Origin of the sequence: Brachybacterium aquaticum (assembly GCF_014204755.1) — a bacterium.
GTDB lineage: Bacteria > Actinomycetota > Actinomycetes > Actinomycetales > Dermabacteraceae > Brachybacterium > Brachybacterium aquaticum.
The window spans coordinates 2502012-2615680 of sequence record NZ_JACHLZ010000001.1 but is presented as its reverse complement, the minus strand read 5'-3'; the positions used below and the strand labels follow the sequence as shown (position 1 = coordinate 2615680).

The following is a 113669-nucleotide window of genomic DNA, read 5'->3' as shown; positions in this document are numbered from 1 at the left end:
CGACCAGATGGTCCATCCAGTCCGGGAACACGGTGACCGGGAGGCGGTGGGCCAGCTGGGTCATCAGCTCGAAGCTGGTCGAGGCCGCGCCGAGCACCACTGCGGCCCGCAGGCCCACGAAGCGGCATCGCGCCGCGGAGAGCTCCTCCTCGACCTCGAGGCGGGAGGCCAGGTGCTCGGAGAGCTGCTCGCGGGGGATGTCCGGGATGATGCCCGAGAGGTAGACCAGGGACTTCACCTCGGAGGCGTCGACGGCGGCGCGCACGCGCCGGGCGGCGGCGCGATCCACCTCCCGGAAGTCCTCTCCTCCCATGCCGTGCACCAGGTAGACCACTGCCTCCAGCGACGGGTCCGCGGCGATCGCGGCACGCACGGAGTCGTCCTCGGTCGCATCCAGCTCGACCCTGTCGACGGCGTCGCTCCACCAGAAGGCGTCGAGCTTGTGGAGATTCCGGGCCCCGGCGACCACCTGGTGTCCGTCCTCCAGCAGTGCGGGGATCAGCCGGCTCCCCACATACCCCCCGGCTCCGATGACGAGAACGCGCATGATCTACCTCCGTGTCCGTGCTCCCGTGCCGCGAGCCGTGCCTAAGGTCTATACGAGCCGGCGCCCGCGAGCAAGACCCGCCTCGCCCCGGCGCAGCGAGCGGCCTCGTACCCTAGGCGCATGAGCCCCGATAGTCCCGCCTCCCGTCCCGGCGCGTGGGGGGTGGCCGGCCTCGCCGTCGTGGTGGCTGCGCCGCTCCTGGCCGCGTCGCTGCGCGCCGAGGGCGGGGGGCCGGGGACCGTCGCCGGCTGGGCACTGGGAATCGCCCTGACCTGGACCGTCGGCGGACTGCTGATCATGCGCCTGGCACCTTCGGATCTCGCCGGCCGGGCCCCGGGGGGCGCACCGAAGGTCGCGGTGGCCGCCGCGGGCGTCGGCCTGGCCGCGGCCTCGCTGGCGGGCGGTCTGGTCCTGGCCGGTGTCCCGGCCACTGCCCCGTGGGTGGCCGGTCCCGTCGCCGCGGCGGCCGACGGGCGCTGGGGTGTGCTCGCGGTCGCGCTGGTGGCGGGCGCCGCTGAAGAGGTGTTCTTCCGCGGTGCGCTGCCTCGGCTGCTCACCGGCCCGGCCCGCTGGGTGGTCCCCACCGTGGTGTACGCCCTCGTCACGCTGTGCACCGGCAGCCCTGCTCTCGCGGTGATGGCCCTCCTGCTGGGACCGGTGGCGATGTGGGCCCGCGAGACCTCCGGCTCACTCGCCGGGGCGCTCTTGGTCCACGCCCTCTGGACGCTCACCATGGTGGGACTGTTCCCCTCCGTCGTCGTCCGCGTCGGCATCGCGGGCTGAGGCGTCCAGCCGCTCGAGCCGAGCGAGTCGATCCGCAGCCTGACGGCGTCGCTCGTCCTCGGGGCGCTCCCACCATGCGGGTCCGCGCTCTCCGAGGCCTTCCTTCGCGAGCTGGACGCGGTCTCGAGCTGAGCGGACGCTCGCCGGGTCGTCGTCGCGGCCGGCGCGCCCGACCTGGGAGCGGGCTCTGCCCAGATGGCTCTTCAGCGCCCGGACCACGTCGGCGTCCAGCGCCGGGTCCGTGCGTCGCCATCTTCGTCCCCGGATGACCAGGTAACGGTCGTCGTCCCCCGTATCGTCCACGTCAGGCCTCGCCTCGTCGCTGCGGTTCATCCCACCCACTCCAGGAACTCCTCCGCCGTGATCACCGGCTTCTCCCACCTCGCCGCGTTCTTCGCCTTGCTCGACTGCGAGCCGGCCTCGGCGACGACCAGCACATCCGTCCGGGTCTTGGTGAGGGTCGGGACGGCCCGGAGCCCGCGCGCCTCGGCCATGGCGTGCAGCTGCTCCTTCTCCAGCCACCCGTGCCGGGGCGAGTGGACGGTGCCGGAGAAGCACACCCGCGCGCCGGGCACGAGCACGTCGGCCGCGCTGATCGGGCCTGTCGCCTCCAGGCCCTCGGGCAGCACCCGCACCCCGAAATGCTCCTCGACCCCGCGCAGGCGCTCGAGGACCTCGTGATCGGGGGAGAGGACCCGCTGCCAGGTCCCCTCGAGCAGGTGGGCGAGCACCTCGGCGGCGTCGTCCTGCGCGCCGAGGTTCCCGCCGACGACGAAGCCCGTCGGGGCGCTGGTCCCCGTCGGCCCCGTCGTGCGGGCGAGCAGATAGCCGTGCCCCGCCACGACCTGACGGAACGCCATCCCGCTGCCGGGCAGCTCCTCTCCCGCGGCCCGCACTCGCCGCACCGCGTCGCGCACCGCCCGGGCCCGCTCGAGCGCTGTCGGCGCGTTCAACCGGGCGCGCTCGCGGGCGCCGAGCAGCCTGCCCGGGACCTCGAGCCCGAGCGGCACCGGCTCGACGATCCCGTTGCGCTTGAGCTCGAAGTCCACGTGGGCGAGCTGACGGTCGATGTCCACGCCGACGGGCACCCGCCCGGCCAGCAGCGCCGACAGCGCCGGCCACGCCTCCGCAAGCAGCGGCGCGAGCTGCACGTCCCGCGTGGTGATCCCGAACTCGTCCCGTGCCCCGAACAGGTCCGAGGTGGGGTTCACGACGGTGGAGATCTCGTCCCCGTCGTCGGTGACGACCGCGATCTCCACCGGCCGCGGGCGCCACCGGTCCCCGGTCGTGCCCACGGTCAGCACCGACAGGTACGCCTCGCCGAGCGTCTCGGTCGTGGACGTGCCGCTGGCGAGATAGCGGCGCACCCGCTGGTCGGTCTTCAGGTCCCGCGGCAGCACCTCGCGCTTCAGCACCAGACCCTCGAGGCTCGTGCACCGCGACAGCGCCACGTACAGCTGACCGTTGGCGAAGGTGCCGCCGGTGAGGTCCACGACCACGCGGTCCAGCGTCTGCCCCTGCGACTTGTGGATCGTGATCGCCCAGGCCAGCTTCATCGGCAGCTGGGTGAAGGTGCCGATCACCTGATGCACCAGCGCACCGCCCTCGACGCTCGGGCGCGTGATCTCCCAGGTGTGCTCGCGCACCTGCTCGGTGCGGCCGTCGCGCAGCAGCACGGTGACGACCGGCCCGTCGGAGTCGGCGCTGATCGCGGTGATCCGGCCGAGCGTGCCGTTGACCCAGCGATCGAGAGGGTCGTTGTTCAGCAGCATCACCTGCGCGCCCACCCCGATCCGCAGCGTCTCCTCGGTGGGCTTCTCGAATCCGTCGGTGTCCCCGCTGGTCTGCGCGGTGAAGGCCTGCACCGGGCCGGGCAGGCGCTCGAGCATCTGCCGGTTCCGCGCGCCGACGATCCGGTTGGTGGTGGCGAGGGTCAGCCAGAACTCGTCCAGCCCGGGCTCGAAATCGGGATCCGTCCGACGGTTCAGCTCGGCCCGTGCCTTCTCGAGCAGAGTCCCTTCCCGCACCGCGTTCAGCAGGTCCACCAGGCGGTCATCGCCCTGCTGGCGGAAGACGGTCGACAGCTCCACCACCGGGAAGGTGTCCTCGTCGAAGGAGTGGGCGGAGAAGAAGAAAGGGGTGCCGTAGCGCCGCTCGATCCAGCCTGCATCGTGATCGGTCACCACCGGCGGCAGCTGGTACAGGTCCCCGACCAGCACCAGCTGCACCCCGCCGAACGGGGTGCCGGGCCGGGGGCCGTACAGCTCGAGCGCCGCGGTGAGCGCATCGAACAGGTCCGCCCGCACCATCGACGCCTCGTCGATGATCAGGGTGTCCAGCTCCTTCAGCGCCCTCGCGAAGCGGCCCGGGTAGTAGGAGCCGCCGCGCACCTGCTCCTCGGTGACGCCGAGCGGGAAGGAGAACAGGCGGTGGATCGTGTAGCCGTCCACGTTCAGCGCTGCGATGCCGGTGGGGGCGACCGTGATCGTGGTCCGCTCGGTGCTCTCGAGGTAGTGGCGGATCAGCGTGGATTTGCCGGTGCCGGCCTTGCCGGTGAGGAAGAGGTGGTGGCCGGCGTGGAGGTGGTCGAGCGCGGCGGCGAACTCGTCGGTGATGGTGAGGGGCCGGGTGGGGGCGGCCGACGGGGGAGTGGCGGCGTGCGGGGTGGCCAGGGAGGCCGACAGGGGCGCGGGTGGTGTGGCCGACGGGGTGGGGCCGGTCGGGGCGGCGTCGGCGCGTGCGGTCGGGGCGGCCGACGGGGGAGCGGTGCTCGCCGCGTCGTCGGCCGGCGCCGGTGCGGGCACTGCAGGACGTGCAGCGGCAGGGCCGGCAGAGGCGGCGACGTGCTCCGCCCCGCTCCCGGGCGCGTCCATCGCCTCGCGATACTGCGCCACGAGCTCAGCGCGCAGCCTCCCGCGGTCGCCGACGGGGATGCCCTGCGACCGCGCCCACGCGCGCACGGCGGCGGGGGAGATCTCGTTCGCGGTGACGCTGGGTGCAGTCGGTGCCGACGCAGGTGCCGGTGGCGTCGGCGCGGGCGGAGCCACCGTCGTCGAGCCCGGACGGGACGGGGTGAGAGGGGAACGAGCCGAACCTGTCTCGGGTCCCGCCGTCGGCAGCCCTTCCGTCGGCCCCTCGACCCCCGTCGGTCCCGCGAGCGACGCGGCGAGCCGCTCGCCCGCGATTCGCGCCCGGGTCGCGGTGAGCGCGGCGTCGTAGCCGGTCTGCGCGTCCATCGCGAGGTAGCGCTCGAGCAGACCGGCGGCGGCGAAGGCGTCGCCGAGGGCGGAGTGCGCGTTCCGGAGCGGCACACCGAGCGCGGCGCAGCACTCGGCGAGGGTGCGTCGGCGCAGGTGGGGGAGGTAGAGGGTGCTGCCCTGCAGCGTGCAGTACGGCACCAGGCGCGGCATCGGCAGCCCGGCGCGCGCGAACTCGGCCTGCAGGAAGCCGAGGTCGAACTCGGCGTTGTGGGCGACCACGACCATCCCCTGCAGCGCGTCGCCGACGACGCGGGCGAGCTCGGCGAAGCGCGGTGCCGCGGCGACGTCGGCGTCGGTCAGACCGTGCACATGAGTCGCCCCGACGGGCCGGTCGGGGTTCACGCGCGAGACCCACTGCTCGAGCGGCCGGCCCTGCGCGTCGGCCCGCAGGATCGCGATCTCGAGGATCCGATCGGAGGCGGGGTTCAAGCCCGTGGTCTCCAGGTCCAGGACCGCGAAGCGGGGGAGAGTGCCGAGGGCAGGCGCGCCATGGGAGGAGGTGGGCGCAGCAGCAGGTCCCTGAGACGCGCTGCGGCGGTCGGGGAGACGATCGAGCAGACCCACGGCGGTCCTTTCCGGAACAGGAGGAGGCTCCGATCTTCGCAGAACGGGCTGACAGCGGGCGCGGGCGATCCACGCACGCGCCGGGCTCGCTCACCCCGGCCGACCACGTCCCTTCCGTATCGTTCCGGGCAGGCACGATGAGAGGACGTGCGATGGGCGCGGACAGCGCTGCACCGAAGGGCGGGAAGACGGGGATCAAGGGGCTCGCGCTGCCGAGCTGCTGAGCGCGCCCGGTGCCACCTCCACGCAGCGCAAGACGCTCCGGAAGCAGATCGACGCCCTGCGCGAGGAGATCTTCGCGGCCTACGTCATCGAGCTGGACGAGGACTCGCGGGCGGAGGGCGCGAGCAAGGGCCGAGCTCAGGGGTGGACCCGGGGCGCCGGGTATTGCGCCCCACAGCCCGCTCATGGTGAGGTGCAGGGAAGCGCAGGGGATTGCGCGCTCCGGCGCGACGGGGAGAGGGGACGCACGGTGGGGACCGGCAGGGTGGACGAGGTGACGGACTACTTCGCGCAGGTGCTCCGACGGGGCCAGCTCGAGGAGGTGACCTTCACGGACGCCTCGCCCTTCGTCGTGGCGCCCCGCGAGCAGATCACGGAGGGAGCCCTCGACGAGGAGGACACGGCCGCCCTGTTCGCCCATCACGACCGCATGGCGCCCAAGTCCAAGGGCGGAAAGGCTCGGCGGGACCCGACGATCTCCGTGGTCATCTCCCTCGCGACCCTCCCGGCCGACCGGGGCGGCACCCAGCACGGGCTGCTCCTGCTCTCGGCGACGCTGCACCGCGACGGCCGCCTGGAGCCGGACCTCGAGAGCTCCACCTCGCCCTGGATCCCGTCCGAGCGTCCGTCGTCCCCCGCGGTCACGGACCGGGAGGTGATGGTCGGATCCCTCCACGACTTCTGGGCGCACACCCGCACGGAGGTCGCCGCCGAGATCTCGCGCACCGAGACGATGCGCGGCGCCGTGCGACTGGCCGAGACGCTCTTCCGCGCGGTCTCCGGCACGACGCTCGAGGACTTCGCGGCGGAGAACGCGGACCTCTCCCGGGAGATCACGCTCAGCCGCTGCTGCGTCCAGGAGCTGGACCGGTTCAACGCGGTGGGCGGGCTGCTGCAGCTCTACGACTTCTACGAGCGCACCGGGAACGGCACGGCGCTGCTGACCCGTGCCGTCCAGGGCTGGCAGGGCACCCGTGCCGAGGAGATGAGGATCCACGACGGCGACGGGCTCCTCGAGGCCGCCCGCGCCGCATGCGGATCCATGAGCGACGGCTTCCCGCTCACCGCCTCCCAGCGCCGCGCCGTGCACGCCTTCCTGGGCAGCGAGGACGGCGAGGTCACCGCGGTGAGCGGACCTCCCGGGACCGGGAAGACCACGGTGCTGCAGTCGATCGTCGCGAACCTGCTCACACGGCGCGCACTCGACCGCGGAGCCGCCCCCGTCATCGTCGGCACCTCCACCAACAACCAGGCAGTCACCAACATCATCTCCTCCTTCTCCTCGGTCACGAAGAGGGAGCCGGGCACGCTGGACCTGCGCTGGCTGCCCGAGGCGTCGGACGGCTCCGCGACCGCGCACCCGCTGCGCTCGCTGGCCGTGTACTGCCCGGCGAAGTACAAGCTCGACGAGGCGAAGAAGCAGTTCCTGGTCGAGCAGAAGGAGCGCAGCGGCGCGTACGCCGACTACACGCAGGACACCTACCTCGCCGCCGCCCGCAACCACTTCCTCCGCCAGGTGCATCAGCACTTCGGATCGATCGCGGAGCCCTCGGAGGTGCAGGGCTGGATCCACGAGGCCCTCACCGAGGTCGACGGGTATCGCATCGCACTCCTGGAGACCATGTCCCGGCAGGGCCCGTCGGCCGCCTACGCGCGCCTCTGCGATCGCCTGGCGACCTCCGAGCACCTGCGCGGACAGGACCTGGACGCGGTGCGCGCGGCCGAGACGCTCGAGGCGCTCGACGAGGTCCTCGATCGCACCCTGCGCTATGCCGAGTTCTGGCTCGCCGTGCACTTCTTCGAGGCGCAATGGCTGCTCACCGACGACTTCCTCGAGGAGAAGGAGCGGTTCAAGACCACCCGGGACGCCGTGGACCGCTACTGGCCCCAGGCGGCGGCGCTGACGCCGTGCTTCGTCATGACCGTCTACCAGGTGCCCCGGTACTTCGGGCTCTGGACCAAGGAGGAGGAGCCGCCCCGATTCGATGCGGGGCGGATCGATCTGCTGGTCGTCGACGAGGCCGGTCAGGTCGACACCCCGCTCGGCCTGCCGATCCTCGGGCTCGCCCGCCGCGCGGTCGTGGTCGGCGACGAGAAGCAGCTCTCCCCGGTGTGGTCCCTGGACGAGGAGACCGACCGGGAGATGGCCCGCGGCGCCGGCATCCCGGAGCACACCTGGCGGGAGGACCTCCGCGAGCGCGGCCTGACCTGCTCGGCAGGCTCCAGCCTGATGCGGGTGGCGAGCCACGCCTCGCGATGGACCTACGGCGAGGCGATGCCGGGACTCCTGCTGCGCGAGCACTTCCGCTGCCATCCGGACATCATCGGGTTCTGCAACGAGCTGCTGTACGGCGGCCTGCTCGAGCCGAAGCGCCCACCGGCGAGCTCGAAGCTCCACGGTCTCCGCCCCGCCTTCGAATGGGTCGACGTCCCGCAGTCCCAGGACGCCCGGCAGGGGTCCAGCCGCGTGAACCAGGTCGAGGCCCGCACCATCGCGCGATGGATCGTCGAGAACTACGGAAGCCTCTTCGACCTCTACCACCACCAGGAGCCGGACCTGAACAAGAAGGTGCCCGACGCCGAACTGATCGGCGTGGTCACACCCTTCGCCGCCCAGGCCCGGCTCATCCTCAAGGAGATCCGCCTGGCCGTGCAGGAGGCCGGCCCCGACGCGGACCTCCCGGGAGGGCTCGCGCAGAAGATCACGGTGGGGACCGCTCATCGCCTGCAGGGCGCGGAACGGCCGGTCATCCTGTTCTCCGCGGTCTACGGCACCGCCAGCTCCCAGGCAGGCTTCATCGATGCGACGCCCGAGCTGATGAACGTCGCCGTGTCGCGGGCCAAGGACCACCTGGTCGTCTTCGCCGCCCCGAACCGGTGGGACAGCGGCCCCGTGTTCGGCACGATGGCGCAGTTCGCCCGACGCGCCGCTCCGAGCGAGACGTCGCCCCCCGACCTCGAGGACGAGCCTGCGCCCCCCGCCGTCCTCGAACCGGTGCCGCGGACCGCCGAGGAGCCCACCGAACACGAGGAGCCCACCGAGGACGAGGTGCCGCTGCGCAGCCTCACCGCCGTGATCCAGTCGTGGGACGACGCCGGCCACCTCACCGCAGAGGACGCCGACCTGAAGGCCGCGTCCCTCAACCCGCGCCTGGCCGCGATCGGACTGCTCGCCGGCGAGCCGAAGCACTGGCGACCCACCCCGCTCGCGGCCCTGCTGGGCGTGGTCGAGACCGAGCGGACAGGCGCCGGTGGGAAGCACTACACCTCCATCGAGTGCACGGGTCCGGCGCAGGAGCTGCTGCTCGCGCTCTACCGGGGAGGGAACCTCTGACGCGGTCCCTCGGCTGCCGTCAACTCCTTCGCGCCGGCGATCGTCGAGGTCTGCCAGGGAGCGATGGCGAAGGCTCCCCGCAGTTCCAGCTCCGACCCCGCGCTGACTTCCGCTGAACCCGGTCCCGACCGTGCATGACGTCGCGCGCGGGGTCTGTGGCGCCCATCACGTCACGATCAGGTCTCTGACCTGTACATATCTCGCGCTATGAACAAGCATTAGGTTCCCTTTGGGGCGTCGTGCTGGACTCTGTGCTCCCGGCTCGCCCCGACCCGGGCTCACGCCCTCTGCCCCACGAGGAGACCGCGCCATGTCCCCAGCGCCCCGTCCCACCCGCCGCCTCGCCCTCACCCTCGGGCTCTCCGTGCCCGCCGCCGCAGCGCTGGCCGCCTGCGGTGGCAGCAGCGGTAGCGGTGGCTCCGGCGCGGCGTCCGGCGAGCCGCAGCAGGGCGGCACCCTGACCTACCTCGAGCCGCAGACCTGGTCCACGCTGTACCCGCCGGCCGGCGGCTTCTACCCGAACGGCGGCGTGGTCAACAACGTCACCGATCGTCTGCTCTACCAGAACCCCGAGACGCTGACGCTGGAGCCGTGGATCGCCACCGCTCTGCCCGAGGTCAACGAGGACGCCAACCAGTACACCTTCACCCTGCGCGAGGACGCCACCTACTCGGACGGCACCCCGATCGACGCCGAGAACGTGGTGAAGAACTTCGACCTCTACGGCAAGGGCGACCCGGCACGGGCGCTGACCGTCTCCGAGGCGATCTGTGAGTCTGGATCTGGCTGGTCTGGGACTGGCCGGTCAGGATGGATGTCGGTCGTATCGAACCGGGTGTGACTCTCGAAGCAATTGGCCCGCTTGCGGTGTCTTCCCGTTGAATTGTCCGCCCGGGTCGGTGCGGCCGACACCGTCCGGCCCACCTCGGTGACCTCATCAGGAGACTGCCCGGCCCTCGGGCCGTGGCCCATCACAGATTCGCCCCGAAGTGACCTCTTCCCGGACCCGTGCCGGCCGCTTGGCGACCGTGACCATGTCCGTCTCGAAGAGAGGAGCGTCGATCGCCATGGCTATCGTCGCGCATACCCGCCCGTTCGTCATCGGCGTGGATACCCACGCCCGCAACCACGCTGTCTCGATCCTGGCCTGCCCGACGGGCGAGATTGTCGATGAGGCTCAGTTTCCCGCAACGGCAGCAGGCTTGTCACGCGCGGTGTCTTGGGTCGGGCGCCGCACCGGAGGGGACCTCGACACGCTGTGGGTGATCGAGGGCACCGGCACCTACGGCGCACGCCTTGCCCGCACTGCAGCAGACACCGGACACACCGTCGTCGAGGCCCCGCGGATGAACGCTCGGGCGAACCGCGGCATCGGCAAGTCCGACCCGCTGGATGCGCGCCGCATCGCCGCAGCAGCGCTCCCGCTGCAGCAGACGCAACTGCGTCAACCGCGCGCCGACGAAGGTATTCGCGCTGCCATAAAGGTCCTGCTGGCCTCCCGCGACCACATGAGCACCGAGCGCACCGCGACGATCAACGCGCTCACCGCGCTACTGCGCGTGGTCGACCTCGGTATCGATGCCCGCCGCCCGCTCACCGCGACCCAGATCGCCACGACCGCGGCGTGGCGCACCCGCGACGAAGAGCTCGCCACGGCCACCGCCCGTGGTGAAGCGATCCGGCTCGCCAAACGCGTCGCCGCCCTCGACGGCGAGCTCAAGGAGATCACCACGCGGATCACGGACCTGGTCCGGCAGAGCCCCGCCGGTGGCCTGCTCAACCAGCCCGGCATCGGCCCAGTCACCGCCGCCGTCGCTCTGACCGCGTGGTCACACCTGGGCCGCATTCGATCCGAGTCCGCGTTCGCCAGCCTCGCTGGAACCAGCCCCATCCCCGCGTCATCGGGCAACACCGTCCGGCACCGGATCAACCGGGGTGGCGACCGGCGCCTCAACCGAGCACTCCACATGGCCGTCGTCACCCGCATGCGAATGGACCCGCGAACCCGCGCCTACGTCGAGCGCCGTACCGCCGAAGGGCGCACCCTCCGGGAGATCCGTCGCTGCCTCAAGCGCTACCTCGCCCGCGACATCTACCGCCGCCTCAACACCGCCGCTCAGAATGAGCTCACCGGGGCTTGACAGACATAGGAGATTCAACAACTACGACCGCGGCGAGGTCGTGGACGCGACCACGGTGCGCTTCCACTTCTCCGCCCCCGCCCCGGGCTTCGCACAGGCCGTCTCCACGATCAACTCCGGCCTGCTCTCGAACGCCACGCTCGACCGCACCGGCGAGGAGTTCGGCCCCGGCAACGCGACCGACATCATCGCCTCGGGTCCGTTCACCATCGTCGAGGAGGAGATCGGCACGCGGCTGAAGCTCGCCGTCCGCGAGGACTACGCCTGGGGCCCCGCCTCCCTCGCGCACAGCGGCCGTGCCCTGCTCGACGAGATCGACATCATCGTCGCGGCGGAGTCCTCCGTCCGCGTCGGCACCGTCACCTCCCGGCAGGCCCACATCGCCCGCCAGATCGACGCGCCGGACGAGGCCCAGTTCGCCACCGATGCGCTGGCCCTGCACGCCGCGACGACCAACGGCGTGAACAACAGCCTCAACTTCCGCTTCCGCGACCCTGCTCTCGACGACGTGCGCACCCGGCAGGCGCTCATCGCCGCGATCGACCGACAGGCCATCGTGGACACCCTCTTCTCGGACAGCTATCCGCTGGCCACCGGGATCCTCGCCGCCACCGCGCTGGGCTACGTCGACACCTCCGAGAGCTACGTCCACGACCCGGCGCGGGCAGCCACGCTGCTCGACGAGGCCGGGTGGACGGCGGGAGCCGACGGCACCCGCACCAAGGACGGTCAGGCGCTGACCCTGACCTTCAACGAGGCCCTTCCGCAGCCCCGCTCCCGCGAGGTGGTCACCCTGATCCAGGAGCAGCTGGCCGAGCTGGGCATCGCCGTGGAGCTGCTCCCGGGCGACCAGGCCGCGCAGGACGCCGCCCGGGCCGAGCCCGGCACCGTGCAGGTGTACCACTCGATGGTGGGTCGGGCCGACTACGACGTGATCAAGTCCCACTTCTCCTCCGGGAACCGCAACGCCCTGCTCAACGGCTATCCCGACGGCAGCGTCGGCGACGAGGAGCTCGATGCGCTGCTGGCGCAGATCGCCTCCGTCCCGGACGAGGAAGGCCGCGCCGAGGCCTCCGCCGCCGCCCAGGCGCACCTGTCCGAGAACGCCTACGCGCTGCCGCTGTTCGAGGAGCCGCAGGTGTTCGGGTTCGTCAGCGAGGTGCAGGGCTTCGCCACCGAGTCCGTGGGACGGCCGAGCTTCTACAGCACCTGGCTCGCGGGCTGAGGGAGGGGCAATGCATTACGTGCTGCGCCGACTCGGCGGTGCGCTGCTGGTCCTGGCACTCGCGTTCACCGTGGCCTACATCCTGCTCGCGGCCCTCCCGGGAGACGCGGTGCTGGCCCGCTACGGAAACCCTGACCTCGGCCTGACCGCCGCGCAGCTCGCCGAGATCCGGGCCGCCTACGGGGCGGACCGGCCAGTGCTCCTGCAGTACCTGGACATGGCCGGCTCCTTCCTGCGCGGCGACCTCGGCTACTCCGTCCAGAGCGGAGCGGCAGTCTCTGCCCTCCTGGCCGAGGCCCTGCCCTCGACCATCGTGCTCGCTGCCCTGGGCCTCGCCCTCGCCGTGCTGATCGCGGTGGCGATCGCCTTCACCGCCACCCACGTGAGCCTGCGGTCGAGCCGCCTGACCCACGGACTGCGGGCCGCGCTGCGAGGACTGCCGCCGCTCATGGTCTCCCTGCCGGTGTTCTGGATCGGGATCATGCTGATCCAGATCTTCTCGTTCCGCCTTGGTCTGGTCCCGGTGCTGAACGCCGGTCCCGTGCAGTCACTGATCCTTCCGGTGGCGACCCTCGCGATCCCGATCGCGGCCCCGCTCGCGCAGGTGCTCATCCGCTCGATCGATGAGGTCTCCGCGCAGCCCTTCGTGGGGGTGGCCCGCGCCCGCGGAGCCTCCACCTGGCACCTGCTGTGGCACACCGTCGCTCGCAACGCCCTGCTGCCCGCGATGACCATGGCCGGGCTGCTGTTCGGCGAGCTGATCGGCGGCGCGGTCGTCACCGAGACGGTGTTCGGACGGATGGGGATCGGGCAGCTGACCGCCCAGGCCGTCGCCGCCCGCGACACCCCGGTGCTGATGGCGGTGGTGGTGCTCTCCACCGTCGTGTTCGTGCTGATCAATCTCGTGGTGGACCTGCTCTACCCGGTCCTGGACGCGAGGCTTGGACGCAGCGACCGAGCTGTCGCCCCGACGGTCCCGACCCGCGGAGCGGCGGTGGGTGCGGCATGAGCCTGCAGAGCCTCACCACCCGGCCCGTCGGCGGACCGGACACCGCTCGCACCCGACGGCGCTCACCCGCCCTGCGCCCCACGGTGCTGCTCGCGATGATGGTGCTCGCCCTTGCACTCGCCTGGGCGCTGATCCCGGCAGCGTTCACCGCCCACGACCCGACCTCCTCCGTCGGCCCTGCCCTCCAGGCACCCAGCGCGCAGCACTGGTTCGGCACCGACGCGACCGGCCGGGACGTCTTCTCCCGCGTGGTCCACGGCGCGTCCCACTCGATCACCGCGGCGCTGGTCGCCGTCGCCGTCGGGCTCGTGGTCGGCACCACGATCGGCGTCGTCGCCGGCACCGTCGGCGGCCTCATCGAGGAGGCCCTCATGCGCGTGGTCGACGTGCTGCTGGCCATCCCCGGCCTGCTGCTCTCGCTGTCGGTCGTGATCCTGCTCGGCTTCGGCACCACCAACGCTGCGATCGCGGTGGGGGTCACCTCGATCGCGACCTTCGCCCGGCTCACCCGCTCCCGCGTGCTCGAGGTGCGCCGCAGCGAGTACGTCGAAGCGGCGTTCGGCTCCGGCGGCACCCTGCCCGCGATCCTGTGGCGCCATATCCTGCCCAACTCCGCCGCACCGGTGATCGCCCTGGCCGCGCTCCAGCTCGGCTCCGCGATCCTGCAGATCTCCACCCTCGGCTTCCTCGGCTACGGTGCGCCGCCGCCCACTCCGGAATGGGGGCTGCTCATCGCCGAGGGCCGCGACTATGTCGCCACCGCCTGGTGGCTGACGTTGCTGCCCGGCCTCGTCGTCGCCGCGGTCGTGCTGTCCACCAACCGTCTCAGCGACGCCCTCGGAAAGGCGGAGCGCCCATGACCGGCCCGCACGATCCCCGTCCCGCCCCGGCACCACTGCTCGCCGTGCGCGACCTCTCGGTCACGTATCGGACCCGGCGCGGCCCCGTCGAGGCGGTGCGCGGCATCGACCTCACCCTCACCCGCGGCGGGGTCACCGCCCTGGTCGGGGAGTCCGGCTCCGGAAAGTCGTCCGCGGCCCAGGCCGTCATCGGACTGCTCGCCGACAATGGCACCGTCACCGGCGGCTCCATCACCCTCACGGGGGACGACGGCACGGCCCAGGAGCTGGTGGGGCTGCGCGAGCGGGAGTGGCGCGCCCTGCGCGGCACCCGCATCGGGCTGATCCCTCAGGACCCCACCAGCTCGCTCGATCCCGTGCGAACCGTCGGCGATGCCGTCGCCGAGCCGCTGCGGATCCACGGCTGGCGGGACCGAGACGCGATCCGCGCCCGGGTCGTGGAGCTGCTGGGTCTGGTGGGCCTGGACGATCCCGCTACCCGCGCGGGCCAGTACCCCCACGAGCTCTCCGGCGGCATGCGCCAGCGCGTGCTGATCGCCGCGGCGCTCGCCCTCGAGCCCGAGCTGCTGATCGCCGACGAGCCCACCAGCGCCCTGGACGTCACCGTCCAGGCCACCGTGCTGGACCTCATCGACGAGCTGCGCGAGGCGACCGGCGCCGGGGTCCTGCTCATCACCCATGACCTCGCCGTCGCCGCCGAACGAGCCGACACCCTGGTGGTCATGCGCGACGGCCGGGTGGAGGAGTCGGGCCCGACGGCCGAGGTGCTCGTCGCCCCGACCGCCGCATACACCCGCACCCTGCTCTCCGACGCCCCCTCGCTGCGCCGTGTCGTCGACCGCCGACCTCACCTCCCCGTCGAAGCCCAGGAGCCGCTGGTCTCCGTGCGCTCCCTGCGCCAGGAATTCGGCGGACGCAGCGGCGCGGCACCCTTCGTTGCCATCGAGGACCTCTCCTTCGACATCCCACGCGGCACGACCCACGCCCTGGTGGGGGAGTCCGGCTCCGGGAAGACCACCACCGGTCGCGCGATCGCGGGCTTCCGCACCCCCACCGCCGGCGCCATCCGGGTCGCCGACACCGAGGTCACCGCTCTGCGCGGAGGCCGCGCACTGCGCGAGTTCCGCTCCACCGTCCAGCTGGTCCACCAGAACCCCTTCGGGTCCCTCGACCCGCGCCAGACGGTCTCCGCGATCCTCGAGGAGCCGCTGCGCAACACCGGCCGCGGCGACCGGGCCGAGCGGCGCAGCGCCGCGATGCATCACCTCGATCTGGTGGCCCTGCCCGCCGAGGTCGCCACGCGCCGACCCCGCGAGCTCTCAGGCGGCCAGCGCCAGCGGGTCGCGATAGCCCGGGCCCTGATCCTCCAGCCCGACGTGGTCGTGCTCGACGAGGCGGTCTCCGCACTCGACGTCACCGTGCAGGCGCAGATCCTGCGCCTGCTGGCGCGGCTCCAGGACGAACTCGGCCTGACCTACGTGTTCATCTCCCACGACCTCGCGGTGGTGCGGCAGGTCGCCGACACCGTCTCGGTGCTGCGGCGCGGCGTGCAGGTCGAGCAGGGTGAGGTCGCCCAGGTCCTCGGCGACCGCCATCACGAGTACACCCGGCAGCTGCTCGCCGCCATCCCGGGGGCCGGGGACATCCGGCTCACCGACACCCCGCACCCCGCCGATACCCAGGAGCTCACCTCCCCATGACCAGGCCCCGTCTCGGACTGTTCACCCGCCTGCTCGAGCAGGCATCTGCCGCGGACCGCTACCGCTTCGCGCTCGAGCAGATCGGCCATGCCGAGCAGCTCGGCTTCGCCTCCGCCTGGGTCGCCCAGCACCATTTCGGCGAGCAGGAGGGCGGCCTGCCGTCCCCGTTCGTGCTGCTGGCCGCCGCGGCGGAGCGCACCTCCCGGATCGACCTCGGCACCGCCGTGGTGACCCTGCCGCTCGAGGACCCGCTGCGCGTCGCCGAGGACGCCTCCGTGCTGGACGCGCTGTCCGGCGGGCGCCTCCAGCTCGGCATCGCCGCGGGCGGCACCCCCTCCTCCTTCCCCGCCTTCGGCCTCGACTCCGCCGACCGTCGCGAATTGTTCGCCGCGAACCTGGAGGTGCTGCGCGACGCGCTCGCCGGGCGCGGGGTGCGCGGCACCGAGTCGCGCATCTACCCCGCCGCCGGGGATCTCGGCGCGCGCGTCTGGCAGGCCACCTTCTCGGCCGACGGAGGCCGCCGGGCCGGGGCCGACGGGGACGGGCTGCTGCTCTCGCGCACCCAACCCCGCCCCGCCGAGGAGCTCGACCTGCCCCTGCACGCCCTGCAGCTGCCGATCATCGAGGCGTACGAGACGTCGCTGCCCACCGGGACGGCGCCCCGCATCCTCGCCTCGCGCACCGCCCTCGTCGTCGACCCCGAGGACCGTCCCCGTGCCCTCGAGCTGGCCGAGCCCGGTCTGCGCGCCCTCGCCTCGCTCCAGCCGGGGTTCGACGCCGCCGGTGCGAGCCTCGAGCAGCTGATCATCGCGACCGACACCCACGTCGGCACCGTCGAGGAGGTCGCCGAGTCCCTCGCCGCGGACGCCGCTCTTCCCCGCGCCACCGACGTGTCCTTCCAGGTCCACTCGATCGACGCCGGCCACGAGCGCACCTTGCGCAGCCTCGAGCTGCTGGCCACCGAGGTCGCCCCGCTCGTCGGCCTCGACACCACCACCGCCCTCACCGAAGGAGTCCGCGCATGACCGCGCCCCGGGTCGATGTCATCGACCACCTCGCAGGGGAGGGGAGCGGCGGCGAGATCGCCCGCCTGCGCTCCCTGCGCCCGCAGGCCCGCGACCAGGCACAGCGCAGCTACGAGGTGCTGCTGGAACCGGAAGATCCTGGCACCGTGCCGGTGCGCGAGCGCTATGCGATCGCCGCCCACGTGGCGCGCCTGCACGGCCCCGGCCCCGCTGCGGAGCTGTACCTCGAGAACCTCCGCGACGAGGATCCTGTGCTCGCGAAGCGCATCGGTGCCGGGGAGCGGACGGGCGAGCCGCACCTCGACGCGGGCCTCGCCCACGCCGACATGCTCGTGCAGCGACCTCGCGACGCCGCCCCCGACCATCTGCGGGCGCTCGAGGCGGCAGGCTGGGACGCCGACGGCATCGTCACCCTCTCCCAGCTGATCTCCTTCCTCACCTTCCAGCTGCGCGTCGCCCACGGCCTGCGTGTCCTGGCCGAGAACCCAGCCCCTGCCCTGCGCGAGCCCGGAGAGACCCGATGAGCCGCCCCGAGACCTTCACCCAGGACAGCCTCGGCTGGACGCCGTGGCTGGAGCCGGTCCCCCGCGAGGACCTCACCCCGGAACAGCACGAGGCTCTGCTGGACGACGGCCGCCGGGCCATGCCCTACTTCCGCCTGCTCGCGAGGGACCCGCAGGCACTGCGCGCTCGCACCCTCACCGACCAGGACATCTTCTTCAACACCGAGGGCGGTGCGGGCCGGGCCGAGCGCGAGCTCGCCGCCACTGCCACCTCCCGCACCAACGGCTGCATCTACTGCGCCTCGGTCCACTCGGCCGCGGCGACCCGCGAGTCCGGACGATACGACGACGTCCAGCGCCTGCTCGATGAGGGCGTCGGCGCCGATCTCGGCTCCGAGTCGTGGAACGCGATCGCACATGCCGCCGACGCCCTGACCCATCTGCCGCTCGACTTCGGGCCGGACGAGATCGCGCGTCTGCGTGCGGCGGGCCTCGAGGATGCCGATATCGTCGACGTCATCAACGGCGCCGCCTTCTTCCACTGGGCGAATCGCCTGATGCTCTCCCTCGGAGAGCCCGAGATCCCCACCCGGAGGACGCCGCACCCATGACCACCCCTCACCTCCTGGACCACATCGTCATCGCCGGCCCCGACCTGTCCGAGCTGGTGACCTGGTTCGAGGACCTCACCGGCGTCGCCCCCGCGCCGGGCGGCACCCACCCCGTCGGCACCGCGAATGCCCTGGTCGCCCTCACCGTCGATGGCGAGCCGCGCCCGCACTACCTCGAGCTCGTCGGCCCCGACCCCGAGCGGGAGGGCGAGGAGAAGCCGAAGCTGTTCAACATCCACCGGCTGAAGAAGCCGACCCTCATCACCTACGCTGCCCACCCCGAGGGCATCGACCAGGTCGTCGAGCGCGCCCGTACGCACGGTGTCGAGCTCGGCGAGATCCAGGACCTCTCCCGACGCACCCCGGACGGCACCGAGCTGACCTGGCGCCTCACCCAGGCGCCGCCGCCGGTGAACTACGGCCTGCCCTTCCTCATCGACTGGGGCACCACCGAGCAGCCGGGCCTCGGCGAGCTGCCCTCCCTGGAGCTGGTCTCCTTCCAGCGCATCGAGGTCAAGCCCGAGCCGCTGCGCGAGGCGACCGCCGCGCTCGACCTCGGCGACGGCCTCGCCGAGATCGTCGAGGGCCCCGGCTCTCGCTTCGCGCTCACGCTGCGCACCGAGGACGGCCGCGAGATCGAGATCTGACCGGCTCGTCGCGCCGACGGGGCCGAACCCCTACGGCGCGATGTTGTAGTTCTGCCGGAACATGTTCCCCGGGTCGTAGACCTGCTTGACGTGCTGGAGGCGCCGGTAGGTCTCCTCCCCGTACGCGTCGCGGCTGAGCTCGGCGACGGGGCGGGTGTGCTCGAGCGCCCGCATGTTCACGTACTCGCCCGCGCGCTCGCCTTGCTCGAGGCGCTGGATCGCGGCGCGGGCCCGCTCCACGAGCCCGGTCCGCTCCGCGTCCTCGGCCGGGTCGTCCCACATCGCGTGCAAGGACAGCATGAACCGCGCCGCGCGGTGAGGGAACGCGGTCGCATCCTCCGCCACCCGGGCGAACGCGCCGCCGAGGTGGCGGATCTCCAGCTCGGTGCTCGTGCTGGGCAGGGCATCGGCGACGTCGAAGAGCAGGTCCAGCGCGTCCTCGTCCAGGTGCGAGAAGGAGACGTTGCGCCACACGCCCCGCGACCCCGTCGGCAGCAGGTCGTCGCGCGCGCCCTGCCAGGCCGGCCACGAGACCGGGCCGGAGACGGCGTCGTCCGGCGGGGCGGCGTGGGCGAGCCGCTCGAGGTGCTGCTCCCCGAGCTCGTGGTCCTCGCCGAGCCAGACGCTGTGGATGATCAGCCACGGATCCGCGCCGTCGTCGACGACCTGCGGGGGAGTGGTGATCTGGAGGATCGTGCCGAGATCGTCGGGCAGGTCGCGGCTCCAGCGCTCGAAGGCGACCAGCGCCCGGCGCCAGGACGGGCGACGGTAGAACAGGCTCGAGCCGAACACCGTCTCGGGCATCGCCACGGCCCGCAGCGTGAACGAGGTGACCACGCCGAAGTTCCCGCCCCCGCCGCGCAGACCCCAGAACAGGTCGCGGTGCTCCTCAGCGCTCGCGGTCACGGCGGTGCCGTTGGCCGTCATGACCTCCGCACGCTCGAGCGCATCGAGGGTGAGACCTGCCTTCCGCACCAGCCAGCCCACCCCGCCGCCGAGCGCCATCCCGGCGATCCCGGGCTCGGAGACGGTGCCGAGCGGCACGGCGAGGCCGTGCGGGGCGGTCGCCGCGTCGACGTCCGCGGCGCGGGCCCCAGGCGCGGCCGTGACCAGGCGCGTCTCCGGATCGACGGTGACCTCGCGCAGTCCGCCGAGGTCGAGGACGATCCCGTCGTCGACCGTGGAGTGCCCGGAGACGCTGTGTCCGCCGCCGCGCACCGCGAGCGGCAGGCCGGTCTCGCGCACGGCCCGCAGCACGGGGGCGACGTCGTCGGTCGAGGCTGCGCGGACGATCGCGAGGGGGTAGCGGTCGATCATCCCGTTCCACACCGCACGGGCCTCGTCGTAGTCCGGATCGCCCGGCGCGATGTACTCGCCGCCGACCTCGCTGCGCAGACGGTCCAAAGCCTCCGTCGCCTCCGGCACCCTGTCGTACACCATCGCCTGACCTCCCGACTCTCCCCGCCGGTCGCACCTGCCGTCGACGCTACAACGCGAACTCGGTGGTAATCAACGGACCTTCCGCTCGGTCGCACCGCCCCGTCGCGCAGCCCCGTCGGCGGGCCCCGTCGGCAGACCTCTCACCCCGGCCGACGCTCCGCGAGCGCCACGCTATTCGCGATCACCCGCCGCCGGTTCAGCGGGAACCACACCGCGAGCACCACGGCAGCGAGGCCCAGCAGCACCGCCGGCCCCAGGGTTGTGATCGAGTACAGCGCGTCCAGCACCCCCTCGGACTGCGCGCTGCCGCTGCGTCCGGCGGTCGCCTCGTAGCCGGTCCAGCCGAGCGTCCAGCCGGAGAGCCCGCCGGCGAGGGCCTGGCCCATCTTGCGGGCCCAGGAGTGCACGGCGTACACGGTCGCGACGGGGCGCTCGCCGGTGCGCAGCTCCTGCACGTCGATCACGTCGGAGACGACCGCCCAGATCAGCGAGTCCATCGCCGCGCAGCCCAGCATCATCAGCGCATATCCGATGGTGAACACGACCGGGCTGTCCGTGCGCACCACGAACAGCAGCAGCCCCGCGCAGGTGGAGAGGGCGAGCCCCGCGACCCCGAGCTCCTTCTTCCCGAACCTCCGCGCGAGCGCTGCGCCTGCCGTCGTCGCGATCGACAACGCGGCGGAAGAGGTCCTCGTCCCCACCCTCGCCTCCGACTCCCGTGCCGGCGTGCGGCTCGGCATGGAGCACTTCCTCGCCGCCGGGGTCGAGGTCGACACGGTGCTCGTCGAGTCCGACGGTGGCGCCGCCCCCGTGCTGCGCTCCCTGCGCCGCGCCGGGCGCACCGTGCCCGGCGATGTCGCCGTGGTCGGCTTCGACGACCGCAGGTCGCACTCGCGCTGGACCCGCCGCTCACCGCCGTGCGCCAGCCCTTCGAGCGCCTCGGCGCCGAGGCGATCGAGCTGCTGCTCGGGATCGTCGGCGGCGAGGCGGCGGAGCCCGGCAGGCGCGTGCTCGCGCCGACGCTGACCGTGCGAGAGTCGGCCGGGTGACCGACGTGTGCCCGGCCACGAGGTGATTGGGAAAATCCCAATCGGGGACGAGTCTCGCGGTATGGCGACCATCGGCGATCGAGTCCGTGCAGCGATGAGCAGCGCCGCGATACAGCAGAAGCAGCTCGCGGCGTCCGTCGGCATGACCCCTGACGCTCTGTCCCGTGCGCTGAACGGGCAGCGCGGATTCGCCGCCGTCGAGCTCGCGGACATCGCGAGGGTGCTCGACGCGGACATCCACGAGCTGATCACCGGCGAGCCGGACCCGCTCCGATTCACCCTCTCGGCGCGCCACTCCTTCGACCACGCGACCGGAGCGAGGAGCGTGGACGGAGCGGCCAGGGACGAGCCCGTGCTCGAGAACATCCGACTCGCCTACGCGCAGGCCGGGGAGATCCCGCCCAATCGGGAGCTTCCCGCCACTCCTGCCGCGGCGCGCGAGCTTCTCGGTGACGGTTTCGTCCCCGACTTCGTCCAGTGTCTGGAGGGGCTGGACGTCGACGTCGTCGTGGTCGGTGAGCTGAGCACCGCCTACACCTTCCTCGAGGGAGAGCGATCGGTCATCGCGATCCAGGCGACGGGCAATTGGTTCCACCAGAACTGGAGCCTCGCCCACGAGCTGGGCCATCTCGCCCTCGGCCATCGTGGCGTGATCGTGGAGAACGGCGGTGACGGCCGGGACGAGGCGGCGGCGAACGCCTTCGCGGCGGAGCTGCTGCTGCCGGAGCGCGAGATGGTCGCCATCGATTGGAGGTCGATCTCCCTCCCCGAGCTCGCGGATCTCGTGTGGGAGGCGGGCGTCTCCACACGGGCTCTGCGCAGTCGGATGGACACGCTGCGCCTGGAGCCGTCGGAGCGGGTGGGTGCTGCTCTCGAGCTCAAGACCCAGACCCTCCTCCGGAAGCACTGGCGGGCAACGCGTGCCGGAGACCCGATCACCGAACGCACGACGGCGGCCACGGCTCGCGCGTTCCCGGTCTGGCTCCGGGCGGCTCATCTCGACGAGATCGCCGCCGGACGCATCGGTAAGGGGACTCTCGCCTGGATGCTCGAGGTCGATCCCGAGCTCCTCCAGGTCGACGAACCCGCCCCGCCGGACCAGATCAGCGGAGCCGACCTCGAAGCGCTTCTGGGGTGACCTGACCCGTGACCGCCTCGCCGTGAGTGCGAGAAGAAGGAGCGTGACCTCGCGCTTCCCGGTCTGACGACGGCGTCGGATCAACTCCTCGGAGAACCGCTCTATCCCGAAGGCGCCGAGCATGCTGCCGTGCGCCAGTTGCGACTGCAGATGGCCCGCCCTGGCGACCACCCGGATGAGCATCTCGGCGAGGCGGAGACCATCACCATCATTCGCAGCCGGCGACTCCGCGCGCTGATCGCAACCCATGACAACGGCGCGGCTCGGTGGGCCGACCCCGTGCAATGCGTGGGCACGTGGCGGCTGGTCAAGCTCGCGCTCCGCAAGCAGTCCTGCTCCCTGGACGATGCGCTCGGGGTGTGGCAGGCGTTCGTCGATGCCGGAGGACACCCGCCGCGGGACGACCGCACCGTGCAGGAGTTCCGACAGTGGCTTGAGAGCGACTGGTAGCAGGGGAATGGGGAGCCAGGCACGTCGGCGGACTGCTCACGTCCGCAGGTGGCTTGCCCCGTTCAGGTCGAGGATCGCGCCCGAGGCCCACTGCGCCTCGGGGGAGGTGAGGTAGAGGATCGCGGCGGCGACCTCGTCGGCTGTTCCCACCCGGCCGAACGGGCTCTGCGCCCGCAGGCCGTCACCGGCCTCGCCCGCGAGCTTCTCCTGCTGACGCTCGGTGCCCACGAACCCTGGCGCGACCGACGCGACCGCGATCCCGTGCGGCGCCAGCGACAGCGCGAGCGACTGACCGAGCGCATGCAGCCCCGCCTTCGCCGCGGCGTACGCAGGCGCCGTCGGCTCCCCGCGGAACGCCCCGCGCGAACCGACGTTCACGATCACCCCGCCCTCGCCGCGCACGATCATCGACCGTGCGACCAGGTAGGACAGATTCGCCGGGGCCACCAGGTCCACGTCGAGCATCCGGGTGAAGCGCTCCTGCCAGGTCGCGAAGTCGACCTCGTCCACGGGGTGATCGGTGGTGGGGCCGGGGGCGATGCCCGCATTGTTCACGAGCACGTCGAGCCGGCCGAGCCCCTCCTCGGCCTCGCGCACCACACGCTCCGCGACCTTCGGATCGGCGAGGTCGCCCTGGATGATCAGATGCCCTTCGCCCTCGAGCAGTGACAGGGTCTCCTCGGCGGCGGCGCGGTTGTTCGCGCAGTGCACGGCCACGCGCTCACCGCGGGCGGCCAGTGCGATCGCGGTCGCCCGGCCGATGCCGCGGGATGCTCCGGTGACCAGGGCGGTCCGCATGGGGGCTCCTCGGGGTGGGGTGATGCAGATCGGGGACGTGTGCGCCGGCCAGATCGGCACAGTCTTCCGGATCAGAGCTCGAATGCGAGGCGGCTGAGTGCCCGCCGAACCTCCTTGGCGAACTGTGGGCAGTCCGCTTTTATCAGCTTGTCGTCGAGCTGGCCTGCGCCGCGCGAGCTCCAGTAGGCGAACTGGTTCCTGGTGGCCGGGAGTAGACAGTGCGGGTTCGACTCGATCACGAGCATGAAGAAGTCGTCGGCCGTGATGATCTCGTACGGCTCGTCGTCGGGGGTCTGCGTGATGTCCGCGGGATCGTTGTTGGTGAGGATCATGTCTGCCCGTGAGGCGGTCGCCGCGGCGTGGACGTGATAGTCGCCGTCATCGGTTCCGGTGAAAGGGCCGTTGCCGGGGAAGTCATCGATGGTCTCGTCGATGACATACCTGATCTTCTTCAGGCGATCCTCGAGGAGCGATCCAGGAGCCCGAGGGTTCCGCTTGCGCGAGACTCGCAGAGCTTCTACGAAGACGTCGCACGTTGAATGCAACTGAAACATGCCCTCGTTGTTCTCGCGCAGATGATGTAGCCAGTCGAGCAGGGTGCGACTGGCCAGCACATTGGCATCCACGAACACTCGTTGGGTCATGGAGCGAGCCTATTGAGTGCGAGGGTTGTCCGGGGCGACAACGACGGCATTCCTCGTGGTCGCCCCGGAGCCATGGGTCAGTCGTCGAAGAGCTCCTCGTGCTCTTCGTCGAGTGCGCGCAGTTCGTCGAAGGCTGCGCGCCGCTTCGCGGCTCGTGCATCGCGGACCCGAAGGACCTCGTCACGCTTGAAACGCGTGTGGGTGCCGACCTTGAAGGAGTCGATCTCGCCCTCCCGGGCGAGCTTCATCAGCGTGGGGCGAGAAACCCCGAGGAGATCGGCGGCGACTGTGCTGGTCAGGTGCTCGGGCATCCGCCCGATGACGACCTCACCCTCGCTGGCCACCGTCGCCAGTGCACCGAGCAGCATGTGCTGGACGCTCTCGGGGAGCTGGATCTCATTCCCCTCCGCGGTGCGCAGCACCAGCGTGGAGCCGCGCTTCACAGGGGTCGCCTGAGCGTCGGCGATCGTGGAATCGCTGATCGTGATCCGTTCTGCGGCCAGCATGGTTGCAGTCATGATGGCTCCCTTCTGGGCGCGAATCCTCGGCGCCGGTAGTGCTTGCCTCTCACTCTAGGCGAGTTGCACTTGTAACTGCAAGGCAATTGGGCGCTGGAGTGCGTGGGGTCACCACGCGTGCACCTGCGCGAACAGATCCCGCCGCTACCGCCCCCCGCCGCCCCCAGGAACTCCTCCACCACCCGCCGGAACCGCTCCGGGGCGTCGAGATGCGGGGAGTGCCCGGCGCCCTCGAACAGCTCCTCGCGCACCTCGCCGACATCGGCCGAGTACCGCCCGAGCACCTCGCGGGTCTGGGCCATGATCGGCTGCGGGGGAGCGACGTCCTCGCCGGGCCAGCCGGGGATGATGCCGTGCTTGCCGAGGGTGTGCAGGTCGAAGAAGGACTCGTCGCCCACGATCGCGTCCACGCTGCCGTGCACCCACAGGATCGCGGGCTTGTTAAGCAGGTCGACGATGCCGGTGAGGTCCAGGCGCACGCCGCTCATCGTGTTCAGCACGTCGCGGCCGCCGGCGCCGAAGCCTGGCCACGACTCGGAGGGCGCGCCGTCGCGGGGATAGTTGTCCTCCCCGGTCCTCGTGGACAGCATCGACTCGACCCACAGGTTCTCGTGGTCGTCGCTGAACCCGGGGGCGACGTAGGAGCTGCGGAACACAATGCGGGGGCTCGCCCCGGACTCGTCCGAGCTGTCCCCGTCGGCCAGGCGCTGGTCGAACTCGGCGTTCACGCCGGACCCGCCCGTCCCTGCCCCGTCGACCGACCCCGCCGCCGATGCGCACGTCCAGGCCGCCCGCGAGCTCCTTCGCCCGCGCGAGAGCGTCGGACGGGGAGGCGTTCAGGAGGTGGAAGGTCGTGTCGCCGACCTCGAGCGGCTCCCTCTCATGATGGGTGAGCACCACGACGGGGGTGTGGAAGGGCGGGTCCTCGCCCCACCAGCCGCGCCAGCCGTCGTCCGTCCACGGCCCGCGGGCCGGTCGGCCGACGGGATCCCATCGTGCGCCCCCGTCGGCCGGATGTCACCACGCCCGCGCCCGGAGATTCCCGCGACCCCCGCGGACGCGACGACGGCGGCCCCCGCGAGGGGAGCCGCCGTCGTGCCGCGCGCGCCGGAGCGGCGCGGAGTCACCGCTTGGTCAGCGTCGGGTCACTTGTTGTCGCCCTTGAGGCCGTCGACCGCGCCCTTGACGGTGTTCTTCGCGTCGTCGAGCTTGTCCTTGAGATCGGCCTTGCCCTGCTGGACCTGGCCCTCGGTCTCGGTCTCCTTGTCGCCGGTCAGCTTGCCGAAGCCCTCCTTGGTCTTGCCGCCCAGCTTGTCAGCGTTGTTCTCGAACTTCTCATCGGTGCTCATGGAGCCTCCTTCGTCGTCGTTCGCACACAGGTGCCTGTGAAGCCCCGACCCTACGCCGGACACCTGTCCAGCGCCTGACCTTCCGGTCAACACCGTCCGGAGGGATAGTGGGTGGATCCTGGACCGCGGTCGTGCCCGCGTCGCGGGACGTGTACCCTCCCAGCCATGCAGCACCGTTGGCAGGTCTATGCGAAGTCGGCTCCGGAGGGGCCGGCCGCCGTCTAGCGCCACCAGCACCCTCCAGAGCCGACAAGGGCAGAGCACAGATGCTCTGCCCTTCGCCATTCCCGGCGGGCTCTGCACAGCGGGTCCGCCCCTACCCCAGGACAGGACCCATGACCCTTCTCGCAGCATCCCCCACCGCATCCCCCACTGCCGACCGCCACGTCGCGAGCGTCACCGCGCTGCCCGCCCCGGCCGAGCTCCTCGCCGAGATGCCCCTCGAGCCGGCCGACGCCGCGCAGGTCGCCGCCCACCGCGAGCAGATCCGCGACGTGCTCGACGGTCTGGACGACCGCCTGCTCGTCGTCGTCGGCCCCTGCTCGATCCACGACCCCGAGGCGGGACTGGACTACGCCCGGCGCCTCGCCGCGCTGAAGGCCGAGCTGCAGGACGACCTGCTGCTGGTGATGCGCACCTACTTCGAGAAGCCGCGCACCACCGTGGGCTGGAAGGGCCTGATCAACGACCCCCGCCTCGACGGCTCCCACGACATCGCCGCCGGGCTGCGCACCGCCCGCGCCTTCCTGCGCGACGTCACCGCGCTCGGCCTGCCCTGCGCCACCGAGTTCCTCGAGCCGACCAGCCCGCAGTACATCGCGGACCTGATCAGCTGGGGCGCGATCGGGGCGCGCACCACCGAGAGCCAGATCCACCGCCAGCTCGCCTCGGGCCTGTCCATGCCGATCGGGTTCAAGAACGGCACCGACGGCGGGATCCAGGTGGCGCTGGACGCGATCGGCGCCGCCTCCGCCCCGCAGTCCTTCCTCGGGATCGACGCCGACGGACGCGCCGCGCTCGTCTCGACCACCGGCAACCCCGACCTCTCCCTGATCCTGCGCGGCGGGGCCGACGGGCCGAACTGCGGTCCCGAGCACGTGCGCCTCGCGGCGGACCGTCTCGTGGCCGACGGGCGCACCCCGCGCCTGGTCGTCGACGCCTCGCACGGCAACTCCGGCAAGGACCACCTGCGACAGGCCGAGGTCGCCGTGGAGCTCGCCGAGCAGGTCGCCTCCGACGGCGCCGCGCTCGCCGGGATCATGCTCGAGAGCAACCTCCTCGCCGGTGCGCAGAAGCTGGATGTGGCCGAGGGCCCGGCGGGTCTGGTACGCGGCCGCTCGGTGACCGATGCGTGCATGGGCTGGGACGCGACCGTGGACGTGCTGCGCGCCCTCGCTGCGGGGGCGCGGCGCCGCCGGGCGGGGGCGGGGAGTGACCGGGCGGGTGACGAGCCGCGGGAGTGAAGGGGCGCAGGGGTGACGAGCCGCAGGGAATACCCCGCGGAGCGGCGGCGTTCCCTCCACCCCGCCCGCGACCCGAGGAGACCCCATCACCGCATCCACCGCTGCCTCCATCCCCACGGCCACCACGGCTCTTCCCTCCCTCACCGAGCAGGCGGAGCGCCTGATCGCGCTCGGGATCCATGAGATCGCGGGGCTCGACGCCGACGCGCTCCGCGCCGCCGCCGAGCGTCTGGGCACCGACCTGCCCTTGACGGTCGCGGCCGACGGGGCCGAGGGACATCGGTCGGACACGCTGCTCGCCCTCGACCCGGGCCTGGTCCCGGCCTCTGCGCTCGCCCCGCTGATGCGTCGCGGCGAGAAGGGCTCGGCAGCGAGGAACACCGGAGGGAAGGGCTCGGGAGAGAAGGAGGGGTTCGTCGTCGAGGACATGACCGACGTGGACGACTTCGCCCCCGTCGGCCTCGAGCTGCCCGGATCACCGGTCTACCTGGTCACCGGCATCGATCGCGGCGACGAGTTCGAGAACGACTCCCCGGCCGAGGCGCTCGAGGCTCTCACCGCCCGCGAGCGCACCCCGCTGCTTCTCACCGAGGGGCTGTACTGGGTGCTGCAGCAGCCGGCTGTGCTCGAGCGCAACCACTGCTTCATGACGATCGGCTCGCGCAAGCGCAAGCCCGGCCGCACGCTGAAGGACGGCTCCGAGAAGCCCGGTCCGCTGGACTCCCGGACTCCGGCGCTGTGGATCTCGAACGGCACCGGCCGCGACGGCGCCGCCCGCAAGGACGCCCCGAAGCTCGGCTGGTGCTGGTGGAACAACCGCCACACGTGGCTGGGGATCGCGTCGGCCGCGGACCGCGTCGGCTGAGTGCGGGGCGGGAACGGCGGCTGCGCCGGCGGCTGTGCAGGCGGTTGAACCGCCGGCTGGGGCACCGAGTATTCGCCTGACATCGACCCGTCTCGCCGGTACGGTCCCGCCATGACCGATGACCCGAAGGCCTCCGACGTGTCGGCCTCCGCCGCGCAGCCCCGAGCCTCAGACCCACCGGCCCCGTATCTCGGGACCTCGCTGTGGTGGGAGGAGGAGCAGGCCTTCGCGGAGGACGCGGCCGGGCGCAGCGACGACCTCTGGGGTCTCTGGGGTCCCGGCCCCGCGCCGTTCACCCCGGAGATCCTCGCGCTGCTGTCCGATGTTGAGACCGCCTTCGCCCGCACCGGCGCGGACACCCCGCCCTGGCCGGATCCCCACCTCCTCCCGGACGGGAGCAGCGGCTCGCCCGAGGAAGCGGAGTACAGCCGCTGCCTCGACCCCGAGAAGTACCGCATCCTCGGCGCCCGCGCCGCGGCCTGGACGGTGGTCCTCACCGCGCGCGGCTGGGCGGTCGCGGAGGAGGGCGTGCCGGCAGGGTCGTCGGTCGACGTCTGGGCCGCCCCGCCCCACGCCGGGACGGCCGCGGCGACGGTGTTGCGTCCCCGTCGGCCGGAGGCGTCGCCGCTGGTCCTCGCCGTGACCGGGCCTGAGCTGCCGGGCCTGGTGGTCGGTGTCGGGGAGCCCGCGCTGGCGGTGCTCGAGACGCCGGACTGCGGCTGCGATGCGTGCGATGACGGCTCCGCGAGCATGCTTCGCGAGCTCGACGAGATCCTGCTGTCGGTAGTCGACGGTTCCCTCGAGGCGCACCGGAGTCCCACCGCGCACGGGGTCCGCACGTCGTTTGGCTCCTCGGAGGGCTCCGGGGAGGACACGGGCGGCCCCTCGGTCCGCGTCCGTGCCGCCGCCTGGGTTGAGGACTGGACCCCGCGGGACCTGCAGCAGCCGTTCTGAACGCCCGGCGACCGAGTCACGGCGTCTGACGCGTCGGAAAGTCGTAGGTGTAGCGACGCCTCAAGCGCCCTGCCCCTGGGGTAGCGACGCGTCAGGCACCGTGCCCCTCGCTTGGTGACGCGAAAGGCGCCATGGCCCCGGTGGACGGGGCGGGGCGGTCACGCAAGGTCGGTCCGGACCACCGTGACCGGGCCCTCCGCAGGAGTCGGTGGCTCGAAGTGGTCGACGTACTGTGCGGCCAGCTCCGGCGGCAGGCGGTAGGCATCGGCATGCTCGGCGTTCCGCGCCTCGAGCCGGGCGAGGATCGTCTCCCGGTCGGCAACCACGTGCACGAGCTCGGGGACCACGCCGGTCGGGGCGAGCAGCGCGCGCCACTCCTCGCGCATGGCGAGCGACCAGAACGAGAGGTCCACCACCACGTCCTGGTCGGCCCGCACCAGCTCGAGGAGCCGCTGCTTCAGCCCGACGACGATCTCGCGCTGCACCTCGTCCGGCAACGGCATCGTGCGGTGCCCGCGCGCGAAGGCCTCGACGTCCACCGACAGCCGCACCATGCCCTCCGCCTCGAGGCGGCGAGCAAGGGTGGACTTCCCGGACCCCGCTGGGCCGCACATGAACAGCACTCGACTCATGGCCCCCATGCTGTCCGATGCGCCGGCCGTGTGCCACGGGGTCACGGTGCCTGAGTCGTCGGAAAGCCGCAGGTGTAGCGACGCCTCAAGCGCCCTGCCCCTGGGATAGCGACGCCTCACGCACCGTGGCCGTCACGTGGCGACGCGTCAGGCACCCTGACCTCCAGAGCGCGACGACCGAGGCGCCGTGCGCTGGGCGAAGCGTCGCGTGAGGCACCGTGGCCGCGCCGCCTCACCCCCGGTGCTGCTGCCACCACAGCGCCGCCTGCACGCGGGAGTCGACGCCGAGCTTCATGAGCGCGTTGGACAGGTGCGTCTTCACGGTCGTGATCTCGACGAACAGGCGGGTCGCGATCTGCTGGTTCGTCAGACCCTCGGCGACCAGCGCCAGCACGTCCTCCTCGCGGCGGGTGAAGGTGGGCCCGGCGGGCGCGACCTCCCGGCCTCGCAGCGCGGCGACCACGGCGCGGGTCGCGGCCGCGGAGAGCACGGCGTCGCCGCGGTGGACGTCGCGGATCGCGGCGAGGATGCGCTGAGGGTCCTCGGACTTCACGAGGTAGCCGTCGGCGCCGGCGGCGAGGGCGCCGAGCACGAACTCGTCGAGGTCGAACCCGGAGATGACCAGCACATGCGCGCCGGTCTCGCGCAGGCGCGGGGTGATCTCGATGCCGGTCGCGCCCGGCATGCGCACGTCGGTGAGGACCACGTCGGGGCGGTGTTCGCGGGCCGCGGCGAGGGCGGCGTCACCGTCGGCCGCCTCGGCGACCACGGCGATGTCCGGCGCGGAGTCGAGCAGGGCGACGAGACCCGAGCGCACGGCGGGGTGGTCCTCCGCGACGACGACGCGGATCGGGTCGGGGGCGGTGCTCATCGGGAGGTCTCCTCGGGGGTGGGAACGGGTCCAGGTGCAGTCACAGGTGCAGTCGCGGGCGCCGCGCGGCCGTCCGGATCGCCATCAGTCCGCACACCCGCTGCGGCCCCGGCAGGCCCGCGCACCGGCAGCTCCGCGATCGCTTCCCAGCGCTCCGCGCCGCTCGCCTCGATCACGATCCCGGACCGTGCTGTGCCGCCCACCGCCCGGGCCCGCGCCTCGATCGCGCCGCGCCCCAGCCCGCTGCCTGCTTCGCCCTCGCGGACCCGTCGACTCCTGCTCTCCGGCAGCCCGTTCACCAGCTCCAGCCGCACCGCATCCCCCTCGACCCGCACCTCCAGCGCACTCGGCGCCGCCCCGTGTCGCACCGCATTGGTCACCGCCTCCGCGCCGATGCGCAGCAGCGCGGCCTGCACGGACGGTTCGACCCGTGGGACACCGTCGGCCCCGACCGCGCTCACCGCCGGGTCGATCTCCACCCGCGCCCCGGGATCCCGTCCCCGCAGACGCGCCCCCAGCGAGGGCCAGTCCAGCGTCGCGCTCGGCAGGGTGCCGGAGGTGTCCTCGGTGAGCACCCCGATCATCGAGCGCAGGTCCCTCAGTGCGGCCTGGGACGACTCGCGCGCGGTGACCAGGGAGCGGTCGCGCGCGTCGGGGTCCTCGAGGGAGGCGGCGAGGGAGGTGTGCAGGGAGACGGCGCTGAGGTGTCCGGCGATGACGTCGTGCAGGTCGTGGGCGATGGTGCGCCGCTCGGCCTCGACGGCCCGGGCGGACCGGGATGCGGCGAGCTCGTGCTCCACCCCCGCGAGCCGCTCCGCCGCCTGACGGGCCTCGCGGTGATGGCGCACCTCCCACGCCCACAGCAGCGGCGTGGACACCGTGAGCACCGCGAGCATCACGACCACGAGCACCACCGGCCCCGGCAGGCCAGCGATCAGCGCCGCGAGAATCGCCGCCGCGCCCGCCGCGACGGAGAGGACGCTGCACCTCCGGGCGAGGCGCGCGCTGCCGTGCATGACCGGCGCGAACAGTGCCTCGAACAGCAGGAAGTACGCGGAGATCTGCCCGCCCGCGATGATCTCCGCGACCGCGAGCGGCCCCGCGACCAGGAACGGCACGAGCGGAGCCCGCCGACGCCACACCACGCTCGCGCTCGCCACGAGCATCAGCGCGATGGATGTCCGCGTCCCCCACCCGCCGCTGTCGAGGAGGAACCCCGAGTTCTGGATCCCGAGCTGCGCGATGCCCATCACGAGCAGCGCATACACCCCGGCGACCACGACGTCCCGTCGCCACGGCGGCGGGGCGCCGTCAGCGACCTCGGCGGCGACGCCGGCAGGTGCGTCGGGCGCGTGGGGCGCATCGGCGATGCCAGCCGCGTCTGCCGCACCACGCGCAGCGGGGGAGGAGGACATGCTCCTAGCCTACGGGGCCGCCCGGCCCCGTCGGCCGCCTGGGCGCCGGGTTCCTCCCGAGGGAGGAGGCGCCGCCCCTCCGGTCGACGCGAGGATCGAGGACATGGATGCTCTCGCCGCCGGCCCACTCGCCCCCTTCGTCGGTCTCGTGGTGCTCGCGCTCGTCGACTCGACGTCCATCGGCACACTCGTGATCCCGCTGGTCCTGCTCGTGGTGGGTCGCGGCGGGGCGCGGCGGACGGCCGTGCGCACGCTCCTCTACCTCACGGTGATCGGCGCCTTCTACCTGCTGCTCGGCATCGCGCTGCTCGCGGGGCTGCTGCCGCTCCTGGAGCGCTTCGGGCTCGTGCTCGCCTCCCCGCAGGTCATGCTGCTGCTCGCGCTGCTCGGCGGGGCGCTGATCTGGTGGTCCTTCCGCATCGACCCGAAGGCGATCGCCAGGCGCGGCGGGGATCCGGAGGCCTCGGTGCGGCGCTGGTCGGGCAGGGCGCGGGACGCCTCGGGGCGGCCGACGGCGCTGATCGCCCTCGCCCTCGGCGCGGGACTCGTCGAGGCGGCCAGCATGATCCCGTACCTCGCCGCGATGGGGATCATCGCCGACCTGGGGGCGGGTCTCGGGCAGGGGGCGCTCATCCTCGTCGGCTACTGCGCGGTGATGATCCTGCCGGGCACGGTGCTGTGCGGGGTGCGGGCGGCGGTGGGGGATCGGGGCGACCGCGCGCTGGAGCGGGTGCACGAGTGGGCGGTGCGCAGCGCCCCCGGCGCGTTCTCGTGGACGGTCGGGATCGTCGGGGTGCTGCTGGTGCTGCACACGATCGGTCCGGCGCTCGGCTGGCTGACCGGCGGCGGGGTGGCCTGAGGCCCAGGGCCCGACGCCGCCGCGCCGGTAGGATCTCCGAGGCCGGGGCCGGGCAGGCCGCGCTCCCGCCCGCCGAAGCCAGGAGGGGGCAGGTCGATGAGCGACTCCGAGTCCACAACCTCTGCGCCCGCATCCCCAGCGCCCGCTACACCTGCGCCCCGCACCCCCGTCACCCTCGCCGACGTCGCCCGCGCCGCCGGGGTGTCCCCGGCCACCGCCTCCTTCGTCCTCTCCGGTCGCGGCGGGGTCCGTTCGGCCGGGTCCGCGGAGACCAAGGCGAAGGTGCGCGAGGCTGCGCGGGTGCTCGGCTACGTGCCCCACCGCCACGCCCAGGCCATGCGCACCGGCCGAGGCGGCGGGATCGTGCTGGCGCTGGGCACCCTCGAGGATCTGTGGGGCGTGCAGCTCGCCCATCAGGTGCGCGACGACGCGCTGGACCGCGACCTGTCCACCCTCGTGCTCGTGGACGAGGGCTGGTACGAGTACCTGCTCGGCGCCTCGGCCGACGCCGCGCTCATCACCAGCATCGACTTCGTCGAGGGCGGGCCCGAGCAGGTGCGGCGCCTCGCCGCCGCGACGCAGAGCGGCATCGTCGCCTTCAGCGCCCTGATGGAGCCGGAGAGCTTCGACGTCGTCGCCTCCAGCCCGCTGCCGGCGATCCGCGAGGCCTACTCCGTGCTGCGCGCCCGCCACGACCGGGTCCACCTCCTCGCCCCCGAGATGCCCGGGAGGCCCGGCGGCACCCTCGCCCACTCCCGCACCACCGCCTTCCTCGAGGCAGCCCGCGAGCACGGTGACGGCCCCGCCGAGCGCCTCGTCCACCTCACGCCCGCCAGCAGCCGCGACACCTTCCGCGCCGCCGCCGAGTGGCTCGAGGGCCCCGAGCGTCCCGAGGCCGTCGTCTGCTTCACCGGCTACCAGGCGGTGTCGCTCCGCCTGGCCGCGGAGCAGGTCGGCGTCGACGTCCCTGGCGAGCTCGAGTTCCTCTCCATCGGCGACGTCCCCGCCGAGTCCGAGTACTTCGGCCCCATCAGCTACTACGGCGTCGACGACGTCTTCGCCCGCCTCTCCCAGGTGCTCGTCTCCCGGGCACTGGACCGCGAGGGCCGCCCCGGCGAGCTGCACACCTTCGACTGGGAGTTCTTCCCCGGCACCACCACCCGCGAGCAGGAATGACACGCATGCATCAGAGCACCGCACACCAGAGCACCTGGACCCTCCCCGGCCTCCACCTCACCGACGTCACCCTGCCGGTGCCGCTGGACCACGCGAACCCCTCCGGCGCGCAGATCGAGCTGTTCGCCCGCATCGTCGCCGCGCCCGACGGGCAGGACCGCCCCTACCTCGTCTACCTCCAGGGCGGGCCCGGCTCCGAGGCGCCCCGCCCCACCGACCCGTCCTCCCCGCCGTGGCTGCCCCGCGCCCTGCGCGAGCACCGCGTGGTCATGCTCGACCAGCGCGGCACCGGCCGCTCCACCCCCGTCGGCCCCGATGTCGTCCTGCCGGACGGGGCGATCCCGTCGGGCGCTCGCACCCTGCGCGCGGCGAGCCCGGCCGAGCAGGCGGAGTACCTCACCCGCTTCCGGGCCGACGCGATCGTCGCCGATGCCGAGCTGCTGCGCGCCCACCTCGGCGCCGAGCGCTGGTCGCTGCTGGGGCAGTCCTTCGGCGGGTTCACGACCCTGCGCTACCTCTCCGCCGCCGCGGCCGGCTTGGAGAAGGCGCTGTTCACGGGCGGTCTGCCGACGGTCGGCCCCGGGATGGACGAGGTCTACCGCACCACCTGGGAGGGCATGATCGCGCGCAGCGAGCGCATGTGGGCCCGCTTCCCGGGCGACCGCGACCGCTTCTGCCGCCTCGCCGACCGCGCCGCCGCCGGCGCGCTGGTGGTCCCGGGCGGCCGACGGGTGGGCGTCGAGTCGCTGCGCCGCCTCGGTCACCTGCTGGGCTCGGCGACGGGGGAGGAGCAGTTCCACCTGCTGCTCGACCTGGACCCGGACTCCGAGGCCTTCCGCCACGACCTCGCCTCCCACCTTCCCTTCTCCGGCCGGAACCCCCTCTACGCCGTCATCCACGAGAGCTGCTGGGCCGACGGGGTCGCCACGAACTGGGCCGCCGATCGCACGATGCCGGACGCGGTGCGGGAGGACCCGACCCTGCTCGGCGGCGAGCACATCCACCGCGACCTGTTCGCCGAGGACCCCGAGCTCGAGGTCTGGGCCGAGGCCGCGGACCTCCTCGCCGCCCACGAGTGGCCGCGGCTGTACGACGAGGACGCCCTGCGCGCGGCCGACGTGCCCGGCGCCGCCGCCGTCTACTACGACGACGCGTACGTGCCACGCGAGTTCTCCATGGCCACCGCCGCCCTGCTGCCGCGCCTGCGCACCTGGGTCACCAGCGAGTACGAGCACGGCGGCCTCCGCGCGAGCGGCGAGGTCGTGCTCGACCACCTCCTGGACCTCACCGCGGGGCTGCGCCGGGCCTGAGGTACGACGTCGCGGCAACGCCCGCGAACCACTCCGGAGACCTCCGCCCTGCCGTGACAAAGTGCAGGGATGATCGGCCAGCCGGGAGCCGACGTGCTCCCGGCCGGACGTCGTCGTCGAGGACAGGAAGGGCCGCCGAGGACCGCATCATGAGCACCGCCGAGGAGAAGCCCCCCGCCCGTCGCTGCCGACCCGGCAGGCCCCGCGGCCAGGACTCCGCGGTCGTGCGCGAGGCCGCGCCTCGAGCGGGCCGTCCGCGCCGGTCAGGAGCAGGGCGTCATCCGTTCCGACGCCCCGGCCGGTCAGATCGCCCGCGCCACCATCGCGCTCATGGACGGGCTGCAGGTCCAGTTCCTGCTCGACCCGGAGCTCGACATGGCCGCCGATCTTCGGGTCCATGTCGAGGAGCTCAAGCGGCGCTGGAGCCTCCCGGGCGCCTGAGCCCGGCGACCCCGTCGGCCGCCCAGGCGCGACCCCGTCGGCCCCAACGTCGACCCCGACGGCGGCCCCGTCGGCCGCCCCGACCGCTCGCTCGCCCTCCCCGCCACGCGCTCCCACCTGCGGCGTTACCCGCCGGTCTTGTGACCCGGGCCACATCGTGACAGGGTCGATGACTGCGTCGCGCGCGCAGCGCGCGCGTCACCGCGATCCGACGATGACGACGGAGGTCCCCTCGTGAAACGTTCTGCACCCATGCCCGGCTCCGGCCCCGCACCCCGACCCGCCCGCCGGCGGGTCCTCGCCTCCCTCGGCGCCCTCCCGGCGGGTGCTGTCCTCGCCACCGCGGGCGCCGCGAGCGCCAACGGCAACAACGGAAAGGGGAAGGGCAAGGGCTCCGGCAAGGGAGACTTCCGCCTCGGCGTCGAGAACCTGCTGGAGCCGAAGACCCTGGCGACCCTGAAGGGCGCCCGCGTCGGCCTGATCACCAACCCCACCGGCGCCGACCGGCAGCTCCGCTCCACGATCGACCTGCTCGTGGACGCGCAGGCGAGCGGCGGCTTCACCCTCACCGCCCTGTACGGCCCCGAGCACGGGGTGCGCGGCGCCGAGCCCGCCGGCGGCTACGTCGAGGACTACCTCGATGAGAAGACCGGACTGCCCGTCCGCTCCCTCTACGGCGCGACCCAGAAGCCCACCCCCGCCATGCTTGCGGACGTCGACGTGCTGGTCTTCGACATCCAGGACATCGGCACCCGCTTCTACACCTACATCTGGACGCTCTACTACGCGATGCAGGCCGCGTCCGAGAACGGCAAGCGGTTCATCGTGCTGGACCGCCCGAACCCGCTCGGCACCGACATCGAGGGCTTCGTGCTGGAGCCGGAGCTGTCCAGCTTCGTGGGCCTGCGCGAGATCCCGCAGACCCACGGCCTCACCGTGGGCGAGCTCGCGCGCCTGTTCAACGGGGAGTTCCTGGGCGGCGCCGTCGCCCTCGAGGTGATCGGCATGTCCGGCTACGACCCCGAGAACCCGCCCACGGACGACCTGCCCTGGGTGCTGCCCTCCCCGAACATCCCCACCCCGGACACCGCGATCGTCTACGCCGGCACGGGTCTGATCGAGTCGCTGAACGTCTCCGAGGGCCGCGGCACCACCACGCCCTTCCTGTGGTTCGGCGCCCCGTTCATCTCGGAGGCCGACGTCGACGCGGTCATCGCGGACCTGCGCGCCGCGGACCTGCCGGGCGTGCTCTACCGGCCCATGTTCGCCACCCCCACCACCTCCAAGCACGCCGGCGCCTTCTGCGGCGGCCTGCAGCTGCACGTCACCGACCAGGCCGCGTACGAGCCCGTGCGCACCGGCATCCACGTCCTCGCCGCGCTGCTGCGCAATGTCGAGGAGGTCGACTGGCGCGAGGGTGATGCCTGCCGCACCGAGGCGGACGTGTGCTGGATCGACCGGCTCACCGGCACCCGTCGCACCCGCCTCATGCTCGAGGCCGGCGACTCCCCGGAGGCCATCGTCGCCGCCTGGCGCAAGGAGTCCCAGCGCTTCTACGCCACCACGCAGTCCTACCGCCTGTACTGACCCGTCCTGATCCCCATCCCTTCGAGCAACGGAGCTCTGCCATGACCCTCACCCGCCGCGCCTTCACCGCCGCCGCCCTCGCCGGCACCGGTGCCCTCGCCACAATCCCCGCCGCCCAGGCCGCCCCCGCGAAGAAGGGAGGTGGGACGAAGGACCGGATCGAGGAGATCCTCGCCGGGATGAGCATCGAGCAGAAGATCGGTCAGCTCTTCGTCGCCGTCGGCTACGGCTCCCGCGCCGACCAGGCCCACGCCTCCAACACGGCGACCACCGGCGTCGCCACCATCGCGGACATCGTCCGCACCCACCACGTGGGCGGCCTGATCTACTTCGTGTGGAGCGAGAACCTCCAGAGCATCGAGCAGATCGCCACCCTCTCCAACGACGCCCAGGACGCCGCCCTCGAGTCCGGTGGGATCCCGCTCGTGATCAGTGCCGACGAGGAGCGCGGCGTCGTCTACCGCCTTCCCGCCCCGGCCACCCCGCTGCCCGGGCAGATGGCCCTCGGCGCCACCGGCTCCAAGGCTCACGCCCGCAAGGCCGGGGAGGTGGTGGGCCTGGAGATGCGGGCCGCGGGCCTGCACCAGTCCTTCTCCCCGGTCGCGGACGTCAACGTCGAGGCGCAGAACCCCGTGATCGGCGTGCGCTCCCTCGGCGCAGATGCGCAGGCCGTCGCGGAGCTCGTCGCCATGCAGATCCGCGGCCAGCAGGGTGCGAACTGCTCCGCCGCGGCGAAGCACTTCCCCGGCCACGGCGACACCGCGACCGACTCCCACTACGGCCTGCCGATCATCGACCACACCCGCGAGGAGATCGACACCCTGGACCTGCCGCCCTTCGTCGCCGCGATCGAGGAGGGCGTGGACGCGATCATGACCGCGCACATCGTGGTGCCGGCGCTGGACGACTCCGGCCGCCCCGCCACCCTCTCCCACCCGATCCTCACCGGTCTGCTGCGCGAGGAGCTCGGCTACGAGGGCGTGATCGTCACGGACTCGCTGGCCATGGAGGGCGTGCGCACCATGTTCGGCGACGACCGTGTCCCGGTCGAGGCGATCCTCGCCGGTGCCGACCAGATGCTCATGCCGCCGGACCTCGTGGTCGCGATCGGCGGCGTGCGCGACGCGGTCGCGAGCGGCGAGATCACCGAGGAGCGGCTGGATGAGTCCGTGCGCCGCATCCTCGCCCAGAAGCAGCGCCGCGGGTTGTTCGACCAGGTCCACGTCGACGCCGCGGGGGCGGAGTCGACGATCGGCACCGCGAAGTCGGTGAAGACCGCCCGCGCCATCGCCGAGGACTCGATCACCGTCATCACTGCCGAGCGCGGGGCGCTGCCGGTGCGCAAGGGGTCGCGGGTGCTGGTGACGGGCGTCGGCACCGCGGCGAAGATCGACGCCGCCGTCGCGGAGCTGAACGCGCTCGGCTTCCAGGCCACCGGCCTCGTCGGTGCCACCGCCGCCCAGGCCGCGACCGCCGCCGCGGACCATGATGCGGCGCTGGTGTTCACGTCCTCGTCGGGCTTCGTGACCCCTGCGGCGGAGTCGGCGGTGGTGAAGGCCGTGGCCGGGACCGGCACCCCGGTTGTCCACGCCTCGCTGCGCAACCCCTACGACGTGGTCCATGTGGGCCCGGTCGCGGCGTCGCTCGCCGCCTACGGCAACGCCGATGCGAGCCTGCGCGCGATCGCCGGGGTGCTCGCTGGGACCGTGAAGGCCCGCGGCACCCTGCCCGTCCCGGTCCCGCATGCCGACGGGACCGGCGAGGCGTACCCGATCGGGCACGGGCTGGGCTGAGTCCCGGGAGCGTCTGCACAGCGGTCATCTGCACAAAGGGGCGTCCTGGAGCACGCTGCGACGAATATCGTCAGCGCGTGCGCCAGGACGCCCCATTGTGCAGGCGCCTCCTCAGCGCAGGGACGGCGTGTGCGAGTGCGCCTCCGCCTCGGCCCCGTGCGCCCGCGCCTCCGCGGCCTCTCGTGCCAGACGCCGACGCCGCACCGTCACCCAGCCGCTGGTGAACACGCTCCCGGTCACCACCAGCACCGCGGCCATCACGGTGATCACGACCGCGTAGGTGGCCTGCAGGGACACCAGCGAGATCAGGGCGCTGGAGGTGATGATGCCGAGCGCGTTCGCGGTGCGCAGCAGGGCGAACACCTCGGCGCGGTGCTCGGGGGCGACGAGCCGGTCCAGCACGAGCGAGTAGTAGGTCGCCAGCGGCGCGAGCACCGCGCCCACCAGGAGGGCGCCGATGATCGTCGCCGCGACCGAGTGGCCGAAGCCCACGATCGCGACGCCCGCCGCCGTCACGCCGAGCCACGCGAGCACGGTGCGGCGGCGCGGCTCGCGGTTGTGCACGCTCACCCAGATCCCGCCGAGGATCGAGGTGGTGCAGATCGCGACGGGGAACACCACGCCCCACGCGGCGGGCATCCCGAAGGACACCGCGAGGGAGACGGCACCGATCTCGATCGCCGAGATCGCGGCGGCGCTCGCCCCGCCGCACACCAGCCACAGCGCGATCATCGGGGTGACGCGCAGGCGGCTGCGGCGCTGCTCCGGTCCGGGCGCGGCGGCCTGCGGGATCCGCGGCAGCAGCAGCACCGGCGCCATGCCCAGCAGTACCATCGCCCACGCGGCGAGCTGCGGGGAGATGCCGCCGAGCACCGCCGCGAGCACCGGCGCGGCGACGAACGTGACCTCGTTCAGGGTCGCTGCGACGCCGAGGGCACGGGGGAGACGGCTGGCCGGGACGAGATGGTTCAGCACCGCGCGCAGCGTGCCGTAGGCGGCGCCGTTGACCAGTCCCGCGAGGGCGGCCCCGGCGATGACCAGGGCGAAGGGGGCGCCGAGGCCCGCGAGGACGGCGATCCCCGCCAGTGCCGCGGTGCGCAGTCCGATGAGGACGCGGAGGTAGGGCACGGGCGCGAAGCGCTGCCCGAGGCGGGTGATCGGCACGGCGCCGAGGACCTGCGCGATCGTCATCCCGAGCATCATCGCCGCGCCGCTCGCGGCATCGCCGGTCAGGGGCAGCGCGATGAGGGAGAACGCGATGGGGGCGGCGGCCTGCGGCACCGCGAAGGTCCCGTAGGAGCCGAACCAGCGCAGCAGCGGTGCAGCGGGCCCGGTCACCGGGGTCGTGGTGGGGGCTGCGGAGCGCGCGGCCATGGGGAACCTCCTTCAGGGGTGCAGGGACGGGGCGGATGCGCCCGATGAGCAACATAGTGCGCAGCGACGTGATTGCGCAATATAGTGCCCGTCACCCCGGGGCTGGGTAGGCTTCGGGCACCCATCCCCGAGGAGGTCCGCAGATGAGCGGAGGCATGCGCCCGGCGGTCGTCGAGCGGCTCGGCGGCCGCATCCGCGCCGCCCGACAGGAGCAGGACCTCTCCGTCGGCGCGCTCGCCGAGCTCAGCGACGTCTCCCGCCGCATGCTCACCCAGATCGAGCTCGGCCAGGCGAACCCGTCGGTCGCGATCCTCGACCGCATCGCCGAAGGCCTCGGCGTCACCTTCGCCGCGCTCATGGGCGTGGGGGAGGGCGACGCCCCCGAGGGCGTGGAGGTCTGGTCCACCGACTCCGGCTCCTGGGGCGTGCTGCTGGACGCCGTGGACACCGACACCCTCTCGGTCGAGACCTGGAAGTGGAAGCTCCTCGGCGAGGACACCTACGAGGGCGGCTCCGGCATCCCCCTGCCCGGGATCGTCCACCACGTCATCGAGGGCACCCTCGAGATCGTCTCGGCCGACGGGACCACCGTGATCGAGGCCGGCCGGTCCGGTCGGATCACCACCGACGCGGCGTACCGCTACCGCGCCCTCGACGCGCAGGCCGCGGTGTTCTTCTCGGTCGCGCTGCTGCCGCGCCCGCCGCGGGCCTGAGCTCTGTGCTGCCGGGGTCTACTGGATCTCCGCCTCGGGCGGCGCGATCGTCACCACCCGGTCCGGCATCACCCTCTGCACGCCCTCGACCTCGCCGAGCACGGCAGTGTTTGCTGTCGTGCCCGTGACCATCCCGAGGCTCACCATCACCCGCTCGACCACGAAGCCGTGCTCCTCGAGATGCGTGACCACCTCGCTCATGTGCTCGCGGTGCTTCTCGTCGACCGTGATGTGCACACGCCTGCCCTCCATCAGGCCCTCCCCGGCACGGCCCAGGGGCCCGGCGCGATCGCGAGCCCGGCACCGACATCGACCGACGGGACCTCCAGACGCGTCCCGTACTCGACGAGGGTCGCCCACAGCTCCCGACCGCGCAGCCCGGTGAGCTCCGCCCACAGCGCCGCGAGCCCGGCCACGTGCGGGGTCGCCATCGAGGTGCCGCTGATGGTGCGCAGCTGTGTGGGCATGGGCCAGGCCGAGTGCACGTCGACGCCGGGCGCGGCGAGGTCCACCTGTCCGCCGTGCACCGCGGGCAGTGTGCGGGCGGAGAAGTCGGCGATGGCGAGGCGCTGGTCGAGTGCGGCGACGGCGAGGACCGACGGGCTGTTGGCGGGGGTGCCCACGAAGCCCATGTCCCCCTCGCTGCGGGAGGCGTTGTTCCCGGCCGCGGCGATGATCAGCACGCCCTGGTCCAGGGCGCGCCTGCCGGCGGTGACATAGGGCGGGTGCACCTCGGGCACGTCGGCCCCCAGCGACATCGACACGATCGCGCAGCCGGACGAGATCGCCCAGTCGATCCCGGCGAGGATCCCGCCGTCGCTGCCGGAGCCCTCGTCGCCGAGCACCTTGCCGGCGAAGATCGCGGCGCCCGGGGCGACGCCGTAGCGCGGCCCGGAGGCGGGGGAGGCGGGGCCGAGCGCGGTGCCGATGCAGTGGGTGCCGTGGCCGTGCCCGTCCTGCACCTCCTCGCCGTCGACGAAGGACATGCCGGTGATGTCACGGCCGACGAAGTCGGGGTGGGCGAGGTCCATGCCGGTGTCGAGCACCGCGACCGCGATCCCGGCGCCGGTCGCCGCCGCGTCCTCGATCCCGATCGCCTGCAGCCCCCAGGTGAGGGCGTCCGAGTCGGCGAAGGGCGGGTCGGCCGACGGGATCTCGCCCGGCTCCTCCGGCGCCTCGACGCCGAGCCGCGCGGCGAGGTCGGCGACCCCGTCGGCGTAGCCGCGCACGTAGTCGGCGGGCGTGTGCTCGGCGAGCACGTGGTGGATGAGCTCGGGAACGACGGCGACGATCTCGCCTTCACCCTCGGCGGCGCGCAGTGCCGTGACCTGGTCGGGATCCGCGTCGACGACCGCGATGCCGAGCCGGTCGAAGAGGGTGTCGTAGCGGGTCGCGGCCGCCCGTTCGGGGCCGTAGTCTCGGCAGGGCGTCACCTCACGGAGCCCCGCTGCGCTCTCCAGCACCGCGGTCTGCTGCTCCGGGGCGCCCTCTGCGAGCACCACGAGGTGGCGGCCGGTGGTCTGCGGCCGGATGGACGGAGTGGTCTCGAGCATCAGGGCCTCCTCGTCGGCTCCGTGCCGTCGATCGTGTCCCGGGGCGCGGCCGGCGTCAAGGGGGCGGAGGCCCCGGCCGCCACCCACCTCCCTGTCCTACCCTCGAGGCATGAGCGCACCCACCCGCCGCATCGGTTCCCTCACCGTCTCCGCCGTCGGCCTCGGCGCCATGCCGGTCTCGCTCCCGCAGGCCGCCCCGGTGCCCGAGAAGCAGGCGATCGCCACCTTCCACGCCGCGCTCGACGCCGGCATCACCTTCTTCGACACCGCGGACATCTACGCCCCCACCTGGGACACCATGGGCTTCAACGAGCGGCTCGTCGCCGAGGCGCTGCGCACCTGGCACGGCGACACCTCGGGCGTGGTCGTCGCGACCAAGGGCGGCATCACCCGCGGCGAGGGGGAGAAGTGGGGCCGCGACGGCTCCCTCACCTACCTCCGCTCGGCGCTCGAGAAGTCGCTCACGGCACTGGACCGCGACAGCGTGGACCTCTACTACTGGCACCGCCCGGACCGGTCGCTGCGCTACGCCGAGGGCGTCGAGGCGCTCGCGACCCTGCAGCAGGAGGGCCTGATCCGCGAGATCGGGGTGTCCAACGCGAACATCGAGGAGATCGCGGTGGCGCAGGAGGTGCTCGGCGAGGGCGGTCTCGCCGCGGTGCAGAACCAGTTCTCGCCCACCTACTTCCATGACAGCCGCGAGGAGCTGCGCCACTGCGGCGAGCACGGCATCGCCTTCGTGCCTTTCTCGCCGCTCGGCGGAGTGGGCGGCGGGGTGCGCGGCCTGCGCGACCGGTTCCCGCAGGTCCGCCGCATCTCCGACGCGCACGGCGTCAGCCCCCAGCAGGTCGTGCTGGCCTGGGAGCTGTCCCTCGGCGAGCACGTCATCCCGATCCCGGGAGCGAGCCGGCCCACCTCGATCACCGACTCCGCGAAGGCGATGAGCCTGCAGCTCACCGCCGAGGAGAAGGCGGAGCTCGACGCGATCATCGAGTGAGGCGCGGAGCAATTCCTTTGCCGGCATCGTCCACCCGGCGTAGCGTGGCCCGGTCCACGACGAACCAGGAGATGAGCATGCGCGACGAGCGTGCAGGGAGCGGGGCGGCCCACCGGGCCTGCTCGGTGTGAACGGGGGCGCCCGGGCGCCCGCCGGTTCCGCACCCTCTCTCGATCATCACCAGGACACCCCCATGCTCTCCTTCACCGAATCCCAGCTCCGCGACGCCTTCGTCAACGCCTCCAAGGGCGAGGCGAAGCGCGCCGCCCTGCCCGACCTCGCGGCCGTCGACTTCGACGCGCTCGACTACCTCGGCTGGCAGGACCCCAAGCGGCCCCGCCAGTACTACGTCGCTCTCGACCTGGACGGCGAGCCCGCCGTGCTGCTCCTGCGCGGCCCGGAGAACCCGCCCGCGAAGAAGCTGCTGTGCGCGTGGTGCGAGGACATCATCGACGGTGTGCACGCCGCGTCGTTCGTCGCGCCGCTCGCGGGCGAGTCCGGCCGACGCGGCAACACCGTCGGCACGGCCATCTGCGCGGACTTCCGCTGCTCGCGCAACGTACGACGGGAGCCGTCCTCCTTCGAGCTGCGCACCGAGGACCCGGCCCTGCTCGCCTACCACCGCGAGCAGAAGATCCAGGGGCTGCGCGAGCGCTCCACCGGCTTCGTCCGCTCTGTCCTCGCCCGTAGCTGACCGCTCAGGAGCAGGCTCAGCTCATCCGGACCACGACGTCCGCCCGGTCGCGGGTTCCCGCGATCAGGCGGGCGTTGTCCTCGTCCGGCCCGAGCGCCCACTCCCGTGCCTTCTCCGGGTTCTTCCCGAACCGCTCGTGCCGGGCGATGAGCCACTCGTGGCGCAGCTCCTCCGGTGCCTCGACGAACCAGCGCGCATCCAGCAGGCCGCTCACCTGCGCGAACGGTCCCTCGTCGAGCAGTAGGTAGTTCCCCTCGGTCACCACGAGCGGCACGTCGGCGCGCACCTCGATCGCGCCTGCGAGGGGCTGCTCGAGGTCCCGCTCGAACATCGGCGCCCACACCGGCTCATCCCCGGGCAGCTGGGTGCGCAGGCGCTGCAGCAGCGCCACGTACCCTCCCGCGTCGAAGGTGTCGGCCGCGCCCTTCCGCGCTGAGCGACCAAGCCTCTCGAGCGCCACGTCGGCGAGATGGAAACCGTCCATCGGCACCACCGCGCACGACCCCGCCGGCAGCCGCTCCGCGAGCAGCGCCGTCAGCGTCGACTTCCCCGCCCCCGGCGCGCCCGCGATCCCGAACAGTCGCCGGGTGCCGGTCCGTCGGGCCTCGTCCAGGAGCGCGAGCGCACGCTCGACCGCCCCCTCGGCCGTGATCTCATCCACGAAGGCTCACCTCGAGCACCTCGCCGCGCAGCGGCAGGTGGATGAGCACCTGTGAGGGCGCTATGCCGCTCGCCGCGAGGGCGCGGGAGTACGTGGTCAGCTGCCCGAGGTACTTCTCGCGCACGTGCTCGACCGGGTGATCGCCGGGGTAGGTCTTGTGGTCCACGAGCACGATCTCACCGGAGGGCAGGCGCAGCAGGGTGTCGATCCACCCCTCCATCACCTGATCCTCCTCGTTCCACCAGGAGATCGGCTGCTCGGTGAGCTCCTCCGCCCCGGGGAACTCGTCCGCGACGAACGACGCCCACGCCTGTCCGGCCTCCTGCAGCATCTCGGAGCCGACGGCGCGGGTCACGGCCCAGCGCTCCACGAGCCGCTGCGCGGCCGACGCCTTCTGCGCCTCGCTCAGGTGCGCGAGCGGCAGCGCGAGATAGGCGTGGATCGCCTCGCCGACCCGCTCCCACTGCGGCCCGCCGTTCGTGACGAGCCGCCGCCCGATCGTGCGCGGCGCGTGCACCGTGCCGAGATCCTCCGCCGACGCCACCCCTGACGCCTGGAAACGGGCCCTCACCTGCTCCGTCTCGACCCGCGGTCCGGTCAGATCCGTCGCGGCGAGCGGCGTCCGACGCGCGGAGAACCCCGCCGGCCCGTCCTCGAGCACCCCTGCGGGAGATCGCATCACGGCCGGCAGCGACGCCTCCCCGCGCACGGCGATCCCGTCGGCCCCCGCGGACCATGACAGCAGCGGCTCCTCGCCGGGGACGAGCAGGTCGAGCACTGGCGCCGTGCCGGGGCCGCTGAGCACGGTGACGTCGGCCGCGCGGGTGAGCGCCACGTACTGCAGGCGCCCGGACTCCTCGCGCTCGGAGCGGGCCCGACGCTGGGCATGGGCGGACGCCTCGAGCCCCTCCTGCAGCGGGCCGAAGCGGGGCAGCACCTCCGGCCAGTACCGGGGCGAGCGGCCTGCGAGCGGGGCAGAGACGTCGAGGGTCTCCGCCGGCACCACGAACGCGCCCGAGGTCTGCGCGCGTACGGTCGGGCTGTGGTCGAGCATGACCACGACGTGCGGCCATTCCAGGCCCTTGGCGCCGTGGATCGTGCCCACCCACACGGTGTCCGGGGTGCCGGTGAGGTCGGGGCCGCGGTCCACCGCGTCCAGGGCGATCCGCAGACCGGTCAGTGTGATGGGGGAGGAGGTGGCCCGGGCCTGCTCGGCGTACTCGGCGGCGACGGCACGCAGCGCGTCCAGGGTGCGCAGGCGCTGATCGGGACAGGACCAGGACCGCAGCCGCTCGGGCAGGTCCAGCGCATCGATCACGGCGGTGATCATCTCGACGGGGGTCAGGGAGATCGCGCCCTCGCGCAGGGCGCGCAGCCCGTCGAGCACCGGTGCCCGCCACCAGCTCGCGAACAGCTCGGTGCGTGCGGTGCGGTCGCTCTGCGCGGCGAGGTCCGCGAACCAGGTCCCGTGCGCGGGATGGTCCGGGAGCAGGTCCACGAGCTCGGTGAGGGCGAGGGTGTCGGAGAGGTCCAAGGTGACCGCGAGCGCGGCCCGGACCAGGCGTCCCTCGCGGGTGGCGAGCAGCGGCGCGCCCTCGCCGGAGGCGGGGATGCCGCGGGCGGTCAGGGCCGCGATCACGTCCTCGGCGCGGCAGTTCGAGCGCACGAGCACCGCGATCTCGGCGGGGGAGGCGCCCTCCTCGGTGAGCAGGGTGAGGATCCCGTCGGCGATCGCGGTCGCGTGCTGCCCGTAGGTGAGCGACTTCGGGACGGACGGGGTCCACGCCTCGAGCCGGCCCGGGCGGTGCCCGTCGGCCGCTCGACGTGCGATCGCGCCCGGCGCGGCCGTGGTGACCACGCGCTCGCGCGGCAGGTCGGGGAAGACGCGCGGGAACACGGCGTCGACCAGGGACAGCACCTGCTCCTGGGAGCGCCAGGAGTGCGCCAGGTCCTTCACCTCGGCGGCGCCGAGCTCCGCGGCGCCCGCCTCGATCCGGGCGATGATCTCGAGCATGAGCTGCGGGTCCGCGTCGCGGAAGCCGTAGATCGCCTGCTTCGGGTCGCCCACCCAGATCGTGTGCTCCACCAGCGAGGACAGCTCGAGGAACAGGGCGAGCTGGACGGGGGAGGTGTCCTGGAACTCGTCCACCGCGAGCAGGCGGAAGCGGGAGCGGATCACCTCGCGGGCCCGGTCGCTGCTGCGCAGCAGCTCGAGGGTGCGCACCTCCTGGTCGATGAAGTCGATCAGCCCCAGCTCGTCCTTGAAGGTCTGGTACGCCTCGAGGGACTCGGCGGCGGTGCCCATCACGAGCGCGACGAGGTCGTGGATGTCGCGGTGCAGGGCGGGGTTCGCGGGCAGCTCCTCGAGGATCGTCCTGGCGATGCCGAGCAGCGCCGCGTCGACGTTCTTGACGTACGCGTAGCCCTTGTCCCGGGGCTCGGCGACCTTCGCGATCCGCGCCCAGGCGCTCCACGGCGCCCGGTCCGGGTCGCTCACGCTGCGCAGCACGGCCTCGAGGGTCGAGAGGTGCTTGCGCACGGTCCCGGCGCCCGCCACGGTGAAGGGCCCGTCCCCGGCCTCGGAGCTGCGCACGTCCGCCCACAGGGCCTCGATCGCGCTCGCGATCCCGTCGCGCCAGGCCGGCCGACGGTCCTCCGCCTCCGACGCGGGCAGCGCCGCCGCGGCGTACTCGGCGAATGACGGCTCGATCGCATCCCGCAGCGCGTCCGCGCCGAGGAGGTTGGTGCGGGCGCGGGAGGCGAGCGCCCGCACGTGCGCCCGCCAGGACGGGGAGGCGCCGTAGGGCAGGTCGGGCTCCTCCTCGCCGTCATGCTCGGTGCGGGCCAGCAGGTCCGCGGCGCGGGTCCCGGCGGCTGCGGCGGTCTCGTCGATCGCGGCGCGGAAGGCGTCCTTCTGCCGGTCCTCGTCGAGGACCTGCACGTCGGGGGAGATCCCGGCGTCCAGCGCGAACTCGCGCAGCAGCTCCCCGGAGACCGAGTTGACGGTGCTGATCAGGGCGCTGTCCACGCCGCGGGCGGCGTCGAGCTGGCCGCCCTCGAGCAGGGTGCGGCGCACCCGGTCGCGCAGCTCGGCGGCGGCCTTGACGGTGAAGGTGGTGGCGATCAGCTGCGAGGGGTCCAGCCCCTCCGCGACCCGCTGCGCGATCTCGCGGGTGAGGGTGTAGGTCTTCCCGGACCCGGCGGAGGCGTTGATCAGGGTGAACGTGCTCATCGAAGTGCTCCCGTCGTGCCGCACAGGTGGGCGTGGTCGCTGGTGGCGCAGTGGTCCTCGACTAGCAGTCCGCCCGCCTCGCGCACGGCGGCTCGGGCCTTCGCGAGCGAGGTGGAGCGCTTCTGCCAGCCCTCGCTGCCGTCGAGCCCGGCCCTCTGCTGCGTCTCGAGGCAGCCGCAGCGGATCCGCCCCTCGGCGACCTCGTCGAGCACGGTGGTGACGCCCTGGATCATCCGCGACCAGGCGTTCTGCACGTCCATGGGCTCACGGCGGTGCGGATCGAGCGCCGGGTCGGCGGAGACGAACTCGCCGCTGCGCAGCAGGAAGTAGCCGACGTCCGCGGTCGGCTCGCCGGGATGCTCCTCGGCGAGGGTCCAGGCGTAGGAGGCGAGCTGGATCGCCTCGGAGGTGTCGAACAGGTCGCCGTAGCGGGTGCGGCTGCGGGACCACTTGAGGTCCAGCACGGTGCGGCGCCCGTCGGCGGCGACGGCGTCGAGGTCCCGGCTGCCGCGGAAGCTGATGGTCCTGGACCCGCCGGCGAGCTCCAACGTGAGCGGAAGCTCGAACCCGACCTCGGTCCCCGTGATCCGCAGCCCGGCGCCCGCGACCCCGCGGAACAGAGCCTCCAGCGCCCGCACGGCCCGGTCGGCGACGTCCGCCCGGGCGGCGGCGCGGCCGGGCAGGTCCAGCTCGGAGGCCAGCTGCGGGACGAGCCGGTCCACCACCTGCCGGATCTCCTCGGCCGACGGTGCCACGAGCGGCATCCCGCCGAGCTCCGGGTCGTGCCGTTCGGTCACGAGGGTCTCGACCACGGCGTGGACGAGGGTGCCGATCATCCGCGCGCCCGTGGGCAGCGCCGCGACCTCGGCGGGCCGCACGCCGAGGGCGTACTCGAGCGCCCAGTGGTGCGGGCAGGCCAGCAGCGAGGCGATCTGCGTGTAGGAGAGCCGCTGCGGCAGCAGGTGCGGGACCGGGGCGATGCGGTGCTCGAGCGGCGGCGCGGGGCGCTCCGGCTCCTCCGCCGGGATCGTCACCGGCAGCGACCGCCCGGCGAGGGACCACGTGCCGCCGTCCACGAGCGCCTCGGGCCGCACCCTGGTGCCCTCGCCCAGGTGGGCCAGCAGCCCGGAGGGGCCGGGCGTCTTCTCGAGCCGCCGCCCGGGCAGCACGGCGATGACCTCGCCCGCGCGTCGCAGCCCGCGCAGCGCCGCGTCGACCTCGAGTGCGGCGAGCGCGGTGGGGGAGGGCACCCGCCCGCCTCCGGCCTCGAGCGCGGCGGTCTCGGCGGGGTCCCAGCGCTGGGGGCGCGGGGCGTCGTCGGCCGACGGACCCCACCACAGCACGGTCCCGCCGTTGCTGCGGACCTGCGCGGGGGAGGTGGTCACCTGCCAGGGAGACACCTCCCGCACCGCACGGGGCGAGGGACCGGAGCCGCCGCAGCTGTCGATGATCTGCTGGAGGGTGCGCCGGCCGAGCGGCACGCCGGGGTCGAGCATCCCGAGCACCTCCTGCGCGACCTGCACCTGGGTGAGGCTCGCCAGCAGGTCCCCCTCGCCGCGGGCCACGGCCCGCAGTCGCGCCGCGAGGTCGTCCAGCCGGGAGACCAGGGCGCCCGGTCGCAGGTCGTCGGCCGGCAGCGGGTCGCCCACCAGGCGGTCGATCACGCGCGCGACCTCGAGGGCACGCTCGTGCCCGGACTCCTGGATCCGCGCCAGCGCCCGCTGCCAGGTGGGCCCGCCCACGCCGGGCTCGGCCGAGAGCGCGCCGAGCAGCTCGCGCCGGGCGAGCGCGGGGACCAGACCCACGGGCTCGGCCTCCCCGTCGGCCCCCGGCAGGACCCGCAGGTCCAGCAGCGCAGCCAGCTGGTGGACGTCCACGGGCGCGGTCGCGACGTCGAGGAACAGGCCGAGCACCTGGTGGTGGGCGCGGTCGCGGGAGGCGCCGACCACGCCGAGCGCTGGCAGGCCTCGCCGGTGCAGCGCCCGGTCCAGCACGTCGGTGTCCGCGGCGGCGAGCACGGTGAGGCCGTCTGCGGGCGAGGCGGCGAGGAACCGGGCGGCGACGTCGGCCGCCGTCCATTCGTCCAGTGCCTCGACCATCGTCAGCTCCGGCGCCCCGTCCCCGTCGGCCGACGCGTGCGTGACCCGCACCCCGCCGCGCTCCAGCAGCGTGAGCACCTGCGGCCACATCCCCGGCAGCGCCTCGCGCTCCTCCGCGCAGGTGATCTCCGCGATCCCGAGCGGCCAGCCGGCCGCCTCCCCCTCTAGCAGGTCGAGAATCTCGCGCAGGTCGTCGGCGGCCGACGGCGCGAGAGCTCCGGCACCACCGCTCACCGCGCGGCGCTCCAGGTCGCGCACGATCTCGAGCCGCTCCGGGAGATGTCCGCCCGTCGACCGCCAGCCGGTCGCGAGCGCCTCGTCGCGCCAGCGCAGCAGCTGTGCCGCGGTGCTCCACGGGTCCACGGCGAAGGAGCGGGCGGGCCAGGCGTCCGGCACCTCGGCGAGGTGCTCCTCGAGCAGGCGCAGGTACTGCGCCACCCGCACCGCCGGCGCCACCGCGGGCCGGGTCAGGCCCAGCCGGTTCTGCAGCAGCTGGGTGAGGCCGCGCGGGCCGAGGCGGGCGGCGCCGGCCGCTCCCGTCCCGTCGGCCCAGGCGGCGCCGTCGAGGGACCAGCCGAAGTCGATGCGCATGGCCCCACGATAGGGGCCGGGTGCGACAGTCGGAGCGGGCATTCAGGCCCGCGCGCGCCGTGCCTCGAGGACCCCCATCACCAGCTGGCCGATCCGGACGGGCACCACGAGCCCGGCGACGCTGCCGAAGCCCTGCGTGACGATGTCCGGGAGGTCCTCGAGCAGGGAGGAGACGGGCAGCACCAGCAGGGCCATGAGGGAAAGGCCCACGGAGGCCAGGCACAGCGACGGGGTGACCCAGGCGGTGCCGATCCTGCCCTCCGGGGCGGAGAGCCGGGCGATGCTGCGCACCACCAGCACGGCGTCGAGCGCGAGCACCACCAGAAACAGCAGTGCCGCGATCCCAGCGGGGACCAGCATCAGGGTGAGCCAGGGCTGCAGGTCCTTCGGCTGCTCCTCGCCGAAGCTCATGAGGTCCGGCACCAGGGTGACCACCCAGACGAGCCCCACCATCGCGGCGACGGCCAGGAGCCCGGCCGCGACCAGCCACACGCCGGCGTCGACCGCCGCCCACATCCCGTCCCGCCGCGGGTCCCGCTGCATGGCCCTATCGTAGAGCGACCAGCGCGAGGATCCCGCCGATCAGCTGGCCGATCCGCGCCCAGGGCGCGAGCACCAGCAGCATCCCGGCGAGCATCCATCCCGCGAGCATCTGCGCCTGGTCGAGGTCCGCGGCGCCGGCGGCCCAGAACGCGCCGAGCAGCAGCAGCGGCACGAGCGTGCACACCCCGGCGGCGACGAGGTTGAGGATGTGCGTGGTCCGTCCGTCGGCCCGTCGCACGCCCAGGAGCCCCAGCACCGTCAGCACCGCGTCCAGCACGACGCTGAGCAGCGCGAGCGCCCCGCAGCCCACGAGCGTGATCACGAGGACCCGGCTCCAGGACTGCACCCGCTCGTGGCCGCCGTCGGTGGGGGTGAGCACCTCGCCGACGCCGAGGAAGGCGGTGAACACCCCGACGAGCGCCGCGGCCGCGAGGGCGAGCAGAAGCATCGACCCCGCGACCGCGGCGATGAGGGAGAGGATCCCGGTGCGTCTCACCCCTGGTTCGCGCTGCCCGGGTGCGCCCACGGCGGCACGGAGCCGCCGGGGTAGCCGGCCGGGGGCTGCTGGGCCTGCGCCTGCTGCCTCTGCGCGTCGCGGGCGCGCTGCTCGGCCTGCTGGCGGGCCCGCTCGCGGCGCTGCTCCTCCTGGGCGCGCAGCTGCTCGGCCGAGATGCGCTGCCTGTGCGCGGCCTCGTCGACGTCCGCATCGGCGTCGGCCTGGTGTGCGGCCTGCGCCTGCAGCATGGCCGAGCGGATCTCGTCGCCCATCGACCCGACGGCACCGGGGTTGCTGGGCAGGTAGAGCACGTTGGAGCGGCCGTTGCGGGCCACGTCCTGCAGGGTGTCGAAGTACTGGGTCATCAGCAGCAGCTGCTCGGCGGAGTTCTCGATGCCGACCTTGCGCAGCATCTCGTACTGCTCCGCGATGCCCAGCGCGATCGCCTTGCGCTGCGCGGCGACGCCCTCACCCTGGAGGCGCTTGGACTCGGCCTCGGCCTCCGCCTGGGTGACGCGCTTGATCTTGTCCGCCTCGGCGAGGGACTGGGCGGCGACCCGGTCGCGCTGGGCGGCGTTGATGGAGTTCATCGAGTCGCGCACCCGCTGGTCCGGGGAGATGTCCTGGACCAGGGTGTTGATGATGTTGAAGCCGAACTTCTGCATCGAGGCGGACAGGGTCTGCTCGACGCTGCGGGCGATGTCGTCCTTGGACTCGAAGGCCGCGTCCAGCTCGAGGCCCGACAGGGCGGAGCGGACGGTGTCGAAGACGTAGGAGCGGATCTGCGCCTCGGGGTTGGACAGCTCGTAGTAGGCCGCGACGACCTGGTCCTGCTGGATCTGGTACTGCACCGCGACGGGCACGGTGACGAACACGTTGTCCTTGGTCTTGGACTCGATGTTCACCTCGAGCTGCTGGACGCGCAGCGACACGGGGCGGGTGATGTTGTCGATGAACGGGGTCTTGAAGTTCAGACCCGCGTGCGCGACCCGCTTGAACTTCCCGAACCGCTCGACGATCACCGCCTCCTGGGTGTGGACGGTGAACATGAGCGAGGTGCGCAGTCCTCCGAACAGCAGTGCGGCCACGATGGCCAGGACGATGACGAGGCCGATGACGACGACCGCGACGACGATCAGTCCTTCCACGGTGGTCCCCCCTTCCGGTAGTGGTCAGATGTGACCCACGCTACCAAGCGTTCGTGAGGCTCCTGTTCAGGACGACCCGAGCTCCATCTCGATCCTGCGCGCGATGCGGCTCGGCGGCACGGGCGGGGCGTAGCGGCGGATCACCATGCCGTCGGCACCGACGAGGAACTTGGTGAAGTTCCAGGCGATGCGCCCGCCCATCACCCCGGCCTTCTGCGCGCACAGCCACTTCCACATCGGCGGGGCGCCGGCGCCGTTGACGTCGGTCTTGGCGAACATCGGGAAGGTGACCGAGTAGGTCTGGGTGCAGGTCTCCAGGGTCTCCTCGTCGGTGCCGGGGTCCTGGTGGAACTGGTCCGAGGGGAAGCCGAGCACGGAGAAGCCGCGGGGGGAGAAGCGGTCGTGCAGCTCCTGCAGCCCGCGCAGCTGCGGGGTGAAGGCGCACTGGGTGGCGGTGTTGACCACCAGCACCGGGTGGCCGCGGAAGTCGCCGAGCGAGCGGGTGCCGCCGCCGATCAGGGGAGCGTCGAAGTCGTGCAGGGTCGAGCCGGCGGCGTCCATGGTCTCCTTCGGGGTGACATGCGCCTCCATCCTAGGGCTCCCGGGGCTCTACGACAGGAACTCGTCCACCTCGGCGCGGGTCGGTGCGCTCTCGGGTCCGCGCCGGGTCACGGCGATCGCGGCGGCGGCGTTGGCGCGGGTCGCGGCGGACTCCCAGTCCGCGCCGAGGGCCCGCTCCGCGAGGAGCACCCCGGTGTGGGTGTCGCCGGCGCCGTTGGTGTCCACCGGCGTCTGCGGGAAGGCCGGGATCTCGGTGCCGCGGCCGTGGTGGAAGACCAGGCAGCCGCGGTCGCCGTCGCGCACGATCACCACGGCGCCCGGACGCAGTCGGCGCCGGATCGCGGCCGGGGTGTCCTCGAGCGCATCGAGATCCGTCAGCGCCCGCGCCTCGTCCGCGTTCGAGGTCCACACGGTCGTCACCGCCAGCACCCGCTCCTGCAGCTCCCGCGGGAACTCGGCGAAGGCGTCGCCCGGATCGAGCACCACGTCCACCCCGGCGGGCAGCGACTCGAGGAACTCCAGCAGCGGCTCGCGGGTCGGCTCGAACAGGGTGTAGCCCGACACGCACACCAGGTCCCCGGGCTCGGGGGCGAGCCTCGCGAGCGACTGCGCGGTGATCTCCCGCTCGGCGCCGTAGACGGTGAGGAAGGTGCGCTGCGCGGTCGGCTCGACCATCACCACGCAGTAGCCGGAGTCCTGGCCCTCGCGCGGCTCGTCCGCGAGCGCCACACCGTCCTTGGCGAGCGCGGCGCGCAGCAGGTCCCCGTTGGGGCCGACGCCGTGGGCGCCCCCGTGCACGGCCTTCGCGCCGGTCCGCGCGGCGGAGACCAGGATCGTCACGGCCCCGCCGGCGTAGCGGTGCTCGCTGCGGGCGTTCGCGTTCCCGCCGCGGGGCGGCAGGGCGTCGATCTCGAGGACCACGTCGACCAGGGCCTGGGCGGTGTGCAGCACGCGGGGCATGGGAGCGAGTGTAGAGGTGGCACGATGGCCCGATGAGTGCTTCCCGCCGCACACCCTGGATCATTATCGTCGCCGTGCTCGCGGTCGCCGCCCTCGTGGTCGGGGGGCTCGTGTGGCGGGGCCGCGCGGCGGGCGGCGAGGAGGAGGCCGCGGCGCTGGCCGCCTCCCTCGCCTCGGGCGATGCCGCTCCCGACGAGGACGCTCGCGTGCTCGGCGCGGTCCGCGAGGCCCTCGGCGCCGACCCGGAGGTCACCCTCGCCGACGCCGTGGAGGCCCGAGGCGGCGTCCGCACCGCCACCTACGACTGGTCCTGGCCGCTGCCGGAGGGGACCTGGGACTACACGACCACCGTCGAGCTCGAGCGCGGCGAGGGCGGCTGGACCCCGCGGATCGTCGCGGGCGCCCTCGCCCCGGGCCTCGCGGACGGCGAGCAGCTCGAGGTCGCGGACCTCGAGGCGACCCCCGGCACGATCACCGACCGCGACGGCACCGAGCTCTACGGCCCGGTCGACGTGAAGGTGCTGGGCCTGGACAAGTCCCAGCTCGAGGAGGCGGATGTCGACGCCGCCGCCCGCGAGCTCGCCGGGATCCTCGGCACGGACCCTGATCGCCTGGCCTCCACCGCGGCCGCCGCAGGCGACGAGGCCTTCGTCCCCGCCCTCACCATCCGCGTCGCCGACGAGGGCAGCTACCGCCTGGACGACGCGGCGCAGGTCCCCGGCTTCCACGTCGTCGAGGAGCAGCGCCCCCTCGCCCTCGAGCGGGACTACGCCCCCGGCGTGCTTGGCTCCCTGCGCGAGGCCACCGCCGAGGACATCGAAGGGTCCGACGGGGAGATCGTCGCGGGTGACCTGGTCGCGACCGGCGGCGTCATCGCCGCGGAGCAGGACGCCGTCACCGGCACCCGCGGCCTGGACATCCGCGCCGTCGACCCCGAGTCCGGCGACGCCCGCTCCCTCACCCGCCTCGACCCCGTCGACGGCACCACGGTGCGCACCACCCTCGACGACGACCTGCAGCGCCGGGCCACGGCCGCGATCGCGGGCGAGGACTCCCCGTCGGCCGTGATCGCCCTCAGCGCCTCGACCGGCGACGTGCTCGCCGCGGCCCTCGGGCCGACGGGGCAGTCGTACCCCGTGGGCCTGGTGGGCCAGTACGCCCCGGGCTCGACCTTCAAGACCGTCACCGCGCTCGCGCTGCTGCGCGCCGGCGTCACCCCGGACACGACCCTGCAGTGCCCGGAGACCGCGACCGTCGCCGGGCGCAGCTTCAAGAACGCCGACTCCATGGACCCGTCGCTGTTCGGGGACATGCCGCTGCGCTCCGTCATCGCGCACTCCTGCAACACCGCCCTGCTGCTCCAGCACGAGACCGTCGACCAGGCGGCCCTCGCCGACGCCGGGGCCACCCTCGGCATCGGCCAGGACGCCCCGGCGGGGCTCGACGCGTTCATGGGCTCGATCGATCCGGCCGACGAGGGCGTCGAGCACGCCGCGGCGATGATGGGCCAGGGCCGGGTGCTCGCCTCGCCGCTCGCCATGGCGACCGTGCTCGCGAGCGTCCAGAACGGCGCGACGGTCACCCCGCGGATCCTCGACGACCAGGAGCCCGCCGCGCCCGAGATCGCCCACCCGCTCACGGCCGACGAGACCGCGCAGATGCAGGAGATGCTGCGCGGCGTCGTCACCGACGGCAGCCTCGACGACTTCGCGGACCTGCCCGGCGAGCCCGTGATCGGCAAGACCGGCACCGCCGAGTACACGAACGCCGACGGCGAGCTGGCGCTGCACTCCTGGGTCATCGTCGCCCGGGGCGACCTGGTCCTCGCCGTGTTCGTCGAGGACGGCTCCTACGGCTCGGTGACCGCCGGGCCCATCGCCCGGGAGATCCTCGCAGGCTCCTGATGGGACTCAGTGACCGGCACTGAGTCGCGCCCACTCCTCGAACGGCGCCACCGCGTCCGCATGCCGGTGCTGCGCGGTGGGCAGCAGGGCGTGGTGGCCGGGCCGGGCGAAGTAGTCGTGCACGGCCTCGTCGCCGAAGCCCGCCCGGGCGGCGTCGGCCCGTCCCGCCGCGAACACGACCTCGTCGACCCCGGCCCACAGCGCCGCGGCCAGGCACATCGTGCACGGCTCGCAGCTGGAGAAGAGCACCGCGCCCGGCAGCTGCGCGGCACCGACCTGCGCACAGGCCGCCCGCAGTGCGACGATCTCCGCGTGGGCGGTGGGGTCGTGGTCCGTGAGGATCCGGTTCACTCCCTCGACGACCTCTCCGCCGGGAAGGCGCACGAGCGCCGCGAAGGGCTGCTCCCCGTCGCCGACGTTCGCGATCGCGAGGTGGATCGCGCGCTCGAGCATCTCGGTCGGGTCGGTGCGGTCCATGTCGGTCCTCCTCAGAGTGCGGCCGCGACCTCCACGGCCTGCCGGATCGCACGCTCGGCGTCGAGCTCGGCGGCGACGTCTGCCCCGCCGATCACGTGCACCCGGGGGCTGCGTCCCCGTCGGGCGGCGATCACCTCGTCGGCCAGCGCGTTCACGCTGACCTGCCCGGCGCACACCACGATGGTGTCGACGTCGAGCACCTGCTGCTGTCCATCCTCCGTGATGTGGAGGCCCGTGTCATCGATCCGCTCGTAGGTGACGCCGACGTGCTGCACCACGCCCGCGTGCCGCAGCTCCGCGCGATGCACCCAGCCGGTGGTCTTCCCGAGCCCGGCACCGATGCGAGTCTCCTTCCTCTGCAGCAGATGGACCTCTCTCGCCGCGGGAGCCGCGGGCCGCGTCGCCACCCCGCCCCGCACTTGGTCAGCGTCCACCACACCCCAGTGCTCCTTCCACCGCGCCGCCTCCAGGCTCGGGGAGGGGCGCGGGGCGGAGAGGAACTCGGCGACGTCCACGCCGATGCCGCCCGCGCCGATGATCGCGACGCGCTCCCCGGCCTCGGCCCGGCCCTCGAGCAGGTCGGCGTAGCTGATCACGTCCGGCCCACCCTCGCGCGGCAGGTCGATCTCGCGCGGGGCGACGCCGGTGGCGACGATGACGTCGTGGAAGCGTTGCAGGTCCGCGGTGCCCGGGCGGGCGCCGAGCCGCATCCCGACCCCGGCGGCGGCGAGCCGCATCCGCCAGGACTGCAGCGCCTGCGCGTAGTCCTCCTTGCCGGGGATGCGTGCGGCCAGGCGCAGCTGCCCGCCGATCTCGCCGGTCGCCTCGAAGAGGGTGACGATGTGGCCGCGCTCGGCGGCGGCGAGGGCCGCCTCGAGCCCGGCGGGGCCCGCGCCGACGACGGCGACCCGCCTCGCGCGGCGCTCGATGACGGGGGTGAGCACCAGCTCGGTCTCGTGCGCGGCGCGCGGGTTCACCAGGCAGCTCGCGCGCTCGCCGACGAACACCTTGTCCAGGCAGGCCTGGTTGCAGGAGATGCAGGCGACGACCTGGTTCGCCCGGCCGCCCGCGAGCTTGTTCGGCAGCTGTGGATCGGCGAGCAGCGGGCGGGCCATGGAGATCAGGTCCGCCTGGCCGTCGGCGAGGACCTGCTCCGCCACCGCCGGGTCGTGGATCCGGTTCGAGGCGACCACCGGCACGTCCACCAGCTCGCGCAGGCGCGCGGTGTTCTCGGCGAACGCGGCGCGCGGCACCGACGTCGCGATCGTGGGGACCCGCGCCTCGTGCCAGCCGATCCCGGTGGACAGCACATCGACCCCGGCCCGGATCAGGGCCTGCGCCAGGGCAGTGGTCTCGGTCCACGTCTGCCCGCCCGGCACCAGGTCCAGCAGGGAGATGCGGTAGCTGAGCAGGGCCTTCTCCCCGATCGCCGCGCGCACCGCGGCGGTGACCGCGAGCGGCATCGCCCGTCGGCCCTCGGAGGTGCGGCCCCAGCGGTCCCGCCTGCCGTTCGTGGCGGGCGCGAGGAACTGGTTCAGCAGGTAGCCCTCGCTGCCCATCAGCTCGACCCCGTCGTAACCGGCGTCGATCGCGCGCCGCGCCGCCTCGGCGTAGTGGTCGATGGTGCGCCGCACCCCGCCCCGGGTCAGGCGCCGGGAGCGGAACGGCGACAGCGGCGACTTCCCGCCGCCGGGGGAGGCGGCGAGCGGCTGGACGGCGTAGCGGCCCGCGTGCAGGAGCTGGAGGATGATCCGGCCATCTGCCTCGTGGACCTCGCGCGTGACCAGGTCGTGGCCGCGCAGGGTACGGGCGTCGGCCTGGGAGCCGTGCGGGGTGAGCCGCCCTGTGCGGTCGGGGGAGTAGCCGCCGGTGACGATCAGTCCCGCCCCGCCGCGGGCGCGCTCGCCGAGGTAGGCGGCGAGCTTCTTCACGTCGCCGGGGCGGTCCTCGAGACCGGTGTGCATCGACCCCATGACGATGCGGTTGCGCACCTCGAACGGACCGAGGTCCAGCGGGGAGAGCAGGCGGTCGTAGGTGCGCGGGGAAGCCATGTCCGCGATTGTGCCACCCGGTGTGGTTCGCTGGCGCATACGCTGGGGCCCCGTCCCTCTGGCCAGGAGCTTCCGTTGAGCCGATCCCTGCTGATCATCGTCGACGTCCAGAACGACTTCTGCGAGGGCGGTGCGCTCGGCGTCGAGGGCGGCGCCGCGGTCGCGGGGCGGATCGCCGCACATGTCGCCGCCGGCGGGTACGACCGGGTTCTCGCCAGCCAGGACTGGCACCGCGGGGACACCGACAACGGCGGACACTTCTCGACGACGCCGGACTACGTCGACACCTGGCCGGTGCATTGCGTCGCCGGGACCGAGAGTGCGGCGCTGCGCCCCGAGATCGCGGCGCTCGATGCAGAGATCGTGCACAAGGGCCATGGGATCCCGGCGTACAGCGTCCTCGAGGGCGAGGTCATCGAGACCGGGGAGAGCGTCGCCTCGCTCGTGGCCGACGGCTGGGACCGGATCGACGTGGTGGGCCTCGCATACGACTTCTGTGTGCGGGCCACGGCGCTCGGCGCAGCGGCCTCGGCGCCCGTGCGCGTGCTGCGGGATCTCACCGCGGCGGTGCATCCGGACGGTGTCGAGCAGCTCGAGCGGGAGCTGGAGGCGGCGGGCGTGCAGATCGTCCGCTAGAACGGCAGGTCCTCCTCGTCGGTGTCGACGTCGGTGTCGTTGCCGGCGCCGGGCGGGATGATCCGCCGCCCCTCCCTCGCGGTGCTGTGCCGCTCGAGATCCCGTCGCACGGCCTCGTGGTAGGCGCGGATGTTCGCGCGCTCGGCCTCGTGCACCCGCCACGCCTCCTCTAGCTCGGAGGCGACGGTGGGGCTGACCAGGTCCGTGTCTTCGAGCGTGGAGGTGCGCAGACCATCGCCGAGGTCCCAGACGGAGCGCAGCGGATCGGGCGTGGTGGTGCCGTCACCCTCGGACGGATCGTCGATCGGCCACCGCCACACGTCGATCAGGTCCTTCGTCTTCCACGCATGATGCAGCCAGCACAGCCGGTGGAGGTTGAACAGGGAGGTCCGGCCTCCCAGGTCCGGTTCCTCGTGGTCGTACTCCTCGATGTGGTCGTCCTCCGCGGCGTAGGCGGTGGGTCGGGTGCACCCCGGCGCCGCGCAGATCGGGTGTCTCAGCCGCAGCAGGAGCCGCATCTGGGCGGTGGGTCGGTAGGTCGTGGCCGAGACGGGGAGGTAGGCGCCGGTGATCGGATCGGTGAGGATCCGCGTCCAGGTCGCCTCCTCGGCGGCCAGCTCCCGGGCCTGCTCGGCGGGGATGGGGGTCATGCCCTCGAGCATCGCCGGGTGGTTGTCCACGCCGAGCATCGTCGTCACCGGGACGGTCAGCAGCATCTTGTACACCGACCGCGTCTCCTCGACGGGGTCGATGTCCAGCACCGAGTGGGTGAGGATCGCGTACTGGAGGCGGCGCAGGGACAGGGGCCGGCCCTGGCTCCGCACCACGTCGTCGAGGTCGAACGGCATCGGACCCTCCTCACCGCCTGCGAGGGCATGGCGCTGCGCGTCCTGCACGGTGCGGGCGGCGATGTCGAGCCGGTGGGCGAGGGCCCTGATCTCGAGGATCGGGCCGGTGATCGTGATGCTGGCGGTGCCGTGGAGCGGGTCCACCGCGCCGAGCTCGACCTTCGGCGTGGGAGAGGGGAGCGTCGGCAGAGTGCCCTTCCGCGCCTCGGCGACCGCGTAGCGCACCTGCTTCTCGAAGGTGCCCTGGGAGACGTTCGCGACGTCGACGTCGTGCAGGCGGAGATCGACCATCTCCACCTGGTCGTCGTCCAGGGACTGCACCTGCCGCAGGAGATAGCGGAAGAAGGGCTCGGGGAGGTCGCCGCGCTCGAGGTTGGCGAACATGGTGGGCAGGCGGTGCACGGCGCGCAGGGCATCGTGGATCTGGTCGGTGGCCTCGGCGGTCGAGCAGCGCAGCCCTGCCGCGATCTTCATCCCGGTCATGTCCGCGTCCTCGAGCACGCCTCCGTTCTCGGAGTCGTTCTCGTACAGCTCGGCGAGCATCCTCAGGTGGATCCCGTACAGGCGGGAGCGCTCGCGCATCAGGTAGTGGACGTCCAGCACCGCGCCGGCGACGGGGCTGCGATAGCCGCCCGCCTCCTCGAGCACCGTGGCGGGGGTCAGCGGCTTGCGGGCACGGACGCGGAAGGACTTCGCAGGCTCCGGGGCGGCGTCCGACGGGGAGTTCGCGGGCGCCGGCTCCTCACCGGGATGCCGGCTCGGGAAGCGAGAGGTGTACCAGTCCCATGCCGGCTCCTCGAGCTCACCCATCGCGATCCCCTCCTCCCGTTGCGTTCCTGTCGCGCACGTGTCGCCGTCCCCGCCTGTGGAGCCACGCCTCGGTGGCTCCCTGAATACGTCGAGAATATCGAACCGACGTCGCTCACCCAAGGGTCACCTCGAAATGTGGATAAATATGTGAAAAAGTGGGGTGTGTGGAGGAGAGGTCGGGCGAGGAAATGGCGGGGGAGCCGACGTGGCCGATGCTCTCGACGGCTCGTCGCGCCTGCATCATGCCTGTTTGTGTGCATTATTCGCCCCGCTGTGGACACCTCGGTCGCCTCCCGGCCTGCCCCGCGACACGCCACTACCAAAAGGGTCCGACAGATGAAGAACAATCCCCCGAAGAATGTGGACAACCCTGCCTGTCGAGATCCCGTCGGCCGCCCTCGAGATATCCACAGTCCTCCTGCCCCCTCCCCATCCGTCACTCCCGCAGGGCAGGATGGGAGCCATGACCCGCCCCAGCGCCAACCCGTTCACCCCCGGCTTCGGCCTGACCCCGGTGATCCTCGCCGGCCGCGACCTCGCGATCGAGGAGTTCACCGCCGCGCTCGCCGGGAACGTGCCCGAGGCGCGCGCGATCCTGATCTCCGGTGCGCGCGGCACCGGCAAGACGGTGCTGCTGTCCGAGTTCCGCGAGCTCGCGCTCGAGGCGGGATGGATCGACCTGCGCTTGCACACCTCCTCGACCTCTCTCGTCGAGGAGCTGCGCGGGCAGGCGATCGCGCACCTGCGCGAGCTCGACCCCGACTCCGAGACCTCCAAGCTCACGATGGCGAGGATCGCGAGCGTCGCCGCGCAGCGGGATATCCACGAGCGATACACCGGCGAGCTCGAACCCCTCACCGTGGTCCTGGACCGGCTCGCGCGCCTCGCGGAGGAGGAGGGCGGCGGAGTGCTGATCACGCTGGACGAGGTGCAGTCCGTGGACCGCGCCCCGCTGCACGCCCTCACCCAGCACGTGCAGGACCTCATCGGCTCCGGGCACGCGGTCGCGTTCCTCGCCGCCGGGGTGCGCACCGGGGTGGACGCGCTGCTGGACCACGAGGGCGCGACCTTCCTGCGCCGTGCCCACCGCATCGAGGTGGGCAGCGTGGACGTCGGCACCGCCGCCGAGGCGATCCGCATGACCGTTGCCGACACCACGAAGGGCATCACCCCCGAGGCCGCGGTGCTCGCCGGGGAGATCTCCCGCGGCTACCCGTATCTCATCCAGCTCGTCGGCTCCAAGGCCTGGCAGAACAGCGGCGACGCGGACACGATCGAGATCGAGGACGTCCGCGGGGCGCGGGACGCGGTGGTCGCGGCGATGATCAAGAACGTGCACGGCCCAGCCCTGCGCGGGCTGAGCCCCCGCAAGCGCGAGTACCTCCGCGCGATGCTGGAGGACGAGGGCCCGTCGGCCGTCGGCGTCATCGCCGGGCGCATGGGCATCGAGTCGAGCCAGCAGTCCGGGTTCCGCCAGCGCCTCATCGAGGACGACCTCATCCGCCCCGCCGGCCGCGGCCACGTCGAGTACTCCCTGCCCTATCTCGCCGACGCCCTGCGCCACGAGGAGCGCGAGGGCGTGGGGGCTGATGTCGAGCCCGACACCGGGCTGACCAGGTCGCATCGGGCACGGCGCGAGCGATGAGACCGCCCCGCACCTACACGACCGGTCCCATCACGCGTGGACTGCGCGCCCTCACCGTCCTCGCCGTGCTCGGCACCTCCGCCTGGATCCTCGTGCGCTACCCGGGCCTGTCGGACATCGTCGCGACCCACTTCGACGCGAGCGGGCATCCGGACTCGTTCGGCCCGCGGTGGTCGATCCTGGTGCTCGGCGGGCTGATGCTGGTGCTCTCCCTCGGGATCGTCGCCCTGTCCTCGCGGCCCCGCCTGTTCAACTACCCGGTTCGCATCACCGAGGAGAACGCGCAGGCCGTCTACCGCGAAGGCGAGCGGATGCTGGTCTGGACCGGACTCGCGATCCAGCCGATCTACCTCGGCATCGCCTGGTCGGTGATCGTCGGGGGAGGGGCGCCGCTGATCGTGCTCGGCGCTGTCGCCCTGCTCGCCGCCTGCGCCATGGGGATCGTGCGGATGGTGCGGGCAGGTCGGCGGTAAGTCCGTCGCCCCTCCCCGCCGGCGCCGAGCTCGACCAGTACCTCGCCCTCGAGCCGGCGCTGGACGAGCACGCCCACAGCGGCAGTCAGGCACTCACCCCGGAGCAGCTGCGCACCCGCTCACCGCGCTGACCGCCCGACCTCATACCCGGGCCAGGGCGACGCCCACGTTGTCCGGGCCGCCGACGGCCAGTGCCAGGTCCACGAGCGACCCGGTGAGTGCATCGAGATCCGTCTCTCCACCGGTCAGCGCCGCGGTGAGGGCCGACGGGTCGGCGACGGCGTGCAGGCCGTCGGTGGCGAGCAGCACGAGATCGCCCGCCTCGAGCCGGCGGACGAGCAGGTCCGGAGCCGTCGGCGCGCCCGCGGCGAGAGAGCGGTTCAGCACGCGCCGGTCCGGAGGGGAGGCGGCCTCCTCGGGGGAGAGCCGACCGGCTTCGAGCAGGGAGCGCAGGAGGGTGTGCTCCTGCGTGACGTGCTCGAGATGCCCTGCGCGCACGAGCACCACACGGGCGTCACCGACATGGGCGATGTGGAGGCGGTCCCCGTCCAGCACCGCGACGGTGAGGGTCGTGCCGGACCCGTCGTCCGTCGGCACCAGCGCCTCCGCGGCGGTCCAGGCCTTCTCGAGGGCGTGCAGTGGAGCGGCCGACGGGTCGGCCAGCGCGTGCTCGAGCGAGTCCGCGAAGGCCGCGAGGATCCGCTCCGCGAGGTCACCGGCTCCCCCGAAGCCGTCGGCGACGGCGAGGAGGGTGCGGCCGCCCGGCAGGGCGCGGACCAGCACCGCGTCCTCCTGCACTGTGCGCTCGAGGCCGATGTGCAGCGCCGAGGCGGTGCGGGGGACGAGGGTCGTGGTGGTCATGGTGTCCTCCAGGGGGTGCTGCCCGAGGGAGAGGGACAGGGCGTCGACGGCAGCGGCGCGGGAGAGCATGTCGGCCTCCTCCTGACGCCACCAGGAGCGCAGCTCCGACACGGCGGCGTCGGCGTCCAGATCGCACAGCACCCGGATCCGGGCGAGCCCCATCCCGATCCCGCGCAGCGCGGCGATCAGGCGGGCGCGGCCCACCTGGTCGGAGCCGTAGGAGCGGTATCCGGTCAGGGGGTCGACGCGTCGGGGCACCAGCAGCCCCGACTCGTCGTACAGCCGCAGCGCCTTGGGGCTCAGTCCGCTCCGCGCGGCCAGCTCCCCGATGCTCAGCAGGCTCTCCTCCATGCGATCCTCCGTCGTCCTCCGCCCGGTCCTCGGGCGCCGGGTCCGTCCCGGCGAGGACCAGGCTGGGCTCTTCCCCGAGGGGAGGGTCAAGCAACCCCGAGGATATTTTCTCGCCCCTCCCCGCCCCGCCGTGGTCGACTGCCCCCATGCACCTCACGATCCGCCCCCTCGACCCCGCCGACGACGCCGAGCTCGACCAGTACCTCGCCCTCGAGCAGGCGCTGGACGAGCACGCCCACGGCGGCAGTCAGGCACTCACCCGGGAGCAGCTGCGCGCCCAGCTCACCGACACCCCGTATTGGAGCACCAGGCGCTGGGTCGCGATCGCCGAATCGCTCGAGGGCGGCGAGAGCCTCGTCGGCCGCGCGTCCGTGTTCCTGCCGCAGAAGGAGAACCTCGAGACCATCTCCGTGGGCGCCTCCGTGCACCCCGCGATGCGCGGCCGCGGCATCGCGACGGCGCTGGTCGAGGAGGCACTGCTCCCCGCGATCCGCGAGTCGGGGCGCACGCTCGTGGAGGCCTACGGCGAGATCCCGGCCGACGGGGACCCCGACGACCTCGCCCAGCCCGTGAACCGTCTCGCCGCCCGGCTCGGCATCACCCGCAAGAACGTCGCCGTCTGCCGGCGCCTGCCCCTCCCGCTGGACGACGCCCTGCTGGACGCGCTCCAGGTCGAGGCCGAGGAGAAGCAGGGCGACTACCGCGTGGAGCTCTGGGACGGGGAGATCCCCGAGGAGCACCTGGCGGCCTACGGCGTGCTGCTGCGCCAGCTCGAGCTCGACGAGCCCGACGAGGACGTGGAGCACGAGGCCCCCGAGTACACGCCCGAGCGGATCCGCCTGAACGAGCAGCGGCTGCGCGAGCAGGGCATGCGCCCGATCGTCGCCGTCGCCATCGCCCCCGACGGCAGCTTCGCCGGCAACTCCGAGGTGCACGTGCACGACAACCCCGCCTCCACCCTCGGCTGGCAGGAGAACACCCTGGTCATGCCCGAGCACCGCGGGCACCGCCTCGGCCTCGCGCTCAAGGTCGCCACCCACCGCCAGCTCCGTGAGCGCGCCCCGCAGCTGACAGCGCTGGTCACCTGGAACTCGCACGTGAACCCGTGGATGATCGCCGTCAATGAGAAGCTCGGCTACCAGGTCGCCTACCGCGAGGTCGCACTCCAGGGCCGCCCCCAGCTCTGACCTCTCGACCACCGCCCCGGCGACACACCGCCCCCGCCTCGGCGGGGAGCGGACCCCCGCCCCGTATCGTCGAGCCAAGGATCCGGACGGGGGGAGCACCGTGCAGGCGAAGCACCGCAGGAAGTCGGCCGCGCGCGGCCGGCCCTCACACCAGTTCACCGTCGCGATCGCGCTGATGTCCCTGGTGATGAGCGGCGGGATGGTGACGGGCCTGGCCACCTCCGTGCTCGGCGGGGGTGCCGGCCCAGCCCCGGAGTCCGCGGTCGAGACCCTCCCCGGCGACCCCTCGAACACCACGCGCCTCGTCCACGCCGGCCGCGTCACCGGCGACATCTCCCCGAAGTCCGTGGTCGCGAGCCCCGCCGGCACCGTCATCGCGAACAACATGATGTACACCCACACCTCCACGCTGTACGACGCGACGACGCTCGAGCTCACCGCCACCGTCGCCGACACCGTGGACCTCGCCGAGTACGGGTTCCCGGATCGGGCGGGGGAGACGACCGGTGCGCCCGTCGAGGCCGTGTTCTCGCCCGACGGCGCCTACGCCTACGTCTCCCAGTACTCCCTGAAGGGCCCGGGCGCCGGCGAGACCGCGACCGACGACTGCCGGAACGGGGACGCGATCGGCAATTCCGCCGTGTACCGCCTCGACCTCGCCACGCACCAGTGGGACCAGGTCATCGAGGTGGGCCGGGTTCCGAAGTTCATCTCCCTGTCCCCGGACGGGACGGTCGCGCTGGTGTCGAACTGGTGCGACTCGACCGTGTCCGTCGTCGACCTCGCCGCCGGTGAGGAGGTGCGCCAGATCCCCGTCGACGCCGCCCCGCGCGGCTCCGTGGTGCTGCCCGACAACCGCACCGCCTACGTCACCGCGATGTATGCCGACGAGCTGTACCGGGTCGACCTCGTCACCGGCGAGAGCGAGCTCGTGCTCGAGACCGGCCGCAAGCCCCGCCACCTCGTGCTCAGCCCCGACGCGACGCGGATCTACCTCACCGAATCCGGTGCCGACCGGCTGCTCGAGCTCGACGCCGCGACCGGCGAGGTGCTGCGCGAGACCGCGACAGGCCGCGAGCCGCGCACCATGGCGATCTCCCCCGACGGCCTCGCGCTCTATGTCGTGAACTACTACGCGAACACGGTCTCCAAGTTCGATACCGCGACGATGGAGGAGATCCAGACCGTCGAGGTGGGGCAGAACCCCATCGGCATCACCTACGAGCCCACCCAGCGCCGGGTGTGGGTCGCCAACTACGCCGGCTCGATCGACGTCTTCGACGACACCGCCCCCGCAGGCGACGCGCTGACCCCGTGAGCACGCCGCGCGACCCGGTCGAGGCCGCGCTCGAGGAGGCCATCGCGCGCGGCGACTTCGACGACCTGCCCGGGGCCGGCAAGCCGCTGGACCTCCCGGACACGCACGACCCCGACTGGTGGATCAAGCAGCGCCTGGCCGGGGACGACGTGGACCGCGACGCCCTCCTGCCGCCCGTGGTGCTGCTGCGCCGCGAGTTCGAGCGCCGCGACGAGACGCTGAGCGAGCTGCAAGACGAGCAGGCCGTGCGCGACTATGCCGCCGACTTCACCGAGCGCGTCCATCAGGACCGCCGCGACAACCCCTTCCAGCACCTGCTCGCCCCGGCCTGGGACGAGGACGACGCAGTCGAGCGGTGGCGGGCCCTGCGCGCCCGGCGCGAGGCCGCGCGGCGCGCGGAGGCGCCGGCCGCTCCCCCGCCGCCCGCCCGGCCCCGTCGGCCGTGGTGGCGCTTCGGCCGACGGGCCTGACGGGCCGGCCCGCAGCTCAGCGGGCTTCCCACCCCCGCCACGCCGCCGCGACCCACTCCTCCGGGTCGACCGCCGACGGCGGGGCGCCCTGCGCCGCCAGCCACGCGCACATCGTGCGGCAGTCGTGGCGGAGGAACTCGGTGGCGTGCGGGTTCGCGATCAGGTCGATGACCTGGGGGACGTCGATGATCACGGGAGCGGGCTCGACCAGGCGCGAGTCGGCCAGGACGTTGTAGGGGGAGAGGTCGCCGTGGACCAGGCCGAGCCGGGCGAGATCGAGGACGGCGTCCCGCAGCAGGCGGGCCCAGCGTTCCGCCGTCGCGGCATCGGGGCGCGTCTCCTGCAGGCGCGGTGCGGCGACCGCCCCGTGCTCGTCGTCCGTGCCGATGAACTCCATCAGCAGCTCCGTGCCCTGGATCTGCACCGGATAGGGGACGGGCAGTCCGGCGTCCCACAGCCGTCCCAGCGTGTCGAACTCGGTGCGCGCCCACTGCCCGGCGGCGACCTGCCGGCCGAAGGCGGTGCCCTTCGCGATCGCGCGGGCCTCGCGGGTGTCCTTCCCGCGACGTCCCTCGGTGTAGGCGCTCGAGCGGTGGAAGGTGACCTGGTCGGGGTCGCGATAGCGCTTGGCGACCAGGAGCACCGCCTCGCCGGGAGCGCCGGTGAGCTGCTCCTCCGGCAGGGCGCGCTCGATCAGGAAGGCGTCGGCCTCCTTGCCGGTCTTGAGGATCCCGAGCTCGGTGTCGATCGCGCCGTCGTGCTGGACGACCCAGTCGGGGAAGGGCTGCGGGCCGCGGTCGAGGGTGTGGGCCGTCTCGGGCCAGGTGGACCAGCGCTGGTCCTCGTCGAGGTCGGGCAGGGAGAGGGACAGCATGGAGCGTGCGAAGAAGTCGTCCGAATCGAAGGACGCGGTCATGGGGGGTCTCCTGAGGGAGGGCGCCCGCTCTCAGCGGCGCGCGGGGGAGGGGAGGACGGCAGGGGTCAGCACGGTGACGCTCATCTGGTCCTCCTTCCCTCAGGGCCGGCCCATGCGGCGCGGCGACGGGGCGAGCCTATGCAGGCGCGGCCCCCGTCGCCAGCGATTATTCGGCCGGGGTCAGGACCCTGCGGGTCCCTCCGGCCACCAGCGCGGCAGCTGGGCGGCGATCCTTCTCGCGGCCGACGGAAGATCGTCCTCGTCGGAGGCGACGAAGGACGCGAACGCCGCCGCGATCCCCGCTCCGAGATAGCGCGCCGCGATGCCGTCGCCGGCGCCGGGCACCTCGATGCCGGCCGCGGTGAAGGCGTCGATCGCCAGCTGCGCCCGCTCGCGCAGCGAGTCGGTGAGCGCCGCGGTGAAGGCGTGCGCGGCGTCGGCGCCGAACAGCCTGCGGTACACCTCCCGGTGCCGGGCCAGCTCCGCGACCTGCGCATCCAGTGCGGCGCGGTAGATCTGCGAGAGCTCGGCGGGGTAGATCGCCTCGCGGATCCGCTCCTCGTCGATCGCCCCCAGATCATCGACGAGGGAGGTGAGGGCGTCGGCGATCGCGTCGTCCAGGGTCGGGAAGTGGCCGTAGAAGGTCACCCGGTGCACCTCGGCGCGGCGACACAGCTCGGCGACGGTGAGGTCGCCGAGGTCGTCCTGGGTGCGGGCCGCGTCGAGGATCGCCCCGCGGATCCGGGCGCGGGTGCGCGCCGCCCGCGGATCCGACGGGTTCCGTAGGGGACGCTGTGTCACCGGACGCTGGCCTGGCCGCCGTCGACGGGGAGCAGCTGACCGGTGATGAATCGCGAGGCCTGCGAGGCGAGGAAGACCATGACCGGGCCGAGGTCGCGGTCCGGGTCGCCGTACTTGTGGCCGAGCGCGATGGTCGCCTCGTTCATCCAGTAGTTCGCGGTGCGGCCGTCCTCGTCCAGGCGCGCGAGCGCCGCGTCGTACATCGGCGTCGCGATCGCGGGGAGGATCGCGTTCACGCGCACCCCGTCCTCGCCCCACGCCGCGGCGGCCGTGCGGGTCCAGGAGTGGACTGCGCCCTTGGAGGCCGAGTAGGCCGGGGCGATCGCCTCGGGGCGCAGGCCGGAGATCGAGCCGAAGTTGATGATCGAGCCGCCGCCGTGCGGGGCCATCAGGCGGTGCGCGGCCTGGTTGGTGAGCATCGTGCCGCGCACGTTCATCGCGAACATGAGGTCCCAGTCCTCGACGGTGACGTCCGAGGCGGTGCCGGAGCGCTGGATCGCGGCGGGGTGGGCGAGCACGTCCAGACCGCCGAGCGACTCGGCCGCCTCGTCGAAGCGGGCGTTCACGTCCGCGGCGTCGGAGACGTCGATGCGCAGGAAGTCGGCGCGGCCGGGGCCCGCGGCGGTGGCCTCGGCGGCGACCTTCTGCCCCTGCTCCACGTTGACGTCCATGCTGATCACGTCCGCGCCGGCGGCGACGTAGTTGCGCACGGTCGCGGCGCCCATGCCGCTCGCGTCGCCGGTGACGATGATGCGGTGATCGGTGAGGTCCATGAGGTTCTGCATGGGGGGGAGTCCCTTCGCTCGGTGGTGGGGCGGTCTCGGCCGCCGTCACCACTGCGCTACACCTGTAAATCTGTGGCGGTGAGCGATCGTGACCACCTCGACGAGCACCCGGTGGTCGTAGATCCGGTAGATCACCCGGTACTCGCCGCGCCGCGCCGAATGCAGCCCGGCCAGCGGGCCGACGAGCGCCTTGCCGACCCGGTGCGGATTCTCGAGGAGGGGGCCGACGAGGAACTCGTAGGCCGCGGCCGCCACCGCCTCGGGCAGCTGGTCGGTGAGGCACGGCTCGTCGAGCTCGTGACTCGCTGACACATGTTCCTCGAGAACCTCGTCCTCGACGCCGCGGACCCGCTGCGCGTCGGCCGCTTCTGGGCCGCCGCGCTCGGCGCCCGCCCCCTCACCGTCACCCCGGAGCTGTACGAGGCGCGCCTCGAACTCGGCGACGGCTGCTCCCTCGACCTCTGCATCCCGCAGGTGCCCGAGGTGACCACCTCGCCCCTGCGCCTCCACATGGACCTGCTCGGCGGGCCGCGCCAGCAGGAGATCGCCGAGCGCCTGCGCGGCCTCGGCGCCGCCGACCTCGACATCGGCCAGCAGGACGTGGCCTGGATCGTGCTCGGCGACCCCGAGCAGCTGCCCTTCTGCGTGATGGAGGAGCGCAGCGCCTACACCGGCACCGGCCCCATCGCCGCCCTGCCGCTGGACAGCGCCGACGTCGACCGCGACGCCGCCTTCTGGGCCCGCCTGACCGGCTGGACGGACGCGCCCGGCGTCGCCCCGCGCACCCTGCGCCACCCCTCCGGGCACGGACCGCTGCTCGAGCTGTGCCCCGAGCCCGCCCCGAAGCAGCCCGGGGAGAAGAACCGCGTCCACCTCGACGTGCGCCTCGAGGCGGGGGAGGACCCGGACGCGGCCGCCGCGCTCGTCGCCGAGCTCGGCGGGAGGGAGCTCGCGCACGACTGGGGAGCGCTGCCCTGGCGTGTCTACCAGGATCCCTCCGGCAACGAGTTCTGCATCCTGCCTGCGCCGTGACCGGCCGGGGCGTAGCCTCCCCCCATGTCCCGACACGATCATGAGCGCAAGGACGCGCCGCCCGCGAAGCTGGACAAGCAGGCCTACGAGAAGGAGCTCAAGCACCTGCAGTCCGAGCTCGTCGCCATGCAGCAGTGGGTGATCGAGAGCGGCGAGCGGGTCTGCCTGATCTTCGAGGGTCGCGACGCCGCCGGGAAGGGCTCGGCGATCAAGCGGATCACCCAGTACCTCAACCCCCGCCACACCCGCGTGGTCGCGCTGCCCGCGCCGACGGAGCGGGAGAAGACCCAGTGGTACTTCCAGCGCTACGTCCCGCACCTGCCCGCGGCCGGGGAGATCGTCATCTTCGACCGCTCCTGGTACAACCGTGCCGGGGTGGAGCGGGTGATGGGCTTCGCCACCGAGGTCCAGTACCACCGCTTCCTGCGCCAGGCCCCCGACTTCGAGCGGATGCTCATCGAGGACGGGATCCGGTTGATCAAGTACTGGTTCTCCGTCTCCGACGAGGAGCAGGAGGCGCGGTTCCGCTCCCGGGCCGACGACCCGATGCGCCGCTGGAAGCTCTCCCCGATGGACGTGGAGTCCATCGCCCGCTGGGAGGACTACTCCCGCGCGAAGGACGCGATGTTCGCGGCCACCGACCTGCCCGGAGCCCGCTGGGTCACGGTCGAGAGCGAGGACAAGAAGCGCTCCCGGATCAACGTCATCCACGACATCCTCCAGCGCGTCTCCTGGGAGTATGTGGAGCCCCAGAAGATCGAGATCCCCACGCGCCCGGCCGAGCGGGACACCGACTACGAGCGCCCCGACCGCAGCTCGCTCGAGTACGCCGAGGACGTCGCCTCCGCGCTCGAGCGGAAGAAGCCGGCGAAGAAGAAGCCCGCGAAGAAGTCGGCGACGAAGGGCTGACCGCCCGCGCTCACCACCGGCTCACCACCGCCTCACCGCTGTGCGGCGAGCCGCCCCGCCACGACCGTCGCGAGCACCTCGGTCTCCCGCAGCCGTGCCCCGGCCTCCCGGGCCGCGCCCTCGACCATGAGCCCGTCCGCGCCGACGGGCACGTCGTCGAACAGGGTCGCGTCCTCCACGAGGACCACGTCGGCCGCGCCCCCGACCTCCAGCGCCGCCACCCCGTCGGTCGAGGCGGCGAGGGCCTCGCGCGGCTGGAGCTGCTGACCGGGATGCCAGGCCGGCCGCTCGTCGGCGCTGCGGTGCACGGCTGCGGCCATGGCGAGCCACGGGTCCAGCGGCGCGACCGGCGCATCCGAGCCGAGCACGAGCGGCACCCCGGCGCTGACCAGGTCCCGCAGGCGGAACGCCTCGCCGCCGCGGCCCGGCCACAGCGCCTCGGTCGCATCCCGGTCGTCCAGCAGGTGCGCGGGCTGGACCGAGGCCACGACCCCGAGCGAGGCCATCGCGGTGACGTCCGCATCGGTGAGCATCTGGGCGTGCTCTATGCGGGCGGGGATCCCCACCTCGCCGATCGCGGCGAGGGCGAGCTGCGCGGCGGCGTCGCCGATCGCGTGCACCGCCGCGGTGAGGCCGCGCGCGCTCGCGTCCGCGAGGGCCTCGCGCAGCGCCTCGGGGCCGACGGACAGCACCCCGTGACCGGTGTAGCCGTGCCCGTCGGAGTAGGCCTCGCGGGTGTACGCCGAGTGGGAGCCGAGGGCGCCGTCGACGATCACCTTCAGCGGGCCCATGGTCACGAGCCCGGACCCGCCCAGCACCGTCCCCGTCGGCCCCGGCGCGGCCGCCAGCTCCGCCGGGTACACGGCGGTGCGGATCCGCATCCGCGGGGAGCGCTGCGGCCACTCCTCCCAGGGCCGGCCCCACTCCATGTCCACGAGCCCCACCACCCCGCGCTGCAGGGCCTGGCGCTGCATCATCGCGGTCCCCGCCCGGATCGCGTCGGCGACGCCGGGCAGTTCGGGCAGGCGCGGCGCGAGCGCGAACCACTCCTCCTCGGCGACCACGCCGTCGCGCGGGGGCAGGCCGAGCGCCCGCAGGGCCGACGAGTTCAGCCAGGCATGGTGGGCGTCGCCGCCGATCAGCACCGTCGGCACCGCGCCGGTCGCCTCGTCGAGCGCAGGCACCGTCGGCGGGACCGCGAGGTCCACGAGCCGGTGGCCGAAGCCGACCAGCGCCGCCTCCCCGCCGGAGGCCCACTCGCGCCGGGCCGCGAGCTCGGCGCGCACGAGCTCCAGGATCACGCCCACGCTGCCCGCCCCGCTTGTGTCGAGCCGGGCATGGGCCTGGGAGAGCTGGCCGGTGTGCACGTGCTGGTCCCAGAGCCCCGGCAGCGCGAGGGCGCCGCCGCCGTCGAGCACCTCCTCGCCCGCCTCCCGCGCGAGGGACGGGCCGATCCCGGCCAGCAGACCGTCCCGCACCCGCAGGTCCACGAGGCCCCGGCCATGAAGTCGCACCTGTCTGATCAGCACCGATCCAGCGTAGCCGGGCAGGAGCGATGACAGCTGTCATGGCGAGGTCATGATCGCGGGGACTGGGGTGGGCGCCGCCCGCACGGGAGGCTCCTTCCATGATCACCAGCGCCGCCCCCGCCCTCGAGCTCACGGGACTGACCAAGTCCTTCGGCGAGCTCACCGCCGTCGACCACCTCGACCTCACCGTCCCCCGCGGGCAGATGCTCGCGCTCCTCGGCCCCAACGGCGCCGGGAAGTCCACCACCACCGAGATGATCCTGGGGCTCGTCACCCCGGACGCCGGCACCGTCGCCGTGTGCGGCACCGCTCCCGCGCTCGCCGCCCAGGAGGGCCGCGTCGGCGCGATGCTCCAGAACGGCACCCTCCTCGAGGACGTGCCCGTGCGGCTGCTGCTGTCGCTGGTCGGCGGGGTGTGCGCCCATCCGCTCGCGATGGACGACGTCATCGAGCGGGCCGACATCTCCGCCCTGCTGCGCAAGAACACCTCCCGCCTCTCCGGCGGCGAGGCGCAGCGCGTCCGCTTCGCCCTGGCCCTGCTGCCCGACCCCGAGGTGATCCTGCTGGACGAGCCGACGGTCGCCATGGACGTCGAGACCCGCCGCCGCTTCTGGGAGCGGATGCGCGCCGTCGCCGCCGAGGGCCGCACCGTCGTCTTCGCCACCCACTACCTCGAGGAGGCCGACCAGGAGGCCGGGCGCGTGGTCGTCATGGACCGCGGCCGCATCGTCGCCGACGGCACCGGCACCGCGATCAAGGAGCGCATCGGCGGGAAGGTCCTCACCCTCTCCCTCGCCGGCGGGGACGCCGTTGATCACGATGCCGCCGAGCCGCTCGGCCGCCTCGCCGGCGTCACCGCCGTGGACCTCCTCGAGGACGGCAGGATCCGCCTGGCGAGCAGCGACTCCGACGCCACCCTGCGCGCCCTCTTTGCCACAGGCGGCCCCGCCACCACCGGCGCCGTCCGCGACATCGCCGTCGCCACCCCGAGCCTCGAGGATGCGTTCCTCCAGCTCACCGCCCACTGATCGCCCGAGACCACACGGAGTCCCCCCATCACTGCCCTGCCCGCCACCGCCCCGTCGGCCGCCCTCGCCCCCGAGGCCGTCCGCACCGTCCCCCAGAGCGTCCGCACCGCCCGCTACGCCCTCGCCACCACCCGCACCACGCTGCGCAACGGCATGTTCGTGTTCTTCACGGTCGCGCTGCCGGTGCTGATGTTCCTCATGTTCAACCAGATCTTCGGCCAGGAGCTCAGCGGCGAGGACGGCCAGAGCGTCGGCACCTTCATCATGGTGCGCATGGCCGCCTACGGCGGTCTCGGCGCCGCCCTGAACGCCGGCGCCATGATCCAGATCGAACGCGCCAACGGCTGGCTGCGCCAGCTGATGGTCGCCGGCCTCCAGCCGCGCAGCTTCGTGGTCGGCAAGCTCGCCGCCGCCATGGTCGTGGTGCTCCCGGCCCTGTTCGGCGTGTTCCTCGCCGGGATCCTGCTGGCCGGCGTCGACCTCAGCGGTCCCGAGCTGCTGCGCTCCCTGCTCGCCCTGTGGGTCGGGATGGTGCCGCTGGTGCTCATGGGTCTCGGGATCGGCCTGGCGCTCAAGCCCAGCGCCGTCGGCGCCGTGACCACCATCGGGATGATGCTGCTCGCCGTCGCCGGCGGCCTCTGGTTCCCCTACGACATGTTCCCGACCTGGCTGCAGACCGTCGCCCGGTTCCTGCCCACCTACTGGCTCGGCGAGCTCGGGACCTGGGGGATCCTCGGCGGGGACCTGCCGATGCGGGGCGTGCTCACCCTCGCGGCCTGGACGCTCGGCCTCGCGATCGCCTGCGCGATGCTGCTGCGCCGCGCCGCCCGACGTGCCTCCAGGCGCTGAGCGGGGGAGACTGTGCCCATGATCGTCGCGACGCCGCAGCGCCGGGAGGCCGAGCCGCCCGAGTACCCGCGGACCCTGCGCGGCGTCCACCGGGCCGCCCGCGACTCGGGCTCGATCGCCTTCACCGCGCCGTCGCTGCTGTTCCTGCTGTACATCATCATCCCCGCCTGGGGAGCTCTGCCGCTGTGGCAGGCGCTCGCCGTCACCGCGCTGTGCCTCCCCTACTCGGTGCTGTTCGTGTACACCATCGGTGCCCGTTCCTATCCGGTGCGCGACCGTCTCCTCTGGCTCGGCGCAAGCTGGGTCGTGGTGGCGCTGATCGGGTTGATCATCGGCGTGGACATCCTCTACATGGTGATGTTCGTGCAGGTCATGCACGCCATCCTGGTGCCGCTGCGAGGGGCCCGCGTCGTCGTGCCCCTCCTCGGCCTCGTCGTGGTCGTCATCGCCGTGCTGCACGAGCAGCCGATCGCGATCGTGCTCGCCCTCGTCGGCCTCGTGTTCGCGCTGAGCCTTGCCGAAGGGGTGGAGCGGGAGATCCTCAAGGACCGCCTCGATGCGGCCGAGCGGCGCAGCGCGAACCTCGCCGTCGCCGCTGAGCGCGAGCGCATAGGCCGGGACCTCCACGACATCCTCGGCCACTCCCTGACCACCATCACCGTCTCCGCCCAGCTCGCCCAGCGCCTGCTGGAGTCCGACCCGGACGCCGCCCGCACCCAGCTCGCCGAGATCGAGCGGATCTCCCGCCAGTCCCTCGCCGACGTGCGCACCACCGCCTCGGGCATGCAGCAGGTCCGCGCCGCCACCGAGATCGCCTCCGCCCGCAGCGTCCTGCTCGCCGCCGGCATCGAGGCCGACGTCCCCGCGGCCCTGCCCGCCTTGGACGACGAGCGCTCCGAGCTGTTCGGCTACGTGCTGCGCGAGGGCGTCACCAACGTGGTCCGCCACTCCCGCGCCACCCGCGCCACGCTGCGCGTCACGGAGGAAGAGGTGGAGGTCGCCGACGACGGCGTCGGCATCCCCGCCGGCCGCGCGCGCACGGGACTTGCCGGCCTCGAGGCCCGCGTCGCCGAGGCCGGCGGCACCCTCACCGTCGACACCGGGCCCGACGGCACCCGACTCATCGCCCGCCTCGAGGAAGGCACCCCATGACCCTGCGCATCGCTCTCGCCGACGACCAGGCCCTGCTGCGCAGCGGGCTCGCCGCCCTGCTGCGCCTGGAGAACGACCTCGAGGTCGTCGCCGAGGCCGCCACCTGCGCCGAGGCCCTCGACGCGGTCCGGGAGACGCGGCCCGACGTGCTCCTGCTCGACGTCCAGATGCCGCCCGGCGAGTCGGCCGACGGGACCGTCGGCCCCGAGGACGGCCTCGGCGTCGCCGAGCGGCTGCGCGAGGACGGCGGGCCCACCCGCATCATCGTGCTCACCACCTTCGGGCGGGCCGGATATCTGCGCCGCACCCTCGAGGCGGGGGCCGACGGGTTCATGGTCAAGGACGCGCCCGTGGAGCGGCTCGTCGACGCGATCCGCCGCGTCCACCAGGGGCTGCGGGTGGTGGACCCGGAGCTCGCCGCCCAGTCCCTCGCCGCCGGCCCCAACCCCCTGACCGCCAAGGAGACCGAGGTGCTGCGCGCCGCCTCGGCCGGCGGCACCACCACCGACATCGCCGCGCGCGTGTTCCTCTCCGAGGGCACCGTGCGCAACCACATCTCCTCCGCGATCGGGAAGCTCGGGGTCACCAACCGCGCCGAGGCCGTGAGGACCGCCTCGGACAGCGGCTGGATCTGAGGGATTCCCTCCTGACGCGCGTACCCTGCCGGGGTGGACGCGATCCAGGCACTGCTGGGCGCGCTGATCGACATCAGCGTGCCGGCCTTCGCCATCGCCTCCATGCTCTCCATGGGCCTGCGCACCCCGCTGCGCGCCTTCCGCAACCAGCTGCGCGACCGCCGCACCGTCTTCGCGGTGCTCGGCGCGAACTTCGTGGTGGTCCCGGCGGTGGGCACCCTGCTCATCTGGATCCTGAACGGCCTGCTCCCGCACCAGATCGGGGAGGGCTTCATCATCGCGCTGTGCGCGGCGGGCGCCCCCTTCGTGCTGCAGCTCGGCGCGATGGCCCGCATCCCCTACGGCGAGACCGCCGGGCCCATGGCCGTGCTGCTGCTCGGCTCGATCGTGTTCATGCCGCTCGTGGTGCCCTTCCTGCTCCAGGACATCTCCGTGCACGGCTGGGCCGTCGCCCGCCTGCTGCTGGGCACCATGCTCGCCCCGATGATCGCCGGGATCGTGATCGCCGCCGTGTTCCCGAGCCGGTCCGACCAGCTCGCGAGGATCGCCGGCTCCGTCGCCGCGGTCTCCGCCGTGCTCATGTTCCTCTCCGGCTTCGGCGCGAACTCCGGCCTGGTCCTCGAGCTGATCCTCTCCCCGGTGCTGCTGGTCCCGGTGGGGCTCGTGGCCCTCTCCTTCGTCACCGGCCGCGTCGCCGGCGACCTCGCCGGGGACACCCTCACCGTCCCCGACGGCCCCGCCATCCTCACCTCTCAGCGCAACATCGCCGCCGCGCTGCTCGTAGCCCGCACCGGCGCGGACTCCAGCGCCGACACCGGCTCGATCGTCGTCGCGATCCTGCTGCTGAGCGCGGTGGGCTTCGCGATGCTCGTGCCCTACGCGCTGGCGACCGGCGTGGTCCGGCGGAAGCGGGCGGGGGAGAGCACCTCCCTCGGCGTGCTGCTCGGCGTGGTGGGGCCGAAGAGCGACTGAGCCTGAGCCTGAGCCTGAGCCTGAGCCTGAGCCCGGGACCGACGTCCGCTCACTCACACTCCGCCCCTGCCCCCTCCCTCCCGCGCAGGCCTCGCCCTACCCTGCTGTGGTGTCTGCCCTCCTGCGCATCGTGCGCTTCACCCGCGCCCTCGCCCCGCTGTACTCCGCGGTCATCCTCTGCTCGGTCCTGACCTCCGCCGCATCCCTGGCGGTGCCCTTCCTCATCGGCCACGCGACCGACACCGTCGCCGGCGCCGTCGGCGGGCAGACCGCCACCGGTGCCGCCGTGCGCACCGTCGTCCTCATCGCCGCCGCCGTGCTCCTCGCCGAGCTCGCGCAGACCGTGGTCTCCAACATCGGCGGCTGGTTCGGCGACGTGATGAGCAACCGCATGCGCACGATCCTCTCGGTGCGCTACTACGAGAAGCTGCTCCACCTGCCCCAGCGCTGGTTCGACGGCGAGATCACCGGCACGATCGTGGCGCGGCTGAACCGCTCGATCACCGAGATCACCAACTTCGCGAAGACCATGTCCAACTCCTTCGCGTCGATGCTCATCACCACCGTCGCCGTCCTCGCCATCAGCGCCTGGTACGCGTGGCCGCTCGCGCTGCTGCTGCTCATCGTGTTCCCCGTCTACGTGTGGCTGACCTCGCTGACCTCGGTGAAGTGGCAGAAGCTCGAGGGGGAGAAGAACGAGCAGGTCGACATCGCCTCCGGCCGCTTCGCCGAGGTGATCGGGCAGATCCGCGTGGTGAAGTCCTTCGTGCGCGAGCGCGGCGAGCTCGCCGACTTCTCCCGCCGCTTCGCCTCCACCGACGCCACCACCCGCGCCCAGTCCACCCACTGGCACAGGATGGACGTGATCCGTCGGGCGTTCCTCAACGTCATCTTCTTCGGCATCTACGTGATCATCTTCGTGCGCACCGTGCAGGGCGCCTTCACCCTCGGTGAGATGGTGCTGCTCGTGCAGCTGATGGGCATGGCCAAGGCCCCGGTGCAGTCCATGAGCTGGGTCATCGACTCCGCCCAGCGCGCGATCGCCGGGTCCAAGGACTACTTCCGCGTCATGGAGACCGAGGTCGACCCGCGCACCGCGGCGATGCTCGCCCGGCGCGGCACGGGTGCGGAGGCCGAGGTGATCAGCGCCGCCGGCGGGACCGGCACGGCAGATCGTGAGATCACGGCCGACGGGGGCACGGCGGGCGAGCGCGCCCCCGAGGCCCCGTCGGCCGCCGTCGCCACGATCGACCCGGTCCCCGGCGCGCCCGTGGTCGCCTTCCGCGACGTGTCCTTCGCCTACGAGGACGGGGAGGACGTGCTGCACGGCATCGACTTCACCATCGACCGCGGCGAGAAGGTCGCGCTCGTGGGCGAGTCCGGCGGCGGCAAGTCCACGATCGTGAACCTGCTGCTGGGGCTCTACGAGCCGCGCTCGGGCGCGGTCGAAGTGGTGGGCCGCTCCAACGCGGACCTGCCGCTGGACGAGCTGCGCTCCCGCATCGGCGTCGTCTTCCAGGACGCCTCCCTGTTCTCCGGCACCATCCGCGAGAACATCGCCTACGGCCGGCCGGGCGCGAGCGACGAGGAGGTCCTGGACGCGGCACGGCGCGCCAACGCGGAGACCTTCGTGCGCCGCTTCCCCGACGGCTTCGACCAGGTGATCGGCGAGCGGGGCCTGAAGCTGTCCGGAGGTCAGCGCCAGCGCATCGCGGTGGCCCGCGCGATTCTCAAGGACGCCCCGGTGCTGGTGCTGGACGAGGCGACCTCCGCCCTGGACACCAAGGCCGAGATCCAGGTGCAGAAGGGCCTGGACGAGCTGATGACCGGGCGGACCTCGCTGATCATCGCCCACCGACTCTCCACGATCGCGGGCGTGGACCGCATCGTCACCCTGCGCGACGGGCACGTGGACGAGATCGGCTCCCCGGCCGAGCTCGCCGCGAGCGGCGGCATCTACGCCCAGCTGCTGTCCCTGCAGAACTCCGGCGACAAGAAGCGCCTGGCGAAGTACGACATCACCGGCTGAATCACCGGCTGAGCCTCACCGCAGCAGCCGCGGCACCACCCGCACCAGCACCACCATCCCCACCAGCTCGACCAGGGTCTGGGTGACCACGGCCGCGGGGACCAGGGAGCCCGGTGCCGCGAGCGCGAGCGGCAGCACCACGAGCGAGTTGCGGGTGGCGCCGGAGAAGGTGACGGCGCGGGCGGCAGGCGTGTCCAGGCGCGCCGCCCGCGCGACGAGCACCCCCATGGCGACGGCGAGCACGAGGTATCCGGCATAGAGCGGGACGAGCGCGAGCAGGGCACTGCCCGCACCGAGCACCCGCGGGGTCTGCGAGGCGACCACGAGCGCCAGCGCCAGCATCATGAGCGGCACCATCGCGGGGGACAGGTCCCGCCGCGGTGCGAGGCGCTGCAGCAGCGCCGCGGCACCGAGCGGCAGCAGCACCAGCAGGACCAGGGCGCGCAGGAAGGGACCCGCCTCGATCATCCCGGTCGCCGTGCCGCCGCCGAGCAGCGGCACCAGCACCGGCAGGGCGAGCAGCTGGGCCAGCATGAGCAGCGGGGTCGCGGCCAGCAGCTTCTCGTGGGCGCCGCGGGCGAGCGCCGTGAACACCACGACGTAGTCGATGCACGGCGCCAGCAGCACCAGCAGCGCCCCGAGCAGCAGCTCGGGGGAGCCGGTGAGGGGCCGGGTCACGGCCCACACGATCACGGGCACCACGAGGAGGTTCAGCGCGAGCAGGGCGAGCAGGAAGCGTCCGTCGCGCAGCGCCCCGCGCAGATGCGTGAGGGGGATGCCGTGGAAGGTGATCAGCAGCAGCGCCGCGATCGCGGGCTCCACTGCGACCTCGAGCACCGGCCCGGCGCCCGGCGCCGTCGCCGCGAGCACGGCCCCCAGCACCGCCCCCGCGAGGATCGCGAGCAGGTAGAGCGGGACCTGGCGCCGTTCGAGCATCTGCTGCAGACGGCCGGAGGTCATGGCGGGAACTGTAGCCGGGTGCCCCCACCCAGCGAGTCGTCGGGACCGGGCGCTACGATGGCTCCGATCACACGCTCGGGGGCGACAAGGAGCTCACTCATGGGATTCATCCAGGCATTCAAGGGCGCTGTCGGCGGGATGCTCGCCGATCAGTGGAAGGACTTCCTCACCGTCCCGAACGGCCTGCCGCAGACGGCAGCGCTGTTCCCGGCGGTCCCGCAGGGCACCAACGCCGGGCGCGGCTCGAACACCCGCGGCTCGGAGAACGTCATCACCAACGGCTCCAAGATCCTCGTGCCCCAGGGGTACGGGCTGATCAGCGTGGTGGACGGCCGCGCGACGGGCCTGATCACCGAGGCCGGCGGCTACGAGTTCAACGACTCGAGCCCGGACTCCCGCTCCGTCTTCGCCGGGGACGACCTGCTCGCCTCCACCATCGGCACCTCCTGGGAGCGGTTCAAGTACGGCGGCCGCCCCACCTCGCAGCAGCTCGCCTTCTACGTGAGCCTCAAGGAGATCCCGGACAACCGCTTCGGCACCCAGTCGGAGATCTACTGGGACGACGCGTACCTCAACGCCCAGGTCGGCGCGGTCACCCGCGGCTCGTACACGCTGCGGATCATCGACCCGCTCCTGTTCGTGCACAACTTCGTGCCCGCCTCGTTCATCTCCGCGAACGCGCCGGTGTTCGACTTCTCCGACCCGGACAACGCCGCCGGGAACCAGATGTTCCAGGAGGTCGTCGGCTCCCTCGCCCAGGCGTTCTCCCGCTACACCAACGATCCCGACAAGGGCAATCGCATCTCCCGCATCCAGGGCGACTCCGTGGGCTTCGCCCAGTCGCTCTCCGCGGCGGTCGAGGAGAACTACCGCTGGTCCAGCGACCGCGGCCTCGCGATCGTGAAGACCGCGATCGTCTCGATCGAGTACGACCAGCGCACCCGCGAGCTGCTCGCGGACGTGCAGAAGGCCGATGCCCTCTCCGGCGCCCGCTCGCAGTCCTTCCTCAATCAGGCCACCGCCCGCGGTGTCCAGGCGGCGGGGGAGACCGGCGGCGGCGCGGGCCTGGCGATGTTCGGCGCGGGCGCCGGCGCCGCGGGCGGGCTCGTGAATCCCGTCCAGCCCTGGGCCCCGCCCGGGCAGCAGGGCGCGCCCCAGCAGCAGGGCGCCCCGGCGCAGGGCGAGCAGGCGCAGGCCGCTCCCGCGCGGGAGGATCCGGTCGCCAAGCTCGCCCAGTACAAGCAGATGCTGGACCAGGGCCTGATCAGCGAAGAGGACTACGAGGCCGCCAAGAAGGCCGCGCTGGGCCTCTGAGCACCCCTCGATGACGCAGCCGCCGCAGGACCCGCAGTGGGCACGCCCGGGACAGCACCCGGGGGTGCCCTCCGGCGCGCCCGCGCCCGGGCCTGCGGGACCGCCGGACCCCACGGGCGCGCCGAGCAGCGCCCCGCCGCCCATGCCCCAGTGGCCGGGCGGCCAGCAGGGCGGGCAGGCCCCGTCGGCCGACGGGCCCTCGCAGATGCTCGGCGACGAGGCGCTGGCCGATGCCGCCGAGGCGGCGCTCGGGCACTCGACCGACCGCATCATCGACACCAGCACCGGCCGCGCGGACGGTCTGGACAAGTGCCCCCGCTGCGGCAGCACGGACATCCACTACTCGCTGTCCGCCAAGGCGCTGGTGTGCTCGTACTGCCGGCACACCTGGAACGAGGCGAATCTCGAGCAGACCTACGGGCTGGACTCCTCGATCGCGGACCTGCGCGGGCACACCATGGCCTCGGGCACCGCGAACGTCCGCGAGGACCTCACCACCGTCACCATCAAGTGCCAGGGCTGCGGCGCCGAGGTCGTCATCAACGTCTCCGAGCAGCTCCAGGCCCGTTGCCACTGGTGCCGCCAGACCCTCTCGATCAACTCGCAGATCCCCAACGGCGCGGTGCCGGACGCGGTGCTGCCCTTCCAGCTCACGCGCGAGGAGGCGGTCGCCCGGATCGACGAGTTCGCCGGGAAGCGCAAGGCCTTCGCCCACGGCCGCTTCAAGGCCGAGTTCGTGCCCGACAACGTCATGGGCGTGTACATCCCGTACCTGGTCGTGGACGGGAACATGCACGCGGTGCTGCGCGGCACCGGCGAGGTCACCACCCGCCAGTACACGGTCTCGCGCAAGGTCGGGGACCGCACCGTCCACGAGACCTACTACGACGCGGACGTCTACTCGGTCCAGCGCGCCTTCGACCTGCTGGTGGACGACCTGGCCGTCGAGTCCGCGAGCCGCTTCGACTCGGACGACAACCGCCTGGCCACCAACAACGTCCTGGACGCCGTCCAGCCCTATGACGTCGAGAACGCGGTCGCCTACAACCCCAACTACCTCAAGGGCTTCACCTCCGAACGGCGCGACCTGAACATCCGCGACGTCGACGCGGACGTGGAGGAGCGGTTCCTCGCGATCGCGCGGGCGAAGGCCGTGCCCACCGTCAGCCGCTACGACCGCGGGGTGCGCTGGGAGGAGGAGGGGGTGGCCGTGCACGGCACCCGTTGGGTGTCGGTCTACGTGCCCGTGTGGCTGTACAGCTACGCCGACTCGGCCCGGACCGCCGGCTCGCTCGTGCACTACATCGCCGTCAACGCTCGCACCGGCACCACGATGGGCTCCGTGCCCGTCTCCCACCCGAAGATCTTCGCGCTCGCCTGCGCCGCCGGCTCTGTGGCCGCGGTGCTCGCCGGGATCGTCGGCTTCGGCATGTACTTCACCTGAGGGGGAGAGATGATCACACTGCTGGCCGACCTGGCCGCGGACCCGGGCGTCACCACCCTGCTGGCCGGGAGCAGCGACGACGGCATCGCCGGGATCGCCTTCCCCTTCCTCGCCGGGCCCGCCGTGTTCGCCGCGGTGTACGGCGGGATCTACCGCTACTACCGCAACACCGACAAGCGCCACCAGTTCGAGAAGCAGACCGACGTGAAGGTCGGCAACCTCAAGGCCCAGGACCGCAAGCGCGGCTCCAACAACCGCCAGAAGAGCCGGTCGATGAACGGACGCAACAGCACCGACCACCTCCAGCGCGTCCGCCGTATCAGGGTCGACTGAGATGGGCGCCGCCCACGACGCGATCGTCGTCGGCGCGGGCCTGGCGGGCCTGGTCGCCGCGACCGAGCTCGCCGGCGCCGGGCGCCGCGTGCTGCTGCTGTAGCGCGAGGGCGAGCAGGACCTCGGCGGACAGGCCTGGTGGAGCTTCGGCGGGCTCTTCCTCGTCGACTCCCCGGAGCAGCGCCGCCTCGGCATCCGCGACAGCCTCGAGCTCGCCCGCCAGGACTGGCGGGGCTCGGCCGGCTTCGACACCCCCGAGGACCACTGGCCCCGACGCTGGGCCGAGGCCTACCTCGACTTCGCCGCGGGGGAGAAGCGCGCCTGGCTGCGCGGCATGGGGCACCGGATCTTCCCCGTCGTCGGCTGGGCCGAGCGCGGCGATGGCCGCGCCGAGGGCCACGGCAACTCCGTGCCCCGCTTCCACATCACCTGGGGCACCGGCCCCGGCGTGCTCGAGCCCTTCCTCACCCGCCTCGCTGCGCACCGCGGGACCGGGCGGATCACGCTCGCCACCCGCCGCGCGGTCGAGGAGCTGCTGGTCGAGGACGGGCGCGTCGTCGGGGTGCGCGGCAGCCTCCTCGCGGCCGACGGGACCCCGCGCGGGGTCGCCTCGACCCGCGAGGTCACCGGCGAGTTCGAGGAGCGGGCCGCGGCGGTCGTCGTCACCACCGGTGGCATCGGCGGGAACGCGGGGCTCGTGCGGCAGGTGTGGCCGGGCGACCTCGGGACCATGCCGGAGGGCGTCGTGCACGGGGTGCCCGCGAGCGTCGACGGCGCCGGCATGCTCGCCGCCGAGCGGGCCGGCGGGCGCTGGATCCACCGCGAGCGGATGTGGCACTACACCGAGGGCGTGCGCAACTGGGACCCCGTCTGGCGCGGGCACGGGATCCGGATCCTGCCCGGCCCGTCCTCCCTGTGGGTCGACGCCCGCGGCAGGCGACTGCCCGCCCCCGCCTTCCCCGGCTTCGACACCACCGCCACCCTGCGCCACCTGCGCACCACCGGCCACGACCACTCCTGGTTCGTGCGCACCCCGGCGATCATCGCCAAGGAGTTCGCGCTCTCCGGCAGCGAGCAGAACCCCGACCTCACCGGCCGCGACTGGGGCCAGGTGCTCGGCCGGGTGAAGCCCGGCGCGCCCGGGCCCGTGCAGGCCTTCCTCGACCTCGGCGAGGACTTCCTCCAGGCCGGCAACGTGCCCGAGCTCGCCGCGAGCATGAACGCCCTCGTGGGGGCGAGCCTCATCGACGCCGCCGAGCTCGGCCGCGTGATCCGGGCGCGGGACGCCGAGATCGTGAACCGCTTCTCGAAGGACGCGCAGCTCACCGCGCTCCGCGGCGCGCGGCAGTACCTCGGCGACCGGCTGATCCGCACCGCCGCCCCGCACCGCCTCCTGGACCCGCGCGCCGGCGGACTGATCGCGGTGCGCCTGCACGTGCTGCTGCGCAAGACCCTCGGGGGACTGGAGACCGACCTCGGCGGGCGCGTGCAGCGCGGCGACGCGCTCGGCGGCTCCGCCGGAGGCGCCGTGCCCGGGCTGTACGCGGCGGGGGAGGTCAGCGGCTTCGGCGGCGGAGGGATGCACGGCCACAACGCGCTCGAGGGCACCTTCCTCGGCGGCTGCCTGTTCAGCGGTCGCCAGGCCGCCCGCGGCGTCCTCGCAGACCTGGGGTGAGGCTCAGCTCCCGTCAGTCCTCGCCGGTGCGCTCGGCGCCGGGCAGCAGGATCGTGGAGAAGTCGTCCTCGCCGTGACCGGCCGCGATCTCGGCGTCGAGCGAGGCGAGCGCGCCGCGCAGGGCCGGCAGGTCCGACCCCGGGCGGGGGCCGGCGTCGTCGGAGGTGCTCGCCCCGGCCGCTCCGTCCACCGTCGCGATCATGAGCCGGGCGTCCTTCGCGATGGCGTTCGCAGTGAAGTCCCCGCCCTCGGTGGTGCGCTCGCCGCGCACGAACGGCCCCTTCATCCCGGCGATGAATGCGAGCCCGGTCGAGCCGAGCATGTCCAGGGTCTCCTCGGCGGAGGCGCCGCAGGCCTCGCCGAGCGCGAGCGCCTCCCGCAGACCCTGCGCGCTCACCGCGAGGGCCAGGTTCGCCAGCAGCTTCCCGGTCGCCGCGGCACGTCCGGAGGCCACGCCCCGCAGCCGCTCCGGATCCGCCCACGGCGCCACCAGCTCCATCACCGCGCTGCGCCGCGCCTCATCGGGGGTGCCCACGTACACGCCGAGCTTCCCGTTGCGCGCCGGGCCGAGCGTGCCGACCACGGGCACGCCCACATAGGTGGGAACCGCGGCGGCGAACTCGTCGGCGTCCGCGGGGGAGACGGTGGTGGTGTCCACCCAGGTGATGCCCTCGGGGATCAGGCCGGGGCCCGTGATCGTCCCGCGCACCGCGTCCGGACCGAACAGGGAGGTGACCACCAGGTCCGCCCCGTCGACCGCCTCCGCGGCGGTGGCGGTGACCGTCGCGCCCGCCTCGGCGAGGCGCGCGGTGCGCTCGACGGTGCGGTTCCACACCGTCAGCTCGTGGTCGGGAAGCAGGTGGAGGGCCAGTTCGGTGCCCATGCGGCCGGTGCCGAGGAACGCGATTCTCATGCCCTCCATCCTCGCACCGACACCGCCGCGCGGGCGGGTCGTTCGGCAGGCGGGCGGTGTCGGGGCGGGGGAGCGTTCCCTGTCGCCCTTCTCGTCCGCGGTGCACAATGGAGGGCATGACTCCCCGTGTCACCCGTCGAAGCGCACTCGTCGCGGCAGCCGCCGCAGGGATCGGGTTGCCGAGCGCAGCCGCCGCCGCCCAGCCCGCCGCCGCCCACGCCGCCCACGCCGGGAACGACAAGTTCCAGAACATCCGGGTCGCGACCTACAACATCTCGCTGAACCGGCCGCGGCAGGGGCAGCTGCTCGAGGACCTCGCCACCGGTGAGGACGCCCAGATCCGGGCGGTCGCCGAGGTCATCCAGCTGAACAACCCCGACATCATCCTGCTCAACGAGTTCGATCACGACGACGAGGGCCGCGGCGTGGACCTGTTCCGCCGCAACTACCTCGAGGTCCCGCAGAACGGCACGAGCCCCGCCTTCTACCGCTACGCCTATACCGGCCCGGTCAACACCGGTGTCCCGTCGGGCCTGGACCTGAACCGCGACGGGACCGTGGGCGGTCCGGACGACGCCTGGGGCTTCGGCGAGTTCCCGGGCCAGTACGGGATGGTCGTCCTCTCGCGCTACCCGATCCTCACCGAGCAGGTGCGCACCTTCCAGAACCTGCGCTGGGCGGACATGCCGCAGAACCTGCTGCCCACCGAGTTCTACGGCCCCGAGATCTCCCCGCAGCTGCGCCTGAGCTCGAAGTCCCACTGGGACGTGCCCGTGCAGATCGGCAGCTCCGTGCTGCACGTCCTCGCCGCGCACCCCACCCCGCCGAGCTTCGACGGTCCGGAGAAGCGCAACCAGCGCCGCAACCATGACGAGATCCGCCTGTGGGCCGACTACCTCCGGCCCGGGAAGACCTCCCGCTGGATCGTCGACGACGCCGGCACGGCCGGGGGACTGGACCCCAGTGCCGCCTTCGTCATCCTCGGCGACTACAACTCCGACCCGGTGGACGGCGACTCGTGGCCCGGCGCGATCGACCAGCTGCTGAACCACCCCCGCATCCAGGACCCGACGCCGCGCAGCGCGGGCGGGGCCGAGGCCGCGCAGCTCCAGGGCGGCGCGAACGCGGACCACGAGGGCGACCCGGCGCTGGACACCGCGGACTTCAACGACGCCCCCTCACCCGGCAACCTGCGCGTGGACTTCGTGCTGCCAGCCCGGAGCCTCCAGGTCGCCTCCTCCGCCGTGTACTGGCCCGCCCAGGGCACCCCCGGCAGTGAGCTGACCGGCACCTACCCGTTCCCCACCTCGGACCACCGCCTGGTCCGCGTGGACCTGCAGATGAAGACCGCCTGACCCGATGAGCGAGAGCCTGCCCCCGATCATCGACGTCGCCCGCCTGCACGAGCTGCTCGACGAGCCGGGCGAGGGACCGCTCCTGCTGGACGTGCGCTGGGCGCTGGACGGCTCCACCGGCCGCGACCAGCACCTGGCCGCCCACCTGCCGGGCGCCGTCTACGTCGACCTCGACACCGAGCTCGCCGCCCCCGCCCGGGTCGAGGCCGGCCGCCACCCGCTGCCGTCCCCGGAGGACGTCGCCGCGACCCTGCGCCGCGTCGGCGTCACCGAGGACTCCCGGATCGTCGCCTACGACGACACCGACGGCGGCCCCGCCGCGCGCCTGGTGTGGATGCTGCGCGCCCTCGGGCACGACGCCGCGGTCCTCAGCGGCGGGGTGCATGCGTGGAACGGCCCGCTCGAGTCGGGCGAGGTCACCCCGCGTGAGGGCGACGTGCCCGTGCGCGAGTGGCCCGCGACGAGGATCGCGTCGGCCGACGAGGTCGCCGCGCTCGCGGCCTCCGAGGACGGGGTCGTCCTCGATGCCCGCGCCCCCGAGCGCTACCGCGGCGAGGTCGAGCCGATCGACCCCCGCGCCGGACACGTGCCGGGCGCCGTGAACCTGCCCTACGCCGGGAACCTCGACGCGGAGCGCCGCTTCCAGGACCCCGCGGCGCTGCGGGAGCGCTTCGCCGCCGCCGGCGTCACCGAGGGGCGCGGCACGATCGTGTACTGCGGCTCCGGCGTCACCGCCACCCACGACCTGCTCGCGCTCGAGAGCGCCGGGTTCACCGGGGCGCGGCTGTTCCCCGGCTCCTGGTCGCAGTGGAGCGCGGACCCCGACCGCCCGGTCGCCGAAGGCCCGAACCCCTGAGCCCGAACCCCTGACCCCTGGGCCTCCGACTGGGCCTCCGGCTGGTCCTCGGGCGCGGGTCACGCGCCGGGGTTGATCTCCCGGATCGCGGCGACGATCGCGCGATGGTGGCGGCGCTGCGCATCCCGCTCCGCCTCGGGCACGTCCTGCCCGAGCACCGCGGCCCAGATCGGCACCATCTCCTGGTGGTACGAGTGGCCGTGCCCGCCGGCGGCCCTGATGGACAGGGGCATGTCCGCCGCGATCTGCCAGAAGGTGATCCACGGGAACCAGCGCATCGCCGGGGTGACGTCGTGCCCCGCCCGCTCCTGCAGCCAGGTCGGCTCCCGCCACAGAAGCGACGGATCGAACCACACCACCGGGTCCGAGGGATGCTGCGCGTAGACCACGCGCGGATGCTCCCACGGCGCGTACATCCCGCCCCAGTAGTCGCGGTGCAGGTCCCGGGGCCGGGTGACCATGCGGATGTGGCGGCCGTCGTCGATGATCGGGGCGACCGCGGGGGAGCCGGGCCGTGAGCGGGCCACGATCTGCTCCCACAGCGGCGTGAAGCGCGGCGTGCCCGTCCACACCGCCCCGTCCACGCTCCTCAGCATCTCGGGCACGTCCCGGAACGCGGCATTGCCGCCGAAGGCGCCGAGCGACTCGCCCGCGACATAGAGCCTCGGCCGACGGTCCTCCGGCAGCTGCGCCATGCGCCGCTTCACGGCCCGCAGCAGCAGCTTCCCGGCGAGCTGCGGGGAGCGGCGGTCGACGAGATAGGACAGGGGGCTCGGGTAGTAGGAGTACTGGATCGAGGCGGTCGCGCAGTTCCCGGCGGTGAGGAACTCGATCGCGGACAGCGACCACTCCTGCAGCCAGCCGGTGCCGGTCCCGGTGAACAGCACCAGCGCCTCCCGGTCCCACGCCCCGGTGCGGTCCAGCTCCGCGACCACCGCGTCCGCCGTCTCCTCGAGCGAGCGGGAGGAGGATTTCGCCGCGTAGACGCGGATCGGCTCGAGGGCGGGCCGGCCGACGGTCCGCGCGATCAGCTCCGGGTCCGCGCCCGCGGCGACGATCTTCCGCCCGGGCGCGCCGAGGGACTGCCAGGTCTCCAGCGACTCCGGACCGCCCGAGCGGAGCGGCGAGGTGGGACGGGGGACGTCGGGGGAGATGAGGCGGTTGGCGGCGTCGGCCCGCTCGATCATCGCCTCCAGCACGCGCCCGCGGATCAGCCGGTCCGCGACCACCACGACCGTCGCCCCGGTGAGGACCAGCGACACCGCACCCACCACACGGGCGGGCAGGTAGGGCCGCAGCAGCGCCCGGTACAGGTCCGCGGTGGCGATCGTGGCGCGGGTCGCGACCAGCGCCGCGAGCGAGAAGCCGATCCCGCCGGCGGTGCCGACCACATGGGTGGCGAGGTTCTTCGGCTCCTGCTGGACGAGGTGGCTGATCTCCCGCTGGCGTAGCACGCCGCGCACCCACGAGTGGGCGGAGATCGCGACCAGCGCCGCGGCACCGGCCCAGCGGGCGCGGCGGCGGTGGTCCGGGGCGATGTCGACCTCGAGCCCGACCGCGCGCATGGTGCGCCGCACCAGACGGCCCGCGAGCGTGCCGGTCGCGTACCCGTACACCTCGGACAGGCCGATGTTCACCGCCCACATCCACCAGGTGCGCGGCAGCAGACTCGGGGAGGTGGAGATCCACGCGGCCGCCGAGGCGCCCAGGAAACCGCCCGTGTCCAGCGGCATCGCGATCGCGGAGCGTCGGGCCCGCTGCCCCGCGCGGCGACTCGTGCGGCGCAGGAACGTCGCGGCGCCGCCGGCGACGGAGCTCAGGGCGGACAGGGGCGACGGGAGTCCGAAGCGCATACGCGCAGGCTATCGGAGAGTCCGCGCCCCGGTCACCCGGTGAGCGCGCGGGCCGCCGCTCCGTACGCTGGAGTCATGAAGATCCTGCTGCCCGACACCATGCCGCTCGACCCGACGCTGCCCGAGGGATGGGAGGCCGCGGTCGTCGACGCCCGCGCCGAGATCCCCGCCGCGCACCACGACGCCGACGTGCTCGTCGTGTGGGGCTCCTCCCGCGCCCATCTCGCCTCCGCCGCTGAGCACCTCGGGAACCTGCGCCTGGTGCAGTCCCTCGCCGCCGGGGTCGAGGGGATCCTCGCCGCCGGCTTCGGCGAGGACGTCGTGGTCGCCACCGGTGCGGGCCTGCACTCGCCGACCGTCGCCGAGCACGCCCTGTCCCTGCTGCTCGCCCTCGTGCGCCGCCTGCCCGACGCCCTCGACGCGCAGGAGCGTCACGAGTGGTCCTCCGAGCTCGGCGGTCTCCAACCCCTGCACCCCGAGGGTCGACTCACCACCCTGCTGGATGCGAACGTGCTGATCTGGGGCTTCGGTGAGATCGGTCAGCGCCTCGCCCCGATGCTCCAGGGACTCGGAGCGCACGTGCGCGGCGCCGCCCGCAGCGCCGGGGAGCGGGCCGGATTCGAGGTCATCGCCGACGCCGACGTGCTCGCCGCCCTCCCGGACACCGACGTGCTCGTGAACATCCTGCCCGCGACCGAGGCGACCACCGGGATCGTCGGCGCCGAGGTGCTCGGCGCGCTGCCGGACCACGCGATCCTGATCAACGTGGGCCGCGGTGCGACCGTTGACCAGGACGCGCTGCTCGCGGCGCTGCAGGCCGGGACGCTCGGCGCCGCCGGACTCGACGTCACCGAGCCCGAGCCCCTGCCCGCCGACCATCCGCTGTGGGACGCACCGCACCTGCTGCTCACCCCGCACGGTGCGGGCGGCCGCCCCGTCGGGGCCGACGAGCGGATCGCCGCGAACGTGCGCGCCCTCGTGCAGGGCACGGAGGTGCTGCACGCGTCCGCGCGGTGACATCAGCCTCGTGACGGGAACGGCGCGCTGACCCCTCACAGCTGCGCCGCGAACGCCTCCACCGCACGGGCCGAGGTCTCCGCGACCTGGTCGAGCTCGAGATGGAACTGCTGCCCGGCCGCGGGACCGCACAGGTCGGAGACCGCGCGCAGCGCCACGAAGGGCACGCCCAGTGCCTCGGCCGTGCGGGCCGAGGCGGTGGTCTCCATGTCGGCGCTGAGGGCCGACGGGAACCGCTCGCGCATCGGCCCGGCGAGAGGGGCGGTGACGAACGCGTCCCCGGAGAGCATGAGGCCGCGGCGCACGGCACCCGACGACTCGCGTGCCGCGCGCTCGGCCCGGTCCGCCCAGGCCCCGTCGGCCGCGAAGCGCTCGGGCCCGCCGGGCACCTGGCCGGGGGCGTAGCCGAAGGCGGTCGCGTCCGCGATCGAATAGGTGAAGGTGTCGCCCACGATGAGGGTGCCCACCTCGACGTCGGCCGCGAGACCCCCGCAGGAGCCCGCCGCGACCACGACCGACGGGCCGTGCGCGAGGATCCCCCAGGTCGCCGCCGCCGTCGCGGCGGCGATGCCGATACCGGTGGTGACCACGACCGCGTCGCGCCCGGCGAGGCGGCCGCGCACCGCGGCGACGCCGGAGGTGAAGGGGGTCTCGAGCCGCTCTGCGCTCTCGAGACGGGCCACGAGCGGCGCGGCCTCCTCGGGCATCGCGGCGAGGACGAGCAGGGGAGCGGCAGGGCTGGTCATGGCCTCGAGGGTACCGGCCCGCGATGACCGGCCGCTCGCGCACCCAGGCGGGTTCGTTAGGCTGGCGGGACCGGCAGCGAGGCGACCCGGGAGGGTCGCGGACAGGAGGCAGGAATGGGTCGCATCCGAGACGCCGTGGTGACGGGGGCGCGCACCGTCAGGCGCATCCCGATCCCGTCGACGCTGACCCACCAGGCGCTGCGCGAGGCCCGCAGCCCGCAGCCGCCCGCCCACGTGCAGAAGGCCCACGCCGTCGAGCAGGAGATGCCCGGCCGCACCCGCGCCGTGTGGCTGGACCGCCACCACGCCGAGCAGGGCCTGATCGTCCACCTCCACGGCGGCGCCTACGTCTCCGGCCCCTTCGCCAGCGACTGGGCCTGGCTGTCCCGCCAGGTCGAGGCGCTCGGCGGCGCCGGTCTCATGGTCGACTTCCGCAACGCCCCCGACCACCAGCACCCCGTCGGCCGCGACGACGTCGAGGCGGTGCTCACCGCCCTCGCGGCCGACGGCCGCCTGGACCGCCCCTGGGTTCTCACCGGCCAGCACTCCGGCGGCGGGCTCGCCGTCGCGATCGCGCGCCGGCTCCGGGAGCGCGAGGACATCCCCTCCCCGTCGGCCCTCATCGTCATGTCGCCGTGGCTGGACCTCGAGCTGTCCAACGCCGGGATCACCGAGACCGGGCAGGTCGACCCCGTCCACGAGCGGCGGCTGCTGCGCGATGCGGCCCGCCGCTACGCCGGGCGCACGTCCCTGGACGACCCGGACCTCTCGCCGATCAACGGGAGCCTCGAGGGGCTGCCCCCGATCCACCTCAGCGTCGGCGCGAAGGACCTCTTCCTCTCCGATGTGCGGGTCGCGCGGCTGCAGCTCGAGGAGAACGACGCGGACCTGTCCTACCGCGAGATCGGCGGCCGGCTCGGCCTGCAGCTCCTGCCCCGGAAGGGCGAGGACATCGAGCGGCTGCACCGCGAGCAGGCCGCGCTCATCGCCCGCGCGCTCGGACGCTGACCCGCAGGAGCCGGCTCAGGGCTCGACGATGACGAGCGCCGCGCCCGGCGCGGTCGCGGTCCAGCGGTGCCTCGGCATCGCCTGGATCATCCCCGCGACGAGCATGGCGTGGCCCACCAGGTAGGTGAGCATCACGAGCTCGGTGCTGTAGGCGATCGAGGCGCCCGGCAGGAACCAGTCCATGCCCAGCAGCGAGCTTGACAGCAGGAACAGGGTCCCGCCCGTCCAGGTCAGGCCGTTGCCGCCCGCGGAGAGGAAGGCCATGGTCGCGAGCGCCACCGCATAGGCGGCGACCATCGGCAGCAGCTCCCCGGCCCCGTCGGCGCAGGCCACGAACAGCCCGATCACCACCGCGCCGTAGGGGATCGCGAGCGCGAGGCGCATGGGGTCGCGGGAGCGGACCCACAGCGGCGCGAGCGCGGCCGCGTAGAAGATCAGCGCCCCGAGGAAGCCCACGATCGCGAGCAGTCCCGCGTTCGCCACCGGCACCTGGCCGATCGTGTCCCCGATCCACGCGCAGGTCAGGCCCCCCAGCAGCAGGCTGGTGGTGCGGGAGCGCTGCGGGGCGGCGGTCACCAGGATCGCGATCAGCAGAGGGGCGAACATCGGCTGGGTGATGCGGGCGACGAGCGAGGCGTCCGCCAGCAGCGCACCGAGGTGCGTCAGCCCGGTGAGGGCATAGACGCCCCACAGGGCGAGGTGGGCGGAGCGGATCGTCGACACCGCTCAAGCGTAGGAACGTCCGCCCTGCTCCGGCCAGGGTTCTTCCGGCCGTTCGGGGCACGGTTGGATAACATCGGCCACGGTTCGGTCACGACCGCGGACGGGTGTCCGAAATGCCGCCGGTTGCCGTTCATCCGGCGACGCAGGGCGTCACATCCGCCGTCACATCCGCCGTCACATCTGCTGCGGCGCGTGCACCCCGAGCGCGTCCAGGCCCTCCACGAGCACCCGCTCGGTGAGCTGGGCGAGGGCGAGCCGGCCCGCACGCACGGACTCGTCCTCCGCCGCGAGGATGGGGGAGGCGTCGTAGAAGCTCGTGAAAGCCTGGGCGAGCGCGAACAGGTAGGCGCACAGCCGGTGCGGCTCGTAGGCGTCGCCCACCTCCGCCAGCACCGGACCGAACTGCAGCAGCTGCAGGGCCAGGGCGCGCTCGGCGTCGTTCTGCACGAGCGGCGCGACCCCGTCGGCCGAGACGCCGCGCTCGGCGGCCTTGCGCCCGATCGAGCGGATGCGCGCCACCGCGTACTGAAGGTACGGGGCGGTGTTGCCCGAGAGGGCGAGCATCCGGTCCAGGTCGAAGGTGTAGTCGGAGTCGTGCCCGGTGGAGAGGTCCGCGTACTTCACGCCGCCGATGCCGATGTCGTGCGCGATCTGCTCCCGCTCCGCCTCGGGCAGGTCCGGGCGCAGCTCGTCGATCACGGAGCGGGCCGCGGAGACCGCCTCCTCCAGCAGCGCCATCAGCCGCAGCGAGGCGCCGGAGCGGGTGCGCAGGATCTTGCCGTCCTCGCCGAGGACCGAACCGATCTTCACGTGCTCGGCGTCGACGCCGTCCGGCAGCCAGCCCGCCTCGCGGGCGGTGGTGAAGACCATCCGGAAGTGCAGCTCCTGCGCGGTGCCGACCACGTACGCGATGCGGTCCGCCTGCAGGTCCGCCACGCGATGGCGGATCGCGGCGAGATCGGTGGTGGCGTAGCCGTAGCCGCCGTCGGACTTGCGGATGATCAGCGGCAGCGGCTGCTCGTCGCGGCCGGTGAAGCCCTCCGGGAAGACGCACAGCGCCCCGTCGGAGATGCGGGCGATCCCCGCCTCCTCGAGGTCGGTGCACACGGCCTCGAGCAGGTCGTTGTAGGTCGACTCCCCGGCGAGGTGCTCATCGGTGAGGGTCACGTCGAGCATGTCGTAGATTCGGTGGAAGTACTGCTTGGACAGGGCCACGAGGTCCGTCCAGATCCGCAACGACTCCGCGTCGCCGGACTGCAGGGTCGCCACGCGCTTCCGCGCCCGGGCCGCGAAGCCGGTCGCCTCGGGGTCCGCGTCGAACTTCGCGCGCGCCGCCTGGTAGAAGGCGTTGGGGTCGGTGCGCAGCAGGTCCGCCTCGGCGCTGTCCTCGCCCACCTCCAGCAGGTGCTCGATGAGCATGCCGAAGGGGGTGCCCCAGTCGCCGATGTGGTTCTGGCGCACCACGGTGTGGCCGAGCTTCTCCAGGGTGCGGGAGATCGAGTCGCCCACCACGGTGGTGCGCAGGTGGCCGACGTGCATCTCCTTGGCCACGTTCGGGGCCGAGTAGTCCACGACCACGCGCTCGGCCGTCTGGGGCACCGGCACGCCCAGGCGTTCGTCGACGGCGAGGTCCGCGGCCTGCGCGGCGACCCAGTCGGTGCGCAGGCGGATGTTCAGGAAGCCGGGACCGGCGATCTCCGGCTCCTCGGCGATGTCCGCGAGATCCACGGCCGCCACGATCTCCGCGGCGATGTCGCGGGGCTTGCGCCCGAGCCGCTTGGCCAGCCCCATCGCGGCGTTGCACTGGAAGTCAGCGAACTGGGAGGGGCGGATGATCGGGTCGGCGTCCGCGTACTCGGGCCCGAAGGCGGAGACGAAGGCGGACTGGAAGCGCTCGGTCAGCGCGATCTCGGGAGCAGGCATGGCTCCAAGCGTAGTGCGCGCCCGTCGCGCCGGGGGCCAGCCCCCTGGTCGCCTCCAGCACACCTGCCTAGGGTAGAGGGATGCGCACGCTGCTCACCCTGGCCCTGAACATCATCTGGCTCGTCACTGCCGGCTGGTCCCTCTTCCTCGGCTACGTCATCGCCGGCATCCTCGCCTGCCTCTTCATCGTCACCATCCCCTTCGGGCTCGCGTCCTTCCGGATCGCCGGCTTCGTGATCTGGCCCTTCGGCCGCGAGGTCGTGGACACCGGCCGCGGCGGCGCGGTCGGCGCCGTCGGCAACGTGATCTGGTTCGTGATCGCCGGCTGGTGGCTGGCCCTCGGCCACGTCGTCACCGCCCTCGCGCAGGCCGTCACGATCATCGGCATCCCGCTGGCCTGGGCGAACATCAAGCTGATCCCCGTCACCTGCTTCCCCTTCGGCAAGGAGGTCGTCGACGCGGACTCCGCCCGCGCCCGCATGCTCCCCACGGCGCGCTGACATGCAGTCGAGTGATGCCGTCGATGCCGTCGATGCTGTTGATCCGGGCGAGTACCGTCGCCTGAGCGACCTGCTCGCGGTGGGCCTCGCGGTCGTCTCCACCCGCCAGGGCCCCCATGACGTGCTGGTGACCGTCGACTCGTACCTCGATGTCTCCTACGACCCGCCCACCATGCTGGTCGCGCTGTACGGGATGAGCCGCGCCGCCGAGGCGGTGGAGGAGGCCGGGCACTGCTGCCTGAGCCTGCTGACCGCCGAGCAGCAGCACCTCGCCGACCGCTTCGGCACCCCCGCCGCGCCCCTGCAGGGCATGCTCTCCGGACTCGAGGTGGGGCGCACGGCCGACGGGGACGCGATCCTGCCCGGCGCGCTCGCCCACTTCGCCCTGCGCATCGACCAGGGCGTGGACGCCGCGACCCACCGCCTCCTCATCGGCCCCGTGGTCGGGATGGGGGAGGGGCCCGTCGGCGCGGACCCGGCCCTGCGCTTCGCCGGCGAGAAGCGGGAGCTGCGCCGATGAATCCGCTGCTGCGCCTTGCCCTGCGCACCGTCTCCATAGCGGGCCGCTTCGACGTGCGCGAGGACTACCAGCGGGTGCGGAAGGTGCAGCGTCGCATGGCCGCCCTGCCCCCGGCCCGCTACCGCACCCCCATCTGGGACACCGTCTCCGACGGGCCGGACGGCCGGCGCGTGCCGGTACGGGTCTTCGCCCCGGCCGAGCGGCGCCGCGACGACCTGCTGCTGTTCTTCCACGGCGGCGGCTGGGTCACCGGCGACATCGAGAGCTACACCCCCGCCTGCGCCACCATGGCCGACCTCACCGGCTGCCGCGTCGCCTCGGTCGACTACCGCCTCGCCCCCGAGCATCCCTTCCCCGCCGGGCTCGAGGACTGCTACGGCACCGCCCGGCGCCTGCTCGAGGACCCGGGCCGGGCAGGGCTCACCGACCCGGACCGGATCGTGCTGGTCGGCGACTCCGCCGGCGGCAACCTCGCCGCCGCCACCTCGCTGCTGCTGCGCGAGAGCGGCCACCGCGTCCCCTCCCGGCAGATCCTGCTCTACCCCGTCACCCACTGGGACCACGACCCCGAGACCTCGCCCTTCGAGTCCGTGCGCCGCCACGGCGAGGACTACCGCCTGACGAACACCGAGGTGAAGGACTACCTCGAGCTGTACGTCCCCGACCCCGCCCGACGCCGCCACCGCCTGGTCGCCCCGCTCATGGCCGAGGACCTCACCGGCCAGCCCGACACCCTGGTGCTCAGCGCCGAGCTCGACCTGCTGTGCGACGAGGGCGAGGCCTACGGGCACGCGCTCGCCGCGGCCGGCAACCGCGTGCGGGTCCACCGCCTCGAGCAGGCCCTGCACGGGGTGATCACCCTGCCGCGCTTCGCGCGCCCCCTCAAGGAGGCGTACGAGCAGATCAACGCCTTCCTCGACGAGGACCTGCCCGCGAAGGACCCGTCATGACCGGCGCCCCCGCGACGACCGGGCACCGCCGCCACTGGGTGCGCCTGGACAACGCCTCGAACATCTTCCCCGCCGCGCTCAGCGAGCGGGACCCCAAGGTGTTCCGCATGGCCGCCGAGCTCGACCACGAGGTCGACTCGGCGCTGCTGCAGGAGGCGCTGGACGAGACCTACGCCCGCTACCCGCTCTACCGGGCCGTGCTGCGCCGCGGCGTGTTCTGGTACTACCTCCAGGACTCGACCCTGCACCCGCGGGTCGAGCCCGAGCGGGAGCACACCTGCGCCCCCATCTACCGCACCGACCACCGCACCCTCCTGTTCCGCGTCACCCACCACGGCCGCCGCGTGAACCTCGAGACCTTCCACGCCCTCTCCGACGGCACCGGCGCGCTGTGGTTCCTCACCGACCTGCTCACCGCCTATGTGCGGCGCCTCGACGGACGCGACGGGCAGGGCGGGCGGGAGGATCCGTCGGCCGACGGGGGAGCGGACCACGAGCGCACCGGCTCGGCCGCGCACCCCGATCCGGCGCCCGCGCGCGCGGGCACCCACCCCGGCGCCGAGGCGGCCGAGGAGGTGCACGAGCTGACCACCGATTCCTTCGCCCATTACTTCCGGCGCCGGCGCGGGCGGGACCGGGCCCCGTCGGCCGAGGATGAGGAGGGCGAGTTCGAGCGCGAGGCCGCCCCGGCGGTCCTCACCGTGCGGGACCCCGAAGAGCCCGAGGAGGGGGCGCTCGAGGCCGACGCCCCGCCGCCGCGGCCCGAGCGGGGCCGCGTCTTCCACGTGCGCGGGCCGCGCACCCCCGACTTCCGGCCGCGCCTGGTGGAGCTCACCATGCCCGTCGGCCCCGTCCTCGCGCTCGCCAAGTCCGAGGGCGTGGCGATGACCATGTACCTCACCGCGATGTTCTTCGAGGCGATCCGCCGCAGCGCCCCGAGCGCCGAGCACGCCGCCATGGCGGCCTCGGTGCCGGTGAACCTGCGCCAGTTCTTCCCCTCCACCTCCGCGCGAAACTTCTTCGCCACCATCCGCGTCGCGCACCGCTACCGGGCGGGGGAGGACGACGCGGTGGGCGCCGTCGCCCGCGCCCTCCAGGAGGACTTCGCCCTCGAGGCGACCCCCGCCGCGCTCGCGCAGAAGCTGCACCGCCTGATCCGGGTGGAGCGCCTGCCCGTCGCCCGGGTCGTGCCCCGTCCCCTCAAGGACGTGCTGCTTGGCCTGATCAACCACGCCAACAACAGCTCCCTCACCGTCGCCGTGTCCAACCTCGGCCGGGTGACGCTGCCGCCCGAGGTCGAGGCGCACGTGGGACGGATGTTCTTCCACGTCTCCGCGGTGCGGCCCCAGTTCTGCGCCATCTCCCACGCCGGACAGCTCACGATCAGCTTCACCTCCCCGTTCACCGCCGTGGACCATGTGCGCGAGTACGTGCGGATGCTCGCCGAGGCCGGGGCGGACGTGCAGGTCGCCGTCCCGAAGGTGACCGAGCGAGAGCTCACCTGGGGGGCGCCATGAGGCGCTGCGAGGACTGCCGCGCCGGGGTGGAGGGCGACTGGACCCGCTGCCCCCTGTGCGGTGCGGAGCTCGAGGCACCGGCGGACGGTGACCCCGCGCCCGCCCCGCACCCCGACGTGCCGCTGCGCTTCTCCCGCCGCCGTGTGCTGCGCGTCCTGTTCCTCACCTCGCTCGCGATCATCGCGCTGTCGTTCGCGGCCCAGCTGGTGTTCCGGCTCGGCCACGAGGACATCGGCGCCTGGCGCATCGTGTGGCTCGGCATCGCGGCGCTGTGGCTCGTGGTGCTCATGGCCGTGCGCAAGCGCTCCAACCTGGCCAAGTCGATCGTGTACCTCGTGGTGCTCGTGGGCGGGGTGTGCGTGTACGTCGACTACCTCGCCGGCTGGTCCGGCTGGGCGCTGACCTTCGCGGTCCCCATCCTCTGCGCCGCGAGCGTGATCGGCCTGCTGGTCGTCGCACGGGTGGTGCGCATGGAGGTCGGCGACTACATCGTCTACAGCGGCCTGACCGTGCTGCTGGGCCTCGCGCCGCTGGTGTTCCTCGCGCTCGGCTGGGTCAGCACCGCCATCCCCTCGGTGATCTGCGGGGCCCTGTGCCTGCTCGCCACCTGGTACCTGCTCACCGTGCGCGGCGCCGAGGTGCGCCACGAGCTCGCCACCCGACTGCACCTGTAGCGGCCCGCCCGCAGGGCGCGTCTGTGACCCCGGCGGTGTCCGACGCCACGGCGCGCCGACGGCGGCTGCGCGCCTTTCCTCTCTAGGATTGAAGGGCACGTGCGCATTTGCCTGCGGGCCGACGGACAGCAGGAGAGAAGGTCGATGGACAGGGATCCGCGCGAGGACGAGAACCAGGATGCGGACTGGATCTTCGCCTTCGACGACCCCCACAGCCTGCCCACGGACCGGCTGCCGGGTCGTGAGGAGTTCGACCGCTACGCCACCCCGCTGCTCGCCCGCCGCGCCGGCGGCGCCGCGCTGCCCCGCACCGAGGAGGCCCCCGCCCCTGTCGCGGAGGGCGCTGCGAGTAATGCGTCCGAGCCCGACGCCGTGACCGGAGCGATCGAGGTCGTCCCCGGTGAGGACGCGTGGGAGACCGCCGGCGAGTCCCGCACCCGCTCCTACGCCCGCTCCGGCACCACCCCGAACGCCGAGGAGGAGGAGATCCCGCTGGGCGGGTTCCAGCTCCCCGAGCGGTTCAAGGAGCTGGGGATCTTCGACGCTCTGCGGGACGTGCTGGCCCTCATCACCCTCGCCTCGGCGCTGACCACCACCCTCACCACCGCCGACACCCCGGTCCTGGACCTCATCGGCCGGATCGCGGTGGGCGTGGCCCTGGCAGCCCTCGTCGCCGTCCACGCCCTGCGCTGGTTCCCGGAGAAGCCGCCGCTGCGCGCGATCCGGATCCTGCGCGTGGCCGGCATGGCCCCGGCCCTCGCCGCCGCCGTGACCGTGCTGGTCGCCGACCTCGCCCTCTCCCTGCCCGTGCTCTTCGCGCCCCTGCCGGACGGGCCGCCCGTCGGGATCGGGGTGGGGGTCTCCCTGCTGCTGCTCGGCGCGATCCTCGGCATCGAGCCCCGCGCCCACGAGGGCTACGTCCCCCAGGCCCGGGCCCGCCGCATCGCGCGCACCGTCCTGCTCGGCATCGGCATCGCCGCGGCCGCCGCGCTGCTGCTGGCGCTCGTGATGATCATCGGGCGTCTGTTCACCACCGGCTGGCCCTTCTCCCTGATGGCCTTCGCGAACACTGTCGTCTCCGCCCTGCTGCTCCTGGTCGTGATCGCCTCGGCGCTGCGCCGCGACCGGTCCTGGTACGTCTTCTCCACCGCCGTCACCGCCGGGCTCGCCATCGCCGCGCTCGCTGACAACACCCTTGGCCTGCAGTTCGCCGCGCCCCTCAGCGCCGCGACCGGGTACGTCTACCTGCCCTTCCTCTTCGCGGCCTTCGGCCTGATGATCTCGCGCTCCTTCGTGCGCTCCATGCCGCTGTCCTTCCGCCGCACCGACTGGCTCGTGTACACGGTGCGCACCTTCGAGTTCAGCGCCCTCATGCACGCCGCCGCCGTGCTCTGGCACCTGCTGGCCTCGCTCGCCGCGACCGCCGGCGCCGCCCCCGGCGGCCCCGTGCTCCACCTCGTGGACGCCGTGGTGTGCGTGTGCTTCGTGGTGGTCTCCCTCTTCGGCCGCAACGCCCTGCTCTCCCGCCCCGCCGTCAGCGCCCGCGCCAGCGGCGTGGTTGCCGCGCTCGTGCTCGTCGTGGTCGGCTTCCTCGACGTCATCGTCAACTCGCTCGCCACCCTCAGCGGTGCGGGCCTGGTCACCGGCGGTGCCGCCCTCGTGCTCGGCATCGGCGCGGCCCTCATGCTCACCGTCCCCGCCCCCGTGCGCGACGAGTTCGGCGCCCCGGACATCTCCCGCATGTTCGCCGACTTCCGCGCCCGCGACGGCGGCCGCGTCTCCCTGCTCGACCTGGTCCCCGACGTCACCGAGGAGACCGCCGAGCGCAAGTTCTACCCCGGCTCCTGACCCGTCGGCCGACCCGCCCGCCCGAAGCTCCCTCCTCACCCCCTGGAGAACCATGTTCCGCTGGACCCTGCACGGAGACGGGCGCACCATCGCCCCCGACGCGATCGTGAAGCCCGAGGAGCGCCTGGTCTGGCCGCTCACCATCGGGATCGGCGCGCAGCACGTCATCGCCATGTTCGGCGCGACCTTCCTGGTCCCGCTGCTCACCGGGTTCCCGCCCTCGACCACCCTGCTGTTCTCCGGCATCGGCACCCTGCTGTTCCTGATCATCACGCAGAACAAGGTGCCCAGCTACCTCGGCTCCTCCTTCGCGTTCATCGCCCCGATCACCGCCTCCACCCAGGCCGACTCCATGGGAGCCGCGCTCGGCGGCGTCATGGTCACCGGTCTGCTGCTCGCGGCGCTGGGCCTGCTCGTCTCCCGGGTGGGCACCGCCTGGATCCGCGCGCTCATGCCGCCGGTGGTGATGGGCTCGATCGTCGCGCTCATCGGCTTCAACCTCGCCCCCACCGCGTACGACAACTTCCAGCAGTCCTCCGTCACCGCCACCATCACCCTGTTCGCGGTGGTGCTGTGCACCGCCCTGTTCAAGGGCATGCTCGGGCGGATCTCCGTGCTGCTGGGCGTGCTGGTCGGTTACCTCGTCGCCGTGCTGCGCGGCGAGGTCGACTTCACCCCCGTCGCCGAGGCGGCCTGGATCGGCCTGCCCCAGTTCCACCACCCCGAGTTCAACTGGGCCCTGCTGCCGATGTTCCTGCCCGTGGTGCTCGTGCTGCTCGCCGAGAACGTCGGCCACGTGACCAGCGTGGGCCTGATGACCGGGCGGAACCTCGACCACATGGTGGGGCGCACCCTCGCCTCCGACGGCCTCGCGACCGCCCTCTCGGCCGGCTTCGGCGGCTCCGCCACCACCACCTACGGCGAGAACATCGGCGTCATGAGCGCCACCCGCGTCTACTCCACCGCCGCCTACTGGGTCGCCGGTCTCGCGGCGATCGCGCTGTCGCTCTCCCCGAAGATCGGTGCGCTCATCTTCACCATCCCGGCCGGTGTGCTGGGCGGCGTCACCTTCGTGCTCTACGGCCTGATCGGCATCGTCGGCGTGCGCATGTGGGTGGACGGCAAGGTCGACTTCTCCAAGGCCAAGAACCAGTTCACCGCCGGTGTCGCCCTCGTGGTCGGCATCGCGAACGTCACCTGGACCGTCGAGGGAATCACCCTCACCGGCATCGCGCTCGGCTCCCTCGCGGCACTGGTCATCTACCACGTCATGTCGGGCCTCGGCCGCCTCACCGGCACCGACACGGAACAGGCCTCCGCCCCGGAGGCGGGAGCGGGCAGCGCCGCCCGGGACTGACGCCGGCCGCCCGGGATCAGACGCCGGGAGAGCCCCTCTGTCAGCTGGGTCGACGACGAGCACGACCCGAGCGAATCCCGGACCTGCGGGGCACTCCTGTATGCCGCCGCGGCCTCCCGGGGGAGAGAGGCCTGTCATGAGCACCACCCCGCCCGAGGACCCCACCGTCCCGGAGACCGACCCGTCGCCCCCCGTCCACCCCCTCATCGCGAAGACCCCGGTCGAGGAGCGCGACCTCACCGAGGATGTCGAGCACCCCCTCGAGGAGGAGGACAGCGACGAGCGGATCATCGAGAAGCTGCAGGCCCAGGGCGTGAGACTGGGCCGCTTCCACGTGGCGCCGGCAGTGTTCTGGCCCTCCCTGATCGTGGTCCTCGCCGTCGTGGCCGTCGCGGTGCTCTTCCCCGGCGGCACCGACGAGGTGCTCCAGGCGATCCAGGGCGGCATCGTCGCGAACCTCGGCTGGTACTACATGATGGCCGTGGCCGTGTTCATCATCTTCTCCCTGGTGGTGTGCTTCTCGAAGTACGGCACCATCCGCCTGGGCAAGGACGACGAGAAGCCCGACTTCGGCGTGCTGACCTGGTTCTGCATGCTCTTCGCCGCCGGCATGGGCATCGGCCTGGTCTTCTACGGCGTGGGCGAGCCGCTCGGCTACGTCACCAGCGCCGTCAAGCCCGGCTGGGAGGGCGACCAGGCGGAGCTCGCCCAGCTCGCCATGGCCCAGACCTACGTCCACTGGGGCCTGCACCCCTGGGCGATCTACGCCGTGATCGGCCTGGCGCTGGCCTACTCGATCCACCGCCGCGGTCGTCCCGTCTCCATCCGCTGGGCCCTCGAGCCGCTGCTCGGCCACCGCGTGAAGGGCTGGATGGGCGACCTCATCGACATCGTCGCCATCTTCGGCACCCTCGCGGGCGTCGCCACCTCGCTGGGCCTCGGCGTCCAGCAGATCGGCGAGGGCCTGCGCCAGATCGGCATCGTCGAGCAGACGGACAACACCCTGCTGGTCACGCTGATCGTCATCATCACCTTCATCGCCACCCTGAGCGTCGTCTCGGGCCTCGGCAAGGGCATCAAGTGGCTCTCGAACACCAACCTGTCCCTGGCCGGCATCGTGCTGCTCACGGTGCTGCTGCTCGGCCCGACGGTGTTCCTGTTCCAGAACTTCATCCAGTCGATCGGTGCCTACCTCGCCAACTTCATGGGCATGACCTTCGACGTCGGCGCCTTCGAGGGCCAGGAGGGCCAGGACTGGGCCAGCGCCTGGACCCTGTTCTACTGGGGCTGGTGGATCTCCTGGGCGCCCTTCGTGGGCGTGTTCATCGCCCGCATCTCCCGCGGCCGCACCGTCCGCGAGTTCATCGCCGGCGTGCTGCTGGTCCCCTCCCTCGTGGGCTTCTTCTGGTTCGCGGTGATGGGCGGCTCGGACCTGTTCCGCCAGCTGTACACCGACGACCCGCTGGTGGTCGAGGGCGAGGACGTGGCCGTCGAGGGCGCGCTGTTCGAGATCCTCGGCGACCTGTCGATCGGCCCGGTCTCCGTGGGCGGGGTCATGTCCGTCGCGGCGATCTTCCTCATCGCGATCTTCTTCGTCACCTCCTCGGACTCCGGCTCGCTCGTGATCGACATGCTCGCCTCGGGCGGTCACCCGAACCCGCCGCTGTGGTCGCGGATCATGTTCTCGCTGCTCGAGGGCGCGGTCGCGATCGCGCTGCTGCTGGCCGGAGGTCTCCAGGCGATCCAGGCCGCGGCGCTCGCCACGGCCCTGCCCTTCAGCCTGATCCTGCTGGCGATGGCGGTCACGACCCTGCGCAGCCTCAAGGCCGACCAGGCCGAGCGGGACAGGCAGTCGCTGCGCGAGCGGTACGAGCTTTTCAGCGGCAGCCTCGTGAGGGACGACGAGTTCGGGCGCACCATCGACCACCGTGTCGACTCGCGCACCGACTACACGATCGGCCGCACCCGCGGCGTCTTCGACAAGGGCGGGGTCCGCGGCACCGGCCGGCGCGGGAAGGGCGGCGCGCACGCGGCGCCCGCCCCGTCGGCAGGAACGGCCCCGTCGGCCGAGCCGCCCCCGTCGGCCGACGAGCGCTGACGCGCCCCGCACGACGAGCGTCCCCCAAAGGCACCGGCCTGCGGGGGACGCTCCGCGTTCAGCGGGATCGAAAGTGGGGCTCAGTATTCGATGACCACGCGGCCGTCGATCTTGCCCTCCTTCATCTCGCCGAGCACCTTGCGCAGGCGCACCACCTCGGCGCGGACCGTGCCCTCGGCCGCGGCGCTGCCGTACAGCTCCTCGGCGAGCTCGGCGCCGCGCACCCCGTCGGGGGAGAGGTGCAGGAGGGCCAGCAGCTCGGCGTGGCGGCCGGACAGCTCCACGGTGCGCTCCCCGCAGCGCAGCAGCGGGGTGCGGCGCCCGGTGAGGAGGAGGTCGACGGGGGCGGTGTCTGCGAGCGGCGCGCCCGGGGCGAGGGCGGCCATCTCCTCCTGGACCGCGCGGGCGGTGGCCTGCAGGAGCGGGAGGACCAGCGGCGCGACGGCGTCCGCGCTGCCGGTGACGTCCAGGACGCCGACGGTCGTGCCGGTGCGCGGGTCGAGCACGGGCACGGCGCTGCAGCTCCAGGGGTGCACGGCCTCGTGGAAGTGCTCGGCCCCGACCACCTGGATCGGGGAGCGGTGCGTGAAGGCGAGGGCCGGGGCGGAGGTGCCCATCGCGGGCTCGGACCAGTCGGCCCCGGCGGCGAAGCCCATCGCGTCGGCGCGGCGGGTGAGCGTCGAGCTGCCCTCCACCCACAGCAGGCGGCCCTGCGCATCGCCGAGGGCGACCACGAGCCCCGCCTCGACGGCCGGGGCGATCAGGCGCGAGCGCAGCAGCGGCAGCATCGCGGAGAAGGGGTGGGTGCGGCGGGCACGCTCGAGGGCCGAGCCCTCCAGCGCGGCGCGGGCGGTGGTGGATCCACTCGGCAGCGCCTGCAGGGAGCGGCGCCAGGACTCGAGCACGGGGGCGCGCACGGCGGTCGCGGCGGTGCCGCGGGGCGCGGCCCCGCCGGCGCGCAGCTCCTCCTGGGCGCGCAGCAGGCGCGCCTGATAGGCGGAGTCCGTGGGGACTGCGGGAGATGCGGGTACTGCAGGGTGGACTGTGTCGCTCACGATCCACCTCGTCGTCGCTCGTGCAACCAGTGGGCGGACCGTACAGCGCCGGGCCGGGGGAGGCAACGCGGGCCCGCCCGCGCGGCGGTGTCCTCGCTGCTCACTGCACCGGGGAGAGCACGTCCACGAGCGAGAACAGGTCACGGGGGTCGTCGGGCCGGGCGATGAGGTCCACCTCGGCCTCGAGCGCGGTGCCGGCGGTCGCGTCCCGGGCGCAGCGGAGCGCCGAGAAGTCGGAGATCGCGAAGCCGACCGAGTCGAAGACGGTGACCTGCTGGTCGTCGGTGCGGCCGGGGGCGGCACCGGTGAGCACCTCCCACAGCTCGGTGACGGGGAAGTCCTCCGGGCGCTGCTGGATCTCGCCCTCGATGCGGGTCTGCGGGGCGAACTCGACGACCACGGCGGCGCGGTCGAGGATCGTGGGGTCCAGCTCGGTCTTGCCCGGGCAGTCCCCGCCGATCGCGTTCACGTGCACGCCGGGGGCGACCTGGTCGTCCCGCAGGATCGTGTTGCGGGCCTTGTCCGCGGTGCAGGTGGTGATGATGTCCGCCCCGGCCACGGCATCGTCGACCGAGATCGCCTCGTGGATCCGGAAGCCGAGCGGCGCGAGGTTCCGACGCACCTTCGCCACCGCCCCGGGGTCGATGTCGAAGACCCGTAGCTCCTCGACCCCGAGGATCCCGCGGAAGGCGAGGGCCTGGAACTCGCTCTGGGAGCCGGCGCCGAGCAGGGCGAGCACGGCCGAGTCCTTCCGGGCGAGGGCGCGGGCGGCCATGGCGGAGGTCGCCGCGGTGCGCAGCGCCGTCAGCAGCGTCATCTCGGCGAGGAAGACGGGGTAGCCGTTGTCGACGTCGGCCAGCACCCCGAAGGCGGTCACCGTCTGGAAGCCCCGGGCAGGGTTCGAAGGGTGGCCGTTGACGTACTTGAAGGAGTACAGGCGCCCGTCCGAGGTGGGCATCAGCTCGATCACCCCGAGCGGGGTGTGGCTCGCCACCCGCGGCGTCTTCTCGAACTCGTCCCAGCGGCGGTAGTCCGCCTCGAGGTACTCCGTCATCCGCACGAGGATCCGCTCCACCCCGTCCCGGCGGAGCCACGCGGTCATCCCGGCCACGTCCAGCAGCTGCGTCATCGTCGAGCCTCCCGTCGGTCAGTCGGTACCTGCTCCGGGTTGATATCCCAAGGGTAGATTTCGCAGACGGCAGGCGGTAGACGAGAACAGCCGAAGATCTGCGCAGTCACTGTGCAGTCTGCGAAGCGCGATCTACCATCATGCGCATGGAGCGCCTCGACGATCTCGACCGACGCCTGCTGTCCGAGCTGCGCACCGACGGCCGCGCCCCGATCAGCGCGCTCGCCGGGCGGCTCGGGGTCTCGCGCGCCACGGTCGCCAGCCGCATCGAGCGGCTCACGGCCGACGGGGTGATCGTCGGCTTCACGGTCCGGGTGCGCGACACCGCCGACCCCGCCACCGTGCGGGCCACCTCCTTCATCGAGGTCGAGGGCCGCTCCACCGACCGGGTCATCGCCCAGCTGCGCGGCCTGCCCGAGATCCAGTCCCTGCACACCACCAATGGCGGCTGGGACCTCGTCGCGGAGATCGCCTGCGAGGACCTCGCCGCCTTCGACGACGTGCTGCGCCGCATCCGCGCCATCGAGGGTGTGGTCAACAGCGAGACGAGCCTGCTGCTCAGCTCCGTGCTGCGCTGACAGGGCGGGGAGCCGGGGCCGGGCAGAGAGGCAGGGCCGGGCAGAACAGAGCCAGCGATGCAGAAAGTCTCAGGAGATGAGACCTTCTGCATCGCCGGCTCGGTGGTGGGGTGCGTCAGGGCCGGAGCGGGTCAGGCGTCAGCTGCCCTTGCCGCTGTTGCCCTTCCACTTCCCGTTCCCGTTCCCGTTCCCGTTGTTCCCGTTCCCGTTCCCGTTGTTCCCGTTCCCCTTGCCGTTGCCGCCGGCGTTGGAGTGCTCCGGCGGGCCCTGCTGGTCGGCGTGGTCGGGACGTCCGGGCTGGCCGGCGTGGTCGGGCGGGCCGTTGCCCTTGTCCTTCCCGTTCCCGTTGCCGGGGTGGCCGCCGTTGCCCGGCTCCTCACCCGGCTCCTCACCGCTGCCGCCGTCCTGCGGGGCGACGAACACCGCGACGGTGTGCGCCGGGACGGTGACCGTGCCGGTCGCCTGGTCCCAGGTCGCGCCCTTGACGATCTCGTCGGCGCCGGAGGCCTGGACCTCGTGGAGCTGGTAGCCGAGACCCTCCATTCCCTCGATCTGCTCGGTGAGCGGCTCCCCGGAGGCGTTGAACACGGTGACCAGGCCGTCCAGCGCCGGGTCCACGTCCTCGCCCACGGTGTCGTCGATCCGCATCACCAGCAGGCCCGCGGTGGCGTCGGGGCCGGCGTTCGGGAAGGTGACCTTCTGGCGGATCAGCTCGGCGTCGCCGAGGGTGATCAGCGGGGTGGAGGAGCGGATGCGCAGCAGGTCCAGGCTCATGTCGGCACTCAGCGCGATGTCCTCCGGGGAGGGGGACTTCTCCGGGTCCTCGAGCATCGGGGCGATCATGCCCCAGGCCTCGCCGTTCTTCTCCGCGGGCGGCAGGCCGTTGCCGAAGCGGTTGTCCTGCTCCGTCCAGTCGATCACGTTGAAGTGGTCGCCGGAGTTGTAGCTGTCGCGGTCCATGGACTTCGAGCGCAGCAGGTCGGTGCCGCCGGCCCAGAACGAGGGGGACTGGCCGAGCGTCACGGTCGCGAGCGACAGGGTGCTCATCCTCGCCCGCACGTCGGCGGGGGTGTCCTGCGGGAGCTTCCACACGCCGAGGTCGTACAGCGCCTCGTTGTCGTGGGCGTCCACGTAGTTCACCGTCTCCTCGGGACGGGTGGCGTAGCCGGCGGGGGAGCCGTTGTAGTCCAGCTGGTCCCCGCGCACCACCTCGCCGGTCGAGCCGAGCAGCTCGTAGTCGGCGAGGTTGCCGGCCATGCCGAGGCGGATCAGGTCGGTGCGGTGGAGCAGGTCGGCGCGCTGCTCGGCCTCGCTCCCGGTCGCGTGACCGTTCGGCATGGTCACCAGGCCCGTGCCGAAGCCCTGCCCGGTGCGTTTGTCCTCGTCGAAGGGGCCGCCGCCGTGGACGGCGTCCCGCAGCCGGTCGTTGAAGGTGCCGATCGACGTCCCGCCCAGCTGCCCCTGCGTGGCCTGGGTGAAGCGGGCGTTGCCGGACACCTCGCCGAAGTCCCAGCCCTCGCCGTAGAGGTAGACGGACTTGCCGTCGATCCCGTCGGCCTCGAGCGTGAGCGCATCGAGCGCCTCGCGCACCGCGACCATGTTGTCCACGCTGTGGTGGCCCATGAGGTCGAAGCGGAAGCCGTCCACCCGGTACTCGCGCGCCCACAGCACCACGCTGTCGACCATGAGCTTCTCGGCCATCAGGTTCTCGGTGGCGACGTTCGAGCAGCAGGTGGAGTTCTCCACCGCGCCCTCGAGGTTCAGCCGCTGGTAGTAGCCGGGCACCACGCGGTCCAGCACGGACTTGTCGGCCTGGCCGTGCGCGGCGGTGTGGTTGTACACCTGGTCGAGCACGACCTGCAGGCCCATGCCGTGCAGCGCGCCCACCATGGAGCGGAACTCGCGCGTGCGCTCGCCGCCCACCTGGTGGCCCTCGGTCGCGTACGAGCCCTCGGGGGCCATGTAGTGCAGCGGGTCGTAGCCCCAGTTGTAGGCGTCCTGGTCGGCGACCGCGGTGACGGCCGCCTGCTGCGCCTCGGAGGCGGGGCCCGCATCGGCCGGGATCTCCGGCCGGAGCTGCTTGGTCCGGTCCTCCTCGATCGTGGCGATGTCGAAGGTGGGCAGCAGGTGCACGGTGGTCATGCCCGCCTCGGCGAGCTCGGCGAGGCGTGCGGTGCCGGCGGAGTCCGGATGGCCGAAGGCCGCGTAGCTGCCGCGCAGCTCCTCGGGCAGCGCCTCGTCACCGGCGGAGAAGTCCCGCAGGTGCAGCTCGTAGATGGTCTGGTCCGCGAACTGGTCCACCTGCGGCGCCGGGGTGGAGCTCCACACCTCGGGGGCCCAGCGCGGGTCCGCGAGGTCCAGCACGACGGAGTGGCGGGAGTTCAGGGTCAGGCCCACCGAGTAGGGGTCGGTGACGGTGTTGGTGACGACCTTCCCGAGGGAGGGGACGAACACCTCCACCGCGTAGGTGTAGGCCTGGTCTGTCCAGGACTCATCGCCGACGGCGGTCCACACCCCGCCCTCGCCGCGCTCCATCACGACCTCGGTCGCCGGGGCGTCGTCGGCAGCGCTCGCGGTCTCGGCGTCGCCGTGCAGGCGCAGGGTGACGCTCTTCGCGGTCGGCGCCCACAGCGACAGGGTGGGGACCCCGTCGCTCCAGGTGACGCCGAGCTCCGCGGAGCCGGCCGCCTCGCCGTACAGGTCATCGAGGATCCCCGGGATCTGCAGGCCGGTGAGGACCTCGAGCCCGTCCGGCCCGTACTGGGCGAGCGCCAGCTCGCCGCGCAGCGCCTCCTCGAGCACGGCCCGGTCGATCTCGGGCAGGTCGAGGGCGAGGAAGTCCTTCAGGTGCCCGCGCCCGGCGAGCTCGGCCTCGGTGAGGCCGCCGTCCCGCAGGGTCAGCTCGCCGAGGCTCTCGCCGCCGGTGACCTCGCCGTCGGCGGTGGCGATGCCCCCGTCGGCCGACGAGAAGAGCTCCCAGCGCGTCCCGTCCGCATCGCCGACCAGGTTCGACGGCCACGCGACGGTGCCGGCGTCCACCAGATGCCCGAGCTGCTTGCCGCTCCCGACGGTCAGCGAATCGGAGGCCTCGATGGTGAGGCGGTGGGTGGCGAGCTCGTAGGAGAAGGTCACGATCTTCCCGTCCTCGGTGGAGAAGGAGTAGTTGGCGCCGTCGCGGGCACCGTCCACACCGTAGGACTCCTCCCACGATCCCCCATGCGCGACCTTCACCTCGTACGACCCGCGGGGCAGGGCGTCGGTGGAGAAGGTGTAGATCCCGTCGCCGTCGGCGTCCTGCATCCAGGTGCGCAGGCAGTCGGGGGCCCAGTCGCCCTCGCAGCCGAGCGCCGCGTTGAAGGAGCCGGGCAGGGTGATGAGCGGGCCCTGCGCGGAGTTCATGACCACGTGGGTGGTCGGGTCGTACCAGAAGGTCAGCGGCCCGCCTGCGTGGGTGTAGGAGATGTCGGCGCCGCCGGGCACGCCGCCCGCGCCGTAGTTCTCGTCCCAGGAGCCGCCGATCGCGACCTTGTAGGCGTAGTCGCCGGCGGGCACGTCGAAGGTGCCGGTGTACTTCCCGGACGCCTCGTCCAGGGTCAGCCGCGCCTGCGCGCAGTCGGGCTGCCAGTCGCCGGGGCAGCCCATCGCGGCGTTGTGCGAGCCGGGGACGGTGACCATGTCCCCGCCGGTGCTGCCGCCGTCCTCGGGACCGGCGGCGGAGAGGTCCGCACCGACCACGGCGGTGGTCGAGGCGGCCACGCGCTGCCCGGCCGCGTCGGTGGAGACCGCGCGGTACTCGATCAGCGTGCCGGGGGCGAGGCCGGAGACGTCGTGGAAGACCCGCGGGGTGTCGTCCTCGGCGGTGCCGAGCGCGGTCCAGCCGGCCTCGCCCGCCACGCGGTAGGAGAAGGTCGTCTCGGCCCATCGGTCCGCGGCGACGGCGGCGCTGATCGGGGCGAGGCCCTCGACCTTCCCGCCGTTCGCCGGGGTGAGGGTGATGTCCTGCGCGTCACCGGCCGGGGCGACCGGGGCGTTCGCCCGCAGCACGAGCGCGCCGAGGGAGGGGACGGTCAGCTCGAGGGTGCCGTCGGCCGCGGCGGTCACCGGCCCGCCCTCGCCGTGCAGCACCTCGTAGGTGGCGCCCGGGGTGAGGGTGGTGAGGGTGACGGTGCGGGCCTGGCCTGCGTTGTTCAGCGCGACCAGGTGCTCGACCTGCTCCTCGCGGTCCACGCGGGAGAAGGCGTACACGCCCGAGCCGTCCTCGGCGTACAGCTCGATCTGCGCACCGGTGGCGAGCGCCGGGGTGCTGCTGCGCAGCTGCGCCAGCTCGCTGATCAGCGGGTACAGCTGCGCGGAGGTGTCGAAGTGCGCGCCGGTCCCGTAGGGGGTGCCGTCGATGAGGGTGTCGTCGAGGTAGGAGGGGACCTGGCTCGGGAACAGGGACTGGCGGGCGTCCTTGTCCGCGCCGTCGCCCACGAAGCCCTGCTCGTCGCCGTAGTAGATCACCGGCTGGCCGCGGGTGAGCAGCATGGTGGAGTGCGCGAGGGCGGAGCGCTCGTCGAGCCGGTCGGAGCCCTGGAGCAGGTTCCCGATGCGGCCCATGTCGTGGTTGCCCACGAAGGTGGGCAGGTCCGCGGCGGAGGAGCCGGGGGTCGTGTAGTAGTCGTCGGCCGCGAAGAGCCCGGCCATGCCGCGGGCGGTGAAGCCCTTGGCCCAGTTCGTCGCCGCGGACTGGTAGGCGAAGTCGAGCACCGAGTCCATGTCGGTCTCGCGCACGTAGGGGGAGAGCAGTCGCGCATCGGCGTCGTACACCTCGCCGAAGGTGAAGAACTGCTCCCCGGCCGGGGTGGCGC

General features: G+C 73.0%; 97 protein-coding genes and 5 pseudogenes (2 of these 102 cut by a window edge). 60 read left to right on the top strand and 42 right to left on the bottom strand.

Annotated features, from left to right (window positions below; all coding sequences use genetic code 11):
- Positions 1-547, bottom strand: the 5' portion of a protein-coding gene (locus HNR70_RS11695; protein WP_184325818.1) for an NAD(P)H-binding protein. Its footprint begins 479 nt before the window's first position; only the first 547 of its 1026 coding nucleotides appear in the window; the start codon lies at positions 545-547; its stop codon lies beyond the left edge, outside the window.
- Positions 548-667: 120 nt separating this feature from the next.
- On the opposite strand from HNR70_RS11695, the gene HNR70_RS11690 reads away from it, so the two are divergent.
- The gene (locus HNR70_RS11690; RefSeq protein ID WP_184325817.1) at positions 668-1330 is read left to right on the top strand and encodes a CPBP family intramembrane glutamic endopeptidase; all 663 of its coding nucleotides are present in this window, start codon (positions 668-670) and stop codon (positions 1328-1330) included.
- A gap of 329 nt (positions 1331-1659) precedes the next feature.
- On the opposite strand, the gene HNR70_RS11685 is transcribed toward HNR70_RS11690, so the two are convergent.
- A complete protein-coding gene (locus HNR70_RS11685; protein WP_312857648.1) occupies positions 1660-5154 on the bottom strand; it encodes an exonuclease domain-containing protein in 3495 nt (1164 codons plus the stop codon).
- Positions 5155-5626: 472 nt separating this feature from the next.
- Between HNR70_RS11685 and HNR70_RS11680 the strand changes: the two genes are divergently transcribed.
- From HNR70_RS11680 to HNR70_RS11630, 11 genes and pseudogenes are all read left to right on the top strand, one after another.
- Entirely contained in the window at positions 5627-8710 is a 3084-nt protein-coding gene (locus tag HNR70_RS11680) for a DEAD/DEAH box helicase (protein ID WP_184325816.1), read from the top strand.
- Positions 8711-9020: 310 nt separating this feature from the next.
- A pseudogene (locus HNR70_RS11675) lies at positions 9021-9479 on the top strand (ABC transporter substrate-binding protein); the annotation flags it as partial.
- Positions 9480-9777: 298 nt separating this feature from the next.
- Positions 9778-10851, top strand: coding sequence for an IS110 family RNA-guided transposase (locus tag HNR70_RS11670; protein ID WP_184325815.1), 1074 nt, complete (start codon positions 9778-9780; stop codon positions 10849-10851).
- Complete coding sequence (locus HNR70_RS11665; protein WP_312857647.1) at positions 10832-12076, top strand: TIGR04028 family ABC transporter substrate-binding protein; 1245 nt, start codon at positions 10832-10834, stop codon at positions 12074-12076. Before HNR70_RS11670 ends, HNR70_RS11665 begins: the two co-directional genes overlap by 20 nt.
- A gap of 10 nt (positions 12077-12086) precedes the next feature.
- Positions 12087-13085: an ABC transporter permease gene (locus HNR70_RS11660; protein ID WP_184325814.1), complete on the top strand. Its 999-nt coding sequence runs from the start codon at positions 12087-12089 to the stop codon at positions 13083-13085.
- A complete protein-coding gene (locus HNR70_RS11655; protein ID WP_184325813.1) occupies positions 13082-13945 on the top strand; it encodes an ABC transporter permease in 864 nt (287 codons plus the stop codon). Before HNR70_RS11660 ends, HNR70_RS11655 begins: the two co-directional genes overlap by 4 nt.
- A complete protein-coding gene (locus tag HNR70_RS11650; RefSeq protein WP_184325812.1) occupies positions 13942-15645 on the top strand; it encodes a dipeptide ABC transporter ATP-binding protein in 1704 nt (567 codons plus the stop codon). The genes HNR70_RS11655 and HNR70_RS11650 overlap by 4 nt, the downstream gene beginning before the upstream one ends.
- Positions 15642-16670, top strand: coding sequence for a putative FMN-dependent luciferase-like monooxygenase (locus HNR70_RS11645; RefSeq protein WP_184325811.1), 1029 nt, complete (start codon positions 15642-15644; stop codon positions 16668-16670). The genes HNR70_RS11650 and HNR70_RS11645 overlap by 4 nt, the downstream gene beginning before the upstream one ends.
- Positions 16667-17194, top strand: a complete 528-nt coding sequence (locus HNR70_RS11640) for a CMD domain-containing protein (RefSeq protein ID WP_184325810.1) — start codon at positions 16667-16669, stop codon at positions 17192-17194. The genes HNR70_RS11645 and HNR70_RS11640 overlap by 4 nt, the downstream gene beginning before the upstream one ends.
- On the top strand, positions 17191-17784 hold the full coding sequence (locus HNR70_RS11635; RefSeq protein WP_184325809.1) for an alkylhydroperoxidase domain protein: 594 nt from the start codon (positions 17191-17193) through the stop codon (positions 17782-17784). The genes HNR70_RS11640 and HNR70_RS11635 overlap by 4 nt, the downstream gene beginning before the upstream one ends.
- On the top strand, positions 17781-18431 hold the full coding sequence (locus HNR70_RS11630) for a VOC family protein (RefSeq protein WP_184325808.1): 651 nt from the start codon (positions 17781-17783) through the stop codon (positions 18429-18431). Before HNR70_RS11635 ends, HNR70_RS11630 begins: the two co-directional genes overlap by 4 nt.
- Before the next feature lie 30 nt (positions 18432-18461).
- Here the strand turns inward: HNR70_RS11630 and HNR70_RS11625 are convergent, their stop codons facing one another.
- Positions 18462-19871, bottom strand: a complete 1410-nt coding sequence (locus tag HNR70_RS11625) for an FAD-binding oxidoreductase (protein ID WP_184325807.1) — start codon at positions 19869-19871, stop codon at positions 18462-18464.
- A 140-nt stretch (positions 19872-20011) separates the two neighbouring features.
- The gene (locus tag HNR70_RS11620; protein WP_184325806.1) at positions 20012-20545 is read right to left on the bottom strand and encodes an MFS transporter; all 534 of its coding nucleotides are present in this window, start codon (positions 20543-20545) and stop codon (positions 20012-20014) included.
- Between the two features lie 64 nt (positions 20546-20609).
- Here HNR70_RS11620 and HNR70_RS16580 point away from each other — a divergent pair.
- From HNR70_RS16580 to HNR70_RS11605, 4 genes and pseudogenes are all read left to right on the top strand, one after another.
- Positions 20610-20744, top strand: a pseudogene (locus HNR70_RS16580) (substrate-binding domain-containing protein); the annotation flags it as partial.
- A gap of 23 nt (positions 20745-20767) precedes the next feature.
- Positions 20768-20920, top strand: coding sequence for a substrate-binding domain-containing protein (locus tag HNR70_RS16250; RefSeq protein ID WP_281383265.1), 153 nt, complete (start codon positions 20768-20770; stop codon positions 20918-20920).
- 61 nt (positions 20921-20981) lie between these two features.
- Positions 20982-22058: a helix-turn-helix domain-containing protein gene (locus HNR70_RS11610; RefSeq protein ID WP_184325805.1), complete on the top strand. Its 1077-nt coding sequence runs from the start codon at positions 20982-20984 to the stop codon at positions 22056-22058.
- A gap of 129 nt (positions 22059-22187) precedes the next feature.
- Positions 22188-22508, top strand: a complete 321-nt coding sequence (locus HNR70_RS11605) for a hypothetical protein (RefSeq protein ID WP_184325804.1) — start codon at positions 22188-22190, stop codon at positions 22506-22508.
- Positions 22509-22544: 36 nt separating this feature from the next.
- Here HNR70_RS11605 and HNR70_RS11600 read toward each other — a convergent pair whose 3' ends face one another.
- From HNR70_RS11600 to HNR70_RS11580, 6 genes and pseudogenes are all read right to left on the bottom strand, one after another.
- On the bottom strand, positions 22545-23306 hold the full coding sequence (locus HNR70_RS11600; protein ID WP_184325803.1) for an SDR family NAD(P)-dependent oxidoreductase: 762 nt from the start codon (positions 23304-23306) through the stop codon (positions 22545-22547).
- 71 nt (positions 23307-23377) lie between these two features.
- Positions 23378-23950: a PIN domain-containing protein gene (locus HNR70_RS11595; protein WP_184325802.1), complete on the bottom strand. Its 573-nt coding sequence runs from the start codon at positions 23948-23950 to the stop codon at positions 23378-23380.
- Between the two features lie 77 nt (positions 23951-24027).
- Positions 24028-24456 carry a helix-turn-helix domain-containing protein gene (locus HNR70_RS11590; RefSeq protein WP_246375208.1) on the bottom strand — a complete coding sequence of 143 codons (429 nt, stop codon included), beginning with the start codon at positions 24454-24456 and terminating at the stop codon, positions 24028-24030.
- An 8-nt stretch (positions 24457-24464) separates the two neighbouring features.
- Positions 24465-25196: an alpha/beta fold hydrolase gene (locus tag HNR70_RS11585; protein ID WP_184325800.1), complete on the bottom strand. Its 732-nt coding sequence runs from the start codon at positions 25194-25196 to the stop codon at positions 24465-24467.
- Between the two features lie 34 nt (positions 25197-25230).
- Positions 25231-25443, bottom strand: a pseudogene (locus tag HNR70_RS15930) (dihydrofolate reductase family protein); the annotation flags it as partial.
- Between the two features lie 170 nt (positions 25444-25613).
- A complete protein-coding gene (locus HNR70_RS11580) occupies positions 25614-25817 on the bottom strand; it encodes a CsbD family protein (RefSeq protein WP_184325799.1) in 204 nt (67 codons plus the stop codon).
- A gap of 335 nt (positions 25818-26152) precedes the next feature.
- On the opposite strand from HNR70_RS11580, the gene HNR70_RS11575 reads away from it, so the two are divergent.
- The 3 genes from HNR70_RS11575 to HNR70_RS11565 all read left to right on the top strand — a co-directional run bounded on the left by HNR70_RS11575 (position 26153) and on the right by HNR70_RS11565 (position 29099).
- On the top strand, positions 26153-27280 hold the full coding sequence (locus HNR70_RS11575; RefSeq protein WP_184325798.1) for a 3-deoxy-7-phosphoheptulonate synthase: 1128 nt from the start codon (positions 26153-26155) through the stop codon (positions 27278-27280).
- A gap of 85 nt (positions 27281-27365) precedes the next feature.
- Positions 27366-28145 carry a DUF5701 family protein gene (locus HNR70_RS11570; RefSeq protein ID WP_312857712.1) on the top strand — a complete coding sequence of 260 codons (780 nt, stop codon included), beginning with the start codon at positions 27366-27368 and terminating at the stop codon, positions 28143-28145.
- 111 nt (positions 28146-28256) lie between these two features.
- Positions 28257-29099, top strand: coding sequence for a DUF6226 family protein (locus HNR70_RS11565; RefSeq protein ID WP_184325797.1), 843 nt, complete (start codon positions 28257-28259; stop codon positions 29097-29099).
- 158 nt (positions 29100-29257) lie between these two features.
- Here HNR70_RS11565 and HNR70_RS11560 read toward each other — a convergent pair whose 3' ends face one another.
- The 3 genes from HNR70_RS11560 to HNR70_RS11550 form a co-directional block, all read right to left on the bottom strand.
- Positions 29258-29731 carry a P-loop nucleotide/nucleoside kinase family protein gene (locus HNR70_RS11560; RefSeq protein ID WP_246375207.1) on the bottom strand — a complete coding sequence of 158 codons (474 nt, stop codon included), beginning with the start codon at positions 29729-29731 and terminating at the stop codon, positions 29258-29260.
- A gap of 232 nt (positions 29732-29963) precedes the next feature.
- Complete coding sequence (locus tag HNR70_RS11555) at positions 29964-30602, bottom strand: response regulator (protein WP_184325796.1); 639 nt, start codon at positions 30600-30602, stop codon at positions 29964-29966.
- Positions 30599-32017 (bottom strand): sensor histidine kinase, encoded by a 1419-nt coding sequence (locus HNR70_RS11550; protein ID WP_184325795.1) that lies wholly within the window; start codon positions 32015-32017, stop codon positions 30599-30601. Before HNR70_RS11550 ends, HNR70_RS11555 begins: the two co-directional genes overlap by 4 nt.
- A gap of 103 nt (positions 32018-32120) precedes the next feature.
- On the opposite strand from HNR70_RS11550, the gene HNR70_RS11545 reads away from it, so the two are divergent.
- From HNR70_RS11545 to HNR70_RS11520, 6 genes and pseudogenes are all read left to right on the top strand, one after another.
- Positions 32121-32876 (top strand): GAP family protein, encoded by a 756-nt coding sequence (locus HNR70_RS11545; protein ID WP_184325794.1) that lies wholly within the window; start codon positions 32121-32123, stop codon positions 32874-32876.
- A 96-nt stretch (positions 32877-32972) separates the two neighbouring features.
- Positions 32973-34052 carry a LacI family DNA-binding transcriptional regulator gene (locus tag HNR70_RS11540; RefSeq protein ID WP_184325793.1) on the top strand — a complete coding sequence of 360 codons (1080 nt, stop codon included), beginning with the start codon at positions 32973-32975 and terminating at the stop codon, positions 34050-34052.
- A 5-nt stretch (positions 34053-34057) separates the two neighbouring features.
- Positions 34058-35362: an alpha/beta fold hydrolase gene (locus HNR70_RS11535; protein WP_184325792.1), complete on the top strand. Its 1305-nt coding sequence runs from the start codon at positions 34058-34060 to the stop codon at positions 35360-35362.
- 243 nt (positions 35363-35605) lie between these two features.
- Positions 35606-35803, top strand: a pseudogene (locus tag HNR70_RS11530) (TetR family transcriptional regulator C-terminal domain-containing protein); the annotation flags it as partial.
- 234 nt (positions 35804-36037) lie between these two features.
- Entirely contained in the window at positions 36038-37390 is a 1353-nt protein-coding gene (locus HNR70_RS11525) for an exo-beta-N-acetylmuramidase NamZ family protein (protein WP_312857645.1), read from the top strand.
- Positions 37391-37431: 41 nt separating this feature from the next.
- Entirely contained in the window at positions 37432-39183 is a 1752-nt protein-coding gene (locus tag HNR70_RS11520) for a glycoside hydrolase family 3 protein (RefSeq protein ID WP_184325791.1), read from the top strand.
- A gap of 111 nt (positions 39184-39294) precedes the next feature.
- On the opposite strand, the gene HNR70_RS11515 is transcribed toward HNR70_RS11520, so the two are convergent.
- Complete coding sequence (locus tag HNR70_RS11515) at positions 39295-40557, bottom strand: MFS transporter (protein ID WP_184325790.1); 1263 nt, start codon at positions 40555-40557, stop codon at positions 39295-39297.
- Positions 40558-40700: 143 nt separating this feature from the next.
- Here HNR70_RS11515 and HNR70_RS11510 point away from each other — a divergent pair, with 143 nt between their 5' ends.
- Complete coding sequence (locus tag HNR70_RS11510) at positions 40701-41270, top strand: helix-turn-helix domain-containing protein (RefSeq protein WP_246375206.1); 570 nt, start codon at positions 40701-40703, stop codon at positions 41268-41270.
- An 18-nt stretch (positions 41271-41288) separates the two neighbouring features.
- Here HNR70_RS11510 and HNR70_RS11505 read toward each other — a convergent pair whose 3' ends face one another.
- Entirely contained in the window at positions 41289-41522 is a 234-nt protein-coding gene (locus HNR70_RS11505; protein ID WP_184325789.1) for a hypothetical protein, read from the bottom strand.
- On the bottom strand, positions 41522-42823 hold the full coding sequence (locus HNR70_RS11500) for a S8 family serine peptidase (protein WP_184325788.1): 1302 nt from the start codon (positions 42821-42823) through the stop codon (positions 41522-41524). The genes HNR70_RS11505 and HNR70_RS11500 overlap by 1 nt, the downstream gene beginning before the upstream one ends.
- A 109-nt stretch (positions 42824-42932) precedes the next feature.
- Between HNR70_RS11500 and HNR70_RS11495 the strand changes: the two genes are divergently transcribed.
- Together HNR70_RS11495 and HNR70_RS11490 are read left to right on the top strand one after the other, a co-directional pair.
- Positions 42933-43820 (top strand): aldo/keto reductase, encoded by an 888-nt coding sequence (locus tag HNR70_RS11495; RefSeq protein ID WP_184325787.1) that lies wholly within the window; start codon positions 42933-42935, stop codon positions 43818-43820.
- Between the two features lie 193 nt (positions 43821-44013).
- Complete coding sequence (locus HNR70_RS11490) at positions 44014-44514, top strand: FBP domain-containing protein (RefSeq protein ID WP_184325786.1); 501 nt, start codon at positions 44014-44016, stop codon at positions 44512-44514.
- A 16-nt stretch (positions 44515-44530) separates the two neighbouring features.
- On the opposite strand, the gene HNR70_RS11485 is transcribed toward HNR70_RS11490, so the two are convergent.
- The 8 genes from HNR70_RS11485 to HNR70_RS11450 form a co-directional block, all read right to left on the bottom strand.
- Complete coding sequence (locus HNR70_RS11485) at positions 44531-45175, bottom strand: nucleoside/nucleotide kinase family protein (protein WP_376768823.1); 645 nt, start codon at positions 45173-45175, stop codon at positions 44531-44533.
- Positions 45168-48407: a UvrD-helicase domain-containing protein gene (locus tag HNR70_RS11480; protein ID WP_184325785.1), complete on the bottom strand. Its 3240-nt coding sequence runs from the start codon at positions 48405-48407 to the stop codon at positions 45168-45170. The genes HNR70_RS11485 and HNR70_RS11480 overlap by 8 nt, the downstream gene beginning before the upstream one ends.
- Positions 48404-51097: a PD-(D/E)XK nuclease family protein gene (locus tag HNR70_RS11475; RefSeq protein WP_184325784.1), complete on the bottom strand. Its 2694-nt coding sequence runs from the start codon at positions 51095-51097 to the stop codon at positions 48404-48406. The genes HNR70_RS11480 and HNR70_RS11475 overlap by 4 nt, the downstream gene beginning before the upstream one ends.
- Before the next feature lie 42 nt (positions 51098-51139).
- Positions 51140-51640 (bottom strand): hypothetical protein, encoded by a 501-nt coding sequence (locus HNR70_RS11470; protein WP_184325783.1) that lies wholly within the window; start codon positions 51638-51640, stop codon positions 51140-51142.
- A gap of 4 nt (positions 51641-51644) precedes the next feature.
- Positions 51645-52136 (bottom strand): hypothetical protein, encoded by a 492-nt coding sequence (locus HNR70_RS11465; protein ID WP_184325782.1) that lies wholly within the window; start codon positions 52134-52136, stop codon positions 51645-51647.
- Positions 52133-53284, bottom strand: coding sequence for an SPFH domain-containing protein (locus tag HNR70_RS11460; RefSeq protein WP_184325781.1), 1152 nt, complete (start codon positions 53282-53284; stop codon positions 52133-52135). Before HNR70_RS11460 ends, HNR70_RS11465 begins: the two co-directional genes overlap by 4 nt.
- 66 nt (positions 53285-53350) lie before the next feature.
- On the bottom strand, positions 53351-53875 hold the full coding sequence (locus HNR70_RS11455) for a glutathione peroxidase (protein ID WP_246375205.1): 525 nt from the start codon (positions 53873-53875) through the stop codon (positions 53351-53353).
- An 18-nt stretch (positions 53876-53893) separates the two neighbouring features.
- Positions 53894-54805 carry a PfkB family carbohydrate kinase gene (locus HNR70_RS11450; protein WP_184325780.1) on the bottom strand — a complete coding sequence of 304 codons (912 nt, stop codon included), beginning with the start codon at positions 54803-54805 and terminating at the stop codon, positions 53894-53896.
- Between the two features lie 32 nt (positions 54806-54837).
- Here HNR70_RS11450 and HNR70_RS11445 point away from each other — a divergent pair, with 32 nt between their 5' ends.
- Positions 54838-56709, top strand: a complete 1872-nt coding sequence (locus HNR70_RS11445) for a penicillin-binding transpeptidase domain-containing protein (protein WP_184325779.1) — start codon at positions 54838-54840, stop codon at positions 56707-56709.
- A gap of 6 nt (positions 56710-56715) precedes the next feature.
- Here the strand turns inward: HNR70_RS11445 and HNR70_RS11440 are convergent, their stop codons facing one another.
- Positions 56716-57186, bottom strand: a complete 471-nt coding sequence (locus HNR70_RS11440; RefSeq protein WP_184325778.1) for a nucleoside deaminase — start codon at positions 57184-57186, stop codon at positions 56716-56718.
- A gap of 11 nt (positions 57187-57197) precedes the next feature.
- On the bottom strand, positions 57198-59237 hold the full coding sequence (locus HNR70_RS11435) for an NADPH-dependent 2,4-dienoyl-CoA reductase (protein ID WP_184325777.1): 2040 nt from the start codon (positions 59235-59237) through the stop codon (positions 57198-57200).
- Between the two features lie 75 nt (positions 59238-59312).
- Here HNR70_RS11435 and HNR70_RS11430 point away from each other — a divergent pair, with 75 nt between their 5' ends.
- Positions 59313-59873, top strand: a complete 561-nt coding sequence (locus tag HNR70_RS11430; protein WP_184325776.1) for an isochorismatase family protein — start codon at positions 59313-59315, stop codon at positions 59871-59873.
- Here the strand turns inward: HNR70_RS11430 and HNR70_RS11425 are convergent.
- Entirely contained in the window at positions 59870-61531 is a 1662-nt protein-coding gene (locus tag HNR70_RS11425) for a DUF222 domain-containing protein (protein WP_184325775.1), read from the bottom strand. The two genes, HNR70_RS11430 and HNR70_RS11425, sit on opposite strands and share 4 nt — an antisense overlap.
- 463 nt (positions 61532-61994) lie before the next feature.
- On the opposite strand from HNR70_RS11425, the gene HNR70_RS11420 reads away from it, so the two are divergent.
- Positions 61995-63176: an ATP-binding protein gene (locus HNR70_RS11420; protein ID WP_184325774.1), complete on the top strand. Its 1182-nt coding sequence runs from the start codon at positions 61995-61997 to the stop codon at positions 63174-63176.
- Positions 63173-63649 carry a DUF1648 domain-containing protein gene (locus tag HNR70_RS11415; protein WP_184325773.1) on the top strand — a complete coding sequence of 159 codons (477 nt, stop codon included), beginning with the start codon at positions 63173-63175 and terminating at the stop codon, positions 63647-63649. Before HNR70_RS11420 ends, HNR70_RS11415 begins: the two co-directional genes overlap by 4 nt.
- Before the next feature lie 141 nt (positions 63650-63790).
- Here the strand turns inward: HNR70_RS11415 and HNR70_RS11410 are convergent, their stop codons facing one another.
- A complete protein-coding gene (locus HNR70_RS11410) occupies positions 63791-64861 on the bottom strand; it encodes a MerR family transcriptional regulator (RefSeq protein ID WP_184325772.1) in 1071 nt (356 codons plus the stop codon).
- 146 nt (positions 64862-65007) lie between these two features.
- Here HNR70_RS11410 and HNR70_RS11405 point away from each other — a divergent pair, with 146 nt between their 5' ends.
- The 3 genes from HNR70_RS11405 (at position 65008) to HNR70_RS11395 (ending at position 67836) form a co-directional block, all read left to right on the top strand.
- Positions 65008-66048, top strand: coding sequence for a GNAT family N-acetyltransferase (locus tag HNR70_RS11405; protein WP_184325771.1), 1041 nt, complete (start codon positions 65008-65010; stop codon positions 66046-66048).
- A 100-nt stretch (positions 66049-66148) separates the two neighbouring features.
- A complete protein-coding gene (locus HNR70_RS16385; protein WP_184325770.1) occupies positions 66149-67366 on the top strand; it encodes a YncE family protein in 1218 nt (405 codons plus the stop codon).
- Complete coding sequence (locus tag HNR70_RS11395) at positions 67363-67836, top strand: DnaJ family domain-containing protein (protein WP_184325769.1); 474 nt, start codon at positions 67363-67365, stop codon at positions 67834-67836. The genes HNR70_RS16385 and HNR70_RS11395 overlap by 4 nt, the downstream gene beginning before the upstream one ends.
- 16 nt (positions 67837-67852) lie before the next feature.
- Here HNR70_RS11395 and HNR70_RS11390 read toward each other — a convergent pair whose 3' ends face one another.
- The 4 genes from HNR70_RS11390 to HNR70_RS11375 form a co-directional block, all read right to left on the bottom strand.
- On the bottom strand, positions 67853-68752 hold the full coding sequence (locus tag HNR70_RS11390) for a serine protein kinase RIO (RefSeq protein ID WP_184325768.1): 900 nt from the start codon (positions 68750-68752) through the stop codon (positions 67853-67855).
- 180 nt (positions 68753-68932) lie between these two features.
- Positions 68933-69553 carry a TetR/AcrR family transcriptional regulator gene (locus HNR70_RS11385; RefSeq protein ID WP_184325767.1) on the bottom strand — a complete coding sequence of 207 codons (621 nt, stop codon included), beginning with the start codon at positions 69551-69553 and terminating at the stop codon, positions 68933-68935.
- A complete protein-coding gene (locus HNR70_RS11380; RefSeq protein ID WP_221421127.1) occupies positions 69550-70338 on the bottom strand; it encodes an SDR family NAD(P)-dependent oxidoreductase in 789 nt (262 codons plus the stop codon). Before HNR70_RS11380 ends, HNR70_RS11385 begins: the two co-directional genes overlap by 4 nt.
- A 45-nt stretch (positions 70339-70383) precedes the next feature.
- Complete coding sequence (locus tag HNR70_RS11375; RefSeq protein WP_184325766.1) at positions 70384-70650, bottom strand: type II toxin-antitoxin system RelE family toxin; 267 nt, start codon at positions 70648-70650, stop codon at positions 70384-70386.
- Between HNR70_RS11375 and HNR70_RS11370 the strand changes: the two genes are divergently transcribed.
- Together HNR70_RS11370 and ppk2 are read left to right on the top strand one after the other, a co-directional pair.
- Positions 70651-71370 (top strand): VOC family protein, encoded by a 720-nt coding sequence (locus HNR70_RS11370; RefSeq protein WP_184325765.1) that lies wholly within the window; start codon positions 70651-70653, stop codon positions 71368-71370. It abuts the gene before it with no gap.
- Positions 71371-71394: 24 nt separating this feature from the next.
- Entirely contained in the window at positions 71395-72279 is an 885-nt protein-coding gene (gene ppk2 / locus HNR70_RS11365) for a polyphosphate kinase 2 (RefSeq protein ID WP_184325764.1), read from the top strand.
- Between the two features lie 32 nt (positions 72280-72311).
- On the opposite strand, the gene HNR70_RS11360 is transcribed toward ppk2, so the two are convergent.
- Positions 72312-73808, bottom strand: coding sequence for an amidohydrolase (locus tag HNR70_RS11360; RefSeq protein WP_312857644.1), 1497 nt, complete (start codon positions 73806-73808; stop codon positions 72312-72314).
- 98 nt (positions 73809-73906) lie between these two features.
- Between HNR70_RS11360 and HNR70_RS11355 the strand changes: the two genes are divergently transcribed.
- The 6 genes from HNR70_RS11355 to HNR70_RS11330 all read left to right on the top strand — a co-directional run bounded on the left by HNR70_RS11355 (position 73907) and on the right by HNR70_RS11330 (position 80473).
- Complete coding sequence (locus tag HNR70_RS11355) at positions 73907-74836, top strand: ABC transporter ATP-binding protein (protein WP_184325763.1); 930 nt, start codon at positions 73907-73909, stop codon at positions 74834-74836.
- Between the two features lie 27 nt (positions 74837-74863).
- Entirely contained in the window at positions 74864-75685 is an 822-nt protein-coding gene (locus tag HNR70_RS11350) for an ABC transporter permease (RefSeq protein WP_312857711.1), read from the top strand.
- An 18-nt stretch (positions 75686-75703) separates the two neighbouring features.
- Positions 75704-76837, top strand: coding sequence for a sensor histidine kinase (locus tag HNR70_RS11345; protein WP_184325761.1), 1134 nt, complete (start codon positions 75704-75706; stop codon positions 76835-76837).
- Positions 76834-77472 carry a response regulator transcription factor gene (locus tag HNR70_RS11340; RefSeq protein WP_184325760.1) on the top strand — a complete coding sequence of 213 codons (639 nt, stop codon included), beginning with the start codon at positions 76834-76836 and terminating at the stop codon, positions 77470-77472. The genes HNR70_RS11345 and HNR70_RS11340 overlap by 4 nt, the downstream gene beginning before the upstream one ends.
- A gap of 33 nt (positions 77473-77505) precedes the next feature.
- Entirely contained in the window at positions 77506-78444 is a 939-nt protein-coding gene (locus HNR70_RS11335) for a bile acid:sodium symporter family protein (protein WP_184325759.1), read from the top strand.
- A gap of 109 nt (positions 78445-78553) precedes the next feature.
- Entirely contained in the window at positions 78554-80473 is a 1920-nt protein-coding gene (locus HNR70_RS11330) for an ABC transporter ATP-binding protein (RefSeq protein ID WP_184325758.1), read from the top strand.
- A gap of 15 nt (positions 80474-80488) precedes the next feature.
- Here the strand turns inward: HNR70_RS11330 and HNR70_RS11325 are convergent, their stop codons facing one another.
- The gene (locus tag HNR70_RS11325) at positions 80489-81433 is read right to left on the bottom strand and encodes a bile acid:sodium symporter family protein (protein ID WP_184325757.1); all 945 of its coding nucleotides are present in this window, start codon (positions 81431-81433) and stop codon (positions 80489-80491) included.
- Between the two features lie 99 nt (positions 81434-81532).
- Between HNR70_RS11325 and HNR70_RS11320 the strand changes: the two genes are divergently transcribed.
- The 4 genes and pseudogenes from HNR70_RS11320 to HNR70_RS11305 all read left to right on the top strand — a co-directional run bounded on the left by HNR70_RS11320 (position 81533) and on the right by HNR70_RS11305 (position 86199).
- Complete coding sequence (locus HNR70_RS11320) at positions 81533-82747, top strand: SPFH domain-containing protein (RefSeq protein WP_184325756.1); 1215 nt, start codon at positions 81533-81535, stop codon at positions 82745-82747.
- Positions 82748-82889: 142 nt separating this feature from the next.
- Positions 82890-84191: a TFIIB-type zinc ribbon-containing protein gene (locus HNR70_RS11315; protein ID WP_246375204.1), complete on the top strand. Its 1302-nt coding sequence runs from the start codon at positions 82890-82892 to the stop codon at positions 84189-84191.
- Positions 84192-84200: 9 nt separating this feature from the next.
- Positions 84201-84524: a hypothetical protein gene (locus tag HNR70_RS11310; protein ID WP_184325755.1), complete on the top strand. Its 324-nt coding sequence runs from the start codon at positions 84201-84203 to the stop codon at positions 84522-84524.
- Between the two features lies 1 nt (position 84525).
- Positions 84526-86199, top strand: a pseudogene (locus tag HNR70_RS11305) (FAD-binding dehydrogenase).
- Between the two features lie 13 nt (positions 86200-86212).
- Here HNR70_RS11305 and HNR70_RS11300 read toward each other — a convergent pair.
- Positions 86213-87112 carry an NAD(P)-dependent oxidoreductase gene (locus tag HNR70_RS11300; protein ID WP_184325754.1) on the bottom strand — a complete coding sequence of 300 codons (900 nt, stop codon included), beginning with the start codon at positions 87110-87112 and terminating at the stop codon, positions 86213-86215.
- Positions 87113-87228: 116 nt separating this feature from the next.
- On the opposite strand from HNR70_RS11300, the gene HNR70_RS11295 reads away from it, so the two are divergent.
- Positions 87229-88467: an endonuclease/exonuclease/phosphatase family protein gene (locus tag HNR70_RS11295; protein ID WP_184325753.1), complete on the top strand. Its 1239-nt coding sequence runs from the start codon at positions 87229-87231 to the stop codon at positions 88465-88467.
- A gap of 4 nt (positions 88468-88471) precedes the next feature.
- The gene (locus tag HNR70_RS11290; RefSeq protein WP_184325752.1) at positions 88472-89323 is read left to right on the top strand and encodes a sulfurtransferase; all 852 of its coding nucleotides are present in this window, start codon (positions 88472-88474) and stop codon (positions 89321-89323) included.
- Positions 89324-89382: 59 nt separating this feature from the next.
- On the opposite strand, the gene HNR70_RS11285 is transcribed toward HNR70_RS11290, so the two are convergent.
- Positions 89383-91176, bottom strand: a complete 1794-nt coding sequence (locus tag HNR70_RS11285) for an alpha/beta hydrolase (RefSeq protein ID WP_184325751.1) — start codon at positions 91174-91176, stop codon at positions 89383-89385.
- A 75-nt stretch (positions 91177-91251) separates the two neighbouring features.
- Here HNR70_RS11285 and HNR70_RS11280 point away from each other — a divergent pair, with 75 nt between their 5' ends.
- Complete coding sequence (locus HNR70_RS11280) at positions 91252-92193, top strand: phosphoglycerate dehydrogenase (RefSeq protein WP_184325750.1); 942 nt, start codon at positions 91252-91254, stop codon at positions 92191-92193.
- Between the two features lie 35 nt (positions 92194-92228).
- Here HNR70_RS11280 and mtnN read toward each other — a convergent pair whose 3' ends face one another.
- On the bottom strand, positions 92229-92939 hold the full coding sequence (mtnN, locus tag HNR70_RS11275; protein ID WP_184325749.1) for a 5'-methylthioadenosine/S-adenosylhomocysteine nucleosidase: 711 nt from the start codon (positions 92937-92939) through the stop codon (positions 92229-92231).
- A gap of 114 nt (positions 92940-93053) precedes the next feature.
- Between mtnN and HNR70_RS11270 the strand changes: the two genes are divergently transcribed.
- Positions 93054-93947, top strand: a complete 894-nt coding sequence (locus HNR70_RS11270) for an alpha/beta hydrolase fold domain-containing protein (RefSeq protein ID WP_184325748.1) — start codon at positions 93054-93056, stop codon at positions 93945-93947.
- A 15-nt stretch (positions 93948-93962) separates the two neighbouring features.
- On the opposite strand, the gene HNR70_RS11265 is transcribed toward HNR70_RS11270, so the two are convergent.
- Together HNR70_RS11265 and argS are read right to left on the bottom strand one after the other, a co-directional pair.
- Positions 93963-94670 carry a lysoplasmalogenase family protein gene (locus HNR70_RS11265; RefSeq protein ID WP_184325747.1) on the bottom strand — a complete coding sequence of 236 codons (708 nt, stop codon included), beginning with the start codon at positions 94668-94670 and terminating at the stop codon, positions 93963-93965.
- A gap of 174 nt (positions 94671-94844) precedes the next feature.
- A complete protein-coding gene (argS, locus tag HNR70_RS11260; RefSeq protein WP_184325746.1) occupies positions 94845-96593 on the bottom strand; it encodes an arginine--tRNA ligase in 1749 nt (582 codons plus the stop codon).
- A gap of 80 nt (positions 96594-96673) precedes the next feature.
- Here argS and HNR70_RS11255 point away from each other — a divergent pair, with 80 nt between their 5' ends.
- The 8 genes from HNR70_RS11255 (at position 96674) to HNR70_RS11220 (ending at position 106057) form a co-directional block, all read left to right on the top strand.
- Entirely contained in the window at positions 96674-97093 is a 420-nt protein-coding gene (locus tag HNR70_RS11255) for a YccF domain-containing protein (protein ID WP_184325745.1), read from the top strand.
- 1 nt (position 97094) lies between these two features.
- Positions 97095-97613 (top strand): flavin reductase family protein, encoded by a 519-nt coding sequence (locus tag HNR70_RS11250; RefSeq protein WP_184325744.1) that lies wholly within the window; start codon positions 97095-97097, stop codon positions 97611-97613.
- Positions 97610-98563 (top strand): alpha/beta hydrolase, encoded by a 954-nt coding sequence (locus HNR70_RS11245; RefSeq protein ID WP_184325743.1) that lies wholly within the window; start codon positions 97610-97612, stop codon positions 98561-98563. The genes HNR70_RS11250 and HNR70_RS11245 overlap by 4 nt, the downstream gene beginning before the upstream one ends.
- Positions 98560-100080, top strand: a complete 1521-nt coding sequence (locus HNR70_RS11240) for an alcohol acetyltransferase (RefSeq protein WP_184325742.1) — start codon at positions 98560-98562, stop codon at positions 100078-100080. The genes HNR70_RS11245 and HNR70_RS11240 overlap by 4 nt, the downstream gene beginning before the upstream one ends.
- Positions 100077-100754, top strand: a complete 678-nt coding sequence (locus tag HNR70_RS11235; RefSeq protein WP_184325741.1) for a DUF6320 domain-containing protein — start codon at positions 100077-100079, stop codon at positions 100752-100754. The genes HNR70_RS11240 and HNR70_RS11235 overlap by 4 nt, the downstream gene beginning before the upstream one ends.
- Before the next feature lie 144 nt (positions 100755-100898).
- Complete coding sequence (locus HNR70_RS11230) at positions 100899-102602, top strand: DUF7937 domain-containing protein (RefSeq protein WP_184325740.1); 1704 nt, start codon at positions 100899-100901, stop codon at positions 102600-102602.
- A gap of 52 nt (positions 102603-102654) precedes the next feature.
- On the top strand, positions 102655-103959 hold the full coding sequence (locus HNR70_RS11225; RefSeq protein ID WP_184325739.1) for a uracil-xanthine permease family protein: 1305 nt from the start codon (positions 102655-102657) through the stop codon (positions 103957-103959).
- A gap of 136 nt (positions 103960-104095) precedes the next feature.
- The gene (locus HNR70_RS11220) at positions 104096-106057 is read left to right on the top strand and encodes a BCCT family transporter (RefSeq protein WP_184325738.1); all 1962 of its coding nucleotides are present in this window, start codon (positions 104096-104098) and stop codon (positions 106055-106057) included.
- An 80-nt stretch (positions 106058-106137) separates the two neighbouring features.
- Here the strand turns inward: HNR70_RS11220 and HNR70_RS11215 are convergent, their stop codons facing one another.
- Together HNR70_RS11215 and ocd are read right to left on the bottom strand one after the other, a co-directional pair.
- On the bottom strand, positions 106138-107112 hold the full coding sequence (locus HNR70_RS11215) for a sigma-54-dependent transcriptional regulator family protein (RefSeq protein ID WP_184325737.1): 975 nt from the start codon (positions 107110-107112) through the stop codon (positions 106138-106140).
- Between the two features lie 100 nt (positions 107113-107212).
- Positions 107213-108241: an ornithine cyclodeaminase gene (gene ocd, locus HNR70_RS11210; protein WP_184325736.1), complete on the bottom strand. Its 1029-nt coding sequence runs from the start codon at positions 108239-108241 to the stop codon at positions 107213-107215.
- 146 nt (positions 108242-108387) lie between these two features.
- Between ocd and HNR70_RS11205 the strand changes: the two genes are divergently transcribed.
- Complete coding sequence (locus tag HNR70_RS11205) at positions 108388-108819, top strand: Lrp/AsnC family transcriptional regulator (protein ID WP_184325735.1); 432 nt, start codon at positions 108388-108390, stop codon at positions 108817-108819.
- Positions 108820-108957: 138 nt separating this feature from the next.
- Here HNR70_RS11205 and pulA read toward each other — a convergent pair whose 3' ends face one another.
- Positions 108958-113669, bottom strand: the 3' portion of a protein-coding gene (gene pulA / locus HNR70_RS11200; RefSeq protein ID WP_184325734.1) for a pullulanase-type alpha-1,6-glucosidase. 1300 nt of this gene lie beyond the right edge of the window; 4712 of the gene's 6012 nt are visible here — the last part of the coding sequence; its start codon lies beyond the right edge, outside the window; its stop codon occupies positions 108958-108960.

Bases quoted from the DNA above. Each gene is read 5' to 3' on its own strand.
- HNR70_RS11325 (WP_184325757.1), bottom strand. From the start codon at position 81,433: ATGACCTCCGGCCGTCTGCAGCAGATGCTCGAACGGCGCCAGGTCCCG.
- HNR70_RS11645 (WP_184325811.1), top strand. From the start codon at position 15,642: ATGACCAGGCCCCGTCTCGGACTGTTCACCCGCCTGCTCGAGCAGGCA.
- HNR70_RS11595 (WP_184325802.1), bottom strand. From the start codon at position 23,950: ATGACCCAACGAGTGTTCGTGGATGCCAATGTGCTGGCCAGTCGCACC.
- HNR70_RS11405 (WP_184325771.1), top strand. From the start codon at position 65,008: ATGCACCTCACGATCCGCCCCCTCGACCCCGCCGACGACGCCGAGCTC.
- HNR70_RS11520 (WP_184325791.1), top strand. From the start codon at position 37,432: ATGACCCTCACCCGCCGCGCCTTCACCGCCGCCGCCCTCGCCGGCACC.
- ppk2 (WP_184325764.1), top strand. From the start codon at position 71,395: ATGTCCCGACACGATCATGAGCGCAAGGACGCGCCGCCCGCGAAGCTG.
- HNR70_RS11425 (WP_184325775.1), bottom strand. From the start codon at position 61,531: ATGGGTGAGCTCGAGGAGCCGGCATGGGACTGGTACACCTCTCGCTTC.
- HNR70_RS11255 (WP_184325745.1), top strand. From the start codon at position 96,674: ATGCGCACGCTGCTCACCCTGGCCCTGAACATCATCTGGCTCGTCACT.
- HNR70_RS11590 (WP_246375208.1), bottom strand. From the start codon at position 24,456: ATGCTGGCCGCAGAACGGATCACGATCAGCGATTCCACGATCGCCGAC.
- HNR70_RS11470 (WP_184325783.1), bottom strand. From the start codon at position 51,640: ATGCAGCGGGACCCGCGGCGGGACGGGATGTGGGCGGCGGTCGACGCC.
- HNR70_RS11635 (WP_184325809.1), top strand. From the start codon at position 17,191: ATGAGCCGCCCCGAGACCTTCACCCAGGACAGCCTCGGCTGGACGCCG.
- HNR70_RS11410 (WP_184325772.1), bottom strand. From the start codon at position 64,861: ATGGAGGAGAGCCTGCTGAGCATCGGGGAGCTGGCCGCGCGGAGCGGA.
- HNR70_RS11310 (WP_184325755.1), top strand. From the start codon at position 84,201: ATGATCACACTGCTGGCCGACCTGGCCGCGGACCCGGGCGTCACCACC.
- HNR70_RS11285 (WP_184325751.1), bottom strand. From the start codon at position 91,176: ATGCGCTTCGGACTCCCGTCGCCCCTGTCCGCCCTGAGCTCCGTCGCC.
- HNR70_RS11670 (WP_184325815.1), top strand. From the start codon at position 9,778: ATGGCTATCGTCGCGCATACCCGCCCGTTCGTCATCGGCGTGGATACC.
- HNR70_RS11660 (WP_184325814.1), top strand. From the start codon at position 12,087: ATGCATTACGTGCTGCGCCGACTCGGCGGTGCGCTGCTGGTCCTGGCA.
- HNR70_RS11250 (WP_184325744.1), top strand. From the start codon at position 97,095: ATGCAGTCGAGTGATGCCGTCGATGCCGTCGATGCTGTTGATCCGGGC.
- HNR70_RS11420 (WP_184325774.1), top strand. From the start codon at position 61,995: ATGACCCGCCCCAGCGCCAACCCGTTCACCCCCGGCTTCGGCCTGACC.
- HNR70_RS11575 (WP_184325798.1), top strand. From the start codon at position 26,153: ATGACCCTTCTCGCAGCATCCCCCACCGCATCCCCCACTGCCGACCGC.
- HNR70_RS11230 (WP_184325740.1), top strand. From the start codon at position 100,899: ATGGACAGGGATCCGCGCGAGGACGAGAACCAGGATGCGGACTGGATC.
- HNR70_RS11240 (WP_184325742.1), top strand. From the start codon at position 98,560: ATGACCGGCGCCCCCGCGACGACCGGGCACCGCCGCCACTGGGTGCGC.
- HNR70_RS11390 (WP_184325768.1), bottom strand. From the start codon at position 68,752: ATGACCGCGTCCTTCGATTCGGACGACTTCTTCGCACGCTCCATGCTG.
- HNR70_RS11640 (WP_184325810.1), top strand. From the start codon at position 16,667: ATGACCGCGCCCCGGGTCGATGTCATCGACCACCTCGCAGGGGAGGGG.
- HNR70_RS11315 (WP_246375204.1), top strand. From the start codon at position 82,890: ATGCCCCAGTGGCCGGGCGGCCAGCAGGGCGGGCAGGCCCCGTCGGCC.
- HNR70_RS11515 (WP_184325790.1), bottom strand. From the start codon at position 40,557: ATGGCCGCGCGCTCCGCAGCCCCCACCACGACCCCGGTGACCGGGCCC.
- HNR70_RS11540 (WP_184325793.1), top strand. From the start codon at position 32,973: ATGAGCGACTCCGAGTCCACAACCTCTGCGCCCGCATCCCCAGCGCCC.
- HNR70_RS11490 (WP_184325786.1), top strand. From the start codon at position 44,014: ATGCTCTCCTTCACCGAATCCCAGCTCCGCGACGCCTTCGTCAACGCC.
- HNR70_RS11545 (WP_184325794.1), top strand. From the start codon at position 32,121: ATGGATGCTCTCGCCGCCGGCCCACTCGCCCCCTTCGTCGGTCTCGTG.
- HNR70_RS11580 (WP_184325799.1), bottom strand. From the start codon at position 25,817: ATGAGCACCGATGAGAAGTTCGAGAACAACGCTGACAAGCTGGGCGGC.
- mtnN (WP_184325749.1), bottom strand. From the start codon at position 92,939: ATGACCAGCCCTGCCGCTCCCCTGCTCGTCCTCGCCGCGATGCCCGAG.
- HNR70_RS11610 (WP_184325805.1), top strand. From the start codon at position 20,982: ATGGCGACCATCGGCGATCGAGTCCGTGCAGCGATGAGCAGCGCCGCG.
- HNR70_RS11655 (WP_184325813.1), top strand. From the start codon at position 13,082: ATGAGCCTGCAGAGCCTCACCACCCGGCCCGTCGGCGGACCGGACACC.
- HNR70_RS11625 (WP_184325807.1), bottom strand. From the start codon at position 19,871: ATGGTGTACGACAGGGTGCCGGAGGCGACGGAGGCTTTGGACCGTCTG.
- HNR70_RS11245 (WP_184325743.1), top strand. From the start codon at position 97,610: ATGAATCCGCTGCTGCGCCTTGCCCTGCGCACCGTCTCCATAGCGGGC.
- HNR70_RS11650 (WP_184325812.1), top strand. From the start codon at position 13,942: ATGACCGGCCCGCACGATCCCCGTCCCGCCCCGGCACCACTGCTCGCC.
- HNR70_RS11535 (WP_184325792.1), top strand. From the start codon at position 34,058: ATGCATCAGAGCACCGCACACCAGAGCACCTGGACCCTCCCCGGCCTC.
- HNR70_RS11555 (WP_184325796.1), bottom strand. From the start codon at position 30,602: ATGAGCACCGCCCCCGACCCGATCCGCGTCGTCGTCGCGGAGGACCAC.
- HNR70_RS11600 (WP_184325803.1), bottom strand. From the start codon at position 23,306: ATGCGGACCGCCCTGGTCACCGGAGCATCCCGCGGCATCGGCCGGGCG.
- HNR70_RS11500 (WP_184325788.1), bottom strand. From the start codon at position 42,823: ATGCTCGAGACCACTCCGTCCATCCGGCCGCAGACCACCGGCCGCCAC.
- HNR70_RS11475 (WP_184325784.1), bottom strand. From the start codon at position 51,097: ATGCGCATCGACTTCGGCTGGTCCCTCGACGGCGCCGCCTGGGCCGAC.
- HNR70_RS11440 (WP_184325778.1), bottom strand. From the start codon at position 57,186: ATGGACCGCACCGACCCGACCGAGATGCTCGAGCGCGCGATCCACCTC.
- HNR70_RS11455 (WP_246375205.1), bottom strand. From the start codon at position 53,875: ATGGAGGCGCATGTCACCCCGAAGGAGACCATGGACGCCGCCGGCTCG.
- HNR70_RS11370 (WP_184325765.1), top strand. From the start codon at position 70,651: ATGTTCCTCGAGAACCTCGTCCTCGACGCCGCGGACCCGCTGCGCGTC.
- HNR70_RS11495 (WP_184325787.1), top strand. From the start codon at position 42,933: ATGAGCGCACCCACCCGCCGCATCGGTTCCCTCACCGTCTCCGCCGTC.
- HNR70_RS11450 (WP_184325780.1), bottom strand. From the start codon at position 54,805: ATGCCCCGCGTGCTGCACACCGCCCAGGCCCTGGTCGACGTGGTCCTC.
- HNR70_RS11380 (WP_221421127.1), bottom strand. From the start codon at position 70,338: ATGCAGAACCTCATGGACCTCACCGATCACCGCATCATCGTCACCGGC.
- HNR70_RS11505 (WP_184325789.1), bottom strand. From the start codon at position 41,522: ATGGAGGGCAGGCGTGTGCACATCACGGTCGACGAGAAGCACCGCGAG.
- HNR70_RS11415 (WP_184325773.1), top strand. From the start codon at position 63,173: ATGAGACCGCCCCGCACCTACACGACCGGTCCCATCACGCGTGGACTG.
- HNR70_RS11355 (WP_184325763.1), top strand. From the start codon at position 73,907: ATGATCACCAGCGCCGCCCCCGCCCTCGAGCTCACGGGACTGACCAAG.
- HNR70_RS11690 (WP_184325817.1), top strand. From the start codon at position 668: ATGAGCCCCGATAGTCCCGCCTCCCGTCCCGGCGCGTGGGGGGTGGCC.
- argS (WP_184325746.1), bottom strand. From the start codon at position 96,593: ATGCCTGCTCCCGAGATCGCGCTGACCGAGCGCTTCCAGTCCGCCTTC.
- HNR70_RS11630 (WP_184325808.1), top strand. From the start codon at position 17,781: ATGACCACCCCTCACCTCCTGGACCACATCGTCATCGCCGGCCCCGAC.
- HNR70_RS11280 (WP_184325750.1), top strand. From the start codon at position 91,252: ATGAAGATCCTGCTGCCCGACACCATGCCGCTCGACCCGACGCTGCCC.
- HNR70_RS11665 (WP_312857647.1), top strand. From the start codon at position 10,832: ATGAGCTCACCGGGGCTTGACAGACATAGGAGATTCAACAACTACGAC.
- HNR70_RS11300 (WP_184325754.1), bottom strand. From the start codon at position 87,112: ATGAGAATCGCGTTCCTCGGCACCGGCCGCATGGGCACCGAACTGGCC.
- HNR70_RS11510 (WP_246375206.1), top strand. From the start codon at position 40,701: ATGAGCGGAGGCATGCGCCCGGCGGTCGTCGAGCGGCTCGGCGGCCGC.
- HNR70_RS11480 (WP_184325785.1), bottom strand. From the start codon at position 48,407: ATGAGCACGTTCACCCTGATCAACGCCTCCGCCGGGTCCGGGAAGACC.
- HNR70_RS11340 (WP_184325760.1), top strand. From the start codon at position 76,834: ATGACCCTGCGCATCGCTCTCGCCGACGACCAGGCCCTGCTGCGCAGC.
- HNR70_RS11220 (WP_184325738.1), top strand. From the start codon at position 104,096: ATGAGCACCACCCCGCCCGAGGACCCCACCGTCCCGGAGACCGACCCG.
- HNR70_RS11345 (WP_184325761.1), top strand. From the start codon at position 75,704: ATGATCGTCGCGACGCCGCAGCGCCGGGAGGCCGAGCCGCCCGAGTAC.
- ocd (WP_184325736.1), bottom strand. From the start codon at position 108,241: ATGACGCAGCTGCTGGACGTGGCCGGGATGACCGCGTGGCTCCGCCGG.
- HNR70_RS11205 (WP_184325735.1), top strand. From the start codon at position 108,388: ATGGAGCGCCTCGACGATCTCGACCGACGCCTGCTGTCCGAGCTGCGC.
- HNR70_RS11445 (WP_184325779.1), top strand. From the start codon at position 54,838: ATGAGTGCTTCCCGCCGCACACCCTGGATCATTATCGTCGCCGTGCTC.
- HNR70_RS11320 (WP_184325756.1), top strand. From the start codon at position 81,533: ATGGGATTCATCCAGGCATTCAAGGGCGCTGTCGGCGGGATGCTCGCC.
- HNR70_RS11225 (WP_184325739.1), top strand. From the start codon at position 102,655: ATGTTCCGCTGGACCCTGCACGGAGACGGGCGCACCATCGCCCCCGAC.
- HNR70_RS11560 (WP_246375207.1), bottom strand. From the start codon at position 29,731: ATGAGTCGAGTGCTGTTCATGTGCGGCCCAGCGGGGTCCGGGAAGTCC.
- HNR70_RS11290 (WP_184325752.1), top strand. From the start codon at position 88,472: ATGAGCGAGAGCCTGCCCCCGATCATCGACGTCGCCCGCCTGCACGAG.
- HNR70_RS11295 (WP_184325753.1), top strand. From the start codon at position 87,229: ATGACTCCCCGTGTCACCCGTCGAAGCGCACTCGTCGCGGCAGCCGCC.
- HNR70_RS11435 (WP_184325777.1), bottom strand. From the start codon at position 59,237: ATGGCTTCCCCGCGCACCTACGACCGCCTGCTCTCCCCGCTGGACCTC.
- HNR70_RS11270 (WP_184325748.1), top strand. From the start codon at position 93,054: ATGGGTCGCATCCGAGACGCCGTGGTGACGGGGGCGCGCACCGTCAGG.
- HNR70_RS11565 (WP_184325797.1), top strand. From the start codon at position 28,257: ATGACCGATGACCCGAAGGCCTCCGACGTGTCGGCCTCCGCCGCGCAG.
- HNR70_RS11550 (WP_184325795.1), bottom strand. From the start codon at position 32,017: ATGTCCTCCTCCCCCGCTGCGCGTGGTGCGGCAGACGCGGCTGGCATC.
- HNR70_RS11235 (WP_184325741.1), top strand. From the start codon at position 100,077: ATGAGGCGCTGCGAGGACTGCCGCGCCGGGGTGGAGGGCGACTGGACC.